Genomic DNA, 111338 nt, shown 5'->3' with positions numbered 1-111338 from the left:
CAGGAGGACGTCGAGGGCCTGATGGTCGCTGCTCTTCTCAGGACGACCGATGTATCCGACGATTCCACACATGGGATATAGCGTATCGTGTCTGTGTGTCCTCGCCTTGCCCTGATCTGCCGCGGCGCCCCGACGCCTCCGAGGCGGCCGGTCGGGAGCCGGTCCACCGGGAGCCGCATCCCTCGGGCCCCGTCCCCGCGGCTGTGGCCGAGACCGCTCCCTGGGCAGGTTCCCCGACGGTGGAGGACCACGGCCACTACTCCCCCTTCGTGGAGCTCGACCGGCGTGCCTGGGCCCGGCTCGCCGACACGATCGAGCAGCCGCTGAACCAGGACGACGTCGACCGGCTGCGCGGCATCGGCGAGCACCTCTCCCTCGGTGAGGTCGAGCAGATCTATCTGCCGCTCTCCCGCCTGCTGTCCATCTATGTGGAGGCCTCGGCGCACCTGCGCAGCGCCACCAACGACTTCCTCGGCGGGACCACGCGCCGCACCCCGTTCGTCATCGGCGTCGCCGGGTCCGTGGCCGTCGGGAAGTCCACCACCGCACGCGTGCTGCAGGAGATGCTGCGCCGCTGGCCCTCCACCCCCCGGGTGGAGCTGGTGACCACCGACGGCTTCCTCCACCCCAACGCGGAGCTGCGGCGGCGCGGCCTGATGGAGCGCAAGGGCTTCCCCGAGGCCTACGACCGGCGGGCCCTGCTGCGGATGGTCGCAGAGGTCAAGTCCGGCAAGCCCGAGGTGCGGGCCCCGAAGTACTCCCACCTGTACTACGACATCGTCCCGGACGAGGAGATCTCCGTGCGTCGCCCCGACGTGCTCATCGTCGAGGGGCTCAACGTGCTGCAGCCCGCGCGTGTGCGGGCGGACGGGACCACGGGACTCGCACTGAGCGACTTCTTCGACTTCTCGATCTATGTGGATGCCAAGCCGGCGCACATCGAGCAGTGGTACGTGGACCGCTTCATGAGGTGGCGACACGGCGCCTTCGCCGACCCGGAGAGCTACTTCCACCAGTATTCGTTCCTCTCCGACGACGAGGCGGTCGAGCAGGCCACCGACATCTGGCGTCGCATCAACGGCCCCAACCTGCGCCGGAACATCCAGCCGACCCGCTCCCGGGCGCGGCTGGTGATGAGCAAGGACCAGGACCATTCGGTCTCTCGGGTCCTGCTGCGCAAGGTCTGAGGCGCACCGCGCGAGGGCTCGACGGATGTGACGTCGAGGCGTACGGGACCGCACCGCTCGGGAAACGGTTGCTGAACGCAAGGGACGCCTCCGCGGCGGGCATCCGACGAGACGGAGATCATACTGCGACACGACTCACTTCTTCGTGGGGCATGGTGCCGTCATACTCACCGGAGGGTCTATGATGTGGCCTATGCTTAAAGGTTTCAAAGAGTTCATCATGCAGGGCAACGTCATCGACCTGGCGGTCGCCGTCGTCATCGGTGCGGCCTTCGCCGGCGTCGTGAACGCCCTCGTCGAGAACGTCCTCATGCCGATGATCTCCGGTCTGGTCGGGTTCCCCGACTTCGACAACTTCGCGGTGGTCATGCTCAACGGCAACGCCATCCAGTTCGGCGTCCTGCTCACCCAGGTCGTGAACTTCCTGCTCATCGCCGCGGCCATCTACTTCGTCGTGGTCATGCCGATGAACAAGATGATCGAGGCCCGCAACCGCCGCCTCGGCATCACCGACGAGGAGGAGGTCGAGGCAGACGTCCAGCTGCTGACCGAGATCCGCGACATCATGAAGGCTCAGAACACCGGCGGCGCCGCACCGAACGCCGGCGGTCAGGCTCCACAGGTCTGACCCGGAAGACCCCAGGGACTAAGGCGCCCCACCCGCGGAGACGCGGGTGGGGCGCCTCCGTCGTGTCGCTGCCGATTCAGCCGTCGCGGGGTTCCACCTGGACATCCGCGGGCTCGTCCTCCGCGGGCGGACCCGCCGTCATGGACTCCTCATCCATCACGTCGAGCAGCCGCTGGTGCCGGTCCCCGACGATCTCCTCGGTCAGTCCGGTCTCGGCGGGCAGTCCGTGGTCGAGGAGTTCGGTGAGCGGTCGGATGCCGCGGTGCTCCCCCACACGGTCCACGGTGACCGGCGTCCAGCTCAGGTCCGTCACCCGGACCTGGACCTCGTCGCCGGTCCCGTCGCCGGTCCCGTCGTAGTCACGGGCCTCGACGTCGGCGCGCACCATCGTCCCGGTCGCGGTCTCCGGGACGCAGCAGTGTTCGTCCTGGTTCGACAGGAAGTTCCCCATCGACCAGGCGACCCACATCCCCTCGTCGTCGGGGCCGCCGTCGAGCCGCTCGGTGGGCAGCGGCGTGTGGGAGTGGTTGCCGTAGACGAGGTCGACCTCCCCGCCTTCGGCCAGGGACGCGGCGTACTGCTGCTCCTGCTCTCCCGGTTCGTGGACGTACTCCTCACCCCAGTGGACCGAGGCCACCACGAGGTCGGCGCCGTCGGCACGCGCGTCGGCCGCCATCACGGTGAGTTCGTCGGCGTCGACGTCGGTGACGCGCCACCGGTCGTCGGGCGGCGGGATGTTGTGCAGCAGGGTCGTCGACAGGTGCGCCACGGAGATCTCCCGACCGTCCCGTTCGAGCCGATACATCTGCGGCTGTCCGCCCTCCTCGGGAGTGCGGGCCGTCCCCACATGGCCCATACCGGCGTCGTCGAACAGGTCCAGGGTCCGCTCCAGCCCGTCGATGCCGCTGTCGACGGAGTGGTTCGTCGCGGTGTTGCAGCCGTCGAATCCGAGCGCTCCCAGGTCCTCCACCAGCTGGTCCGGAGCGCCGAATACGGGGTATCCGGTGGGGTCCTCCCCCTCGACGTGCACCGGAACCTCCATGCTGCACAGTGAGAGGTCCGCTCCGGCGACCCACGGCTCGACCGGCTCCATCAGGGACAGGAAGTCGAGGTCGCCGTCGTCCTGCCGCGCCCCGTCGACCACGGGCATATGCGGCAGCACGTCCCCTGCGGAGAGGATCGTGAACTCGGTCCGCTCAGGCTCCTCTGTCTGCTCAGGCTCAGACTCCGGCGTCCCCGGCGCAGGGCTCCCCTGAGGCTGTCCGTCCGAGTCCTCACCGGACGGCTGATCCTCAGGGGAGGCGCAGGCTGCGGTCGGAGCGCCTCCGACCGTCGCGAGGACGAGGACTGCGAGCACAGTGCGGGAAATCCGCGTCCGTGCCCGCAGCTCGTCGCCCATCGCTACAGGGCCAACTCCCGTCGGACGACCTCGGCGAGGTGCTGGGCCTCGTCCCGCGCGTCGTCGGCGCTGCGGGCCTCGACCATCACGCGGACCACGGGTTCGGTGCCCGAGGGGCGCAGCAGCACCCGTCCGGCCTCACCCAGCCGCTCCTCGACGGCGGCGACGGCTCGCTGAACCTCCTCGTGGGACTTCGCGCGCGCCTTGTCCACTCCGTCCACGTTGATCAGCACCTGCGGCAGCCGCTCCATCGCGGCGGCGGTCAGCTCACGCAGCGGAGTGCCGGTGGCGGCGACGCGGGAGGCCAGCTGCAGGCCGGTGAGCAGCCCGTCGCCGGTGGTCGCGTAGTCGGCGAGGATCAGGTGCCCCGACTGCTCTCCGCCGAGGGAGTAGTCCCCGGCGCGCATCCCCTCGAGGACGTACCGGTCCCCCACCGCGGTCTCGACGATCTCGATGCCCGCGGCCCGCATACCCAGCTTCAGGCCCAGATTGCTCATCACGGTGACCACCAGGGTGTCCTCGCGCAGCTCGCCGCGCTCCTTCAGCGCCAGGGCGAGTACGGCCATGATCTGATCGCCGTCGACGACGTCTCCGGTGTGGTCCACGGCCAGACAGCGGTCGGCGTCGCCGTCGTGGGCGATGCCGAGATCTGCCCGGTGCTCGCACACGGCCTCCCGGAGGCGCTCGAGGTGTGTGGAGCCGTACCCGTCGTTGATGTTCAGCCCGTCCGGATCCGCCCCGATCACCACGACCTCGGCTCCCGCGTCGGTGAAGGCCTGCGGAGAGCATCCGGAGGCCGCACCGTGGGCGCAGTCGAGGACGACCTTGACTCCGCGCAGCGTGCTCTCGCCGAGCGACTTCAGCAGGTGGACCACATAGCGGTCCTCGGCGTCGGAGAAGCGTCGGATGCGGCCGACGTCGGCACCGACCGGGCGGGCCGGCTCCTGAGACATCTCCGTCTCGATCTCGTCCTCGACGGCGTCGTCCAGCTTGTGCCCGCCGCGGCCCAGGAACTTGATCCCGTTGTCCGGGGCCGCATTGTGCGAGGCCGAGATCATCACACCGAAGTCCGCTCCGGAGTCTGCGACGAGGAACGCCGCGGCCGGGGTGGGGAGCACACCGGCGTCATGGACGTCGATCCCGGCGCTGGCGAGTCCCGCCTCGACGGCGGCGGCGATGAACTCACCGCTCACCCGCGGGTCGCGGGCGACGACGGCGACCGGACGACGGCCTGGCTCCGCCCGGCGATGGCCGAGCACGACGGCTGCGGCCTGGGAGAGGCTGAGTGCGAGCTCTGCGGTGATGAGGCCGTTGGCCACCCCGCGAACTCCGTCGGTTCCGAAGAGTCTAGACATGATCCGTCCAGTCTAAGCAGTGGCTCCGCCGAACCCCGGCAGAGACGCTCCTCAGCGGGTATTCGGGAACGCGGAGCCCAGGTTCTCACCGTTCTCCGAGAGGTCCGCGGCGGGTCCGCAGATCAGCGGGTCGGGAGTGTGGGCGACCGCAGGATCCCGATCCGGATACGGCACCTGGTCGAGCACGTGCCGCATCGCCTCCAGCCGGGCGCGCTTCTTGTCGTTGGACTTGACCACCGTCCATGGCGCCGCCGCGGTGTCGGTGTAGAAGAACATGGCCTCCTTGGCCGCCGTGTAGTCCTCCCACTTGTCGAGCGAGGCCATGTCCGTGGGTGAGAGCTTCCACCGACGCACCGGATCGGTCTGGCGGGAGGCGAAGCGGGCCAGCTGTTCGCTGCGCGAGACCGAGAACCAGAACTTGAACAGACGGACCCCGGAGTTGACGAGCATGCGCTCCAGCTCGGGGGCCTCCCGCATGAACTCCAGGTACTGCTTCGGTGTGCAGTAGCCCATGACCCGCTCGACGCCGGCGCGGTTGTACCAGGAGCGGTCCATCATCACGATCTCCCCGCCGGAGGGCAGGTGCTCGATGTATCGCTGGAAGTACCACTGGGTGCGCTCGGTGTCGGTGGGCTTGTCCAGCGCCACGATGCGCGCACCTCGGGGGTTGAGGTGCTCGTGGAACCGCTTGATCGCACCGCCCTTGCCGGCGGCGTCGCGACCCTCGAAGATGATGAGGACCTTCTCACCGGAGTCCTTCACCCAGCGCTGCATCTTCAGCAGCTCGATCTGCAGGGCACGCTTGCGCTTCTCGTAGGTCGGCCGCCGCAGCTTGGTCTGATACGGGTACCCCTCCCGCCAGGCGTCCTTGTCCGGCGCGGGGAGGGGCGAACCCTCGTAGTAGGCCAGGTGCTCGTCGTCGAGTCCGGCTGCTTCCATGGAACCCCCTGGTGAGGACGGTCGTCGAGGTGCGATCCCAGTATACGGCCGCACGAGCTCGCCGTCGGACGAAGGGAGGGGGAACCGGTGCCGCGGACGACGGAACCCCGCCGCTCTGCTGCGAGCGACGGGGTTCCGTGGGCGGTGCCTCGGCGGGCCTGACGGTCCGGTCCGAGATCAGCGCTTCGAGTACTGCGGGGCCTTGCGGGCCTTCTTGAGACCGGCCTTCTTCCGCTCCACCGCGCGGTCGTCACGGGTGAGGAAGCCGGCCTTCTTCAGGGCCGGGCGGTTGTGGTCGCGGTCGATCTCGTTCAGCGCGCGGGCGATGCCCAGGCGCACGGCGCCGGACTGGCCCGAGGGGCCGCCGCCGTCGATGCGGGCGACGACGTCGTAGGCGCCTTCGAGGCCCAGCAGGGTGAATGGGTCGTTGACCTCCTGCTGGTGCAGCTTGTTGGGGAAGTAGTCCTCGAGGCTGCGGCCGTTGATGGTCCAGCCGCCGGAGCCCGGGATCAGGCGGACGCGGGCGCGGGCCTTCTTCCGACGACCGACGGCGGCGCCGCCGACGGTCAGCGGGGCACGCTCGGTGCCCTCAGCGGTCTCCGCGGGGGCGCCTGCGGACTCCGAGGTGTAGCTGGACAGGCCCTCGGTCTCGGTGAGCTCTTCGGTGTTCTGAGCCACGGTTCTCCTTGGAAATCTTCGTCGTGTCGGGCGGCTCAGGACTGCTGAGCGACCTGGGTGATCTCGTACGGCTTCGGCTGCTGGCCCGCGTGCGGGTGCTCCGGGCCGGCATAGACGCGCAGCTTCGTCAACTGTGCGGCGCCGAGCCTGTTGTGCGGCAGCATGCCCTTCACCGCCTGGTACACGGCGCGGGTCGGGTGACGCTCGATCATCTCGTCGAAGGTCAGGGAGCGGATGCCTCCGGGGAAGCCCGAGTGGCGCCAGTAGCGCTTCTTGGCACCCTTGTCGCCGGTGACGGCGACCTTCTCGGCGTTGATGATGATGACGTGGTCGCCCATGTCCATGTGGGGGGCGAACGTCGGCTTGTGCTTGCCGCGCAGCAGGGCGGCGCTCTGGCTGGCGAGACGGCCGAGCACGACGTCGGTGGCGTCGATGATGTGCCACTGAGCGTCGGCGTCGCCAGACTTCGGGGTGTACGTACGCACGGTGTTGATGCCTTCGGTCGGTGTTCTACGGTCGGTCTCATCGGGCCGAGGACGTGTGAGGGCGCCCCTGTTCCGACGAAGATCCGCTTCTTCGCAAGTGTGCCGTCCGGCTTCCCAGGTGAGGGCTGGGAAGATGCCGGGCCCTTAGGCTCCGGGGCCCCGTGGAGGCTTGACGGCCATGCAACGAGCCGCCTCGACACAGGTGCGCCCGAGAGTGGACACGCACAACAGAGATCTACTATACCGCTGGGAGCGGATCCGGGCAACGCGACCCCCGGACGGTCACTCCGTGCGGGCCGCCTCGACGCGACGGAGGACCTGCCCGTGGAGCGGGTGCTCGGGCCTCAGACCGGTGACCTCGGCGACGAACGCCTGGGGCGGCAGGTCTCTGAGGAGCCGCCCCAGCTCGACCGCCTGCTCGTCCTCGGAGCGGAAGACCAGCGTCGCGGCGACGACGTCCATCAGCCCCTCCGTGGCGAGCCCGCGCTCGGCCGCCTCCCCAGAGGGCCCGATGAGGCGCTCGTGGCGGGAGAGCTTGCGCAGCGGCTGGCGTCCGACCCGAAGGACGGTGTCGGGAAGTTCGGGGTTGCGGAAGCGGTCCAGGATCGTCGCCCGATAGTCCGCCAGGTCCTCATCGGCGAAGCCGTGCTTCGCCACGAGCAGCGCCGAGGTCTCCTCCAGGGCGGCGGCGACGCCGGCGGCCACCTGCGGATCGGCCAGCGCCTCGGCGATGGTCTCCGCCCCGGCCCGGGCCCCCAGATAGGCCGTCGCCGCATGACCGGTGTTCACGGTGAAGAGCTTCCGCTCGATGTAGGGGCCGAGGTCGTCGACGAAGTGTGCACCGGGGATGTGCGGGGGACTCCCGCCGAAGGGACCGCGCTCCACGGCCCACTCGTAGAAGGGCTCGACCTCGACGTCGATGTCTCCGACGGCGCCTTTGCCGCCGGCTCCGCCGCCGCCGGGCACGATCCGGTCGACCGCCGTGTTCGCGAACACCGCCCGAGCCTCGAGCTCCGACCACCGCCCTCCCGCGGCCTCAGCCATATGTCCGCGCAGCTGGTCGGTCCCCCCGATGGCGTTCTCGCAGGCCATGACCTGCAGCGGGGCGGCCTCCGGGGCGCGGCGGCGGAGCCCCTCGACGATGTGCGGGGCGATGAATCGCAGCACGGTCGGGCCCACGGCAGTGGTGACCACCTCGGCGGTGGCCACCTCCTCGGCGAGGCGCTCAGGCTCCTCGGCGGAGTTCACGGCGCGGAAGCCGGTGATCACGTGGGCCCCGCCGCCGTCGCCCACCTCGTGGACGGTGTAGGACTCGGCGGCCTGCAGCGCCTCCACCAGGGGGCCGGCGACGTCGGAGAAGACGATCTCATACCCGCCCTGATGGAGCAGCTGCCCCACGAATCCGCGGCCGATGTTCCCGGCACCGAAGTGCACTGCCTTCATACCTGCGCCTCGTCTCAGTCGTTGACGGCGTGGAGCATCTCGAGCAGCTCCTCCTCGGTGGCCGCGGCCTTCAGCCGCTCCACCGCCTCCTTGTTCGAGAAGAGCCGCGCGATCTTCGACAGAATCGCCAGGTGCTCCTTCCCCACCCCGGCGATGCCGACGACGAAGACGGCCTGCTTGCCGCCCCAGTCGACGCCGCCGTCGTAGCGGGAGACCGACAGCGCCGAGGCGAGCACGGCCTCCTTCGCATCGTTGGTCCCGTGCGGGATCGCGAGCTCGTTGCCCATGAAGGTGGACACGGTCTCCTCGCGGCGACGCATGGCCTCGAGGTAGTCCGAGGTCACGGCCCCGGCGTCCTCGAGCATGCGTGCCGCCTCGGCGAGCGCCTCCTCCTGCGTGGCCGAGCCGGAGTGGATGCGGACCCGGTCCAGCGTCAGGACGTCGTCTCCGCCGGAGGCCTCGTCGTCGTCGGTGGCGGACGTCGCAGCTCCGGACGCCGCAGCACCGGACGCCGCGGCGCCGGAGGCCGGAGCACCCGAAGCGGCGGCCCCTGGTGCGGCGCGCGAACCGTCCGGCTCGTCGGCCGCCGACTCCTCCCGGGACTCCTGGACGAGGCGGACGACGTCGTCGTACTCGGGGGCGTCCATGAAGCTGTCCACCGAGACGTGCACGGCGTCGGCCTCACGGCTGCGGGCACGGTCGGTGAGCTGTTGCTGGGTGACGACCAGATCGGTGTCCCCCGGCAGCGAGGGGATGGCCCTGTTGGTCACGGAGACGTCTGTGATGCCCTCGTCCTTGAGCTTGCGCCTCAGCACCGAGGCACCCATCGCCGAGGATCCCATGCCGGCGTCGCAGGCGAAGATGATGGTCTCGATGCGTCGGGGCGGGGCGATGGTCCCCAGGGCGGCCGCCCCGGATCCCGCCGCGGCACCGCCGGCCAGACCGGAGAGGGCGTCGGAGGACTTGCCCTTGTTGGCCTGCGTCCTGGCCACGGCGTCGGAGAACTGGTCCTCTCCGGCCGCCAGGTCCCTCTTCCGGGAGGCGAGCAGGATGGGTGCGGCCACGGCGAAGCTGACGCCGGCCGAGACGACCACGGACAGCGCCACACCCAGGTGGTCCCCCTGGGCGGTCTGCGCCATCACGGCCAGGATCGACCCCGGCGAGGCCGGGCCCCGCAGACCGGTGTCGAAGGCGACGTTGACCGCTACTCCGGAGGCGCCGCCCGCCACGACCGCCAGCAGCAGGGCGGGCTTCATGAGCACGTAGGGGAAGTAGACCTCGTGGATGCCTCCGACGAACTGGATCAGCGCCGCACCGGGGGCCGTCGCCTTGGCCGCGCCGACGCCGAATATCGTGTATGCGATCAGCACGCCCACGCCGGGCCCCGGGTTGGCTTCGAGCAGGAACAGGACGGACTTCCCGGCCTCGGCCGCCTCATCGATGCCCAACGGAGTCAGGACACCGTGGTTGATGGCGTTGTTGAGGAAGAAGACCTTCGCCGGCTCGATGATCAGCGAGGTCAGCGGCAGCAGTCCGGTGTCGACCAGCCATTCGACCGCGCGGCCCAGCACGGCCATGAGCCAGTTGACCACGGGAGCCAGGAGGTAGAACCCTGCCACGGCGAGGAAGAAGCCGGCCAGACCGGCGGAGAACATGTTCACCAGCATCTCGAAGCCGGTGCGGATCTTCCCCTCCCACAGCCCGTCGAGCTTCTTCATCACCCAGGCGGCGAGCGGACCCATGATCATCGCGCCGATGAACATATGGATCTGGCCCAGGTCCTCGCCGAGCTGCTCGCTCTGCTGGGCGATCAGCCAGTCGGAGCCGGCGATCACGCCGAATGTGGCGATGCCGGCGACCACGACGCCGCGCGCCTCGTAGATCATCCGGCCGCCCTGCATGGCGATCATCAGCGGCAGCAGATAGTGGATCATCGGACCGACGATCGTCGCCAGGGCCTCGTTGGGGGTGAAGCCGTCGGGGATGACGAAGGCGGTGAGGATCCCCCAGGCGATCAGCGCGGGGATATTGGGCATGATCATGCCCGAGAGGAACGAGCCGAACCGCTGGATGAGGACGCGAGCGCCCCCCTTGGATCCGGTCTCCGAGGCTGCCGTGGTCATAGCGCGGCCTTTCTTGCCTGGTCGTGGCCCTCGAGCAGGACCACTGGGGTGCGGTGAGTCATCATCGTAGACCCCGACGGGCACGGCCACCAGCATCCGACCGCGCGGCACGCGGAGCGGATGCCGCGCTGGTCAGTCGCCGCGCCTGCTGAAGGCCGAATCGGACATGTCCTCGAGCTCGCGCCCCTTGGTCTCCGGCACCCACAGCAGCACGAACACCAGGGAGAGCAGCGCGGAGACCGCATAGAAGCCGTAGGCGAAGACCAGTGAGAATCCGGCCATCGCGGGGAAGATCGTCGAGATCAGGAAGTTCGCCGCCCAGTTCGCCGCCGCGGAGACGCCGACGGCCATCGCGCGGATGCGGTTGGGGAACATCTCCCCGAGAAGGAGCCACATGAAGGGACCCCAGGTGGCCCCGAAGAACAGGACGAAGAGGTTGGCCGAGACCAGGGCGATGATGCCCCACGGCTCGGGAAGGGTGACCGTGGCGTCTCCGGCGCCGGCGTCGCCGGCCACCTGGGCCTGGGAGAAGGCCACCGCCATCATGCCCAGGGTGACCGCCATCCCCGCGGAGCCCACGATCAGCGGGATCCGGCGGCCGACCTTGTCCACGATGAGGATGCCCACCACCGTGGCCAGGATGTTCACCGTGGCGGTGATGACCTGGATGAGGAAGGACTGGTCCTCGGGGATGCCGACCGACTGCCACAGCGTCGAGGAGTAGTAGAAGATCACGTTGATGCCGACGAACTGCTGGAAGACCGCCAGACCGAGCCCTACCCACACGATGGGCATGAGCTTCCCGCCGACGATCAGGTCCTTCACCCGCTGACGGGACTCGACGTTGATCGTCCGAGCGATCTCGGCGATCTTGGCCTGGATCGCGGACTCCCCGCGCAGCCCGACCACGTCGTGGAGGACCTCCGCGGCGCGGTCCTCCTCGCCGCGGGAGACCAGGTACCTGGGCGACTCCGGGATGGAGGTGGCCAGCAGCCCGTAGATCAGAGCCGGGAAGGCCTCCATGATGAACATCCAGCGCCAGGCGTCGAGCCCGAACCAGAGCGTCTCCCCCGCTCCGCCGGCGATGTTCAGCAGCAGCGCGTTGGACAGGGCGGCGCCGAAGATCCCGACGACGATCGCCATCTGCCACATGGAGCCGAGCCGACCGCGCAGGTTCGCCGGGGCCACCTCGGCGATGTAGGAGGGTGCGATCACCGAGGCCATGCCGACGCCGACGCCGCCGATCACGCGCCAGGCGATGAGGTCGTACTCGGTGACGGCCAGACCGGAGCCGACGGCGGAGACGAAGAACAGGGCCGCGGCGATGAGCATGGCTCGCACACGTCCCAGCCGGTCGGCCAGCGAGCCCCCGGCCCAGGCGCCGAGCATGCAGCCCAGCAGCGCGGAGGCCACGGTGAACCCGAGCATCACGTCGCTGAGCCCGAAGACCTCCTGGATGGGTCCGACCGCTCCGTTGATGACGGCGGTGTCGAAGCCGAAGAGGAAGCCGCCGAACGCGGCGACCATGACGACCCAGAGCACGGCGCCCACAGCGCCGGATCCTGCACCGTTCCCGGTGTTCACTGAGTGGCTCATCGGCTCTTCGACCTCCTGCTCGGACCGATGACGAGACGTGTGCGGAGACACACTAGCGCAGAACAGACCGGCTCAGCGACGCACCGCGCGCGTCCTGGCGGCACGGTCGGCGAGCTCCGCCTCCTCCGGGTAGTCCACCCCGGACAGGGTGAGTCCCTGCGGCGGGGCCAGTCGCACCTTCTCGTCCCAGCTGGGCGCGGCCAGACGCTCGGCCGCCCAGCCCGGCTCCCGACGCCCCTCTCCGACGTCGATGAGAGCACCGATCAGCGCTCGGACCATATGGTGGCAGAACGCGTCGGCGGTCAGGCGTGCGACGAGGACTCCGGCCTCATCGCGCGAGACGGTGAACTCCTGGAGCTCTCGGATCGTGGTCCCGTGCGGCCGAGGCCGGCAGAAGCTGCCGAAGTCGTGCAGGCCCAGCACGGCCGCGGCCTCGGCGTGCATGAGCACGTCGTCCAGGGGGCCGCGGTGCCAGGCGGTGTCGGTCCGGCGCAGGGGTGATCGGGTGCTGATGCGGTCGGAGAGCCGATACGTGTAGCGCCGTCGCAGCGCGGAGAACCTCGCGTCGAAGTCCTCGCTCACCCGTCGGGCGTGGTGGACGACGACGGCGCCGCGCTGCGCCGCCATCACTCCCCCGAGCCTGCGCACGAGCACGGTGCCGGGATCCTCGTCGCTGCGTCGCGGGATCGCCTCCCATTCGGCGCGGGTGAGGTCCAGGTGGACGGTCTGTCCCGTCGCGTGGACCCCGGCGTCGGTCCTGCCGGCCACCGTCAGCCGGACCTCCCGGCGGACGAGGGTGGCCAGCGCGTCGGCGAGGACGCCCTCGACGGTGAGCAGGCCGGGCTGCGCGGCCCACCCGTGGAAGGCGCCGCCGTCGTAGGCGAGATCCAGTCGGACCCGGACCTGGGGATCGTCGGCGCCGGAGGTCATGCGCTCCAGCCTATCCGTCGGGGATCCCTGGGATCGTGAGGGATCCCGCCGTATGTTCCCAGTGAACGCTCACAGTCCCAGGGATCTCCGAGACCGGGGCCGACGGCCGGGTGGGCGGCGGGTGAGCGGCGGACGAGCCGCCAAGGCCCGGTGGGACGACGCGCGAGGGCGCCCCGGTCCTCTGCGGACCGGGGCGCCCTCATCGCTGAAGCTGTCGGCGTCGGATCACTCCGACGGCAGGATCACTTCTCGTCCTGCTCCTCGGCCGGCGCCTCCTCGGCGGTCTCCTGCTCGGGAGCCTCCTGCTCGGCGGTCTCCTGCTCGGGAGCCTCCTCGACGACCTCCTCGGCGGCGGGCTGGGCGGCGGCGGTCTGCTCCGCCTCCTTCACCACGGCCTGCTTCGGCGACACCGGCTCCATGACGAGCTCGATGACGGCCATCGGAGCGTTGTCGCCCTTACGGTTCCCGATCTTGGTGATGCGGGTGTATCCGCCGTGACGCTCGGCCATGGCCGGGGCGATCGAGGTGAACAGGTCGTGGACGATCGCCTGGTTGGTGGCGTTCTGCGCGCTGATCTTGCCGACCACGCGACGCCGCGCGGCCAGGTCGCCCTTCTTGGCCTCGGTGATCAGGCGCTCGGCGTAGGGCCGCAGACGCTTGGCCTTGGTCACGGTGGTGGTGATCGAACGGTGCTCGAACAGGCTGGCGGCGAGGTTCGCCAGCATCATCTTCTCGTGCGACGGGCTTCCGCCCAGGCGCGGTCCCTTGCTGGGGGTAGGCATGGTCTCGTTCTCCTTGGATGATGCGCCGCAGGCCCGCCATCAGGCGAGGGCGCGTGTCGTGTCGTGTGCCGCAGCCGCTGCGGGCCGGAGCCTCAGTACTGCTGGTCGCTGTCGGCGTACTCCTCGTCGCCGGCCTCCTGGAAGCGGGCGACGCTGGGGTCGAATCCGGCCGGCGAGTCCTTCAGGGACAGGCCCAGCTCGGTCAGCTTGTCCTTGACCTCGTCGATGGACTTCGCACCGAAGTTGCGGATGTCCATCAGGTCGGCCTCGGAGCGGGCCACCAGCTCGCCGACGGTGTGGATGCCCTCGCGCTTGAGGCAGTTGTAGGACCGCACGGTCAGCTCGAGGTCCTCGATCGGCAGCGCCATGTCCGCGGCGAGCGCGGCGTCGGTCGGCGACGGACCGATCTCGATGCCCTCGGCGGCCACGTTGAGCTCACGGGCCAGCGAGAACAGCTCCACCAGGGTGGTGCCGGCGGAGGCCAGCGAGTCGCGCGGCGTGACGGCAGGCTTGGTCTCGACGTCGACGATCAGCTTGTCGAAGTCGGTGCGCTGCTCGACGCGGGTGGCCTCGACCTTGAAGGAGACCTTCAGGACCGGGGAGTAGATCGAGTCGACCGGGATCCGACCGATCTCCGCGTCGAGGGACTTGTTCTGGGCGGCGGAGACGTAGCCGCGTCCGCGCTCGACGGTCAGCTCGATGTCGAGCTTGCCGTCGTCGTTGAGCGTGGCCAGGTGCAGCTCGGGGTTGTGGATCTCCACACCGGCCGGCGCAGTGATGTCCGCGGCGGTGACCTCGCCCGGGCCCTCCTTGCGGAGGTAGGCGACGACGGGCTCGTCGTGCTCCGAGGAGACGGAGAGCTTCTTCACGTTCAGGACGAGCTCGGTGACGTCCTCCTTGGTGCCGGGCACCGTGGTGAACTCGTGGAGCACGCCGTCGATCCGGATGCTGGTCACGGCCGCCCCCGGGATGGAGGACAGCAGGGTGCGACGCAGCGAGTTGCCCATGGTGTAGCCGAAGCCCGGCTCCAGGGGCTCGATGACGAAGCGCGAACGGGTCTCAGAGACGACTTCTTCGGTCAGCGTGGGGCGCTGTGCAATGAGCACTGATGGTTCCTTTCAGAGTGCATCCGCTATATGACGCAGTCTTGAGCGATGGTGAGGCTTCCCCGCCGACGAGGACGACGGCGGGGAGCCCGTGCTGGGAGAAGGTCGTTCAGACGCGACGACGCTTGGGCGGGCGGCAGCCGTTGTGGGCGCTCGGGGTGACGTCCTGGATGGAGCCGACCTCGAGGCCTGCGGCCTGCAGGGAGCGGATCGCGGTCTCACGTCCCGAGCCGGGGCCCTTGACGAAGACGTCGACCTTCTTCATCCCGTGCTCCTGAGCGCGCTTGGCGGCGTTCTCGGCGGCCATCTGCGCGGCGTAGGGGGTCGACTTGCGCGAACCCTTGAAGCCGACCTCGCCGGAGGAGGCCCAGGAGACCACGGCACCGGTGGTGTCGGTGATGGAGACGATGGTGTTGTTGAAGGTCGACTTGATGTGCGCCTGACCCTGAGTGATGTTCTTGCTTGCCTTGCGGCGCGGCTTGCGGGCCGCAGCACGTGTCTTGGGGGGCATGGATACTCCGTGTTCCGAGTTGGTCTGGTCGGCTGGGGGCCTCGACGACGACCCCGATCAGCGCTGACTACTTCTTCTTGCCTGCGACGGTCTTCTTCGGGCCCTTGCGGGTGCGGGCGTTGGTCTTGGTGCGCTGGGCACGGACCGGGAGGCCGCGACGGTGCCGCAGGCCCTCGTAGGAACCGATCTCGACCTTGCGGCGGATGTTCGCGGTCACCTCACGGCGGAGGTCGCCCTCCACCTCGAAGTTGCCCTCGATGTAGTCGCGCAGGGCGACCAGCTCATCGTCCGTCAGATCCTTCACACGGGTGTTCGGCGATACGCCGGTGGCCTCGACGGCCAGCTCTGCACGGGTCCTGCCGACGCCGTAGATGTAAGTGAGTGCGATCACCGTGCGCTTCTCGCGCGGGATGTCGACACCTGCCAGACGTGCCATCGTGGCAGTCCTCCTCTTTCTCTCCACCGAAGGTCTTCAGCAGCACGGCCCCTCGCGGACGTCGGAGGTGACGTCGCCCTGTCGGGTCCCCGGCCTTCGGTCACCAGGGGTGTGTCCGTCCAGCTCCTGACGGACTGTGCTGCTGTCAGCGTTGTTGAGCTGTGTTCGATGCGCGTCGAGCGCCTCACCCGTGCTGCGGGACCGTGCGGTCCGTACGCGGGATGAGGTCAGCCCTGGCGCTGCTTGTGGCGCGGGTTCTTGCAGATCACGCGGACCACGCCGCGGCGACGGATCAGCTTGCAGTCGCTGCAGATCTTCTTCGCGCTCGGGTGAACCTTCATGGCTTTCCTCTTATCACTTGTAGCGGTAGACGATGCGTCCACGGTTGAGGTCATAGGGGCTCATCTCCACCACGACCCGGTCCTCCGGGAGGATCCGGATGTAGTGCTGGCGCATCTTGCCCGAAATGGTCGCGAGCACCACGTGATCGTTCTCCAGGCGCACGCGGAACATCGCGTTCGGGAGGGCCTCGGTCACCTGACCCTCGACCTCGATCACACCTTCTTTTTTACCCATATGCTCCACACCGTTCGCGATCCTCCGTCCGATGCGGAGTCCGTCGGCGGCCGCCCATCGGAGTCCCCGCCGACCCGGCGGCGGGTCGCACCGCGCAGAGCGGTGGGGCTGTGTGATGATGGCGTCGCCGCCGCGTCCGCGACGGGAGGATCTGGTTCAGTTCCTGTCTGAGGTCTCCGCACACCTGCGCCTGGGCACAGACGAGCGCAGAGACAACCAGCAGTCAACTCTACCCGAGTCCGCACACCCCGGCAATTCCGACCGGGTCAGGAGCCGGGGATCGGCACCGGGGTCACACCGAGCGGCTCGAGCTCGGAGGCTCCGCCGTCGTGGGCGGTGAGGACCCAGACGCCGTCGGCGTGTCGGGCCACGGAGTGCTCCCACTGGCTGGCGCGCCCTCCGTCGGCGGTGACCACGGTCCAGTCATCATCGAGGACCGTCGTCCCGATCCCGCCCCGCACGAGCATCGGCTCGATGGCGACGGCGGTGCCCGGACGGATCCGCGCGCCCCGGTGTCCGGTGGAGTAGTTGAAGACGTCCGGGGGCATGTGCATGGCTGACCCGATGCCGTGGCCGATGTAGTCCTCCAGGATCCCCAGCCGGGGCCCGGGCCGGGAGGTCACGTAGTCCTCGACGGCCTCGCCGACCTCACCGATGTGCGTGGCTCGGGCGAAGGCGGCGATCCCCCGCCACATCGCCGCACGGGTGACCTCTGAGAGCCGCTCGTCGGCGGGGTCTGCGGTGCCGGCCTCGGAGTCGCCGAGGATCACGGTGCGGGCGGAGTCCGAGTGCCATCCGGAGATGATGCACCCGGCGTCGACCTTCAGCACGTCGCCGGACTCCAGCACCCGATCCCCCGGGATCCCGTGGACCACCTCCTCGTTGACCGAGGCGCAGATGTGCCGCGGGAAGCCGTGGTAGCCCAGGAAGTTCGGCGTCGCCCCGCGCTCGGCGATGAAGGCGGCGAAGACGTCGTCCAGCTGCGCGGTGGTCACCCCGGGGGCCGCGGCGTCGACGACGGCGTCCAGCGCCGAGGCCAGGATGCCGCCCGCGGCGTCCATGTGACGCAGCTGCTCGGCAGACTTCAGCTCGATGCGGTTCCGCGAGAACATCAGGCTGCGCTCAGCCCTTCAGCGCGTCCATGATGCGGGCGTTGACCTCGTCGACCTCTCCCAGTCCGTCCACCCGACGCAGCAGTCCTCGGGACTCGTACTCGGCGATCATCGGGGCAGTCTCCGACTCGAAGAGCTCCAGACGACGACGGATCGCCGACTCGTCGGCATCGTCGTCGCGCCCCTCGATCTCGGCACGCCGCTTCAGCCGCTGGGTGAGCTCCTCGCGGTCGGCGGTCAGCTCCAGGACGACGTCGAGCTCCACGCCGAGACGTCCCAGCATCTCGTCCAGGGCGACGACCTGCGTGCGGTTGCGCGGATATCCGTCCAGCAGGAAGCCCCCGCGGGCGTCCTCCCAGGACAGACGGTCCTCGACCATCCGGTTGGTCACCGAGTCCGGCACCAGGTCTCCGGCGTCGACGTAGGTCTTGGCCTCTCGGCCCAGCTCCGTCTCCCCCCTGATGTTGGCCCGGAAGATGTCGCCGGTGGAGATGGCGACGATGCCCAGGTCCTCGGCGATCCTCTTCGACTGGGTCCCCTTGCCGGATCCGGCGGGACCGACGATCAGCATGCGTGTCATCGCAGCAGCCCTTCGTAGTTCCTCTGTTCCATCTGTGCGTTGATCTGCTTCACCGTGGTCAGCCCCACACCCACCATGATGAGGATGGAGGTGCCGCCGAACGGGAAGTTCTGGCTCGCCCCGATGAGCACGAAGGCGATCAGCGGGATGAGCGCCACCAGGCCCAGGTACAGCGAGCCGGGGAAGGTGATGCGGGAGATCACGTAGGCCAGGTAGTTCTCGGTCGGACGTCCCGCCCGGACGCCCGGGATGAAGCCGCCGAACTTGCGCATGTTCTCGGCGACCTCGTTCGGGTTGAACGTGATCGTCACGTAGAAGTACGTGAAGAAGATCGTCAGCAGGAAGAAGGTGATCATGTAGACCGGGTGCGCCCCGGACTGGAAGTAGGTCTGGATCAGCTGGACCAGCCGCCCGGGCTCCTCCCCGGGAGCGGGCTGGTTGAACTGGCTGATGACCTGCGGGAGCATCAGCACCGAGGAGGAGAAGATGACGGGGATGACCCCGGCCATGTTCACCTTGATCGGGATGTAGGTCGAGGTCCCGCCCACGGTGCGCCGGCCGATCTGGCGCTTGGCGTACTGCACCGGCACCCGACGCTGGGACTGCTCGACGAAGACGACCGCGGCGATGGTGACCAGCCCGATCAGCATCACGATCGAGAAGGTGCGCCAGCCCTGCGTGGTCCAGATCTCCCCCATGGCCGAGGGGAAGCCTGCGGCGATGGAGACGAAGATGAGGATCGACATCCCGTTGCCGACCCCGCGCTCGGTGATCTGCTCGCCGAGCCACATGATCAGGGCCACACCGCAGGTGAGCACGAGGATCATCAGGAGGATGACCCAGAGGGACTCGTCGGGGATGATCGGGATGTCGCACTGCAGCAGCGCGCCGGAGCGCGCCATGGTGACCAGCGTCGTCGCGTTCAGCGTGGCCAGACCCAGCGTCAGGTATCGGGTGTACTGGGTCAGCTTGGCCTGGCCCTGGGGCCCTTCGCGCTGGAGGTTCTCGAAGCGCGGGATGACCACCCGCAGCAGCTGCACGATGATCGCCGCGGTGATGTACGGCATGATCCCCAGCGCGAAGACCGAGACCTGCAGCATGGCCCCGCCGGAGAACATGTTGACGAAGGAGTAGAGGCCGCCCTCAGTGGTGCCCATCGCCAGGCACTGCTGCACTGCGGAGTAGTCCACCCCCGGAGCCGGGATGAAGGCACCGATCCGATAGATCGTGATGATGCCGATGGTGAACCAGATCTTCCGGCGCAGGTCGGGCGTCCGGAACACCCTGGCGATTGCGCTGAACAAGCGGCCTCCTTCAGAGGTGATACGACGTCGGCGGGAGCCTCCTCGGCCCTCCGCACAGACACAGCCATCCTAGCGTCCGGACCGGACTCGGGAGCGACCTGTGCCTGACCGGACCGCGCGACGACCCGGCCCGGATGCGGTGCGGCCCCCGCCCTGCCCCGCCGTGAGAGTCCCGGGGGACTCGGCGGCGGGGTCGGACGGGGGCCGTCACACGATGGGTCCCCCGGGCTCAGCCCTGGGTCTGAGCCGGCGTGAGGCTCAGCTGCTCGGCGGATCCGCCGGCGGCGGTGATCTTCTGCTCCGCCGAGGCCGAGAAGGCGTGGGCCTTCACGTTCACGGCGGCGGAGATCTCACCGGTGCCGAGGATCTTCACCGGGCGACCCTTCTTGGCCACACCGCGGGAGACCAGCGCCTCCACGGTGACGTCGCCGCCCTGGGGGAACAGCTCCGCCAGGGTCGCGATGTTCACCGGGGAGTACTCCACGCGGAACGGGTTCTTGAAGCCGCGCAGCTTCGGAAGGCGCATGTGCAGCGGCAGCTGCCCACCCTCGAAGCCGGCGCGCACCTGGTAGCGAGCCTTGGTGCCCTTGGTGCCTCGGCCTGCGGTCTTGCCCTTGGATGCCTCACCGCGGCCCACACGGGTGCGGGCCTTCCGGGAGCCGGGGGCCGAACGCAGGTCGTGGACCTTCAGGACCTCGGACTCGGCGTCGTTCTGTGCCATCACTTGGCCTCCTCAACCTGCACGAGGTGCTTCACCGTGTTGAGCATGCCCACCGTCACGGCGTCGGCGTCACGGACCACGGTGTGGCCGATGCGCTTCAGACCGAGCGACCGCACGGTCTCACGGTGGTTCGGTGGTGCACCGATGGTGGACTTGACCTGGGTGATCTCCAGCTTGGCGTCGGAGGGCACCAGGTTCTTCGGAGTCGTCTGACGGACGGTGGTCATCATGCACCTGCCTTCTGCGCACGGGCCGCCCGCTCGTCCTCCATGGTGCGGAGCATGGCGGCCGGCGCGACCTCGTCGAGGGCCTTGCCGCGGCGCGCGGCCACGGCCTGAGGCTCCTCGAGCTGCCTGAGCGCGTCGACGGTGCCGTGGACGATGTTGATCGCGTTGACCGATCCCATCGACTTGGTCAGCACGTCGTGGATTCCGGCGCACTCGAGCACGGCGCGGACCGGACCGCCGGCGATCACTCCGGTACCCGGGGAGGCCGGACGCAGCAGGACCACGCCTGCGGCGTCCTCGCCCTTGACCAGGTGCGGAATGGTGGAGCCGACGCGCGGGACGCGGAAGAACGACTTCTTCGCCTCCTCGACGCCCTTCTGGATGGCGGCGGGGACCTCCTTGGCCTTGCCGTAGCCGACGCCGACCATGCCGTCGCCGTCGCCGACGACGACCAGCGCGGTGAAGCTGAAGCGCCGACCGCCCTTGACGACCTTGGAGACGCGGTTGATGGTCACGACGCGCTCGAGGAACTTGTCCTTGTCGTCGTCGCGTCCGCCGCGGCCTCCACGGCCGCCGCCGCGGCCCTCGCCGCGGCCTACGCGACCGCCGCGTCCGCCGCGGTCCTCGCGGCCGGCGTCGCCGGCCTGCTGGGTCTCGCCGGCGCCCTGCGCCTGCTCGGCGGATGCGGCGGCGTTCTCGTTGGCCTCAGTCACAGAGACGTCCTTCGCAGTGTTGTTCTCAGTGGTGTTGACGTTCTCGCTCACAGGTTCAGCCCACCTTCCCGGGCGCCGTCGGCGACGGCGGCCACGCGGCCGTGGTACTTGTTGCCTCCGCGGTCGAAGACGACGGCGTCGATGCCGGCGGCCTTGGCGCGCTCGGCGATCAGCTCACCGACACGCTTCGACTTGGCGGTCTTGTCGCCGTCGTGGCTGCGCAACTCGGGCTCCATCGTGGTGGCGGAGACCAGCGTGCGACCGACGGTGTCGTCGACCAGCTGGGCCACCATGTGACGGGACGAGCGGTTGACCACCAGGCGCGGACGCTGAGCCGAGCCGGCGATCTTCTTGCGCAGGCGCAGGTGACGGCGGCTGCGGGAGGCGGTCTTCGACTTGCCCTGGATTCCGATAGCCATGATCACTTACCTGCCTTTCCGGCCTTGCGGCGAAGCTGCTCGCCCTCGTAGCGCACGCCCTTGCCCTTGTAGGGGTCGGGGCGGCGCAGCTTGCGGATGTTGGCCGCGACCTCACCGACCTGCTGCTTGTCGATGCCGGTGACCGCCAGCTTGTTGGCACCCTCCACCTGGAAGGTGATGCCGTCCGGAGCGGGGACCTGGATCGGGTGCGAGTAGCCGAGGGCGAACTCGAGGTCGCTGCCCTTGGCCAGCACGCGGTATCCCGTGCCGATGATCTCCAGCTTCTTGGTGTAGCCGTCGGTCACACCGATGACCATGTTGTTGATCAGGGTGCGGGTCAGACCGTGGAGCGAGCGGGACTCGCGCTCGTCGTCGGGGCGGGTCACCGTGACGGTGCCGTCCTCGACGGCGACGGAGATGCCCTCGGGGAGCACCCGGGAGAGCTCGCCCTTCGGTCCCTTGACGCGGATGTCGCGGCCCTGGAGGTCGACCTCCACGCCGGCCGGCACGGTGATCGGAAGCTTACCGATGCGTGACATAGTGCTTCGTCTCCCTTCCGTCACCAGACGTAGGCGAGGACTTCCCCGCCGACGCCCTTCTTGGCTGCCTGCCGGTCGGTCAGCAGACCGGAGGATGTGGACAGGATCGCGATGCCGAGGCCGCCCAGCACGTGCGGGAGGTTGTCGGACTTCGCGTAGACGCGGAGTCCCGGCTTCGAGATGCGGCGCAGTCCGGCGATCGACCGCTCACGGTTCGGACCGAACTTGAGGTCGATGACCAGGGTCTTGCCGACCTCGGCCTCCTCCTCGCGCCACTCGGTGATGTAGCCCTCGGCCTTGAGGATGTCGGCCACCCGCACCTTCAGCTTGGAGCTGGGCATGGAGACCTGGTCGTGGTAGGCCGAGTTGGCGTTGCGCAGACGAGTCAGCATGTCTGCGACTGGATCAGTCATTGTCATGTGGGGCTGCTGCCCTTCCTCACCGTGGTTTCCGCGCTCCGAAGGAGACCTCTGGTGCGCGGACCTGCGGCGTAGTGCTTACTGGTCGGTCTTGAAGGGGAAGCCGATCGCCTTGAGCAGCGCCCGGCCCTCTTCGTCGGTCTTGGCGGTGGTCACCACGGTGATGTCCATACCGCGCGGACGGTCGATCCTGTCCTGGTCGATCTCGTGGAAGACCGACTGCTCGGTCAGGCCGAAGGTGTAGTTCCCGTTGCCGTCGAACTGCCTGCCCGAGAGTCCGCGGAAGTCGCGGATGCGCGGCAGCGCGAAGGTGACCAGGCGGTCCAGGAACTCCCACATGCGGTCGCCCCGCAGGGTGGTGTGTGCACCGATCGGCATGCCCTCCCGCAGCTTGAACTGCGCGATGGACTTCCGTGCGCGGGTGACCTTCGGCTTCTGGCCGGTGATCTGGGTGAGGTCGTTGACCGCACCGTCGATCAGCTTCGAGTCGCGGGCCGCCTCGCCGACGCCCATGTTGACCACGACCTTGACCAGGCCGGGGATCTCCATGACGTTGGCGTAGTCGAACTCGCTCTGCAGCGAGTCACGGATCTCGTCGCGGTACTTCGTCTTCAGTCGGGGGGTGATCTTTTCGCTCACGCTCTGCACCTCGGTCATCACAGGTCCTTTCCGGAGGCCTTGGCGTAGCGCACGCGCACCGTCTTGGTGCGGCCGTCACGCTCGACGGTCTCCTCCCGGTAGCCGACGCGGGTGGGCCTGCCGGACTCGGGGTCCACCACGGCGACGTTGGAGATGTGGATGGGGGCCTCGGACTCGACGATGCCGCCCTCGGTGTTGCCGAACTGGCCGGCGCGCAGGTGCCGCCTGATGCGGTTGACGCCCTCGACGACGACCCGCTCATCGGCGGTCCGCACCTCGAGGACCTTGCCCTGCTTGCCGCGGTCCTTGCCGCTGAGCACCTGGACGAGGTCGTCCTTCTTGATCTTTGCCATGGGTCAGAGCACCTCCGGCGCGAGCGAGACGATCTTCATGAACCTCTTGTCGCGCAGCTCGCGGCCCACCGGCCCGAAGATACGGGTTCCGCGGGGGTCCTGGCTGTCGCCCTTGAGGACCACGGCGGCGTTCTCATCGAAGCTGATGTAGGAGCCGTCGTGGCGACGTGTCTTCTTCTTGGAACGGACGACCACGGCCTTGACCACTTCGCCCTTCTTGACGTTTCCGCCGGGGATGGCGTCCTTGACGGTGGCGACGAAGACGTCGCCGATGCCTGCATAGCGGCGTCCCGATCCGCCGAGCACACGGATGACCAAGAGTTCCTTGGCACCGGTGTTGTCGGCGATCTTCAGCCGCGATTCCTGCTGAATCACTGGTGTATCTCCTGTCGTCTCGCCGGTTCTCGCCGATCTGTCCGACGAGCCTTGCGGAACTTCCTGATGAACGCTCCCCCGCCGCTTACCCCTGCGGTCGTCGTCCGGTGCGACCGGATCGATCTCTCACTGTCCGCAGGGCCGAGGCGGCCTGATGGGGGACGTGCGCTGTCCTGGGCCCCGCCGAGCCGTGTCGGTCAGTGCTCCCGACGATCGGCCCGTCGGGCCGACGCTCAGTGCGGGGTCCGCGGGATGGATGGTCCCGCGGAAAGGGCGCACAACCTCAATATCCTACAGCAGAGACGGCTCGGGACCCAACTCGCTGCTGCGAGCAGGGTCCCGAACCGTCGGAGTGAGCCTCACTGCGGCCCCCGTGCGGGGGCCGAGATCACTTGGCCTTCTCGATGATGCGCACCAGTCGCCACCGCTTGGTGGCCGAGAGCGGACGGGTCTCGGCGATGCGGACGGTGTCGCCCACGCCGGCCTCGCCGTGCTCGTCGTGCACCTTGAACTTGGAGTGCCGCTTCATGACCTTCCCGTACAGGGAGTGCTTCTTGCGGTCCTCCACCTCGACGACGATCGTCTTCTCCATCTTGTCGGAGACGACGACGCCGCGGAGGCTCTTTCGGTAGTTGCGCTCGGGCGCCTGCCGACCCTCGGCCGCAGCCTGGGTCTCGCTCTGGGTCTCGCTCATGCTCAGTCCTCAGCCTTCTCTTCGGATGCCGAGTCGGCCTGCGCCGACTCCTCGCCGCCGACGGTCTCGCGGATGCCGAGCTCACGCTCGCGCAGGACCGTGTAGATGCGCGCGATGTCGCGCTTGACGGCCTTCAGCCGGCTGGAGTTCTCCAGCTGACCGGTGGCGGACTGGAACCGGAGGTTGAAGAGCTCCTCCTTGGCGCTGCGCAGCTGCTCGGCGAGGGACTCCTCGTCCATCTCGGAGAGCCGATCCATCGTCAGATCCTTGGAACCGACTGCCATCGTCACTCACCACCCTCTCGGCTGATCACGCGTGCCTTCAGCGGCAGCTTGTGGATCGCCAGCCGGAGCGCCTCACGGGCGACCTCCTCGCTGACGCCGGACAGCTCGAACATCACGCGTCCGGGCTTCACGTTGGCCACCCACCATTCGGGCGAACCCTTGCCGGAGCCCATACGGACCTCGGCCGGCTTCTTGGTGATGGGCTGGTCCGGGTAGATGTTGATCCAGACCTTACCGCCACGCTTGATGTAGCGGGTCATGGCGATACGCGCCGACTCGATCTGTCGGTTGGTCACGTAGGCACGGCCCAGGGCCTGGATGCCGTACTCGCCGAAGACCAGCTCGGTGCCGCCCTTGGCGTTACCGCTGCGGTCCGGCTTGTGCGGCTTGCGGTACTTGACTCGCTTGGGCATCAGCATCAGCTCTGTCCTCCTTCTGCACCCTGCCCGGCGGCGGCGCCCTCGGACGCCGGCGCCTGCTGGTCGCGTCCGCGGCCGCCGCGACGACGGCGCTCGCCGCCGCGCCCACCGGCACCGCCGCGTCCGCCGCGGCCGGAGGGCTGGGAGGCCTGCTGAGCGGCCAGCTCCTTGTCGGTGAGGTCACCCTTGTAGACCCAGACCTTCACGCCGATGCGGCCGAAGGTGGTCTTGGCCTCGTGCTTGCCGAAGTCGATGTTCGCCCGCAGGGTGTGCAGCGGCACGCGGCCCTCGCGGTAGAACTCCGAGCGGGACATCTCAGCGCCGCCGAGACGGCCGGCGCACTGGATGCGGATGCCCTTGGCGCCCGAACGCATCGCCGAGGAGATGGCCTTCTTCATCGCGCGGCGGAACGCCACACGTGCGGCCAGCTGCTCGGCCACGCCCTGGGCGACCAGCTGGGCGTCGGTCTCGGGGTTCTTGACCTCGAGGATGTTCAGCTGGATCTGCTTGCTGGTGAGCTTCTCGAGCTTGCCGCGGATACGGTCGGCCTCGGCGCCGCGGCGACCGATGACGATGCCCGGACGTGCGGTGTGGATGTCCACCCGCACGCGGTCCCGGGTCCGCTCGATCTCGACCTTGGAGATGCCGGCGCGCTCGACCGAGCTGTTGAGCATCTCGCGGATCTTGACGTCTTCCTTCACGAAGTCCTTGTAGCGCTGACCCGCCTTGGAGGAGTCCGCGTACCAGTGGGAGACGTGGTCAGTGGTGACGCCCAGACGGAAACCGTTGGGATTGATCTTCTGACCCATTACTGATCCCCACCCTTCTCTTCGGTACCGACCACGACGGTCACGTGGCTGGTGCGCTTGTTGATTCGGTATGCGCGGCCCTGGGCGCGGGGACGGAACCGCTTCATGGTCGGTCCCTCGTCCACCCGTGCCTCGGTCACGAAGTACTCGTCCTCGTTGAAGGCGACGCCGGCGCGGTCGGCGTGCTGGCGTGCGTTCGCCATCGCCGAGGCCAGGACCTTGTAGACCGGCTCCGACGCACCCTGCGGGGCGAACTGCAGGATGGCCAGCGCCTCGTTGGCCTGCTTGCCGCGGACGAGGTCGACGACGCGCCGGGCCTTCATAGGCGTCACACGCAGGTAGCGCGCAATTGCCTTGGCTTCCATTGCTTTCCTTCTCTCGTGTCTCGATCGAAGTGCGAGCCTCCGCTGCTCCCTGTGAACCAGGGGAGTCAGCGGCGCTTGCCCTTCCTGTCGTCCTTCACATGGCCGCGGAACGTACGCGTGGGAGCGAACTCGCCGAGCTTGTGCCCGACCATCGACTCGGTGATGAAGACCGGGATGTGCTTGCGTCCGTCGTGCACCGCGATGGTGTGACCGAGCATGTCCGGGATGATCATCGAGCGGCGGGACCAGGTCTTGATGACGTTCTTGGTGCCCTTCTCGTTCTCAGCGTCCACCTTCAGGTAGAGGTGCTGATCGACGAAGGGACCCTTCTTCAGGCTGCGTGGCATTCTCGAAGGCTCCTATCGCTTGTTCTTCTTACGACGGCGGCGCACGATGAGCTTGTCGCTCTGCTTGTTCGGGCGACGCGTGCGGCCCTCGGGCTTGCCGTTGGGGTTGACCGGGTGACGACCGCCGGAGGTCTTACCCTCACCACCGCCGTGCGGGTGGTCGATCGGGTTCATGACCACACCGCGGACGGTCGGGCGGACGCCCTTCCAGCGGTTGCGGCCGGCCTTGCCCCAGCTGATGTTGGACTGCTCGGCGTTGCCCACCTGGCCGACGGTGGCGCGGCAGCGCACGTCGACGTTGCGGACCTCGCCGGAGGGCAGACGCAGCTGGGCGTACTTGCCCTCGCGGGCCACCAGCTGGATGGAGGCGCCGGCCGAGCGTCCCAGCTTGGCGCCGCCGCCGGGGCGGAGCTCCACCGCGTGGATGACGGTACCGAGCGGGATGTTGCGCAGCGGCAGGTTGTTGCCCGGCTTGATGTCGGCGTTGGGGCCGGACTCGATCGCCGCACCCTGGACCAGCTTCGCCGGTGCCAGGATGTAGCGCTTGGTGCCGTCGGCGTAGTGCAGCAGGGCGATGCGGGCGGTGCGGTTCGGGTCGTACTCGATGTGGGCGACCTTCGCCGGCACGCCGTCCTTGTCGTGACGACGGAAGTCGATCAGTCGGTACTGACGCTTGTGTCCGCCGCCCTTGTGACGGGTGGTGATCTTGCCCGAGCTGTTGCGGCCGCCGCTCTTGGACAGCGGACGCAGCAGGGACTTCTCCGGGGTGTCCCGGGTGATCTCTGCGAAGTCGGCCACGGACGCGCCGCGCTGGCCCGCAGTGGTCGGCTTGAGATTACGGATAGCCATGTTCTTCTTCCTCGATTAAGTGGTCTCCGCGCGCCGATCAGGCGAGCGGACCTCCGAAGATGTCGATGCTTCCCTCGCGGAGGGTCACGATCGCGCGCTTGGTCGCATTGCGCGAACCCCAGCCGAACCGGGTGCGGCGACGCTTGCCCGGACGGTTGGAGGTGTTCACCGAGTCGACCTTCACGGAGAAGATCTTCTCGACCGCGTACTTGATCTCGGACTTGTTCGCCTTCATGTCGACGAGGAAGGTGTACTTCCCCTCGTCGAGGTTCGCGTAGGACTTCTCCGAGACGACCGGGGCGATGATGACGTCCCGCGGGTCCTTGTTGGTCAGGACGCTCACTGGGTCTCCTCCTTCTTGGCGCCCGCCTGGTGGGCCAGGAAGGCGTCGTATCCGGCCTGGGTGAACACCACGTCGTCCGAGACGACGACGTCGTAGGTGTTCAGCTGGTCGGCGTACAGGGTGTGCACGTCGGGCAGGTTGCGCATCGACAGCGCGGCGACGTCGTCGCCGCGGTCGATGACCACCAGCCAGTTGCGGTCCTGTCCGCCCAGTCCGGCCAGCGCCTCGCGGGCGGCCTTGGTGGACGGTGCGTCGGCGACCAGCGCGTCGACCACGTGGATGCGGCCGGCGCGGGCACGGTCCGAGAGGATGCCCCGCAGCGCGGCGGCCTTCATCTTCTTGGGCGTGCGCTGGGCGTAGCTGCGCGGCACGGGGCCGTGCGCGACGCCGCCGCCGATCTGGTGCGGACCGATCATCGAACCCTGACGCGCCCGGCCGGTGCCCTTCTGGCGGAACGGCTTGGCGGTGGTGCCCGCCACCTCGGCGCGCGTCTTGGTCTTGTGGGTGCCCTGACGGGCGGCGGCCTGCTGCGCGACGACGACCTGGTGGATGAGCGTCACATTGGTCTTGGCGTCGAAGACCTCGGCGGGGAGGTCGACTGAAACCTTCTTGGCCATGAGGATCATGCTCCCTTCACTGCCGTGCGGACCAGGACGACCTGGCCGCGGGCGCCGGGGACGGCGCCCTTGATGAGCAGCAGGTTCTTCTCGGCGTCCACCGAGTGGACGGTGAGGTTGTGCGTGGTGTGACGGACGTTGCCCATCCGACCGGCCATGCGCACGCCCTTGAAGACGCGGCCCGGGGTGGCTGCGCCGCCGATGGCACCCGGCTTGCGGTGGTTCTTGTGCTGACCGTGGGAGGCGCCCACACCGGCGAAGCCGTGACGCTTCATGACGCCGGCGAAGCCCTTGCCCTTGGTCTTGCCGATCACGTCGACCAGCTGGCCGGCCTCGAAGGCCTCGACCTTCAGGTCCTGGCCGAGCTCGTAGTCCGAGGCGTCCGCGGTGCGGATCTCGACGACGTGGCGGCGGGGGGTGACCCCGGCCTTGGCGAAGTGCCCGGCCATCGGCTGGGTCACCTTGCGGGGGTCGATCTGTCCGTAGGCGATCTGGACCGCGGAGTACCCGTCGGTCTCATCGGTGCGGACCTGGCTGATGACGTTGGAGTCGGCCTGGACGACAGTGACCGGGATGAGGTTGTTGTCCTCGTCCCAGACCTGGGTCATGCCGAGCTTCGTGCCCAGCAGTCCCTTGATGTTCGTGTTCACACGGGAAATGTTGGTCATAGTTCTCTCAGCACCTCCCTGCTTCAGAGCTTGATCTCGATGTTGACGTCTGCAGGAAGGTCGAGACGCATCAGCGAGTCGACGGCCTTGGGCGTCGGGTCCACGATGTCGATCAGGCGCTTATGGGTGCGCATCTCGAAGTGCTCGCGGCTGTCCTTGTACTTGTGCGGCGAACGGATCACCGCGTACACGTTCTTCTCCGTCGGCAGCGGCACCGGGCCCACCACCGTGGCACCTGCGCGCGTGACCGTGTCGACGATCTTCCGGGCCGAGGAGTCGATGACCTCGTGGTCATAGGACTTCAGCCGGATGCGGATTTTCTGTCCCGCCATGGCGTCTGCCTCTCTTGTCAGTCCTTGAAGTGGTCCGTGCATCTGCTGCGGGCCTCGCGACGCCCTTCGGCGCCGACCGTCCCCGCACAGCCCGTGGTTCTGCCGGGACCTGCGCGGTCCCTCCAGAAAAGGCATCCGCCGTCCGGCGGTCCTGAAGCGGACCAGACGGCACTCCCCTTCTGCAGTTGTGGGCTGCGCATCGTCTCAGTGGTGAGGCACCTGATGCACACCCCGACAGGCGAACCCGCGAAACGGGCTGCTCGCTCTGCCGGACTCCGACCCCCGCGGTCGGGCGTGTCGCTTAGATGGGCAGACGAGGTCTGCGCACAGCGGAACACACCGCGTGGTCGGCGTAGTTCTGGAATGTCGGTCTGCTCATCGGACGGCGCACGGCGAGTCGCACACCTCTTCCTGAGCAACTTGTCTATCCTGACAGATTCGCCGAAGGCGCGCAACCCGTAGGGGCACCTCCCCGGACGTGCCGTCGCTCACGCTGCGGCCCCGCACGCGAAGGCCCCCCGAGGAACGGATCCTCGGGGGGCCTTCGGCACCTCAGGTCGAGTCTGCGACTCGGCGCTCAGGGGCGGAGGTCGATCACATCACTTGATGATCTTGGTGACGCGACCGGAGCCGACGGTGCGGCCACCCTCACGGATGGCGAAGCCGAGGCCGTCCTCCATAGCGATCGGCTGGATGAGCTCCACGGTCATCTCGGTGTTGTCACCGGGCATGACCATCTCGGTGCCCTCCGGCAGGTGGATCACACCGGTCACGTCCGTGGTCCGGAAGTAGAACTGCGGACGGTAGTTGGTGTAGAAGGGGTTGTGACGGCCGCCCTCGTCCTTGGAGAGGATGTAGACGTTCGCCTCGAAGTCGGTGTGCGGGGTGATCGAACCCGGAGCGGCGACGACCTGGCCGCGCTCGACGTCGTCACGCTTCAGACCACGCAGCAGCAGACCGCAGTTCTCGCCGGCCCATGCCTCGTCGAGCTGCTTGTGGAACATCTCGATCCCGGTCACGGTGGTCTTCTGCTTGTCGCGGATGCCCACGATCTCGATCTCGGAGTTGATCTTCAGGGTGCCGCGCTCGGCGCGACCGGTCACCACGGTGCCGCGGCCGGTGATGGTGAAGACGTCCTCGATCGGCATGAGGAACGGCTTGTCCTTGTCACGCTCCGGCTCCGGGATGAACTCGTCGACGGCCTCCATGAGCTCCTCGACGGTCTTGACCCACTCGGCGTCACCCTCGATGGCCTTCAGGCCGGAGGTGCGGACGACCGGGGCGTTGTCGCCGTCGAAGTCCTGGTCGGACAGCAGCTCGCGGACCTCCATCTCGACCAGGTCCAGCAGCTCCTCGTCGTCGACCATGTCGGCCTTGTTGAGGGCGACCAGCAGGGCCGGCACGCCGACCTGCTTGGCGAGCAGCACGTGCTCACGGGTCTGGGCCATCGGGCCGTCGGTGGCGGCGACCACGAGGATCGCACCGTCCATCTGAGCGGCACCGGTGATCATGTTCTTGACGTAGTCCGCGTGGCCCGGAGCGTCGACGTGCGCGTAGTGGCGCTTCTCGGTCTGGTACTCGACGTGGGACACGTTGATGGTGATGCCGCGCTCGCGCTCCTCGGGAGCGTTGTCGATCGAGGCGAAGTCACGCTGCTCGTTCAGGTCCGGGTACTTGTCGCCCAGCACCTTGGAGATGGCAGCCGTCAGCGTGGTCTTGCCGTGGTCGACGTGACCGATGGTACCGATGTTGAGGTGCGGCTTGTTCCGCTCGAACTTTGCCTTGGCCACAGGTTCCTCCTAAAGAACGTGTATCGGGTCAGAAGACTTACCTTCAGCCGCACGATTCCGGGCTGAAACTCTCGCAAGTCTACTGGGGCGCAGGGTTATAGGTGAAATTGTCCGGATGCTTGGCGGGAACGCTCCGGGGCTCCCCCGCCGCGACCGCTCCGTAGGGCCCCGCTACCGGATCCGGGGCCCGTCTCGGCCGTCGGCCGTCCCCCGGTCAGCTGACCGGGGACGACCGACGGCGGATCAGGTGCGGCCGCACGGTGAGTCGGTCACTCGCCGCGGGCCTTCTCGATGATCTCATCGGACACGGCCTTCGGAACCTCCGCGTAGGAGTCGAAGGACATGGTGAACACCGCGCGCCCCTGGGTGCGGGAGCGCAGCTCACCGATGTATCCGAACATCTCCGACAGCGGCACACCGGCCTTGACGACCTTCACACCGGCCGCGTCGTCCATGGACTGGATCTGACCGCGGCGGGAGTTCAGGTCACCGATGACGTCGCCCATGTACTCCTCGGGAGTACGGACCTCGACGGCCATCATCGGCTCGAGCAGGACCGGCTTCGCACGGCGGGCGCCCTCCTTGAAGGCCTGCGAACCCGCCAGCTTGAACGCCATCTCCGACGAGTCGACGTCGTGGTACTGACCGTCCAGCAGGGTCGCCTTGACGCCGACCATCGGGTAGCCGGCCAGCACGCCCAGGCTCATGGCGTCCTGGATGCCGGAGTCGACCGAGGGGATGTACTCGCGCGGGATGCGGCCGCCGGTGACGGCGTTGTCGAACTCGTACATCTCACCCTCGCTGGTGTCGAGGGGCTCGAAGTTGAGGATGACCTTCGCGAACTGACCGGAGCCGCCGGTCTGCTTCTTGTGGGTGTACTCGACCTTCTCCGCCAGCTGACGGATGGTCTCGCGGTATGCCACCTGCGGCTTGCCGACGTTGGCCTCGACCTTGAACTCGCGCTTCATGCGGTCGACCAGCACGTCCAGGTGCAGCTCGCCCATGCCGCCGATCTCGGTCTGGCCGGTCTCCTCGTTCAGGGTGACGGTGAAGGTGGGGTCCTCCGCGGCCAGCTTCTGGATCGCGGTGGAGAGCTTCTCCTGGTCGCCCTTGGACTTCGGCTCGATCGCCACCGAGATCACCGGCTCCGGGAAGCTCATGGACTCGAGGACGATCGGCGCGTCCGATGCGGAGAGGGTGTCCCCGGTGGTGGTGTCCTTCAGGCCGATCACCGCGTAGATGTGCCCGGCCACGACCTCCTCCACGGGGTTCTCCTTGTTGGAGTGCATCTGGAAGAGCTTCCCGATGCGCTCCTTCTTCCCCTTGGTGGTGTTCTGGATCTGCGCACCCGAGGTCAGCCGTCCGGAGTACACCCGGATGTAGGTCAGCTGCCCGAAGAACGGGTGGGCGGCGATCTTGAAGGCCAGCGCCGAGAACGGCTCGTCCTTGCTGGGCTTGCGGTAGAGGGTCTCCTCCTCGTCGTTGGGCGCGTGGCCCTCCATCGCAGAGATGTCCATCGGCGTGGGGAGGTAGTCCACCACGGCGTCGAGCATCGGCTGCACACCGCGGTTCTTGAACGCGGAGCCGCAGAGCACCGGGTAGGCGTCGCCGGCCACGGTCAGCTTGCGGATGCCGGCCTTGAGCTCGTCGATGGTGAGCTCTTCACCCTCGAAGTACTTCTCCATGAGCTCGTCGTCGGCCTCGGCGACCGCCTCGACCAGCTCGGCGCGGTACTGCTCGGCGCGCTCCTGGAGGTCCTCGGGGATCTCACGGGTCTCGTACTGCGCGCCCAGGGAGACGTCGCCCTTGGCGTCGCCCTCCCAGACCAGCGCCTTCATCGAGAGCAGGTCCACCACACCGGTGAAGTCGTTCTCAGCACCGATCGGCAGCTGCAGGACCAGGGGCTTGGCACCCAGGCGCTCGACGATGGTGTCCACCGTGAAGTAGAAGTCCGCACCCAGCTTGTCCATCTTGTTGACGAAGCAGATGCGCGGCACGTTGTACTTGTCCGCCTGACGCCAGACGGTCTCGGACTGGGGCTCGACGCCCTCCTTGCCGTCGAAGACCGCGACCGCACCGTCGAGCACGCGCAGCGCACGCTCCACCTCGACGGTGAAGTCCACGTGGCCGGGGGTGTCGATGATGTTGATCTGGTGGTCGTCCCAGAAGCAGGTCACCGCGGCGGAGGTGATCGTGATGCCGCGCTCCTTCTCCTGGGCCATCCAGTCGGTGGTCGAGGCGCCGTCGTGCGTCTCGCCCAGCTTGTGGTTGATGCCCGTGTAGAACAGGATGCGCTCGGTGGTGGTGGTCTTACCGGCATCGATGTGGGCCATGATGCCGATGTTGCGGACCTTCTTCAGGTCGGTGAGCACGTCTTGTGCCACGATTGATCCCCTTGATCTCTCAGGTCTCTCAGGAAAGGTGGGGGCGGAGGGTGCGGCGCACCGGCCCCGATCAGCCTACGCGGCCCGGCCGCGGCGGTGAAGCACGGAGCTGAGTCCGTCCTCACCGCCGGCCCGCGCCGCCGGCGCGAAGCCGCTCACCAGCGGTAGTGGGCGAACGCCTTGTTGGACTCGGCCATCTTGTGGGTGTCCTCACGACGCTTGACCGCGGCGCCGAGGCCGTTCGAGGCGTCGAGGATCTCGTTCATCAGGCGCTCGGTCATCGTCTTCTCGCGGCGGTCCTTGGCGTAGCCGACCAGCCAGCGCAGGGCCAGCGCCGTGGCACGGCCCGGCTTGACCTCGACGGGCACCTGGTAGGTGGCACCGCCGACGCGGCGGGAGCGGACCTCGAGGGCCGGACGGATGTTGTCCATGGCCTTCTTCAGGGTGGCGACCGAGTCCTCGCCGTTCTTCTTCGCGACCCCGTCGAGGGCGCCGTAGACGATGCGCTCGGCGGTGGACTTCTTGCCGTCGACCAGCACCTTGTTGATCAGCTGGGTCACCAGCGGCGACCCGTGGACCGGGTCCTGGACGAGGGGGCGCTTGGGAGCGGGTCCCTTACGAGGCATTACTTCTTCTCCTTCTTCGCACCGTAGCGGCTGCGGGCCTGGCCGCGGCCCTTGACACCCTGGGTGTCGAGGGCGCCGCGGACGATCTTGTAGCGCACGCCGGGGAGGTCCTTCACACGACCGCCGCGCACGAGCACGATGGAGTGCTCCTGCAGGTTGTGCCCCTCACCGGGGATGTAGGCGGTGACCTCGACGCCGCCGTTCAGACGCACACGGGCGACCTTCCGGAGGGCGGAGTTCGGCTTCTTCGGCGTCGTGGTGTACACACGGGTGCACACGCCGCGACGCATCGGGCTCCCCTGCAGGGCAGGGGTCTTGTTCTTGGCAGGCTTGACGGTGCGCCCCTTGCGCACCAGCTGCTGGATGGTAGGCACTATGCGTTCTCCATACGTGGTCGAGGCTTGACGCTCCACGTGGGGCGTCCGGCTCCTTGCCGTGGGGCCGTCTCGCCGCACCTCCTCGGAGGGCGGGCGGAATGGGATCCCACACGTGATCGTCAGCAGTGTTCTGCACGATCCCCGCGCGGCCGGCGTATCAGCCCCCAGGCGTGCAAAAATGTGGCATTTGCTGCGCAACGTGCCCGCAACCCGGACTGAGTCCTACTGCCACATAGAAACAATCGGATCTATGTTATCAGGCGGCCCAAGTCTTGGCGAACGCCTGCGGCGGTCGGCGGGAGCTCAGTCGGCCGCGCCGCCGCGAACCCGCCGGGTCCTGCGGCGCCGCAGCGACCGGCGCACCAGCAGGACGCACAGGGCGACGGGCGGGGCGAGCACGAGCAGGGCCGGCAGCATCGCCCCGGCGACGACGAGCAGCCAGTTCGCGCCCTCCGTCAGCCCCCTCCACCCGGACTCGAGTCCGCCCAGGAAGCCGCCGGCCTCGACTCCGCCCAGGGGTTCGCCGCTGATCTCGAGTTCGAGTGTGGACATCTCGATCCGATCGTCGAGCGCGCTCCGCTCGGCCTGGAGCGCCTCAAGCTCACTCTGACGCTCGCTCAGCGTGGTCTCCGCCTCGAGCAGGTCCTCACTGGTCTCGGCCTCCTCCATGATCTCGAGGAGGCGTTCCACCGAGGTCTCCGACGCTCCGATCCGCGCATCGAGATCCTCCGCAGCACCGGTGACGTCGCGGGAGGTCTCCGTACGCTCCACCACCTCGCCCACCTCGTCCAGCCCGTCGAGCAGATCGCCGAGGCTCTCCGCCGGGACCCTCAGCGTGAGAGCGGCGTCCCCCGCACCGCCGTCGTCCCCGGCGGACTCCCGGCGACTCTCCACGACCCCGTCGTAGGACTCGACCTGGGAGACCACCTCGTCCACGGCGTCGGCGGCGTCCGAGACCTCCATCGCCGCGCGCGCCGTGGTGATGATCGCCTGGTCCTCCGTCGGACCCTCTGCCGATTCCCCCTCCTGCTCGGCAGGGACCTCCCCGCCGACCGCCTGGTCCTCATCGGCGGCCGATCCGCATCCCGCCAGCAGCAGCACGCCGATCAGCAGGGCCACGATGCTCGTCCGTCCTCGTCCCATGCCACAGGACTTTACATTTGCAATTTGCGATCGTCAATCCTTGGTGGGCGGGAACGCGAGAGGGCCCGGCCCCCTCGGGGACCGGACCCTCTCATGTGCTCGCGGCTCGGCGACGCGGCCTCACCGTTCGGACCTCACCGCTCGGACCTCACCGTCAGGTGAGACCGATCACCGGAAGTCGAGCTCGGTGTTGTAGTCGTCCAGCGGGATGGCGTGGAACTCTCCGTCGCCCTCCATACCGGCGTAGTCGAAGCTCGTCCCGTAGAGGCTCGGGCCGGTGAACAGGTTCGCCTTGGCCTCCTCGGTCGGCTCCACGGTGGACTGCGTGTAGCGGTCCAGCCCGGTGCCGGCCGGGATGAGCTTTCCGATGATCACGTTCTCCTTCAGGCCCAGCAGCGGGTCGGACTTGCCCTCCATCGCCGCCTGGGTCAGCACGCGGGTGGTCTCCTGGAAGGAGGCCGCCGAGAGCCAGGAGTCGGTGGCCAGCGAGGCCTTGGTGATGCCCATCAGCTCGTCACGGCCCGACGCGGGCTGCTGCCCCTCGGCCACCGCCTTCCGGTTCTCCGCCTGGAAGCGGAACCGGTCGGCCAGCTCGCCGGGCAGCAGGTCGGTGCCGCCGGACTCGATGACGGTGATCCGACGCAGCATCTGCCGGACGATGACCTCCACGTGCTTGTCGTGGATGCCCACGCCCTGGGACTGATACACGTCCTGGACCTCGGAGACCAGGAACTTCTGAGCCGCCCGCGGGCCGAGGATGCGCAGCACCTGCTTGGGGTCCACCGCACCGGCCACCAGCTGCTGGCCGACCTCGACGTGATCGCCGTCGCCGACGAGCAGACGGGCACGACGCAGGACCGGGTAGGCCTTCTCCTCCGAGCCGTCGTCCGGGGTCAGCACCAGGCGCAGCTGCTTGTCCGACTCGTCGAGCCGCACACGACCGGCCGTCTCGGCGATCGGAGCCACACCCTTGGGGGTGCGGGCCTCGAAGAGCTCCTGGATTCGCGGCAGACCCTGGGTGATGTCGTCCGCCGAGGCGATCCCTCCGGTGTGGAAGGTCCGCATCGTCAGCTGCGTACCCGGCTCACCGATGGACTGCGCGGCGATGATGCCCACCGCCTCGCCGATGTCCACCGTCTTGCCGGTCGCCAGGGAGCGTCCGTAGCAGAACGAGCAGGTGCCCACCGGGGACTCACAGGTCAGCACGGAGCGGACCTTGACCTCGGTGATGCCGGCGTCGAACAGGCGCCGGATGAGCACGTCTCCGACGTCGGCTCCGGCCTCGCCCAGCACGGTGCCCTCGGAGTCGGCGACGTCGACCGCCAGCGTCCGGGCATAGGCCGAGTTCTCCACGGCGTCGTGCATGCGCAGTTCGCCGTTCTCATCGGCCACGGCGATCGGCACGGTCAGTCCGCGCGAGGTGCCGCAGTCATCCTCGCGGACGATGACGTCCTGCGACACGTCCACCAGACGACGGGTCAGGTAGCCCGAGTTCGCCGTCTTCAGCGCGGTGTCGGCCAGACCCTTACGGGCACCGTGGGTCGCGATGAAGTACTCCAGCACCGACAGGCCCTCGCGGTAGGACGACTTGATCGGACGCGGAATGATGTCACCGCGGGGGTTGGTCACCAGACCACGGATCCCGGCGATCTGCCGGACCTGCAGCCAGTTGCCTCGGGCCCCGGAGGTCACCATGCGGTTGATGGTGTTCAGCCGGTCCATCCCCGACTGCATCGCCGCGGCGACCTCCTCGGTGGCCTTCGACCAGATCTCCACCAGCTCCGCGTGGCGCTCGTCCTCACCGATCAGACCCATCTCGTACTGGGACTGGACCTTGGCGGCCTGGTCCTCGTAGGAGTCCATGATCGACTTCTTGTCCATGTCGGAGGTGATGTCCGAGATGGCCACGGTCACGCCCGAACGGGTGGACCAGTAGAAGCCGGCGTCCTTGAGGTTGTCCAGCGTGCGCGCCGTGGCCACGGTCGGGTACCGCTCGGCCAGATCGTTGATCAGCGCCGAGAGCTGGCCCTTGTCGGCCACCGAGTCCTGCCAGGGGTAGTCCTCGGGCAGCAGCTGGTTGAAGACGACCTTGCCCAGCGTGGTGGAGATCGTCGCCGGCTCACCGGCCTCCCAGCCCTCGGGCGCCGGCACCGCGTCGGAGGGCACGAAGCCCTCGACCCGGATCTTCGCCGGGGCGTTGAGGTGCAGCTCCCTGAGGTCGAAGGCCATCTGCGCCTCACCCACCGAGGAGAAGGCGCGACCGGCGCCCTGCTCGTCCTCACGGACCGTGGTCAGGTGGTGCAGACCGATGATCATGTCCTGCGAGGGCAGGGCGACCGGACGGCCGTCCGAGGGCTTCAGGATGTTGTTCGAGGACAGCATCAGGATGCGCGCCTCGGCCTGGGCCTCCGGGCTCAGCGGCAGGTGCACGGCCATCTGGTCGCCGTCGAAGTCGGCGTTGAACGCCGAGCAGACCAGCGGGTGCAGCTGCAGGGCCTTGCCCTCGACCAGCTGTGGCTCGAAGGCCTGGATGCCCAGACGGTGCAGGGTGGGGGCACGGTTCAGCAGGACCGGGTGCTCGGTGATGATCTCCTCGAGCACGTCCCAGACCTGCGGACGCTGGCGCTCCACCATGCGCTTGGCCGACTTGATGTTCTGCGCGTGGTTCAGGTCCACCAGGCGCTTCATGACGAACGGCTTGAACAGCTCCAGGGCCATCTGCTTCGGCAGACCGCACTCGTGCAGCTGCAGCTGCGGGCCGACGACGATGACCGAACGGCCCGAGTAGTCGACGCGCTTGCCGAGCAGGTTCTGACGGAAGCGACCCTGCTTGCCCTTGAGCATGTCGGACAGCGACTTCAGCGGACGGTTGCCCGGTCCGGTGACCGGGCGCCCGCGCCGGCCGTTGTCGAACAGGGAGTCCACCGACTCCTGCAGCATCCGCTTCTCGTTGTTGACGATGATCTCCGGGGCGCCCAGGTCGAGCAGACGCTTCAGGCGGTTGTTCCGGTTGATCACCCGGCGGTACAGGTCGTTGAGGTCCGAGGTGGCGAAGCGGCCGCCGTCGAGCTGGACCATCGGACGGATCTCCGGCGGGATCACCGGGACCGCGTCGAGGACCATGCCCTCCGGGGAGTTGCCGTTGGCCAGGAACGCGTTGAGGACCTTCAGCCGCTTCAGGGCCCGGGTCTTGCGCTGACCCTTGCCGTTGGCGATGGTCTCGCGCAGGGCCTCGGCCTCACCGTCCATGTCGAAGTTCGCCAGGCGCCGCTGGATCGCCTCGGCGCCCATGAAGCCCTCGAAGTACTGGCCGTAGCGTGCCCGCAGCTCACGGAACAGCGCCTCGTCGCCCTCCAGGTCGGAGACCTTGAGGCTCTTGAAGCGGTCCCAGACCTTCTCGAGCTGCTCGATCTCGGCGTCGGCGCGCTTTCGCACCTGAGCCATCTGCTTGTCGGCGGTGTCGCGGGCCTTCTTCTTCTCGGCGGCCTTCGCGCCCTCGCCCTCCAGACGCTCGAGGTCGTCCTCGAGGTCCTTGGCGACGGCGGCGATGTCGGAGTCGCGCTCGTCGGCGAGGTGCTTGGACTCCTGGTCGAACTCCGCCTGCAGGTTGGGCAGGTCGTCGTGACGACGCTCCTCGTCCACCGAGGTGATCATGTAGGCGGCGAAGTAGATGACCTTCTCCAGGTCCTTCGGCGCCAGGTCCAGCAGGTAGCCCAGACGCGACGGCACACCCTTGAAGTACCAGATGTGGGTCACCGGGGCGGCCAGCTGGATGTGGCCCATGCGCTCACGGCGCACCTTGGCACGGGTCACCTCGACGCCGCAGCGCTCACAGATGATGCCCTTGAAGCGCACCCGCTTGTACTTGCCGCAGTAGCACTCCCAGTCCCGGGAGGGACCGAAGATCTTCTCGCAGAAGAGCCCGTCCTTCTCCGGCTTCAGGGTCCGGTAGTTGATCGTCTCAGGCTTCTTGACCTCGCCGTAGGACCATCCGCGGATGTCGTCGCCGGTGGCCAGGCCGATGCGCATCGTGCCGAATGAGGATTCGTTGGACATAGTCCGGTATCTCTCTCTTCTCTAAAGATTCGTGACGTCGTGCGTGGAGTGTCCGGGAGGCTCAGACCTCTTCGACGGAGCTGGGCTCCGCCCGGGAGAGGTCGATGCCCAGCTCCTCAGCGGCGCTGAACCCGGTCTCCTCCGCATCACGCATCTCCACAGTGCTGCCGTCGGCGGAGAGGACCTCCACGTTCAGGCAGAGCGACTGCATCTCCTTGATCAGGACCTTGAACGACTCCGGAACCCCGGGCTCCGGGATGTTCTCGCCCTTGACGATGGCCTCGTAGACCTTGACGCGTCCGTGGATGTCGTCGGACTTGATGGTCAGCAGCTCCTGCAGGGTGTAGGCGGAGCCGTAGGCCTCAAGGGCCCACACCTCCATCTCACCGAAGCGCTGACCGCCGAACTGCGCCTTACCACCGAGCGGCTGCTGGGTGATCATCGAGTACGGGCCGGTCGAACGGGCGTGGATCTTGTCGTCGACCAGGTGGTGCAGCTTCAGGATGTACATGTAGCCGACCGACACCGGGTCCTCGAAGGGCTCGCCGGAACGACCGTCGAACAGACGGGCCTTGCCGTCGACGCCGACCAGGTGCTCCCCGTCGCGGGTCGGGTTCACCGACTCGAGGATGCCGGTCAGCTCGGTGGCCTCGGCGCCGTCGAACACCGGTGTGGCGACCTTGCAGGGGCCGGTCTCGCGCGGCAGGTTCGGCAGATCCCCCAGCCACTCGGGCTCGCCCTCGATGGTCCAGCCCTGCGAGGCGGCCCACCCGAGGTGGAGCTCCATGACCTGGCCGATGTTCATACGGCCGGGCACACCCATCGGGTTGAGGATGATGTCCATCGGGGTGCCGTCGGCCATGAAGGGCATGTCCTCCTCCGGCAGCACCTTGGCGATCACGCCCTTGTTGCCGTGGCGGCCGGCGAGCTTGTCGCCGTCGGTGATCTTGCGCTTCTGCGCGACGTAGACGCGCACCAGCTGGTTCACGCCCGGGGGCAGCTCGTCGCCCTCCTCGGCGTCGAAGATGCGCACACCGATCACCGTGCCGGACTCACCGTGGGGCACCTTCAGGGAGGTGTCGCGGACCTCGCGGGACTTCTCGCCGAAGATGGCGCGCAGCAGGCGCTCCTCCGGGGTCAGCTCGGTCTCACCCTTGGGCGTGACGCGGCCGACCAGGATGTCCCCGGCCTCGACCTCGGCACCGATGTGGATGATGCCGCGCTCGTCGAGCTGGGCGAGCATCTCGTCGGAGACGTTCGGGATGTCCCGGGTGATCTCCTCGGCACCGAGCTTGGTGTCACGGGCGTCGACCTCGTGCTCCTCGATGTGGATCGAGGTCAGGACGTCGTCCTGCACCAGGCGCTGGGAGAGGATGATCGCGTCCTCGAAGTTGTGACCCTCCCAGGACATGAAGGCGACCAGCAGGTTCTTGCCCAGGGCGAGCTCGCCGGCCTCCGTGGACGGGCCGTCGGCGATGACCGCCTGGCGCTCGACGCGGTCACCCTCGGAGACCCGGACACGCTGGTTGTAGGCGTTGCCCTGGTTCGAGCGCTCGAACTTCATGATCCGGTAGTGGGTCTGGGTGCCGTCGTCGTTGAGCGTGGTGACCATGTCGGCCGCCACGGAGGTCACGACACCGGGCTTCTCAGCGGTGATCGAGTCGCCGGCGTCGACCGCGGCGTACTTCTCCATACCGGTGCCCACCAGCGGGGACTCCGACTCCAGCAGCGGCACGGCCTGACGCTGCATGTTCGCACCCATGAGCGCGCGGTTGGCGTCGTCGTGCTCGAGGAACGGGATCAGCGCGGTCGCCACCGACACCATCTGGCGCGGGGAGACGTCCATGTAGTCGATGTCGTCGGAGGTGGCCAGCACCGGCTCACCGGCGCCGCCGCGCTGACGGCAGAGGACCTGCTCCTCGGTGAAGGTGCCGTCCTCGTTCAGCGGGGCGTTGGCCTGGGCGATCTGGGCGACCAGCTCGTCGTCGGCGGTGAGGTAGTCGATCTGATCGGTGACCCGGCCGTCCACGACGCGGCGGTACGGGGTCTCGATGAAGCCGAAGGAGTTGATCCGGCCGTAGGTCGCCAGCGAACCGATCAGCCCGATGTTCGGGCCTTCGGGGGTCTCGATCGGGCACATGCGGCCGTAGTGCGATGGGTGGACGTCACGGACCTCCATGCCGGCGCGGTCGCGGGAGAGACCGCCCGGACCCAGCGCGGAGAGACGCCGCTTGTGCGTCAGACCGGCCAGCGGGTTGTTCTGGTCCATGAACTGCGACAGCTGCGAGGTGCCGAAGAACTCCTTGATGGAGGCGACGACCGGGCGGATGTTGATCAGGGTCTGCGGCGTGATCGCCTCGACGTCCTGGGTGGTCATCCGCTCACGGACCACACGCTCCATGCGGGAGAGTCCGGTGCGGACTTGGTTCTCGATCAGCTCGCCCACCGCACGGATGCGGCGGTTGCCGAAGTGGTCGATGTCGTCGACGTTGACGTGGATCTCCGTCGGCTCACCCTCGCGGGCGCCGCGGATGGTGGGCTGACCGGCGTGCAGCGCGCAGAGGTAGTGGATCATCGCAACGATGTCCTCCTCGGTGAGCACCGAGGCGTCCGGGTCGGCGAAGTCCTTGTCGACGCCCAGCTTACGGTTGAGCTTGTAGCGGCCCACCTTCGCGAGGTCGTAGCGCTTCGGGGTGAAGTACAGGCCGCGCAGCAGGCCCTCGGCGGCCTCCACCGTGGGCGGCTCTCCCGGACGCAGCTTGCGGTAGATGTCCAGCAGGGCGTCGTCCTGGGACTCGAACGTGTCCTTCTCCAGGGTGGCGCGCACGGAGTCGTAGTCGCCGAACTCCTCGAGGATGCGGGACTCGGTCCAGCCCAGCGCCTTGAGCAGGGCGGTCACCGGCTGCTTGCGCTTGCGGTCCAGACGCACGCCGACCTGGTCGCGCTTGTCGATCTCCAGCTCGAACCAGGCGCCGCGGGAGGGGATCACCTTGGCGGTGAAGATGTCCTTGTCCGAGGTCTTGTCCGGGCTGCGCTCGAAGTAGGCGCCCGGGGAGCGGACCAGCTGCGAGACGACGACGCGCTCGGTGCCGTTGATGATGAACGTGCCGCGGTCCGTCATCAGGGGGAAGTCGCCCATGAACACCGTCTGCTGCTTGATCTCGCCGGTGTTGTTGTTCATGAACTCGGCCTTGACGTACAGCGGAGCGGCGTAGGTGGTGTCACGCTCCTTGCACTCGTCGACCGGCATCTTCGGGTCGGCGAACTCCGGCTCCGAGAAGCTCAGGGACATGGTGCCCTGGAAGTCCTCGATCGGGGACATCTCCTCGAAGATGTCGGCGAGGCCGGAGGTGTCGGAGACGCCCCGGACACCCTTCTCACGGGCCTCCTCCACACGAGCGGCCCAGCGCTCGTTGCCGACCAGTCGGTCGAAGGACTCGATCTGCAGCGCGAGCAGCTCGGGGACGTCCAGGGGCTCTGAGATCTTTGCGAATGAGAGTCGGCCGGCGTATTCAGACGTGCGGGCCGAGCTAGCGGTTTGAATCGATGAGGTGCTCGAGGCGACCAAGAGGAATCCTTCCACAGACCTTCGTAGCTTCCTTGGAGTCTGCGCACATCAAGGGTGCCCACCGCTATTTGAAGGCACGATCAGAGGGGAATGGCGCAAAAGTACAGCATAGAACATCTGCACAGGAGAGCGCAACGCCGACGACCGCGCCTCGCCCGGAGCGGTCCGCCCGTGGTGTATGGACCGAGCCTGCGCGCCTCGACGACCCGCGGTCCCGGCCGGTCGGCCCGACTCTAGCAGAGCGCCGTCCGTGTCAGACGATGCGGCGCTGCTCGGCCCACCGGGTGAGCTCGTAGCGCGAGGAGAGCTGGAGCTTCCGCAGCACCCTCGAGACATGGGTCTCCACCGTCTTGACGGAGAGGTACAGCTCGCCGGCGAGCTCACGATACGTGTACCCCCGCGCGATCAGGCGCATGACCTCCACCTCGCGTGCGGAGAGCCGATCGAGCTCCTCGTCACGGACCTCCTCCGCCGCGGCCGACGTGCCGAAGGCATCGAGCACGAAACCGGCCAGGCGCGGTGAGAACACCGCGTCGCCCCCGTGGACCGCACCCACGGCGGCGACGAGCTCGTCGGGACTGATCGTCTTGGTCACGTACCCGCGTGCTCCGGCGCGGATCACCGAGACGACGTCCTCGGCCTGGTCCGAGACGCTGATCGCGAGGAAGCGGGTGCCCTCCAGCAGGTCCCGGCAGCTGAGCACCACCTCGGCTCCCCCGCCTCCGGTGCCGCCGGGCAGGTGGACGTCGAGGAGCACGACGTCGGGGCGCTGCGCCCGCACCACCTCCGCCGCGGCGTCGACGTCGGCCGCCTCGCCGACCACCTGGAGCCGGTCGCCGATCTCATGGCGGAGGCCGGCCCGGAAGATGGCGTGATCGTCCACGATCACCACACGGATCTGCGCACTCATGCCGTCTCCTCGTCGCGTCCGCCCTCGGTGCCCGACTCCGTACCGGGTTCGGCCTCCGCCTCGACCGGCATCTGCAGCCGGACCTCGGTGCCGGACCCGGGGAAGCGGATCACGGCCTCACCTCCGGCCCGGCGCATCCGCCCGACGATGGACTCTCGGATCCCGAGCCGGTCGGCGTCGACCGCCCGGGGATCGAAACCGGGTCCGCGGTCCCTGACGTAGACGGCATCACCGGTCTCATCGGATTCGATGTAGACCGACGCCGGGCCCGCGTGCCGGACCGCGTTGAGCATCGCCTCCCGCGCGGCCGCCACGAGGACCCGGTGGTCGTGGCGGCCGGAGGAGCCGACGGCGACGACGTCGACGGCGACGCCGTGCTGCTCCTCGAGCTCCGCGGCGACCGCGAGGAGCTGATCCTTCAGGGTCCCCGGCTCGGCCCCATCCCGCCGGTAGAGCCAGCCGCGGAGCTGTCTCTCCTGGAGTCGGGCCAGTGTGCCGACCGCCTCAGGGTCGTGACGTTGCTTCTGGATCATCGCGAGGGTCTGGAGCACGGAGTCGTGCAGGTGGGCGGCGATGTCGGCGCGCTCCGCCTCGGCCGCGGCCCGAGCCCGCTGCGTGGTCGCCGTCCGGTAGAGCCGGATCAGCCACGGGGCGGCCACCAGGCCGAGCCCCGCCACCAGCATCGTGGCGATCACCAGACCCATGACGAGTTCGGCCAGGGGCACCAGCCCGGCGACCAGCAGCACCAGCGCCAGGACGACGAGGCCGGAGCCGACGGCGACCTGGCGGAGGGGGCCGGGCCGATCCCCCGCGCCCCGCGCGGAGTCGGGCCTGTCGACCTGGGGCCAGGCCACCAGCACGCCCAGGGTGAGCACCGCCGGCGGTGCGATGACCCACCAGTTCAGATCCGCACCGAGCAGAGCCGTGAGCATCAGCAGGGCACCGCCGAGCAGCAGCCCGCCGAGCAGCACCTCCGGGGAACCGGTGAGCGCGTCGGCCAGCCGCCGCAGCCGGACTCCGAAGTCGTCCCGGCCGGCGTCGACCACGCTCCGATCCGTCCCACCCGCGGGCGCCGCGCCCGAGGACGCGCCGTCGGCGGCCGGTCCGCTGAGCCCCCGCACGGCGGCCTCACCGGTCTCCTCATCGTCGGCGGGCACGAAGATCCACAGCCAGCAGTAGAGGACCACCCCGATCCCACCGGCCACGGCCAGGCCGATCATCGCGGCCCGGACCGTCGGCACGGAGACCTCGAGGTGCCGGGCCAGACCGAAGCACACCCCGGCCAGCGGGGTGTCGGCGGCGCGGCGCAGCTCGGGGCGCGGGCGCACCTCGGTGGGCGACTCCGGCATAGCTCCATCCTGCCACGGCGTCCCGGACGCCGATCCGTCTCCGCCCCCTCTCGGGGGTCCGACGGGGTCAGGTTCAGGGTCGCATCAGGGTGGACCCCCATAGCGGAGGAGCGGAGCCTGCGAGGAGACTGGGAGCATGGCTCAGCACCCTCCCCAGCACACCTCTCAGCCGGCCGAGGACGACACCGGCGACCCGCACGCCGGGCACCGCTTCTTCGACCGGATCCGACGCACGGGCCTGGTGCGCGCGAACTCGGGCTGGTTCGGCGGCGTCGCCGCCATGGTCGCCGCCCGGGTCCGCTGGGACGCCACCCTGGTCCGCGGGATCCTGGTCATCCTGACCCTGCTCTTCTTCCCGCCGATCTCGCTGACCTACGGTCTGCTCTGGCTGCTGCTGCCCGACTCGTCCGGGCGGATCCACCTGCAGCGGGCCGTCGCCGGCGAGCACGGCGGCGGACTCATCGGGGGCGGGCTCCTCGCCGCCGTGGGCGCGCTGACGCTGCTGAGCCCGTTCAGCCTCACCGGCGCCGTCGGCGTCGTGCTCAACGTCCTGGTGCTCGCGGGCCTGGTCTGGCTGATGACCGCGTCGGTGCGCCGCGGCCGCAGGTCGCCCGCGGAGGCCTCTCAGGGATCCTCCGGGTACGCCGAGGAGGACTCCACGCGACCCATGCCGCGGCGCACCGACGGCCGCCCGGCCTGGTATCCCACCACCGCCGCTCCTGAGCCCCCTGAGCGGTACGGCCCTCCCGAACCGAGCCCGAGACGGGACCCGGCGACTCGGCGGGGCCGCGGCGACGGGAGGCCGCGGACGAGGTCGACGACCTCGGCGGACGTCGAGACCCCCGGTGCCACCGCAGCGGAGCGTGAACGTCGCAGCCGTCGACGGCTGCTGACCTTCGGCACGCTGCTGCTGGCGGTCCCCACCCTGCTCGGCCTGATGGCCGTCGGCGGCGTGGTGGGGATCTCTCCCCTGACCGCCGTCCTGAGCTGCCTGATCGTCGTCGTGCTCCTGATGTCCTCGGCCCACATCGTCTCCGCGGTCCGCGGTCGACGCGGCCGCGGATTCCTGCTGGTCACCGCTGCTGCGGCGATGGTGCTGGTGTTCACCCTCGCCCACGGACAGGGCTTCCGCGGCGACGGCCTGCACGCCTTCGGCACCGACACCACCGACGCCGCCACCATGAGGTCGGCGTTCTCCGCCACCACGATGGACCTGCGGCACCTGGACCCCGCCGAGGCCGAGACCGTCGACGGCGTCGAGGTCCACTACGCGGACGTCAGCACCGCCTTCTCGTCCCTGGAGCTGCTCGTCCCCGACGACGTCGAGGTCGTGGTGGACGCGAACCAGGCCTTCGGCGGAATGAGCGCCCACACGGTCGGGGGGGAGCACGAGGGCGGCGGCCTGAGCAGCCGCGGATTCACCGTCGGCCCGGCCGATGCCGAGCGTCGTCTGCACGTCTCGATCAATGCGGCGTTCAACAGCATCGAGCTCTACGACGCCACCACCTACGCGCAGGAGACCGGTTCGTCCGCGGGCTCCGGAGAGGGACGATGATGACCCGACGGGACCACCACCCCGACCGTCCGCACGAGATCGACTCGCTGCTGGCCGAATCGCTGCAGACCACGACCGCGGAGGACTTCGACTGGAAGGAACCCGAGCGGGGCCCCCGATGGTGGGAGCGAGCGGAGGCGGAGGGCCGGCTCGTCGGAGCCTCCTCCGAACGCACCGCCGACCGCCCGGGATCCGACTCCGAGGAGCCCTCAGGGATGCGTCCCGGTCAGCTCGTCGTGGGCACGGTCTGCTTCCTGCTCGCCCTGTGGTGCCTGCTCGGCGTCGTCCTCGGGGTGATGGTGGACCCGCTGCTGGTCGGACTCGGAATCTGCACCCTCGCGGGGCTGATCCTCATCGCCGCGGGACTGCGGCCCCGCCGCCGGAGACGCCTCTGATCGGAACGGCGCACTACGGGGCAGGCCCGAGCAGGAGGAGCCGGGCCGGCCTCAGCCCTGGGCGAAGCGACGGTGGGAGCGCACTCGGGGGTCGGCGACGTCCGCGACGGCCATCAGCGGACCCTCGGCGTGGTGCATCACACCGTTCGAGGTCGATCCGAGGATCATCCCGGCGAATCCGCCGCGGCCTCGGGTGCCGACCACCGTCAGCCCGGCGGTCCGGGATTCGTCGACCATGACCTTCACGGAGCTGCCCACGGCGGCGACGGTCTCGATCTCGACGCCGGGCGCCTGCTCCCGCAGCCATGCCCGGTCCTCGTCCAGCCGGGCCAGGACACCGTCGTGCTGGTCCTTGCGCTGCCGCTTCTTGGGCGTCCAGGACGTGTCCTCGACGTGGTCGGTGTAGGCGGAGACCAGACGCAGCGGCACCCGGCGGGTCCGGGCCTCCTCCGCGGCTTCGAGGGCCGCCACGAGGCTGTGGCTGGAGCCGTCCACTCCCACCGAGACCGGAGCGGCGGAGACGTCGCGGTGCTCATGCTCGTCCTGGGAGGTGAACCGCTTGGGCACGATGATCACCGGGCAGCGGGACTTCCACGGCAGACCGGAGGACACCGATCCCAGCATGCGGCCGGCGAACCCGCCGCGGCCGCGGCTTCCGACCACGAGCAGGTCGGCGCGTTTGGAGAACTTCAGCAGGACGTCGGCGGCGTCGCCGTACTTGACGTATCCGCGCAGCCGTCCCGAGAAGTGGCCGAGGTGCTCCCGCGCCTCGAGCAGCACGTTCTTGCACCCGTCGCGCAGGACGGAGTCGTCGGCGAAGTAGTCGCCCGCGGCGCGCGCGGAGTCGGAGTACGGCGACAGCGAGTAGGCGATGACCATGGTCAGCGGCAGGCCCCGTCGGTCGGCCTCGTCGGCGGCCAGACGGAGGGCCCCCATGGAGTGGTCCGAACCGTCGATGCCCACGACGACGCCGAAGCCTGACTGCGGCTGCTCGCCTGCGGCCTGCTCCTCCCGGGCCTGCTCGCCCTGGGGCTGCTCCGGTGCGGCGTCTGTCTGTGCCGGGTCGGTCATGTCGGCGCTCCTGTTCAGTGCTCGGTCGGCCGACGGTCATCGGCCGACGTTCCTCATCCGTGCTCGGACGACGCCCTCAACGCCGCCCTGGGAGGGCGCTTCCTCCCTCCTCCATCCTAGCCGCACCTCGGCCGCGCACACCCGCCCCCGGGCCGGAGGTCCGCACACCCGCCGGACGCACGGATCCCCCGCCCCGGAGGTCCGGGGCGGGGGATCCGATGAGCGTCCTCGTCCCCCCTGCGGGGGCGAGGCGATGATGCTCAGCCGAGTCGGGCCGAGCTCAGGCTCACTTGAGGGTGACGGTGGCGCCGGCGCCCTCCAGGGTCTCCTTCGCCTTCTCGGCGGCGTCCTTGTCGACGCCCTCGAGGACCGGCTTCGGAGCGCCGTCGACCAGCTCCTTGGCCTCCTTCAGGCCGAGGGAGGTCAGACCGCGCACCTCCTTGATGACGCCGATCTTCTTGTCGCCGGCGGACTCCAGCACGACGTCGAACTCGGTCTGCTCCTCAGCAGCCTCGCCCTCGCCGCCGCCGGCGGCCGGTGCGGCACCGGCCACGGCCACCGGAGCGGCGGCCTCGACGTCGAAGGTCTCCTCGAAGAGCTTCACGAACTCCGAGAGCTCGATGAGGGACATCTCCTTGAACTGGTCGATCAGCTCGTCGTTGGTCATCTTCGCCATGTCAGGCGCTCCTTCTCATGTCTGTCATGTCTGAGTCTGCGACTCTCGCAGACCGCGACACCTGCGGATCTTCCTACGTGGTGGGCGGGTCTGCCCCGCCCCGGGGGCCTTCCGGGACCGTCATACCGGTCCGATCGGGCCCATCGAGCTCGGCTCAGGCCGCTTCCTGCTGCTCCCGCAGCGCCTCGACCGTGCGCACGGCCTTGGTCAGCGGAGCCTGGAGGACGGCGGCGGCCTTCGACTGGACGCCGATGAAGGCGCCGGCCATCTTGCCGAGCAGAACCTCGCGGGATTCGAGATCCGCAAGCTTCTTGATCCCGTCCTCGTCCAGCGCGGCTCCGTCCATGTAGCCGGCCTTGATGACGAGTGCGGGGTTGCTCTTGGCGAAGTCACGCAGGGCCTTGGCCACGTCGACGGCGTCGCCGTGGACGAAGGCGATGGCGGAGGGGCCCTCCATCTTGCCCTCGAAGGCATCGATACCGGATTCGCGCGCGGCGATCTCGGTCAGCGTGTTCTTCACCACGGCGTAGTGCGCGTTCTCCCGCACGGACTTGCGCAGCTCCTGCAGCTGTCCGACGGAGAGGCCGCGGTATTCCGTGAGCACTGCGGCGGTCGACGAGCTGAACAGTTCCTTCAGCTCGTCCACGGCGGCAGCCTTCTCAGGATTCGCCATGGCACTCCTTCCGATCTTTCGGTGCCGGCCGAGGTCCCTGCACTAGCGATGATCGGGGGCATGAAAAAAGCCCCGGTGCGCAGATGCACGGGGCGACTCAGATCGTCGGCGCCTCGTCCTGGACGGCAGGATCGGCACCTGATCGGGAGCGGCTGGTTCGTGTCACCTGCGCAGGTCGCCCGCGAGGGGTCTTTACAGCTGAGTCGCACTCCGGGCGGAGCCCGGCGACCGCGGAGCACAATGCCACTGTCCTCCGCACGACTTCAGCGACCGGCGGTCTCTGGTCGCGAACGATCCTACACGTCCCGAGGGCCGCTCCGCCACTCGGCGTCGGCCGACCGGTCACCGCCCCGGGAGGCGGCGGCCGGCGCAGCCCTCAGCGGTCGACGTCGACGTCCTCGGCGCGGGGACGACGCATGTGGAACAGGCGGTCGCTCCCGATCCGGAAGTAGTCGCTCGGCCCTCCGGCACGCAGGACCGGGTCCCCGGCCGCGGTGTCGTAGATGCCGTCGACCAGCAGTGATTCGTCGATGTGCACACCGACGACTTCGCCGAGCGTCAGCCAGGTGTCCACCTCGGTGCCGTGGGAGTCGGTGAGCCGCACGATCTGGGTGCGGCGGCACTCGAAGACCACGCGCGCCTCGGCCGCATGGGGCACCTCGACCACCTGCGACCGCCGCGGGGTCAGGCCGGCGGCCGCGAACTCGTCGACCTCCGGAGGCAGGGAGGCCGAGGTCAGGTTCATCCGTGCGGCGAGCCCATGGTCGGCCAGATGCCAGCAGAACTCACCGGAGGCCTCGATGTTGGCGACCGAGTCCTTCCAGCCGTTCGAGGCGAAGCCGATGATCGGCGGCGCGGCCGTGAAGGCATTGAAGAAGCTGTACGGCGCCAGGTTCAGCACACCTTCGGCCGAGCGGCTGGAGACCCAGCCGACGGGTCTGGGCGCGATGATCGCCTTGAACGGGTCGTGCGGCAGACGGTGTCCCCGGCGGGGCTCATAGAAGTGTCGGGATCCCACAGCCGTGAACGTAGCACGACTCGCCCCGGTCGAGCCGCTCCCGGCCCACCGACCTGCAGACATGACGAGGCCCCGGCGACCTCTCCGTCGGAGGGTCGCCGGGGCCTCATCCGCCGTGCGGCGGACTCATGCTCAGGCCTGCGGCACCACGCGGGTGACGTTCGGGTCCACAGGGATGCCCGGGCCGAAGGTGGTCGTCATGGTGGCGCGCTGGATGTAGCGGCCCTTCGACGCCGAGGGCTTCAGACGCAGGATCTCGTCCAGTGCGGCGGCGTAGTTCTCCGCCAGCTGGTCGGCGTCGAAGCTGGTCCGGCCGATGATGAAGTGCAGGTTGGAGTGCTTGTCGACGCGGAAGTCGATCTTTCCGCCCTTGATGTCGGCCACGGCCTTGGCGACGTCCGGAGTCACAGTGCCGGTCTTCGGGTTCGGCATCAGGTTGCGGGGCCCCAGCACCTTGCCGAGACGTCCGACCTTACCCATCATGTCCGGGGACGCCACGGCGGCGTCGAAGTCGGTCCAACCGTCGGCGACCTTGGCGATCAGCTCGTCGGAGCCGACGACGTCGGCGCCGGCCTCCTCAGCCTTCACCGCGTTGTCGCCCTGGGCGAAGACCACCACGCGGGCCGTCTTGCCGGTGCCGTGCGGCAGGTTCACCGTGCCGCGGACCATCTGGTCGGCCTTGCGCGGGTCGACCGACAGGCGGAAGACGACCTCCACGGTCGCGTCCTTCGAGGACGGGTTGGCCTCCTTGGCCAGGCTCACGGCCTCGGCCGGGGAGTAGAGGTGGTCCGCGTCGATCTTCTCGGCGGCCGCCCGATATGCTTTGCTGCGCTGTGCCATCTGCTTGTTCTCTCCTTCGCAGGTGTGGTGTGCGGGCCGCGCTCGGCCCTTCCCACAGGGGTTCTTACGGATGTCGGCTCAGGGCCGGGGTGTCAGGCCTGGACCTCGATGCCCATCGACCGGGCGGTGCCGGCGATGATCTTGGAGGCGGACTCGACGTCGTGGGCGTTGAGGTCCTCCATCTTGGTCTGGGCGATCTCCTCGACCTGCGCCTGGGTGAGCTTGCCGACCTTGTCGGTGTGCGGCACGCCCGATCCCTTGGCGACGCCAGCGGCCTTCTTGATCAGCTCGGCGGCCGGCGGGGTCTTGGTGATGAAGGTGAAGGAGCGGTCCTCGTAGACCGTGATCTCCACGGGCACCACATTGCCGCGCTGCGACTCGGTCGCGGCGTTGTAGGCCTTGCAGAACTCCATGATGTTGACGCCGTGCTGACCGAGCGCAGGGCCGATCGGCGGTGCCGGGTTGGCGGCACCCGCCTGGATCTGCAGCTTGATCAGGCCGGCGACCTTCTTCTTCGGGGCCATAGTTGAAAGCGTCCTTCGTACTTGCGGTTTCCCTCCGCCACAGGAGTGTGGTCAGAGGCGGTGGTCATCATGGCGGCGATGACCGGTCCGGTGCGACGGACCAAAGCCATCCGTCGCACCGAGAGTCTGTGTCTCAGTAGACCTTGTCCACCTGGTTGAAGTTCAGCGTCACCGGGGTCTCGCGCTCGAAGATCGAGACGAGTACCACCAGCTGGCGGCTGTCCGGCTGGATCTCCGAGATCGTCGCCGGAAGGGTTGCGAACGGACCGTCGTTGACGGTGACGGACTCGCCGACCTCGAAGTCGACCGTGACGGCCTCTCCGGGGGTCGGGCCGAGCGGGGCTGCGTCGCCGCCGGTCTCGACGACCTTCGGAGCGTCGGGCTTGCCGAGGCGGTGCTCGACCAGCATGTCGTAGACCTCGTCGATGCCGAGCGGGTGCGGATCGTGGGCGTTGCCCACGAAGCCGGTGACCCCCGGGGTGTGGCGGACCACACCCCAGGCCGCATCGGTCATCTCCATGCGCACCAGCACATAGCTGGGGATGCGCACCCGGTTGACGACCTTGCGCTGGGTGCCCTTGATCTCCACGACCTCCTCCATGGGGACGTCGATCTCGAAGATCGAGTCCTCCATGTCCTGGGTCTGGATGCGGGTTTCCAGGTTGGAGCGCACACGCTTCTCGTACCCGGCGTAGGTGTGCACCACGTACCAGTCGCCGAGGCCCCTTCGCAGCTCACGACGCAGCTCGTCGGCCCGCTGGTCGTAGGTCTTCTCCTCAGGCTCCTCAGACTGTTCGGCCTGGTCGGCCGGCTCGGCGGACTCCGCCTGCTCGGGGGCCTCGGAGTCCGTGGGCTCGGCGTCAGAGTCGGCCGAAGCCTCGACAGCGTCCTCGACGGCGTCGCCGTCGGTCACGGCGGCCGTCTCCTGGGCCTCATCGGCCTCGGTGTGCTGCGAAAGTTCCTGTTCCGACACTGTCTCTCCTGCTCTTCGTGGTCTGGGCCGGTCGGGCCGCGGATGCTGGGCCCGGGGCGGTGCGACGAGTCGCTGCTACGAGTCGTCGCCCTGACCCTGCTCGGCGTCGTCAGCCGGTGCGTCGCCGTCGGGGGCGTCCTCCGGCGCCTGCTCCATCGGAGCTTCGGCCGGTGCTTCCGCGGCACCGTCGCCGAACACCCATTCGGCGGCGGTGCTGAACACCCGGTCGAGCCCGGTGACCAGCAGGATCACGATCACGACGAACACCAGCACGACCAGCGTGTAGTTCGTCAGCTCGCGCCGGGTGGGGACGACGACCTTCTTCAGCTCGTCGACGACCTGCCGGAGGAACAGCCACACCTTGCCGAACGGTCCCCGCGGTGACCCGCCGTCCGGGGACCTGCCCTGGTCTTCCTGGGAAGGAGTCTGGGACACGGAGGCTCCATGGGGTCGGCGGACAAGGTGTGAGCCGCGTCGACCGGAGGTCCGGACACCGCGCCGCTCAGCGCAGGGCAGACAGGACTCGAACCTGCAACCTACGGTTTTGGAGACCGTTGCGCTACCAATTGCGCCACTGCCCTAGGGTCTGGGACCGTTCTCTGGAGGGCACGACCCATCAGAGGTGCCCAGACACCGATGAACGAGTCTACATCGTGGCCACATCGGCGACAAAAACTCCGTCTCAGGATCCGTCCCGCAGGACGCACCGCGTGCCCGCAGGCCGGTCCCGCGCCGGACATCACGCCGGACATCGCGACAGGGGAGCCAGGGGGAGCATGGGACGGCTGCGACGGTCCGCGCTGGCCGGGACGATCATCTTCGGCGGACTCCACGCCGCATCCAGCCTCTGGTGGGGGCTGGGCGGACGGGCCCTGCTCGGGACCGTCGGCGAGGGCGCGGTGGAGCTTCGGGAGCAGGCCCCCTGGTGGGTGTTCGCCGGCCTGCTGATCATCGGCCTGCTCAAGCTCGCCGCCGTGGCCGTCCCGATACTCCATCTTCGCGGAGCCCTCCCCCGTCCCCGGCTCTGGCGGGTGCTGTGCTGGTGCGGCGCCGTCGGACTGATCGTCTACGGCGGGGTGCACACGGTCCTCGCCCTGACCGCCCTGGCGGGGGCCTTCGGCCCGGTGCACGATCCCGAGGGCCTGATGGGACATGCGTTCCTGTGGGACCCCCTGTTCACCCTGTGGGGCGTGTGCCTGGCCGTCGCCCTGAGGCGCGCACCTCTGATCGGGCCGTCCGGGCGCTGAGGCGGTTCACCTGGTCAGTCCCTGCCGATAGTGTGGGAGGCATCCGCAGGCCGTCGCCGTCGGCGGCCCGGGAACCCAGCACAGCACGACGATGAGGACGACATCATGACAGCCCCCTCCGCCCGCGTCTCTGAGCGCATCGGGTCGATCGCCGAGTCCGCCACCCTGGCGGTGGACGCCAAGGCCAAGGCCCTCAAGGCCGAGGGCGAGGACGTCATCGGCTTCGGCGCCGGCGAGCCCGACTTCCCCACGCCGGAGAACATCGTCGACGCAGCCGTCGAGGCCGCCCGCGACCCCAGGTTCCACCGATACTCCCCCGCCGCCGGCCTGCCCGCGCTGCGCGAGGCGATCGCCGAGAAGACCTCCCGCGACTCCGGGTTCGCAGTGGAGGCCGCGAACGTGCTGGTCACCAACGGCGGCAAGCAGGCGGTGTTCAACACCTTCGCCGCGCTGCTGGACCCGGGCGACGAGGTGCTGCTGCCGGCCCCCTACTGGACCACCTACCCCGAGTCCGTGAAGCTGGCGGGCGGAGTGCCCGTCGACGTCTTCGCCGGACCCGAGCAGGGCTACAGGGTGACCGTCGACCAGCTCGAGGAGGCCGTCACCGAACGGACCAAGGTGCTGGTGTTCGTGTCCCCCTCGAACCCCACGGGAGCGGTCCACAGCCCTGAGCAGGTCGCAGAGATCGGCCGATGGGCCGCTCAGAAGGGACTCTGGGTCGTCACCGACGAGATCTACGAGCAGCTCACCTACGACGGCGTCCCGTTCACCTCCGTCGCCTCGCTCACCGAGCTCGCCGACCAGGTGGTCGTGCTCTCCGGCGTGGCGAAGACCTACGCGATGACCGGCTGGCGGGTCGGCTGGATGGTCGGCCCCCAGGACCTGATCAAGGCCGCTTCGAACCTGCAGTCCCACGCGACCTCCAACGTGGCCAACGTCTCCCAGATGGCGGCGCTGGAGGCCCTCACCGGGCCTCAGGACGCCGTGGCCCGGATGCGCGAGGCCTTCGACCGGCGCCGTCGCGCGATGGTCGAGGGGCTCGACGCGGTGGCCGGCTTCAGCTGCCCGACCCCGGAGGGCGCCTTCTACGCCTACGTGGACGTCCGTGGGGCCCTGGGCCGCGAGGTCGGGGGCACGACCCCGCAGACCTCCGCCGAGCTCGCCGAGGTCATCCTCGAGCAGGCGAAGGTCGCCGTCGTGCCCGGCGAGGCGTTCGGCCCCAGCGGCTACCTGCGCCTGTCCTACGCACTCGGCGACGACGACCTGCACCGCGGCCTCGACCGCATCGCCGACCTGCTCGGGCGCGGCTGAACACCGCAGCACCCGTCCCAAGACCCCGTCCCAGACCCCTCTCAGACCCGTCCAGAAAGGCTCAGGGCCTCCACCATGCGCATCGGCCTGCTCACCTCCGGCGGCGACTGCCCCGGACTCAACGCCGTGATCCGTTCGGCGGTCCTCCACGGCATCAAGAGCTACGGCGACGAGTTCGTGGGCATCCGCGACGGGTGGCGGGGCCTCATCGAGGGCGACCACGTCGAACTCGCGCGCCAGGACGTCCGAGGACTCGCCAGACAGGGCGGCACCATCCTCGGCACCTCCCGCACCCACCCCTACAACCACCCCGACGGCGGTCCGGAGAACATCCGCGCCCAGATGCGCCGCGACGGCCTCGACGCCGTCATCGCCATCGGCGGTGAGGGGACGCTGGCGGGAGCGAAGCGGCTCGCCGACGACGGCCTCCCCATCGTGGGTGTGCCCAAGACCATCGACAACGACCTCAGGGCCACCGACTACACCTTCGGCTTCGACACGGCGGTCTCCATCGCCACCGACGCGATGGACCGCCTACGCACCACCGGGGAGTCCCACAGCCGGTGCATGGTCGCCGAGGTCATGGGCCGCCACGTCGGTTGGATCGCCCTGCATTCGGGCATGGCCGCCGGGGCGCACGCCATCCTGATCCCCGAGCAGCGGGTGGCCATGGAGCAGGTGTCCGAGTGGGTGCAGCAGGTCCACGCGCGCGGACGATCCGCGCTGGTCGTCGTCGCCGAGGGATATGTCCCGGAGGGCTCCGACGAGGCCTTTGCGGACAAGGGCCGTGAGGCCGACGGGCGCCCCCGCCTCGGCGGGATCGGTGAACGGCTGACCCATCAGATCGAGCAGAGCACCGGGATCGAGACGAGGAACACCACCCTGGGCCACATCCAGAGGGGCGGGAACCCGACCGGCTTCGACCGGGTGCTGGCCACGCGGTTCGGCATCAAGGCCCTCGACCTGGTCCACGAGGGCGCCTGGGGCCATATGGCCGCGCTGCGGGGCACCGAGATCGAGACGGTGGACCTCGCCGAGGCCCTCGACGGGCTCAAGGAGGTCCCGCCGGAGCGCTACGAGGAGGCGCAGATCCTCTTCGGCCGCTGACCCCGCCGACCTCACCTCACCCGCGGGGCGGCAGCCCCTTCGACGAGAGGCCCTGCACCGGCCATGACGCTGACCGAACAGACCCGACAGATCATCGGCTTCACCTGGGCCCGGATGCTCGGCCTGGGGGACGACGCCTTCGACTCCGACCGCGAGCGGCTCGGAGTGGTCGACGACGACGCCTCCGCGGTGACCGTGGTCCGGCTCTTCGGGCGCACGGCGGTGACCGGCCCGGAGAGTGCACTGGACGCCCTGCGCGGCACCTCGGACGAGGACCTGGTCTCGGAGCGTCGACTGCTGGAGCTGATGCTTCCGGAGCACCCCGGAGCTCGGGCGCTCGGCGCATCGCGGCTCCTCTACTGCGAAGAGCCTGCTCCGCCGACGCTCCAGGAGCCGGCGACGGTCTCCTTCGACCCCGCCGACGTCAGGGCGGTCACGTCCCGGTGCCCGGCCGACGACGTCGCCGTCTCAGGCGTCGCGGAGGCCGAATGGACCGCCACGCTGATGCTGGATCCGCAGTCGTCGGACGGCCCCGACGCAGCGGCGGCCTCGTGCCGGCAGATCTGGCACCACACCTTGGCGCACCTGGGGGTGCTCACCCGACCGGACCGCCGAGGCCGCGGTCTGGGCGGCCGGGTCGCGGCGATCGCCGCGGAGGAGGCCTTCGTCGAGGGCCTGGTGCCGCAGTGGCGAGTCGCATTCGAGAACGAGGCCTCGCTGCGGATCGCGCAGCATCTCGGATTCAGCGCGGCCGGGACCCAGACCACGGTGATCCTCGCCTGAGCGGAGCCGCGCTCAGCGGCGACCGCGCCGGACGAAGTCGCCCTGCGGACGGCCCACCGTCATCCCCGCGTCCGGCCGGACCACCATCTCCTGGGACGCCGCCCAGAACGACGGGTGGTCCTCGACCGTGTCGCGCACGACGAGCTGCTGCTCGGGATCGGCGCGCCGCTTCAGCACGGCCAGGGCGATCGGGCCCATCTCATGGTGCAGGGCCACAGAGGTCACCACGCCCACGGCGCGCTCCGAGGCCAGCGCCTCGGCATCGGCCTGCGGGTCCTTCGGCGCCAGCACCTCGGCACCCGGCCGGGGGTGGGCGTGCTCGGACCCGTCGAGGTGCAGGAACGTCAGCCGACGCGGCGGGTGTCCGAGGTTGTGGACCCGGGCGACGGTCTCCTGACCCTTGTAGCAGCCCTTGGAGAGGTGGACCGCGGTCCGGATGAGGTCCAGCTCATGCGGGATCGTCTTGGCGTCCACCTCACGGGCGAGGCGCGGACGGCGGGCCGCCACACGCAGGGCCTCGGCGGCCCACGTGCCGGCCAGGCCGAGCCCGGCCTCAGCCAGCTTCTCGGTCAGGACCTCGAGTCCGGCGCGCGGCACCAGGGTCAGGTGCCATGACCAGTCCAGCCCCGGGTGGTCGTCCTCGTCGAAGGCCGCATAGCTGGCCGCGCCGGGGCCGAGCCGGGGCCACGGGTCCTCCCACCGGACGGTGTCGTCGAGGTCTGCGGCGCTCAGAGCCGCCTCCGGCAGGGGCTCCGTGGAGCCGAGGACCGCGATGTCCGCCGAGCGGTCGGCCACTTCGACCCGCATGGCGAAGCGCATCGAGTCCAGCCAGCCGGTCAGCCCAGCCGCCCAGGACCCTTCCGTGATCAGCCAGGCGGTCTCACCGTCGTCGACGATGCCGGCCCACTGCTCGATGCGCCCGGAGATGTCCAGCATCAGCAGCTCGCGGGACTCCCCGGGCGTCAGGTCGGTGAGCTGCTGGGAGGAGAGCGTGGTGAGCCACGAGAGACGATCGGCACCGGTGACGGTGACCACGCCCCGGTGGGACAGGTCGACGACCGCACGGCCGGCATCGAGAGCACGCTGCTCGGGGACGGGAGAGCCGTAGTGCGCGGCCGCACCGGCGTCCTCGCCGATTCCGGGCACCGCACCGGGGCGGTCGAGCATCGGGGAGCCCCCGGACGTCGCAGCGTCGGCGGCGGGGGCGTCGGTCGGCGTCTCGGACGCGGTCATCGGGGATCTCCTCCAGGTCGGCGCCGGGGAGGTCTCAGGCCTCCCGGGATGAGGCGACGCGGTTCAGGATCGCTGAGGCGTGTGGGGCCATCTCGCCGTCCGGGCCCTGGACGTCCCAGCGCCAGAACAGCTTGTCCTCCACCAGTCCGAACATCCGGGTGGCCGCCGGGTATTCCGCGGCGTGCTCACCGCGCATGACCGCATCGGTGGTGATCTGCAGCTGCGGGCCCCGGATGCGACCGTAGTAGAGCTCGGTCAGCGAACCGGGGTGGGTGATGGTCGCGGTCAGCGGGAAGGAACCGTCCTCGGCGGCCAGACCCTGCACATCCTCGGCGCTGCGGTAGGCGGGGACGACGTCGCCGGGGTTGAGCCCGGGGCCGACGTCGGCGTCCGCCCGAGGCCGGTCGAGCGCCCAGAACCCGGACTCCACCGACAGCGGGCGCAGCGGAGTCCCGTCCTCATCGGTCAGGCGGGTCTCGGCGCGGTACTCCACGAACTCCATCCCGGAGTCGCGGAAGGTCACCCGCTGGGTGAACGCGGGGTCGCCGTCCTCCCCCGTGCCCAGACGACCCTGACCCTCCCAGGCGCCGAGGAGCCAGTACAGCGGCACCAGCTCAGGTGTGAGATCGGTGGGCAGCTCCATAGGAGCCATGGATCAGCGCTGACCCTTGAAGAGGCGGCTGACCACGGTCAGGGAGATCCCGCCGATGGCGAGGACCGAGAGGACGAGCAGGCCGATGAAGAAGATCTCCAGGGCCAGGACTGAGACGTTCTGCAGACCGAATTCCATGCGGACAGTCTAGCGGCTCGGCGAGGCTCCCGCGGTCCGACGTCGGGCTCAGCCGATGAGCAGCCGCTCGGCGAAGTAGATGACGGCTCCCAACGCGGCGACCGGAGCCGCCCCCACGGCGGTCCGTGCGCGGACCCCAGCGGGGGCGCCCTGCAGGATGAGGAACCGACGGAACGCCCCCACGAGCACTCCGGCGCCGGCGCCGAGGATGGCGCAGAACAGGATGGTCGCCTGCCCCCAGACGAAGCCTGCGGCGACACCGGCGACGACGCCGCCGACGATGACCAGCGGGAAGACGACCCGGTCGCGGGCCGGCAGGGACGCGATGAGCACCACCACGAGCAGCAGCAGCGCACCCAGCCCGATGATGCTCAGCGTCTCGCCCTGCCCCGAGACGCCGAGGAAGCCGTCGCCCTCCGTCGGCAGCAGCCCCCGGACGGTGATCACGCGGGTGTCGTCCTCGTCGTCCTCCACCCCAGTCAGCTCCAGCGGGTACCGGTACCCGGCGACCCACCCGGCGGCGGTCGTCGAGATCACCACCCCGGTGGAGGCCCCGAGCGTGGATTCGAGGCGCTGCGGGCGCCCGGTCCCACGCAGCACCTGGATGACGAAGACCACCATGACGCCGAAGGCCAGAGCCACGGTGGACCAGAAGAACAGCGCCGAGGCCCGCTCCACCAGCGACGCACCCAGCACCGCGACCACCCCTGCGATGAGGATGACGACCGACAGAGAGGTCCGCGCGGTGACCCCCATCAGCTGCGGCCAGCCCCATGCGATGAGCACGCACACCCCGCACGCCACCAGGGCGACGGCCGCGGTGCCGAGCAGCGAGGCCAGCAGCAGTGCGGCGGAGCTGAGCAGGGCGGAGCCGACCAGGGGCAGGTACTTCATCACACTCCGCCATCTTGCCAGAGGACCGACCGATATACTCGACCGGACCGGGCAGGCCGAGAACACGCGCGAGGGGGTCAGATGGCCACGGTGCTCGTGCTCTCCGACGCACAGGACGACGCCCTGCCCGCCCTCGACCTGCTGGGCCACCGCGTCCGCACCATGGCCGCACAGGCCTCCTCCCTGGTGCATGCGCCCGACTGCGACGTCGTCTTCGTCGACGCCCGCACCGGACTCGCGCACGCCCGCTCCCTGTGCGCCCTGGCCCACGAGACCCTGGGTGCGGCCGTCGTCGCCGTCATGGCCGAGTCCGGACTGGCGGCGCTGAACGAGGGCTGGGGCATCGACGACTTCGTCCTGACCCACATCGCCCCGGCCGAGCTCGAGGCCCGCATCCGCCTGGGGGCGTCCCACGCCGAGCCGGAGGCCTCCGAGACCGAGATCCGCGCAGGCGGCATCGTCATCGACGAGTCCACCTACATGGCCGCGATCCGCGGACGGATGCTGAACCTCACCTATAAGGAGTTCGAGCTGCTCAAGCACCTGGCGCTGCACCCGGGCCAGGTGTTCACCCGCGAGCAGCTCCTCCAGGACGTCTGGGGGTACGACTACTTCGGGGGAACTCGCACCGTCGACGTCCACATCCGGCGTCTGCGGGCCAAGCTGGGATCCGACCACGAGTCCCTCATCGGCACGGTGCGCAACGTCGGCTACCGGCTTGTCGCCCACGCTCCCGGGGCGGAGTCCCAGAGCCCCTGAGCGCCGAGCCCCTCGGATACAGTGGTGGCATGAGCGCCGCACCGCCCACTGCCGAGGACTCCCCCGAGACGGACGTCGAGATCCTGCGCGGAGCACCCACCGGCGAGCAGCTCGACGCGCTGGCCGACCTCGCACGCTCGGCCGAGCAGGCCGACGGGAATCCGCCGTTCTCCGAGCAGACTCTGGTGGAGATGCACCAGGCCGCGGAGACCGGCGCCGGGGAGGACGCCCCCCTGCACATCGCCTACGCCTGGACCCGCGACGGGGAGCGCCTGCTGGTCGGCGCCGGCGTCGTGGTGCGCGGCGACGGCGGCCACTCGGAGGACGCCACCCCCGACGTCATGGAGCTCGTGGTCCGGCCCTCCTTCCGACAGCACGGCATCGGCACCCAGCTCGCCGGCGCGCTGGTCGGCGGCCCGCTGTCCCCCGAGACGGGACGGCTGCGACGGGCGTGGGCGCACGGTGAACACGATGCGGCCCAGCCGCTCAGCACCCGCTTCGGCTGGTCGCCGGTGCGCGCGCTGTGGCGCATGCGCCTGACCTCGCCCGAGGACGTCCCCGAGGCCCGCCTGCCGGAGACGGTGACGATCCGCGCCTTCGAGCCGGGACGCGACGACGAGGACTGGCTGATGGCCAACGCCGCCGCCTTCGCCGACCACCCGGAGCAGGGCCACCTCACCATGGAGGACCTGCACAGCCGCATGTCCGAGGACTGGTTCGACCCGGCCGGCTTCCTGCTGGCCGAGGAGGCCGGCGAACTCCTCGGCTTCCACTGGACAAAGGTCCACCCCCGCGACCCGTCCGAGGGTCGCGACGAGGCCCTCGGCGAGGTGTACGTCGTCGGCGTGGTGCCCGAGGCCCAGGGACGCGGGCTCGGCAAGGCCCTGACGCTGGCCGGCATCGAGCACCTGCACCGGCAGGGTCTGCGGGCGGTCATGCTCTACGTCGACGCGGACAACACCTCCGCCGTCGAGCTCTACCGTCGCCTGGGCTTCACCCGGTGGGACGTGGACATCATGTACGCACCGGAATCGGACGCCTGAGCCGGATGCCTGAGCCGGACGCCACGGAACCCTCCGCGACGACCCAGGAGCCCCTGTGACGACGACGCCCCACCGAAGGACCGCGCGCCACACCGACGCGCCCCCGACCTCGCAGGTCCTGGCCGCCGGCGCCCTGTGCTGGAGGACCGCGCGCGGCCGGCTCGAGGTGCTGCTCATCCACCGTCCCCGCTACGACGACTGGTCCTTCCCGAAGGGCAAGCTGGACCCCGGGGAGACCCTGCCCGAATGCGCCGTCCGCGAAGTCCGCGAGGAGATCGGGCTGACGGTCCGGCTGGGCGTGCCCCTGCCGGTCACCCGCTACACGGTGGCCAACGGGCGCGGCGGCCGCTCCAAGGAGGTCTGGTACTGGGCGGCGGAGGCCGTCTCCGGACGCGCCGAGCCCGACGGCTCCGAGACCGACGAGGTGCGCTGGGTCACCGTCGAGGAGGCGCGGAAGATGCTCAGCAACCGCTCCGACGTGGAGCCCCTCGACGAGCTCGCACGTCTGGCGGAGTCCGCGCGGCTTCGCACCTCGCCGTTCATCGTGCTGCGGCACGCCAAGGCCAAGCCCCGGACCTCGTGGTCGCGGGCCGAGGCGGAGCGGCCCCTCGCCGCGACCGGCAAGCGCCAGGCCAAGGCCGTGGGCGCCCTGCTGACGGCCTGGCGGCCGCGCCTGGTCGACACCAGCCCCTGGCGACGCTGCGTGGAGACGGTCGCCCCCTACTCCAAGAAGCACGGGCATCGGCTCAAGCACCGGAAGTCCCTGACCGAGAAGCGCGCCGCGGAACGGCCGAAGAAGGCCGCCTCGAGGACCCGGAAGTCGTTGGAGACCCTGCTGCCCACCGTGCTGTGCACGCACCGGCCCGTGCTGCCGGTGGTGCTGGCCGAGCTCGGCTCCTGGACGCCTCAGTCCGCAGTCCGCGAAGCGCTGCCGACGTCGGACCCGTATCTGCGCCCCGGCGCCGTCGTCGTCGCCCAGCAGGCGCTCGACCGCAGCGGCGAGGTCGTGTCCCTCGAGGTCTACGAGCCCTTCGACGACTGAGCCGGAGACGGTAGTCTCGGCGTATGGACCATCAGGCACAGGCCTCCGGCGGAGGCGCGCGGCAGAATGTGCACCCTCACGCTGAGATGCGCATCGACGAGGACAGGCGACGCGTCGAGCTGTGGGACGACGTCGACGGCGCCGAGACGTTCATCGGATTCATCGGCTACTCCGAGGACACCATCGGCGGCGACCCGGTGATGCGGCTGCAGCACACGGTCATCAGCCCCCGGTTCGGCCGTCGGGGCTACGCCCGCTGCCTGGTGACGCTGCTGCTGGAGAAGCTCGAAGCCGACGGGACGTCCTTCACCTCGGAGTGCTCGTACATCGACGACTACCTCCGCCGGTACCCCGAGCACCGCAGGAACCTGGTCGCTGCCGGATGACCAGCGACGACCTTCCGCGCACGGCCACCGACTCCGCCGTGCCCACGCCGTACGAGGATCTGCTCGCCGAGGTCATGCGGCAGGGGACCGCCAAGTCCGACCGCACCGGCACCGGCACGCGCAGCGTCTTCGGCCGGCAGATGCGGTTCGATCTGCGCGAGTCCTTCCCCCTGATCACCACCAAGCGGGTCCACTTCCGCTCCGTCGCGCTCGAGCTGCTGTGGTTCCTGCGGGGAGACTCCAACGTCCGGTGGCTGCAGGAGCGGGGGGTGCGGATCTGGAACGAGTGGGCCGACGACGACGGCGACCTCGGTCCGGTCTACGGCGTGCAGTGGCGCTCCTGGCCCACCCCCGACGGCGGGTCGGTGGACCAGATCGCCGGCGTCGTGGACTCCCTCCGGCACAACCCGGACTCACGACGACACATCGTCACCGCGTGGAACCCGGCCGAGGTGGACCGGATGGCGCTGCCGCCGTGCCACACCATGTTCCAGTTCTACGCGGCCGACGGCGAACTGTCCTGTCAGCTCTACCAGCGGTCGGCCGACCTCTTCCTGGGTGTCCCCTTCAACATCGCCTCCTACGCGCTGCTCACCGCGATGGTGGCCGAACAGACGGGGCTCCGACCGGCAGAGTTCGTGTGGACCGGCGGGGACTGCCACATCTACGACAACCACCACGAGCAGGTCCGCGAGCAGCTGGGCCGGGAGCCGTACCCGTACCCCCGGCTGCGCTTCGGACGCACCCCCGCGTCGATCTTCGACTACGAGTTCGAGGACATCGAGGTGCTCGACTACCAGCATCATCCGACCATCTCGGCCCCGGTGGCCGTATGACCGACCACCGTGCCCGGGCGCCGCGGATCGGCATGATCTGGGCGCAGACGGTGGACCGCGTCATCGGTGCCGAGGGCGGCATGCCCTGGCACCTGCCCGAGGATCTGCGCCACTTCCGCAGGACCACCGCCGGCGCACCGCTGATCATGGGGCGCCGCACCTGGGAGTCGCTGCCGGCCAGGTTCCGTCCGCTCCCGGGTCGCCGCAACGTGGTGGTCACCTCCTCCTCGGACTACGCGGCGACGATCGTCGAGGCGGGGGCGGAGACGGCCTCGTCCCTCGACGCCGCCCTCGACCTGCTCTCCGAGACCCCCCGCTCCGAGACGGGCGAAGCCGACGTCTGGATCATGGGAGGCGGCGCGATCTACGCGGAGGCGGTGGCCGAGGCGCTCGCAGAGCTGGCCGTGGTGACCGTCATCGACCTCACCGAACCCGGCGACACTCTGGCCCCCGAGCTTCCGGAGGACCGGTGGTACCTGGCCTCCTCCGATCCGTCCTCCGGGTGGCACACCGCTGAGAGCGGCGTCCGCTACCGGATCGAGCATCACCACCTCGGCGGACGCAGGCACGTCGACTGAGTCATAGGGGTTCGGCGCACGGTTCGCTAATCTGGTGCCATGACTACTTCGACATCCCCTGACGCACACGCTCTGTCCTCCGGGGCCGGTGAGAGCCCGTCCGTGGGCATCGTCGGCTGGCGCGGCATGGTGGGCTCGGTGCTCATCCGCCGCATGCTCGACGAGGGGGACTTCGGCCACATCAGCCCGGTGTTCTTCTCCACCTCGAACGCCGGGGGCGAGGCGCCGAGCTTCGACGGCGTGGAGTTCGAGGAGAAGACGCTCTACGACGCCTTCGACGTGGAGACCCTGCAGAAGCTGCCGATCATCGTCACCGCCCAGGGCGGGGACTACACCAAGGAGGTCTACCCGAAGCTGCGGGAGGCCGGCTGGGACGGCATCTGGATCGACGCCGCCTCGACCCTGCGGATGGAGGACTCCTCCATCATCACCCTGGACCCGATCAACCGGGACGTCATCGACGCCGGCCTCGCCGCCGGGGTCCGGGAGTTCATCGGCGGCAACTGCACCGTCTCCTGCATGCTCATGGGGCTCGGCGGCCTGTTCCGGGAGGGCCTGGTCGAGTGGGGCACCGCGATGACCTACCAGGCCGCCTCCGGCGGAGGCGCCAAGCACATGCGCGAGCTGCTGACGCAGTTCGGCGCCATCCACGACGCCGTCGCCGGAGAGCTGGCCGACCCGTCGGCGGCGATCCTCGACATCGACCGCAAGGTGCTCGACACCCAGCGCGACGGGCTCGACGCCTCCCAGTTCGGCGTGCCGCTGGCCGGATCGCTGATCCCCTGGATCGACGCGGACCTCGGCGGCGGACTCGCCAAGGAGGAGTGGAAGGGCGGCGCCGAGACCAACAAGATCCTGGGACGGGGCGACAGCCTCGCCCCAGGGGTGGAGCGCCGCGGCGACGCGATCCCCTTCGAGTCCCTGTGCGTGCGTGTCGGGGCCCTGCGCTCCCACTCGCAGGCCCTGACCCTGAAGCTGCGTGAGGACCTGCCGGTCGATGAGATCGAGTCGATCATCGCCGCCGGGTCGGACTGGGCGAAGGTCGTGCCCAACGAGAAGGAGCCCACGATGGAGCAGCTGACCCCGGTGGCGGCCACCGGTGAGCTGACCATCCCGGTCGGGCGGATCCGGAAGCTGGAGATGGGGCCGGAGTACATCTCCGCGTTCACCATCGGAGACCAGCTGCTGTGGGGCGCGGCCGAGCCGCTGCGCCGCATGCTGCAGATCGCCGTCGGTCGGCTGTAGGCCGAGCCGGCCCCTGACCACGGATCGGGGTCCCTGTTTCAGCCGCAGGAGTCCCCGAACCGCCTCCGTGGGTCGCATCCGGTGACTGGAAGGCGGACGTCGATGCCCTGCCTGTGGAGAACGTCTGCGAGGAGGCTCTGATTCGACTGGGATGGGGCCATGTCATCCCATCACATCATCGGTCGTCGTCGCGCGGAGCTGCTGGAGTCGGGGATCGACGATGCGGGGCTGCGACGGGCCGTGCGGCGCGGCGAGACCACGAGGCTGGCCCGAGGGATCTACGCCCCGAGCACGGGAGCGGCCCCCACCGCCTCCGCGCGGGCCACGGGCATCCTCGAGGCCGTGACCGCAGACGGATCCCATGCCGCGTCCCATCGCACCGCCGCCGAACTCCTGCAGCTGCCGCTGAGCTCCGAATCGGCCCGTCTGCTGAACATGTCTCCCCGATCGCTCGAGATCAGCGAGCCGCTCGAAGTGGCCACCACCGACGGCCGGAAGGCCATCCGTCGTCCGGGGATCCTCCTCGGCCATCGGGCGCAGATCGCACAGGAGCGACTGACGCGCGTCGGCGAGATCGTCACCACCGACCATTCCAGGACGTGGGCAGACCTCGCGGCCCTGCTCACCGTCGAGGAGCTGGTCGTCCTGGCCGATCAGCTCATCCGCATCCCGCGCCCTCGGTTCGAGACTCGTCGTGAACCGCTGTGCACCCCGGAGCAGTTGGCCGCAGCGATCGAGGAGCGCAGTCCCGGTCGGGGTGTTGCTCGGGCACGCCGCGCCTGGAAGCTCAGCCGCATCGGAGCGGACTCTCCCCCGGAGACCCATCTGCGCCTGGCCCTGGGGCGTGCCCAGCTTCCCGAGCCGGAGGTCAACAGCTGGATCTGTGATGCGGACGGCCGTCCGCTGCTGCAGCCCGACCTGCTGTTCCGACAGTGGCGAGTGGCCGTGCAGTACGAAGGACAGAACCACTCGGACCCGCGGCAGGTCGAGTCGGATGTGGCACGCGCCGAACTGATGGAGCTGCTGGGATGGGACGAAGTGCGGCTCACACGACGCCATATGGTGGACGGGTGGGCACCGGGGATCGACAAGGTTCGACGCGCGCTGCTGCAGAACGGATGGCGGCCCTGATCCGAACCGCCGAGGATCGAGGGGCCTCTTTCAGTCGCAGATGAGGGTCCGGACACCCCGCCGAGCCGGTCTTGTGACTGCAGGGCGGACGCCGATGTGCGCCCCTCTGGCCTTATAGGGAGGTGCCGATGAGCACCGGCTCCGGATGCAGGGCGACGCCGAAGCGGTCGGACACGGCATCGCGGACCGCCCGGGCGACGGTGATCAGGTCCTCGGCGGAGGCCGACCCGCGGTTGGTCAGCGCCAGGGTGTGTTTGGTGGACAGGCTGGCCCGCCCCTCGGTCAGCTCGGCGCCGAATCCCTTGCCGCAGCCGGAGCGGTCGATCAGCCACGCGGCCGAGAGCTTCACCAGGTCGGCCCCGTCCGCATCGGGCCCGACGGCGAACCGCGGGGCCCCCTCGGGGAGTTCAGGGAGCTGATCGGCGCGCAGGATCGGGTTGGTGAAGAAGGACCCGGTGGACCAGGTGTCGTGATCGGCGGGATCCAGCACCATCCCCTTGCCCGCACGCAGGGCCAGGACCTTGTCCCGGACGTCCTGCAGCGGAGCACGACGCTGGTCGAGGGCGGCGTCGACGTCGAGCCCCAGGGAGCGAGCCAGCTCGGCGTAGCGCACGGGCGCCGAGGGCGTCCGGTCGCCGCGGTGAGCCAGTCGGAACCGCACCGAGAGCACCACATAGCGCGGGGAGCCGTGGATCGTGGTGCGCTTGAGCACCGAATCCCGGTAGCCGAATCCGAGCTCCTCACCGGTCATCACCACGACCTCGCCCCGCCCGCGGTCCCAGACGCGCACGTCGACGATGGTCTGGGAGACCTCGGCCCCATAGGCGCCCACGTTCTGCACCGGCGTGGCTCCCGCGGCTCCTGGGATCCCGGAGAGCGCCTCCAGGCCGGCGTACCGACGCTCCACGGTCCGGGCGACGACGTCGTCCCAGTCGTGCCCGGCGGCCACCGTGACCACGACGTCCCCCGAACCGTCCTCGGCGTGCGCCTCCTCGATGCCGTCGAAGGCGAGCTGCAGCACGGTGCCGGAGAAGCCGGCGTCGGCGACGAGCAGGTTCGACCCCCCGCCGAGGATCAGCAGGGTGTCCTCACCCGCCTCCCGGCGGTCCGCCTCGGGCAGCGGGTGCCGTGCCAGCACGTCGAGGGCGGTCGCCTCGGTGTCGGCGACGATCCACTCCCCCGCCGCCCCGCCGACCCGCACCGTCGTGTGGTCAGAGAATCGGGGCATCAGTCCTCCAGATCGACTTGTGTGGGGTTCAGGACTCGGCGCAGGAAGTCACGGGTCCGAGGCTGCTGCGGGTCGGCGATCACCTGGGCCGCGGGACCCTCCTCCATGACGCGCCCGCGGTCGAGGAACACGACGCGGTCCGCGACCTCACGGGCGAAACCCATCTCATGGGTGACCACGATCATGGTCATCCCGCCTCCGGCGAGGTCACGCATGATGGCCAGCACGTCGCCCACCGTCTCGGGGTCCAGGGCCGAGGTCGGTTCGTCGAAGAGCATCAGCTTCGGCCGCATCGTCAGCGCCCTTGCGATGGCCACGCGCTGCTGCTGACCGCCGGAGAGCTGGTCCGGCCGACGCTGGGCCAACTCCTCGAGCCCGACCCGGCGAAGCTGCGTCATCGCCTCCTGCTCGGCGGCGGACCTCGACTGCCGCAGCACCCGTCGCGGGGTGATGGTGCAGTTGTCGAGCACGCTCAGATGCGGGAAGAGGTTGAACTGCTGGAACACCATGCCGATCTCCCGGCGCATCGCGTCCAGGTCGACGTCGGCGTGGGTGGCCTCATGGGTCCCCACGGTGATCGTGCCGCGGTTGGGATCCTCGAGCCGGTTCACACATCGCAGCAGGGTGGACTTCCCGGAGCCGGAGGCGCCGATGAGGCAGACGACCTCGCCGGGCTCGACCGTCATGTCGATGCCCTTGAGGACCTCGTTGTCGCCGTAGGCCTTGTGGAGGTCTTCGATGACGACGCCGGCGGGGGCGCGGTCGGTGGTCTCGCGGGTGGGGGTCACGTCAGGCACTCACTTCTTCGCCGGGGTGCGCCGCTCCATGCGGCGGGCCAGCAGGGACAGCGGGACGGTGATGATGAGATAGCAGGCTCCGGCGGCGACCAGCGGGGTCAGCCCTGCCTGGTACATGTTGATGCCGTCGCGGCCGAACTTGGTCAGCTCGCCGGCCCCGGCGGTCAGGCCCACCACGAAGATCAGCGAGGAGTCCTTGGTGAGCAGGATCGCCTCGTTGGTCAGCGGCGGCATCACGATGCGCAGCGCCTGCGGGATCTGGATGGTCACCATGGCACGCCATGCGGGCATGCCCAGGGCGCGCGCCGCCTCCATCTGCCCCTTGGGGACGGCCTGGAGGCCGGCGCGCAGCGTCTCGGCGATGTAGGCGCTGGCCACCAGGCCCAGGGCGGATCCGGCGATCTGCAGGGACGTGAGGTTCCAGCCGAAGGCGATGGCGACGCCGAAGCCGAGCGCGAGGAACACCAGGATCGCCGGGATGCCCCGGAAGAACTCGATGTAGACGGTCGCGAGCCAGCGGTACACCGGGAAGCTCGAGAGCTTCATCAGCGCCAGCACCATGCCGCCGGCCAGCCCGAGGGCGAAGCCGACGGCGGTGTAGCTCAGGGTGTTGACCAGACCGACGGTGAGGATCTCCGGGAACATCGGCGCCACGGCGGCGACGTCGAAGAAGCTCAGTCGGATCGCTTCCCAGTCGATGACCACGATGAGCGCGATCACCACGACGGCGAACACGCCGGCCTGGATGCCGAGACTCAGCCGCGCTCGGTCACGGGTCGTCAGGGCCATAGGATCAGCTGTCGTCCTCGTCCTCAGCCTCGTCGCCCTCAGCCTCATCACCCTCGGCGTCGTCCTCGGCTGCGGCGTCCTCGCCCTCCTCGGGGGTCTCGCCGTCGCCGAACCACTGCTCCTCGATGTCGTCCATGTAGCCGGAGGAGTCCATCTCGGCGAGGATCTCGTCCACCGCGTCGATCAGGTCCTGGTTGTCCGACTGGGCGGCCACACCGAGCTGCTCACCGGTGTCGATCTCCTCGTCGAACCCGAAGTCCGGGTTCTCGCCGGCCTGGTATCCGAGGATGGAGATGTTGCCGATCGCCGCGTCGACCTGGCCCGACTCGAGGCCCTGCAGCAGCAGACCCGAGTCCGGGTACTCGCGGACGTCGAAGCCCTCCCCCTCGGCGTAGTCGGCGCCGGTGGTGTCGGACTGCACGCCCACGGTCTGGCCGTCCAGGGCGTCGAGGCCGTCGATGTCGCCCTCCACCGGGGACAGCAGCGCCAGATTGTCGTCGAGGTAGGGCTCGGAGAAGAGCATGTTGCCGGCCCGCTCCTCGGTGATGGTCATCCCGGAGATCGCCAGGTCGCAGGACTCAGAGTTCAGGGCCACACCGGACTGGATGCCTTCGAAGCCGGTCTGCACGACCTCCAGCTCGACCTCGAGCACATCGGCGATGCCCTGGGCGATGTCGATGTCGAAGCCGACGACGTCGCCGTTGTCGTCGAAGTACTCGAACGGCGGGTAGGGCACGTCGGAGCAGACCTTCAGGGTGCCGTCCTCGATGAGCTGGAGGTCGTCGGACTCGACGTCGACGTCGAGGTCAGCCTCCACCTGGGCCTCAGCCTCCGCCTCACCCTCGGCGGGCTGGTCACCGTCGTCCCCGCCGCCGTCGTCGCCGCCGCATGCGGTCAGCGCCAGGGCCGAGATGGACGCGAGGCCGAGGACCTTGGCCCAGGGCGAGACGGTCAGATCATCTGCGTGAAGCTTCATGGGGTGTCCCCTCATCCGTGATCGAGTGCTGCGACGGCCCACGACGAGGCCGCAGGGACGCGCCCCGCGCGGCGCGAGGGGTCATATCCGTGAGGTGAGTATACGACGGCCTCCGAGACCGCGCCGGGACATCCCGGCGCGACATTCAGAGACGGACGACCGCCTGTGACTTGGCGAGGACCTTGGTCTCACCCAGCGTCACCGTGAGGTCCGCTCTGACTGTGCCGGCCTCGACGTCGACGGCGCCGACCCTGCCGGACACCGTGAGCGTGACGGTCGGTGCGTCCGGAGCACCGTCCTCGGCGTCGGGCACCGGCACCGGGCGGGTGAACCGCGCCTGATAGTCGACCACAGCGGCCGGATCGCCGGCCCATTCGGAGACCAGGTCCACGGTCAGCCCCATGGTCAGCATGCCGTGGGCGATGACCCCGTCGAGGCCGACCTCACGGGCGAACCGCTCGTTCCAGTGGATGGGGTTGTGGTCTCCGGAGGCGGCGGCGTAGCGGATGAGGTCGGCCCGCGAGAGGGCGACCTCGCGGGAGCCGATCTCGGTGCCCTTCTCCAGCGTGCTGATGTCGATGCTCATGCCCGGCCTCCCCCGGTCTCGTCGTCCTCCTCGTCGGCCCGCACCAGCAGTGACGACAGCACGGTGCAGCGAGAGGCGCCGTCCTGGTCGGCGATCTCGGTGCGCGTGGTGACCATCGCCCCGGCGCCCATGACTCGGATGCGGTCCAGGGTGGTCGCGGCGGTGAGGGTGTCTCCGGCCAGGATCGGGCTGTGGTGGGTGAACCGCTCGTCGGCGTGGACGACGCGGGAGAAGTCGATGCCGACCTCCGGGTCCTGCACGACCGCGGCCTCGGCGCGCTGGGCGACGACCACGGCGAAGGAGGGCGGTGCCACCAGGTCACGGTGACCGAGCTCCCGAGCGGCGTCGACGTCATGGTGGACCGGGTGCTGGGACTTCACAGCGGTCGCGAACTCGCGGATCGCCTCCCGGCTGACCTGGTACGGATGTGCCGGTGGGTACTGGTGACCCTCCCGCGCCGTGGAGATGCTCACGATGTGCCGCCCTTCCGGTGTTCGATGTTGGTCTTCGCGTCGCGCATGCGCAGTCCGATGCTGATCAGGTGCAGCAGCAGACCAGCACCCAGCACGACGTACACCGCTCCCGAGATCGGGCCGTCGCCGACCAGGGTGCCTACGATCAGCATGATGACGGCCAGGAGCGTCAGCCCCATGCCCAGCAGCAGCGTCGTCCGATAGGCCTTCGACCCGTGGGTCCACGGGTCGAGCGGCGGTGTGCTCATCGGGCGGGCTCCTCTGCGGAGGCGGGTCGGGGCCGGTGCGGCGCCGCAGCGCCGGGTGAGGTCACCACGGTATCGCAGGTGCGGCGCCGGGCGGCGGGTCTGCGCTCAGGCCTCCTCCACCAGTGTGTAGACCTGGGCGGCGACGACTTCGCCGGCCACCGTCACCTCCGCCGTCGCCCGTCGATAGCCGGGCCCCTCGAACGCGTCCAGCCGATGCCAGTGGCGGGACAGCTCGGGCGAGGTCAGCACGTGGACCTCGCCCTCGGGGCCGTGGTCGTCGAGGACGATGCCGGGGTAGCCGCTGGCCGCACCCCAACCCTGGGCGAAGAGATGTCCCCGGACCGTCCCGCGGGTCCAGGTGCCCTCGACGCCGGCGAGCTCGGCCTCGTTGGATCGACCGGGCGCCAGGGTGCCGTAGACGGCGAGCCGATGCTCGGCGTCCATGGACCCGACGGCCTCCGCGTGCGGGTCATCGCCTGTGGGGTCGTCAGTCATGGCGACAGTCTAGGATCCGGGACGCCTGCCCTCGGGGCGCGGGTCAGTCACAGCGGAGGTCCTCCCATTCGAAGCACCGCATCTCCGGCCGCGAGGGAAGCATGAGCAGGATCAGCAGCCCGAGCCCGCCGACGAGGGGTATGAGTCCGACCAGCATCGCCGCGGCACTGATGCCGGCGTCATGGAGCCGCCGGGACATCAGACTGAGTGTGATGACCAGGTATGCGGCCCACGCCAGGGCGCTGATCAGTCCGAGCGGGGTGATCAGGGCGAGCAGGCCGGTGTCGGTGAGGAACGGGGTCGAGGCGAACGAGCCTTCTGTGGACCGGCGCAGCAGGGAGTGGGCACCGACCAGCAGCGTCCCCGCCGCGGAGAGCACCAGGCCCGCCCACAGGAACTCGCTGCGGGAGGCGTACCCGCTGAACCGGCCGGCCTTCAGGACCATCCGGGAGGCCGCCTGCAGCGGATCGGCGCCGTAGAGCGGCCGACTGAGCGGCGGACGGTCGTATGATTCGACACCGAGATCCGCCGCGCCGATGCTGAAGTGCTGCGCCATGGTCGACCTCCCGCCAAGTGCTTCGCTATCGCAAATCACACTAGCAAATGAGTCTGGGGGCGGCAACAGGCGGAGGCGGCGGAGTCACACACGCGCTTCAGCACGACCATGTCGTTCAGCTACGTGGGTGGTTCGGGCTTCCTCTCTGTCGAAGCCCGAACCGTATTCATAGGCGAAGCCCCCGAAACTCTCGTCATGCTCGAGACTCCGGACATGGGAGGACCCCCGGGCGGTGTGCCCGGGGGTCCTCCCATATTCTGCATTTCTGTAGCGGTGGCGGGGCTCGATCCCGCGACCTCACGATTATGAGTCGTGCGCTCTAACCAGCTGAGCTACACCGCCCCGGAATGAGGAATGCCCGCGCCGGCAGGCGCATCTGCGACGATGCTCTGCGCTGCGCGGGCCCTCAGTCCAGAGCCCCAACCGGGAATCGATCCCGGGACCTTCACCTTACCAAGATGACGCTCTACCACTGAGCTATTGGGGCAACGAGCAGATACTCTACCAGCCGCCTCCACAGGCAGAGAAATCAGCCTGCGGAGACCTCGGTCACGCCCGTCCCGGCGGCGATCCGGGCCTGTTCGCGCCGGTCAGCGACCGAACCGGTCCGACCCTCGGCGCGGGCCCCGCCCCTTGTCGGAGTCGAACTTCGAACCTCCGCGCCGGCCGTCCTGCTGACGACTCCCGCGGTGCCCCTTGGGGCGATCACCCCGACCTCCGCGGTCCCCGCCGGAGCGTCGTCCGCCGGTGCCGTGCGGGCCGGTGTCACGCTCGAGCCGGATCAGCTCTCCGCCGATGCGCGTCTTGGCCAGCGCGTCCCACTGCTCGCCGCTCAGGTGCTCGGGCAGCTCCACCAGCGAATGGGTGTTGCGGATGTCGATGCTCCCGATCTGCTTCGCCGAGAGTCCCGCCTCGTTGGCGATCGCCCCGACGATGTGACCGGGATTGACCCGGTCACGGCGGCCGAGGGCGATCTTGTACATGGCGTTGCCCTCGCCCGCCTCACGCACCGGCGACGCTCCTCCGCGCTCCCCGAACTGGCCGCGCCCGCCGGAACGTCCCTCGGAGCCTCCTCGACGGTCGCCTCGGTCCTCCTCGAGGGACCGCTCGGCCTGTCGGACGAGGTCGTCGGGGCCGGAGTCGTCGAGCAGGAGGGGGCGGCCGTCGTGGATCATCGACACCAGGGCGGCGGCGACCTCCTCCGCCGGGACGTCGTGCTCGGTGACGTAGGAGGACACCAGGTCCCGATAGTCCTCGAGATCCTCGGCGGCGAGGGTCTGGGTGATCCGCTCGGCGAACCGCTGCAGCCGGGAGACGTTGACGTCGGAGAGCGTGGGCATCGACATCTGCTCCACCTTCTGCCGGGTCGCCTTCTCGATGGCGCGGAGCAGCCGCTTCTCGCGAGGCGTCACGAACAGCACAGCTTCGCCCGAGCGGCCGGCCCGCCCGGTCCGACCGATCCGGTGGACGTAGGACTCGGTGTCCACCGGGATGTCGTAGTTGAACACGTGGCTGATGCGCTCGACGTCGAGGCCGCGGGCGGCCACGTCGGTGGCCACCAGCACGTCGACCCGGCCCTCCCGCAGGTTCTCCACGGTCTTCTCGCGCAGGTTCTGCGGGATGTCACCGTTGATCGCCGCGGCGCGGAACCCGCGGGCCGAGAGCCGATTGGCGACCTCCTCGGTGGCGGCGCGGGTGCGCACGAAGACGATGGCGGCGTCGTGGGCCTCGGTCTCCATGATCCGGGTCAGCGCCTCGAGCTTCGAGGAGTGACGGACCTGCACGCACCGCTGACGGATGGTGGACGACGTGGTGGTCCTGGCCTTGACCGACACCTCGACCGGGTCGTTGAGGTACTGCGCAGAGATCCGGCGGATCGCCTGCGGCATCGTGGCCGAGAACAGCGCGACCTGCTTGCGGTCCGGGGTCTGCTGGAGGATCTGGTCGACCTCCTCCGCGAAGCCCATGCGCAGCATCTCGTCGGCCTCGTCGAGCACCAGATGACGCACCGCGGAGAGGTCGAGGGACCCGCGGGAGAGGTGGTCGATGACTCGCCCCGGGGTGCCGACCACGACGTGGGCGCCGCGGCGGAGCCCGGCCAGCTGGGGACCGTAGGGGGCTCCTCCGTAGATCGGCAGCACCGAGAGGCCGTCGACGTCGGCGGCGTAGGTGGTGAACGCCTCGGCCACCTGCAGCGCCAGTTCGCGGGTCGGCGCCAGCACCAGGGTCTGCGGAGCGTCGTCGAGCTCCCCGGCGTCGGCGGCGCGCGCCAGGTGGGTCAGGGCGGGCAGCGCGAAGGCGGCCGTCTTGCCGGTGCCGGTCTGGGCCAGGCCGACGACGTCGCGGCCGGCGGACAGCAGGGGGATGGTCTGCGCCTGGATCGGCGACGGGGACTCGTAGCCGAGCCGCTCGACGACGGCGAGGATCCGCGCGTCGAGGTCCAGCTCCGCGAAGCGGGGGCCCTGCTCCTCGTGCTGCCCCTGCTGCTCCTGCTCGGTGGAGCTCTGAGCGGCGGCGGACTCGGTCTCGGCGGCCTCCTGCGGGGAGGCGTGTTCTGCGACGGTCATGGGTGACTCCTTCTGTCGTCTCACGCGACCGCGTTCCCCGGACCCGCCCTGTGCACCGGCGCGTCGACCACCTCAGTCCGATCACGCCCGGGACGGGCGCGGACATGGACAGGGCAGGGTGCACCGGCTCTGGGCTGGGCGGGACGTCCGCACGCTGGTGCGTCGCGGACGGTACGGGGACTCTCGGTCGCTGTCGTTTCCGGAGTCGACCCGAAGGGACACACAACACGTCTCGACAGGATCTGCGGAACCGCTGTGGGGCGCTCCGCTTCCACCTGGAGTCAGCAGGAGAAGTCGGGATCATCCGGAGGATGCCGGAACAGTCTACGGCATGACGTCTCCGTACGCACTGTTAGAGACCGGGATCACGTGCCGGCACGAGGCTCACGCACCGTCCGGACTACCCGAACCGTCGGCTCAGGACTTCCGGCGATGGGCCCAGTAGAGCGGCAGACCGACCAGCAGTGCCCCGCCGATGAGGTTGCCGATCAGAACGGGTATCTGGTTCCACAGCCACCAGTCCCCGACACCGATCGGCGCGCCCAGCATCATCGAAGTCGGCAGCACGAAGAGGTTGACGACGCTGTGCTCCAGCTCCATGGCGTAGAAGGCGACGATGGGCGGCCAGATGGCCAGGATCTTCCCACCGGTGCTTGAGCTGGTCTGAGCGAGGACGACTCCGAGGGCGACGAGGAAGTTGCAGAGCATCCCGCTGAGCAGGGCCAGGGCGGGTCCGCCGACGACGCCGAGCTCCTGATAGTCCAGCGTCTGTCCGACCGCGGTGTCGATCAGCTCTCGGGCCACGGCCGTGGACTCGTCCGACCACAGGCGAGAGATCACCGCGGCCGCGAGGACGCCGGCGAGCAGCCCGCCGATCACGTGGCCCACCAGCGCCCAGCCGAAGTTCCGGAGCATCAGCCCGGTGGTGGTGCGCCCGTCCAGGATGGCCGGGGGGATGAGGGCGAAGGCTCCTGTGACGAGCTCCATGCCCAGCAGCAGCACGATGGTCAGACCGAGGGGGAAGACCAGGGCGCCGACGAACCCGTATCCGGTCTCCACGGTGACCGTGGTGGCCAGCATCGTGGCGGCTCCGAGGAGGAAGACGGCGACGCCGGCGCGCAGCATCAGCTGCCCCGCACCCATTCTGCTCTTCGAGTCGCCGGCGTCGAGGACGGCTTCGACGACGTCGGGCGGGGAGACGTAGGACATGGAGACCTCCGGCGGCGCGGCCGGCGCTGCCTCCGGCCGCTGTTCAGCGGTGCGAGCGGACGAGCCTCGGACTCATCGATGAGGCCCGACGAACTCAGACTACTCGAATCGCCCCAGGTCAGCGGCCTGTCAGCGCACTCTCGATCGTGCGGCGCCTCCCACGGTCGGACCGGTCCCCTCCGCGACGGAGATGATCTCGACCCGGTCTCCGGTCGACACCTCACCGGGTGTGACCACCTTCAGGTAGGCCCCCGGCCGTCCCGCCTCCAGGAAGCGGCGGACCCACCCGGCCCGCCCCATCCACCGGCCGAAGGTCGCGCAGGGGATCCTCGGTCCGGTGACCTCGAGGATCAGCGTCTCGCCGACCCGCCATCGTTCACCGGCGACGGCGCCGGTCACATCGAGCCCGTCCAGACGCAGATTCTCTCCGAACCGACCAGGCGGCACGTCTTCGTCGAGCCGGTCGGCCCACCAGGCGGCGTCGGAGTCGGCGTAGGCGTAGACGGCCTTGTCCTCACCGCCGTGATGCTGTCGGTCCGCCTGGACGTCGCCGTGGAGTCCGAATCGCCGCACCATGACGGGACCGTCGACCGGCCGCTTGTCGATGGCGGAGACGCCGACTCTGCCCTCAGGGTCGTCGACGAGTCGTCGGACGACGCACACCGCCCGGACGGTTCCGCTCAGGCCCCACCGCTGCGCGGCGGCGAGGTGACATGCCGGTGAGGTCTCCGACATCGGGCCCGCCCCTCCGCTTCAGAGTCCTGCGAGCGCTGCGTCGAGGTCGTCGATGAGGTCGCGGACGTCCTCGATCCCGACGGAGAGGCGCAGCAGGTTCACGGGCACGGCCAGGTCGGTGCCGCGCACCGAGGCGTGGGTCATCTCGTGGGGGAAGTTCATCAGCGATTCGATCCCGCCCAGCGACTCGGCCAGCTGGAAGAGCTTCGTCCCCTCGGCCACCTTGCGCGCGGCCGGCTCCCCACCGGCGAGCTGGACAGAGACCATGCCTCCGAAGCCGCTCATCTGCCGCTTCGCCATTTCGTGGCCGGGGTGGTCCGCGAGGCCCGGATACAGCACCCGCTCCACGGCGGGATGGCCGACCAGGTGCGCGGCCACGGCCTCGGCGTTGGAGCAGTGCCGGTCCATGCGCACTCCCAGCGTCTTCAGCCCCCGGGTGGTCAGATAGGCGTCCAGCGGTCCGGAGACCGCACCCACGGCGAACTGCTGGAAACCGATCTTCTCCGCCAGGTCGGCGTCGTCGACCACCGCCGCACCTCCGACGACGTCGGAGTGGCCGCCGATGTACTTCGTCGTGGAATGCACGACGACGTCGGCGCCGAGTGCCAGCGGCTGCTGCAGGTAGGGGGTGGCGAAGGTGTTGTCGACCACGAGCAGCGCCTCGGAGCTCCGGGCGATCTTGGCCAGCGCCTCGATGTCGGTGATCGCCATCAGCGGGTTCGACGGAGTCTCCACCCAGAGGACGGTCGCCTCGGGGGCGCTCAGCGCTTCGGCGACCTGGTTCAGGTCGGCCAGGTCCATCGGTCGGGTGACGACGCCCCATTCGCCGTGGACCCGGCTGATGAGGCGGAAGGTCCCCCCGTAGGCGTCGTTCCCCATCACCACCTGCTGGCCCGGACGCATGACGGCTCGGAGCACGGCGTCCTCTGCGGCCAGACCGGAGGCGAAGGAGAAGGCGTACGATCCGCCCTCCGCGGCGGCGAGCTGGGTCTGCAGCGAGGTCCGCGTCGGGTTGGCGGCCCGGCCGTATTCGTACCCGCCGCGCAGCCCTCCGATCCCGTCCTGGGCGTAGGTCGAGGAGAGGTGGATCGGGGGCACCACGGCACCGGTGGTGGGATCGAACTCCTGTCCCGCGTGCACGGCGGCGGTGGCGAATCCGCGGGGCCGACGGCCGGCGGACTCCAGGTGTGGGGGCGTGTTCTCGGTCATCGTGGGGTCAGGACTCCTTCGTGGAGAGGTGGGCCAGGAGGTCGTTGCGGGTCAGGACGCCGATGATCTCGCCCTCGAGGGCCACCAGCAGCGTCGGGCGGCGCCGCAGCGCCTGCAGCACCTCGGAGACGGGTTCGGTCGCACCGATGAGCGGCAGAGCGTCGTCCAGGTGCTGGGCGACGGTGTCCGAGACCGACGCCTCCCCGGAGATCAGCTGCTCCGAGAGGCGGGCGAGGTCGACCACCCCATGCACCTCGCCGATGCGCGTCCCGATCCCGGACCGGTCGATGATCGGCACGATGTCGACCCCGTAGCGGTTCATGACGGAGACGGCCTCGCTCAGGACGGTGGTGCGTGAGACCGAGATGACGTCGGGCAGCACGGAGCCCAGCAGGTCGCGCTTGGCGGCGAGCAGGTCGGCCGCGGTGGGCTCCGCGGACTCGCCGGAGTCCGTCCCCGCGTCCCGGTCCGCGGCGATGCGCCCGCCCGTCACGGCGCGGGTGACCTCCTCGGAGCTCGACACGGTGACCTCCGACCCGGAGGCGACGCCGGCGGCCGCCCCGAATCCGTGGTCGGCCATCCACCGGTCGTTGAAGATCTTGCCCAGGTAGCCCCGCCCAGAATCGGGCAGGATCGCGACGACGACGTCGTCCTCCCCCAGCCCTTCGGCGACCCGCAGCGCGGCCACCACGGCCGTGCCCGAGGAGCCGCCGACGAGCAGACCCTCCTCGGTGGCCAGGCGTCGGGCCATGGCGAAGGACTCGGCATCGGTGACGCGTTCGTGCGCGTCGGGGACCTCAGGGTCATAGTTGTCGACCATGATGTCCTCCCCGACGCCCTCGACGAAGTAGGGGCGCGCCTCTCCCCCGGAGAAGATCGAGCCGTCGGGGTCGGCGACGACGACGCGGACGGGTCCCCCCTCGCGACCGCGGGAGACCTCCTGCAGGTAGCGTCCCGTCCCGGTCACGGTGCCGCCGGTCCCGGCTCCGACGACGAGGTGGGTGATCCGACCCTCGGTGTCCTCCCAGATCTCGGGACCGGTCGACTCATAGTGGGAGGCCGGGGCCGCGGGATTCGAGAACTGGTCCGGCTTGTAGCCGCCCTCGATCTCGGCGGCCAGCTGGTCGGAGACCCCGTAGTAGGACATCGGGGACTCCGGGGGGACCCCGGTCGGTCCGACCACGACGTCGGCCCCGTAGGCCCGGAGCACGTCGCGCTTCTCGCGGGCCACCTTGGGAACGGTCACGAAGACCGACCGGTACCCCTTCTGCTGGGCGACCATCGCCAGTCCCACCCCGGTGTTGCCCGACGTCGGCTCGACGACGGTCCCGCCCGGGCGCAGCTCGCCGCTGCGCTCGGCCTCCTCGATCATCCGCAGGGCGATGCGGTCCTTGATGGAGCCCCCCGGGTTCAGATACTCGAGCTTGACCAGCACGGTGGCCGCGATCCCCTCGGAGACGCGGTTGAGCCGGACGAGAGGGGTGTGGCCGATCAGGTCGACGACGGAGGAGGCGTAGCGCATGGATACAGCCTATCCAGCACCGGTGACATGACCACCTGTGCCCGCTCCGACGCCGACGCGCGACGCAATCTGCGTCCGGGGGCCCTCCCAGATCGTCGACGTCATGTCATCGGTGGGTGGTTGGATGGTCACGTGACCACATCGGCAGGCCTCCGCGCCGCACCCTCGGCACCGGCGCCGCGATCTGCGCCGGCGACGGAGTGCGCCGAGACCGTCGTCGAGCTCGACGGCCCCCTCGACCTCGGGCTGACCCTCGGTCCGCTGCAGCGCGGACGAGGAGATCCGGCGGTCCGGATCGACGCCTCGGGCAGCGGAGCCTGGCTGTGCCGTCGGCCGTCCGCCTCCTCCTGCGTCCCAGACGGTGCCGCAGACCGTTCCTCGGACCGTGCCGCACGCTCCGGTCCGCGTGCGGCGGCCACGGTGCGTCTGGATCTGATCACGGTGGACCGGGTGCGGGTCCGGGCCTGGGCGGCGGACCCGCTGACGCTCGAGGCGGCGCTGCGGGAGGCTCCCGCGCTGGTGGGCGACCGCGACGACTGGCGGGAGTTCGAGGACCTGCTGCGCGGCGCGGACGATCCGTGCTCCCGGGCTCTGCTCAGCGTGCGGCGGCGCCATCCGGGTCTGCGTCTGCCCGCTGCGGGACAGCTGACCGCACAGCTGGTGACCGTGATCCTGGAGCAGAAGGTCACCCATGATCAGGCGCGCAGCTGCTGGCGGCAGCTCCTGCGCGGATTCGGGGAGCCTCCGCCCGGCCCGGCGCCGGAGGGGATGCGGGTTCCGCCGTCAGCCTCGGTGCTGCACGGAGTCCCGGCCTGGCGGTGGCACCGGATGTGGGTGCAGCCGCAGCTGGCCCGGACCGTGCGGCTCACCGTGGAGCGTGACGCCGCACTGCGACGCCTGGAGCGCACCGAGACGGGCCTCACCTCGACCGCACAGCTGGCCGAGACGCTGACTCGACTGCCCGGCATCGGCGCCTGGACGGCTGCGGAGACGCTGCAGCGCACCCACGGTGCCGCAGATCTCGTCAGCGTCGGGGACTGTCATCTCGCCCAGAGAGTCGGGGAGGCGCTCACCGGACGGCGCACCGACGACGCCGGCATGCTCCGCCTGCTCAGTCCGTGGTCCGGCCACCGGCAGCGGGTCGTCCGGCTCATCGGTCTCAGCGGGCTGCGACCGCAGCGGTACGGGCCGAAGCTGGCGCCGGCGGACCACCGAGGGCGCTGAAGGCGGCCCCGTTCGGCCGCGGCGGTCCGCACCACCGGCCCGCGGGTCGTCACTGCCGGGCGTCGCCCTCCGCCTGCTGGGAGTCGTCCTCAGCCTGCTGCTCGGCGACCTCGGCGTGGACCTCGGTCATGTCGAGTCCCTTCACCGCGGTGACGACCTCTTCGAGCTGCTGGGCGTTGAGTGCCCCGGGCTGTGAGAACACCAGGACCTTCTCGCGGAACGCCATCAGAGTGGGGATGGACGTGATGTTCGCGGCGGCGGCGAGCTCCTGCTCGGACTCCGTGTCCACCTTGCCGAAGGTCACGTCGTCGTGCTGAGCGGAGACCTGCTCGTAGACGGGAGCGAAGCTCTTGCAGGGACCGCACCAGTCGGCCCAGAAGTCCACGAACAGGATGTCGTTGTCCTCGAGGGCCTGCTGGAAGCCTTCGGCCGTCAGATCGATAGTTGAGGCGCTGCGCAGGTCGTTAGTAGCCATGCGCGCCACCCTACGCCAGCACCCCGGGCGGTCGACAAGCGGTGAGAGACGGATCTGGGCCCGGAACCGATTGCGGTTCCGGGCCCAGATCGTGCGGTGGCAGATGAGGGATTCGAACCCCCGTAGGCTATGCCAGCTGATTTACAGTCAGCCCCCTTTGGCCGCTCGGGTAATCTGCCGCGGTCCATCGTCGGGGCCTGTGACGACCGACGGTCGCACCGCCCCGATGAGGCACCAGCCAACTTTACCCGAACCGTGGGGACTTGTTCCAATCCGCCGTCCGCCTGCCGCGAATATCCCAGGAAGCGTCGAGACTGACGCCATAGGATGGGACTCAGGACCTGAACACATCTGCGACGACCCGCCCGAACGACCGAGATCAGACCCGGTCGCCGCGTCGTCGCCCGACCTCCCGAGGAGGATCCCCATGGCCAAGGACTCAACCTTCGACATCGTCTCCACAGTGGACAAGCAGGAGGTCTCCAACGCGCTGAACCAGGCTCAGAAGGAGATCGCCCAGCGCTACGACTTCAAGGGCACCGGAGCCGAGATCGACTTCTCCGGGGAGAAGATCCTCATGCGGGCCAACTCCGAGGAGCGGGTGAAGGCCGTGGAGGACGTCTTCGGCTCCAAGCTGGTCAAGCGCGGCATCTCACTGAAGTCCTTCGACTCCGGCGAGCCCTACGCCTCCGGCAAGGAGCACCGGATCGAGGGCCTGATCAAGGAGGGCATCGACCAGCCCACCGCCAAGAAGATCTCGAAGATCATCCGTGATGAGGGACCGAAGTCGGTGAAGGCCACCATCCAGGGCGACGAGCTGCGTGTGAGCTCGAAGTCCCGCGACGACCTCCAGTCGGTGATCGCCCTGCTCAAGGACTTCGACGACGCGGACCTGCAGTTCGTCAACATGCGATGAGGAACCCCACACGATGAATCACCACAACGGCAGGCTCCGCACCGTCGGCCTGCTCTCCGTGCTCTTCGGACTGCTGCTCGCGGTCGGCGCGATCCTCGCCTACTCCTCGGGCAACTCGTTCTTCCTGATCCTGTTCGCCGGCATCGGCCTGGTCTCGGTGGCCTACAGCTACTGGAACTCGGACAAGATCGCCCTGCGCGCGATGAAGGCCTACCCGGTCTCCCGCGAACAGGCGCCGGCGCTCCACGGAATGGTGGAGGAGCTCGCGCAGCGGGCTCAGCAGCCCGTGCCGCGGATCTACATCGCTCCCTCGCCGACGCCGAACGCCTTCGCCACCGGACGCAACCCGGAGAACGGGGTGGTGTGCTTCACCGAAGGCATCCTCAACCTGCTCGACGAGCGGGAGCTGCGCGGAGTCACCGGCCACGAGCTGATGCACGTGTACAACCGAGACATCCTGATCTCCTCGGTGGCCGCCGCCGTCGCCGGGATCCTGACCACGGTCAGCCAGTTCTTCCTGCTCTTCGGCATGGGCCGGGGCGGGAACAGCGGCGGCGGGAATCCGCTGGCGCTCATCGGTTCGCTGGTGGCCGTGCTCCTGATGCCGCTGGCCGCGGGACTGATCCAGATGGCGATCAGCCGGACCCGCGAGTACGACGCGGACTCCGACGGCGCGCAGCTCACCGGTGACCCGTTGGCGCTGGCCTCGGCGCTGCACAAGCTCGCCGGGGGCATCGAGCGTCAGCCGATGAAGGAGGACCCGAAGCATGATGCGCATGCGCACATGATGATCGCCAACCCCTTCGGCGGCCGCGCCAAGCAGCTGTTCTCGACCCACCCTCCGATGCCCGAGCGCATACGACGCCTGGAGGATCTGGCCGGCTACCGAGGCTCCGGGCCCCAGGGCTGAGCCGCTCTCCCCAGACACACAGATCGAGTCCCCGATCACCGCCGCATCTCAGGGCCGTTCAGGCTCGACACGCCGCGGAGATCGGGGACTCGATCTGTGTCCGGTGGGCCATACAGCGGCCCAGAAGCTGGATGACCCGGAGATGAATCCGCGCATCCCTCAGTGGTAGGGGGATGTCACCGTGCAACACGACAGCGCGACCCACCCTCTACCTCGGCGTATCTGACGCCATGCTGGGAATCAGCCTGACGTAGACTGAAATCGCAGATCAGGCCGCTCAAGGACTCCGTGTCACAGCGACAGTTCTCGGGACAGGTCATCTTCTCACCACGTGCACAACAGAGGGATGTATTCATGACGGACCAGCATCACGCGCACCCTTCCGATCAGTCCTCTACCTACCCTCCCGAGCGGGTCGGGCTGGGCATCGCCGCGATGGTCACCGGGATCGTCGCCATCGCCATCGGCTGGATTCCAGGACTCGGGATGTTCGCTCTGTTGCTCGGACCGACTGCAGTGGTTCTCGGCATCATCTCCTTCCTCAAGCGGAGGGGTCGGGAGCAGGGGCTGGCCGGAGCGATCACAGGTGGGATCGGGACGATCATGGCGACGATACTCCTGGTCCTCTTCGGCGCAATCGTCTCCGAGATCGAGCAGACTTTCGGCAGCGCTCCATCCATAGGCCAGGGTGACGACCTCTTCGACGAGGGCGACGAGCCTGTCGCCGAGGAGGACGAACGTCCTGATTCCGAGGACGGCATCGCTCCGGAACCGAGCCAGGAGACGGAACCGGAAGGCGGCGTCACCCCATTAGGCGAGCCCGTCGCACTCACGGACTGGTGGTCGGGAAGTGAGATCGGCACGATGACCGTGGAGTCGATCACTCCGGATTTTCAATGCACTCAGGGCAGTGACGTGTGGCAGCCCGAGTCCGGCGCCTTCTTAGGAGTCGACCTCACCGTGGAGGCCTCCTCCGAAGCCGAAGACTCCATCCACATCGAGGGTTACGACTTCTACGTGCTCGATGATGATGATCAGGTGACTGACGCAGGACTCGGGAGTCCGGCCGAGTACGACTGCGTCCCGAGCGGAGATCTGCTCGACGCTGCACGTCCGGGGACGAGCAGCTCTGGGCTCCTTCTCCTTGATCTCGATCAGGACAGCGGAACTCTGGTCTATGAAGGCGGAGACGACGAAGTTCGCTGGGAGTTCTGAGGCTCCCCGGTGAGGGGTACCGAATCATCCTCGAACTCACTGACGCGGGGGCTGTTCCGTTGACCATCGCATCACATGGAAGTGATGCGGCAGGTCGGAGTACAGAACTAGTTCGTGCCTCAGACATCGAGTCCCCGATCTCCGCTGCATCTCAGGGCCGTTCAGGCCCGACACGCCGCGGAGATCGGGGACTCGATGTGATGAGGGAGGGGACTCAGCCGAGGTCGCGGTCGAGCTGGCGGGAGATGCGGACCATCTCTTCCCGCGGGACGACCTTCACGCGTTCCCGCTCGACGGGGCCCTGCGACGTCGCCTCGGATCCGAGGCCGACCTCATGCTGATCCAGCTGCAGCCAGCCCTCCCAGGTGGTGTACTGCACCCCCCGTGAGACGAGCAGATCGATCACGGACTGCTCCTCCGGCTCCTGGGCCGACGGCAGCTGGTGGATGTCCTCGAGCAGGCAGCCCACGGTCTCCAGGGCATCACCCTTGGTGTGCCCGATCAGTCCGACGGGCCCGCGCTTGATCCACCCGGTCGCATAGGTCCCCGGCACGTGGGCGCCGTCCTCGCCGATGACCCTGCCGGCCTCGTTGATAATGACGCCGCGGCGGGAGTCGAACGGCAGCCCGGCGACCTGTGAGCCGAAGTACCCGATGGCCCGGTAGACGGCCTGGCACTCGTAGTCGACGTGCTCACCGGTGCCGGTGACGCCGCCGTCGCCGTCGAGCTCCATCCGCTCGAAGCGGATCCCGGCGACCTTGCCGGCACGCTCGCCCACGCCCTCGAGGATCTCCACCGGCTGATGCAGGAAGTGCAGGTGGAGCCTCCGGGAGGACTCCTCGGTGCGCTCCTCCTGCTCGACGAGCCAGTTCGTCAGCGTGTTCACCATGGTCTTGACCTGGTTGTTGGTCCGGATCGACTCGTCCGAGGCCTCGTCGAACTCGAAGTCCTCCTCGTACAGGACGATGTCGACGTCCTCGGCATGGGCCAGCTCGCGCAGCTCCAACGGGGTGAACTTCACCTGAGCCGGTCCGCGGCGGCCGAAGACGTGCACGTCGGCCACCGGCGAGGCCGCCAACCCCTCGTAGACGTTGTCCGGTATCTCGGTGGTGAGCATCGACTCGGCATGCTTGGCCAGCACGCGCGCCACGTCGAGGGCCACGTTGCCGTTGCCGATCACAGCGACCTGCTCGGCCTCCAACGGCCAGTCGCGGGAGTAGTCCGGGTGGCCGTCGTACCAGGAGACGAAGTCGGCCGCGCCGAAGGAGCCCTCCAGCCCGATGCCGGGGATGTCCAGTTCTGCGTCCCTGATGGCGCCGGTGGCATAGATGACGGCGTCGTAGTGCCGACGCAGATCCTCCAGGGTGATGTCCGAGCCGACGTCCACGTTGCCCAGCAGGCGTATGTCTCCGCGGTCCATCACCTTGTGCAGGGCTCTGACGATGCCCTTGATGCGGGGGTGATCCGGCGCCACGCCGTAGCGGATCAGACCGAACGGGGCCGGGTAGCGGTCGAAGAGATCGATGCTGAACGTGTGCTCGCTCTTGTCCTGGGACTTAGCCAGGATGTCCGCCGCATAGACTCCGGCCGGCCCTGCGCCGATGATCGCGACACGGAGAGGCCGGGGATGGGCGTTGTCAGACACGTCGAGGATCGTCCTTTCACCGGTGGTGCGCACAGAGCGAATTGCCACAGAACAGTATGCCGTATTGGTCAACGTCGCCCCGACCCGCAGTGTTCCTCAGGTTGCCGACATCACACCCGATGCGCCGCGACCCCAGCACCCCGACGACTCCTAGAATGGCTCCCATGGCCGAGATGTTCCTCGAGAAGTTCCAGCAGCTGGTGACCACCCACCTCGACGACCACTGGTCGCCCCAGGACGGGCTGACCCGGGAGGAGCTCGACGCCCGGCTCACCGCATCACCGCTCCCCGACGGATTCGAGCTGCCTCTGGTCCTCGATGAGTTCCATCGCGCGCTGGGCCGGTGCGAGGAGATCCTCGAGGCCCATCACTTCTTCTTCGACGCCGACGAGCTGGAGATCGAGGACGGCCACCTGATCTTCCTCGAGGACGAGGAGGAGACCTGGGTGTGGGGCGTGCCGGTGGAGGACCTCGACGTGCCGGACCCGCTGATCAGGCGCCGCAGCACGGCCGACGGCAGGTGGACCCCCGAGGACGCCACGGTCAGCGAGTTCGTCTTCGACCTGCTCGACTTCTCCTTCGAGGAGGACTGATGGCCCACCGCGGAACGGCCGCAGGATCTGTGAACCCCAGCTACCGGGAGGCGATGCTCGACGCCGACGGGGCTCCGCTCTGGCGCTCCCACGAACCGCCGGACTACAGCTGCCCGTTCTGCAGCCTCGCCGCCGGTGACGTCTCGCACCCGTCGAACCGGTGCGAGCTCACGGATCTGGTCCACCGGGACGAGGATCTGCTGGTCTTCATCGCCGCCGACGGCTTCGGCCCCCATCCCGGCCACGCGATGATCACACCGACGGCCCACCGGGAGTCGCTCTATGACCTCGACGACGACCTGGCGGCGAAGATCGGCATCATGTCGCGCGACGTCGCCCTGGCCATCCGTCTGGCCTGGGATCCGGAGGGCACCTCGGTGCGGCAGCACAACGAGCCGGCCGGGAACCAGCACGTCTGGCACTACCACCTGCACGTGTTCCCGCGGTACCGCGACGACATGCTCTACCGGCATCTCAGGGAGCCGATGGCCCCTGAGGAGCGGGCCCGGTGGGCGGAGCAGCTGCGACCCGCCCTGCAGGAGGTGCTGCGGCGGAAGGCCTGAGCCGCTCCGGGCGGCACCCGGCGCTCCGAGCCCGCGGCGGACTGCGGCGGACTCAGGCCCGGCGGTCGACGACGGCGTCGGCGAAGGAGATGAGCGCGCTCTTCACGGTGGACTCCGGAAGCCCCACCACGGCCTGCTTCGCCTGCTCGGCCCAGGCGTGGGCGACCTCCCAGGACCGGCGTGCGACCGGATGGGCGACGACGGCGGCCACGGCCTCGGCCAGGGCCTCGTCGGTGCTGAGGTCGCCGTCGACCAGGGCGAGGATCTCCACGGCCTCCCGATCGCCGGCGTCCGCGGCCTCGCGCAGAAGCAGCACCGGCAGCGTGGGCACCCCCTCGCGCAGGTCGGTGCCGGGCGTCTTGCCGGAGACCCGGGAGTCGGCGGTGATGTCGATGACGTCGTCGGCGAGCTGGAACGCCACACCGACGGCCTCCCCATAGGCCTCCACCTGTTCCACGGTCGACTCCGGACAGCCGCCGAAGTGTGCGCCCAGGCGCGCGGCCGCGGCCAGCAGCGACCCGGTCTTGTCGGCGATGACCTGCAGATAGTGGTCCTTCGCGTCCTCGCCCTCCTGAGGGCCGACGGTCTCGTGGAGCTGGCCGAGGACGAGGCGTTCGAAGGTCTCCGCCTGCACCCGGGTGCCTTCGAGGCCCAGGGTCGACATCTGCTGGGAGGCACGGGCGAGGATCATGTCCCCGGTCAGGATGGCCACCGAGTTGCCCCACACCTCGTGGGCGGCGGGCGCGCCGCGGCGCACGGGGGCGGAGTCCATCACGTCGTCGTGGTACAGGGTGGCCAGGTGCGTCATCTCCATGACGGCGGCGGCCTGCCGGACGTTCGCGTCCGGACCGTCGCCCAGAAGGGAGGTCAGCACGGTCAGCAGCGGGCGCACGCGCTTGCCGCCGGCCTCGGCCAGGTGGCGGGCGGCGGAGTGGGTGAGTTCGTCGGCGCTGGAGAGTCCTGCGAGGAGGCGCTCCTCGACGTCGGCGAGCGCCCGGACCACGGTGGGGGCGATCTCGGCGTCGTCGGCGAGGACGTCGAATCCTGGAGGCAGGCTCAGCGACGGCGTGCGGGCTGCGGCGTCAGTCATCGTGTCCCAGCCTATCGAGCTTCGGCTCCGGTCGGCTTCACGGCGTGGTGGATCGCGACGATGCCGCCGGAGAGGTTGCGGTAGCGGATCTGCTCGAAGCCGGCGGCGGCGATGTCGGCGGCCAGCCCCTCCTGGTCCGGCCAGGCGCGGATGGACTCCGCCAGGTAGACGTAGGCCTCCGGGTTGGAGGACACCGCGCGGGCCGCCGGAGGCAGGGCACGCATCAGGTACTCGTTGTAGACGACGCTGAACGGGCCGAACGTCGGGTCGGAGAACTCCATCACAGCCAGGCGTCCTCCGGGCCGGGTGACGCGGAGCATCTCGGCGAGTCCCCGGCGGTGGTCGACGATGTTGCGCAGGCCGAAGGAGATGGTGACGGCGTCGAAGGAGTCGTCCTCGAACGGCAGGTCGGTGGCGTTTCCCTCGACGAAGGTCATGTCAGGGCGGCGGCGTCGTCCGACCTCGAGCATGCCGTCGGAGAAGTCGCAGGCCACGGCCTCGACTCCGGCGTCGTGGAACGGTTCGGTGGAGGTGCCGGTGCCGGCGGCGAGGTCGAGCAGCCGTTCGCCGGGGCGCATGTCGAGGGCCTCGATGAGACGGCGGCGCCACCGCCGGGTCTGACCCAGGGACAGGACGTCGTTGGTGAGGTCGTAGCGCTCGGCGACCTCGTCGAACATGGAGGCCACCTCCTGCGGGTCCTTGTCCAACTGGGCGCGCCGTCCGGAGCGGCTGTCATCTCGAGTCACCTGGGTATTGTCCCAGATCGGGGGAGCGTGCGGAGCGCCGGTCGCCCGGAGCCCCGTCTGGGGGCCGGAGCGCGACGGGGATAGACTGTCCTGCGCCATGGACACCCCGAGGGACGCCCCGCCGCTGCACGCCGTCACCTGCGAGATCTCCCTCGCCGACGGCGTCGGACTCCCCGATCTGCTGCCCCGTCTGGACCCGGTCGGCGTCTGGCTGCGAGAGGGTCAGGGCATCGTCGGGCTCGGCACGGCGGCCTCCACCGAATCCTCAGGTTCTCAGCGCTTCGGAGACCTGGCGCACTGGTGGGAGCGGTGCCGACGGCGGATCCGCGGCGCCGAACCGCCCCCTCCGCTGGTCGGAGTGCCGGGATGCGGTCCCACGGTCTTCACCTCGGTGACCTTCTCGTCACGATCGTCCGCGTCGTCGCTGCTGACGCTCCCGGAGGTGATGGTCGGCGACGTCGGCGGACACCGATGGGTGACCGTGGTCGGCGCTCAGGAGCCCGTCGACCTCACCGAGACCCTGCGGCGTCACGGACTGCACCTGGACGGCGGGCGCCTCAGCCTCGCCGCCGATCCGCACCCGTCCGCGGGCCCGAGTCCTGAGACCGTCCTGCGCGAGGGCACCCGCTCCCCGGCCCACTACCTGGAGGCCGTCGCCGCCGGCGTCGAGTCCATCGCCGAGCGGAGGCTCGAGAAGCTCGTGCTCGCACGCGACGTCGTCGTCTCCGCGGACGAACCTCTCCACGCAGGGACGGTGCTCGCCCACCTGGCGCGCAGCTACGCCGGATGCTGGACCTACCGGGCCCAGGACGTCCTCGGCACGACCCCGGAGATGCTGGTCACCGTGCGGCAGGAGAAGCTCGCCGCACGCGTGCTCGCCGGCACCGTCGACCGGTCGGTGGGGCCCGACAGAGCACGGACCCTGCTGCTCGAGGACCCCAAGCAGCGCACCGAGCATGAGATCGCGGTGCAGTCGCTGCTGAGCCAGCTCGCCCCGGTGGTCGAGGTCATCAGCGCCCAGAACCCGCCGAGCGTCCTGGAGCTGCCCAACGTCTTCCACCTCTCCACCGATGTGACCGGCCGACTGGCACGGACCTCGGACGGCCGGGGTGCGGAGGCGCTTCCCGCCGCGCTGCTGGTGGCCGAGCGGGCCCACCCCACCGCAGCGGTGTGCGGCACGCCGACGGCGACGGCGGCGGACCTCATCCCCACCCTCGAGGAGCTGGACCGCGGACCGTTCGCCGGCCCGGTGGGGTGGATCGACGCCGCCGGCAACGCCGACTTCGGGATCGCGCTGCGCGGCGGGGTGCTGGAGGACTCCGACCGCAGCATCCGACTGTTCGCCGGGTGCGGGATCGTCGAAGGGTCGCGCCCCGAGGAGGAGCTGGCGGAGACCTGGGCCAAGATGCGCCCCATGCTCACCGCCCTGGGCCTCGAGGCGCCCGCGGACGCCCGCACGGATGACCCCGGGCCGGGTGAAGATCATTCCGCAGGATGACTGAGGTTCATCCTCCGGCCTGACGCCGCCGGACCCGCCGCCGACGACGATGATGTCGTGACCACACTGCGCTCATCCGACTCCGCGGCCGACTCTCCGACCGACGGCACAGACTCCCCCCTCCGGTCCCACCGGCTGCCCGCCCTCGACGTGCTCCGCGGACTGGCGATCCTCGGCACGCTGCTGACCAACATATGGATCTTCTCCTCGGCCACCGGAACCATCGGCGCCGCCGCCCTGGGCTCCGTCGGCACGGAGGCCCACGGCGAGAGGGTCGAGTCCTCCGGGCCCCTCGAGGTGTTCGTCGATTCGACCATCCAGATAGTCACCGACGGCAAGTGGATCGGGCTGCTGACGATCATGTTCGGCATCGGATTGGAGATCCAGCGGCAGTCGGCGCTGCGCCGCGGCGAGACCTGGCCGGGGACCTATCCCTGGCGCGCACTGGTGCTCATCCTCGAGGGCACCCTCAACTACATCTTCATCTTCGAGTTCGACGTGCTGATGGGGTACGGGCTCACCGCCCTCGTCGTCTGCGCCGTGCTGGCCACCAACCCGCGCGCACAGAAGATCTGGCTGACCGTGGGGCTGAGCCTGCACCTGCTGGTGATCCTGAGCGGCTCGGTGCTGCAGACCCAGTGGTTCTTCGAACTGGTCACCGGTGAGTCCATGGCGGAGGACCTCTCCGCCGCCGAGCGGGAGTGGGAGGCCTCGCCGGAGCGCTCCGAGGGCGGATCGATGATGCCCACAGACAGCTACTGGGCACAGGTGGCGTTCCGTCTGACGAACTTCCTCGGCGGACGCAGCGAGATCCCGATCATGCTGATCATGGGCCTGGGGCTCTTCATCGTCGGCGCGATGCTCTTCCGCCGCGGGCTCTTCCTCCCCGAAGGCCGACGCCTTCGTCTGTGGGTGGCGACGATCGGCTTCGGCCTCGGCATCCCCCTCGATCTGCTGATGCGGCTGATCCTGACCGACGTCGGTCAGATGGCCGCCCGCTACGGAACTTCGACCCTGGTCGCGTTCGGCGTGCTCAGCCTGGTCGCCTCCTGGTACGCCGGCGGGCGGACGCCCGGACCGGTCGGCATCGGCCTGTCCTGGGTCGGACGGATGGCCATGACCTGCTACGTGCTGCAGAACCTGATCTGCGCGGTGATCTTCTACGACTGGGGCTTCGGGCTCGCCGAGGCGATGCCGGCCCGATGGGCGCTGTGGGGCACCCTCGGCGTCTACGCGGGAGTCTCCGCGGTGCTCATCCTGGGGTCGGGGCTGTGGCTGCGCCTCTTCCCGCGCGGTCCTTTCGAAGCGCTGATGCATCACGGCCACGACGTGCTCGTCGACCGGGTGCACCGTCCCCTCGCAGCCCGTCGGACGGCTCGTCGGGCGGCTCGTCGGAACACCCCTGCGGAGGATCAGGATCCGCAGTCGGATCCGGTCAGCCCGAGGACGCCCTCCGAGCGGTGAGGTCCAGCACGTGGAGGACGGAGTCGTGCCGGCTGCCGTCGCCCGGGTCGACGTAGCGGGGTAGCCGGCCGTACTCGCGGAAGCCCTCCGAGAGGTACAGCCGCTCGGCGACGGTGTTGTCACCGCGGAAGTCGAGGGTCAGCTGTTCGACGCCGGCCCGTCGAGCCTCTGCGACGAGCCGTCTCAGGAGCAGCCTCCCGACCCCTCGTCCGGCATGGGCCGGAGACACCGCGCCCTTCTCGATGTCCGCATGACGCCGATAGGTCGGGCGCCGACAGCGCCGCCAGTACCCGAACCCGACGAGCTCACCGGCGACGTCGGCGAAGACTCCGCAGGCGTCGGCCGGCGAGTCGGCCCGCAGTTCCCGCAGCAGCGCGGCGATCTCATTCGCACTCGGAGGATCGGTCCACCCCAGGGCGACCCCGTCCCGGACCAGCTCCGCCATCAGGGCGGTGACGCCCTCGGTCCGGGCCAGAGGCTCGGGGTCGTCGGCGACGGTGGTGAGGGCGACGTCGTGCGGTGTGGTCGGCGACGACGCCCGGTGCTCGCTCATGCTCGTCATCCTACGCAGTCGATCCACCGCCGGCACAGGATCGTCCGCCTCTGAGGACCTGCCCCGGAAGCACCGCTGCTAGCATCTGGGCATGCACCGCGGCCCCTCGCCCACGCTCCGACGTCCGACTCCGAGCCCGGCCGCGATCATCCCGGCCGGGGGTCGAGCGCGACGCCTCGGCGGCGCGGCGAAGCCGCTGCTGCAGGACGGCTCCGGCACACCCCTGATCTCCCGTCTGCTCGACGACCTGCTCGGGTTCGGGCTTCGCGCCGAGGACATCGTCGTCGTCGGTCCGGCCGCACAGCTGGACCCCGTGTGGGACATCTCCGCCCCACGGTTCGACCGCATCCGGCGCGCGCAGGAGGACCCACCGTTCGGCGGTCCGGCCGCAGCGGCGAACGCCGGCCTCGAGACCCTGCTCAGCACGGCCCCGGCCCCGGAGTTCGTGCTCCTGCTCGGCGCCGACATGCCGCAGCTGGCACGCGGACTGCCCGTGCTGCTCGACGCTGCGGTCCGCTCGCCCGCATCCGAGGCATGGATCGGTCGCACCGGCCCGGACCCGGGGCGCACGGAGCACCTCTTCGCCCTCCATCGGACCGGATCCCTGCGCCGCAGACTCTCCGAGCTCAATCCGGACGGCCTGCCGCTGCGCCGCCTCACCGAGGGGCTCATCACGACCCCGGTCCCGCTGCCCGAGGGGGCCGCCGCCGACGTCGACACCTGGGCCGCGGCCGCCGGGTTCGGGCTCAGCGCCCCGCCGGATCACTCCCCCGGCGGCTGACTCGGCACCTCTCCCACCGGGCGGTCGGAGGCGAACAGCTCGCGGATGTCTTCGGCCGTCACCGAGGCGCTGAAGGCGGCGTCGCCGTCGGTGAGCGAGGAGAACAGCTCCGCCTTGCGCCGCTGGAGGGCCAGCACCCGCTCCTCGATGGTCCCCTCGGCCACCATCCGGTACACCATCACCCGCGCGTCCTGCCCGATCCGGTGGGCACGGTCGACGGCCTGCGCCTCGGCCGCCGGATTCCACCAGGGATCCAGCAGGAAGACGTAGTCCGCCTCGGTCAGCGTCAGTCCGAACCCGCCGGCCTTGAGGCTGATGAGGAACACCGGGACCTCACCGGCGCGGAATCCGGCCACGACCTCGTCGCGCCTCCGGGTGGAGCCGTCCAGGCGGGCATGACCGATGCCGAGCTCGTCGAGCCGCACGGCCACCCGGTCCAGGAACGAGGTGAACTGGCTGAAGATCAGGACGCTGTGCCCCTCCTCGACGATCTCCTCCAGGTCCGGGAGCAGAGCCTCCAGCTTCGACGACGGCGCGGTGTGGGCCTCGTCGACGATCCGCGGATCGAGCGCCAGCATCCGCAGCAGCGTCAGGGAGCGGAAGACGATGAACCGGTTCCTGTCCATGTCCTCGAGCAGGCCGAGGACCTTCTGACGCTCCCGCTGCAGGACCTTCTCGTAGAGGGTCCGGTGCCCCGGCCGCAGCGGCACCCGCACCACCTGCTCGTGCTTCTCGGGCAGCTCCGCGGCCACCAGGGCCTTCGAACGGCGCAGCATGAACGGTCGGATGCGTCGCCTCAGCCGCCCCATCCGCTCGGCGGCCCGTCGGGCACCGTCGTCGGAGTCGTCGGGCCTCTCGATCGGTCGGACGTACTCGTCCCGGAAACCTCGCAGCGGGGGCATGAGTCCGGGGGTGACGAGGTCGAGGATCGCCCACAGGTCCGTCAGCGAGTTCTCCATCGGGGTGCCGGTGACCGCCAGTCGGAACGGTGCCCGGACCTTCTTCAGCACCTGGTGGGCCTTCGCCGTCCGGTTCTTCACGAACTGCGCCTCGTCGAGCACCAGCCCCGCCCACTGTCGGCCGGTGAACCCGTCGGCGTCGAGCCGCAGGATCGGATACGAGGTGACCACGACGTCGGCTCCCTCGGCCCGCTCGGCCACCGAGGTTCGGGTCTTCGCGGTGGTTGCGTCCAGTACGCGGACGTCGAGCCGCGGGGTGCGGCGGGCCGCCTCGTCGCGCCAGACGGACACGACCGAGGACGGTGCGACGACCAGGAACGGCGGGCGATCCGCGGCGTCGCCGTCGGGTGCGTCGCGGCCCGTCGGAGGCGTGGGCTCCTGCTCCCGGGCTCGGGCGATCATCGCCAGGGCCTGGACGGTCTTCCCCAGACCCATGTCGTCGGCGAGGATCCCGCCGAGCCGCAGGTCGTACAGGAAGGACAGCCAGGCGTAGCCCTCCTCCTGGTAGGGCCGCAGGTCCGTCTCGAGCCCGGTGGGAGGCTCCGGGATCGGGATCTCCGGCGACTCGGGCAGCACCTGCTTCAGCCGCGACGCCTCCCGGCGCCAGGTCTCTGCCTCGACGACCTCCTGGGCGAGGGTCTCCAGGTCGTCCCAGAAGCTGACCTGGTAGCGGCTGATCTTCGGGGACTCAGGCTCCCACTCCCCCATGGCCGCGGCCTCGTCGATGAGGTCCTTGAGCTCGAGCAGGTGCGGATGGTCCAGACGCAGATGGGTCCTGTCGGGGAGCAGGATGCGGGCCCTTCCCCTGGACAGGGCCTCGAACACGTCCTTGAACGGCACGACGCGGCCGGCGACGGTGATCTGGAAGCCGAGCTCGAACCAGTCGCGGCTCCGGCCGTCCTCGTCCGGCGACCGGGTCACGCGCAGCTGCGGCACCTCGGTCAGCTCCCGGTACTGCGGGCGGTCGCCGAACTCCTCGACGACGACGTGCTCCTGCCGCTCCAGACGGGGCAGGGCCCGCTCCACGAACAGCGCGGTCTCGAGGCCGGTGAGGTGCTGGGCGGGTCGGGTCGCGGCCTCGGGGAAGTGGGCGCGGGCGGCCTCGACCACCTCGTCCTCGTGGGCCCGGAGCCGCTCGGCGGCGTGTTCGTCCTGCTGTTGCGCGCCGCGGACCGGGACGAGCCGCGAGGGGCCGGAGTAGCGCCAGATCCATTCGAGGTTCATGGCGTCCCCGCCGAGGTGGTGGACGGTGAGATGCAGCTGAGGGGCGGGGATCTCCGGGAAGTCCACGGACCCGTCGGCCGAGGCGACCTCCACCCGCCGCCGCAGTGCGGGGACGGCCTCGTGCAGGAACTCCTCGACCTCGTGCGGCGGGATCCGCAGCGAGGCAGGCTCGGCGGCGAGCGCCAGCAGCTCCGGCGGTGCGGTGCCGTCGGTGGGGATGATCCGCAGGGCGATGGCGTCGGGCGAGTCCTCGGGTTCGCCGCGCAGCGCGGCGAACCCGGCGCCCAGCGGCCGCAGCGGACCGGTCCCGACGTCGACGCCCGAGAGCCGGGCACGCACCTCCAGCCCGTCGGCCTCGGAGCCCCGGGGCGCCGCCCGCACGTCCAGCGTCAGCTCGGACGGATCCGTCAGCTCGACGTGGGTCAGGGCGCCCTGCGGCACCAGCCGGACCCCCAGACGCACGCACCGGGCCATCAGCTGGAGGATCGCCGGACCGCGGAAGCTCTCCAGCGGCATCGCATCGGCCACGAAGGAACCGCCGACGTCCTGCGCCAGGCGGGTCCGGCAGATGTCGCCGAAGAGTTCCGCATGGTCACGGCGGAAGGCGATCGAGGGGGTGCCGTACTGGAACCGCTTCCAGGTCAGACCGCCTCGGATCCACTCGCCCCGGGCCCCCGGGCACAGCGGACGGATGGTCACGGAGAGCTCGGCCGACGGGTCGTCGAGGTCCGCGCATCGGGCCGGACGCCGGCGGGGCGGCCCGAACTCGAAGGGGCGCTCCACACGCGCCAGTTCGACCCCGAGTGCCAGGGACACCTCGCCGCCCGCGGCGGATGCGGACGATGGACCCAGCAGGGACCGCCAGTCGGCCGTCCGCGCTCGAGCCTGTCCTCGGGCCGCCGGCCGCGGTGGCTCGTCCTCGCGGCCCTCGGCGGTGCTGTGGTCCGGCGGCTGCGCGGCGAACAGCACGGCGGCGACGTGCTTGCAGTCGAACCCGACCGGGCAGCTGCAGATCGCTTCGGTGATCTCCCACCACGAGACCCGGCCGCCGGTGATGTAAGTCGGCAGCAGGAAGATCGTCGTGGTGTACGGCTCAGGACCGGTGCCCGCGACCTGGGCGTCGACGGTCATCACCGTGTGGTCCCCGGTCAGCGGCCCGTCGGGATGGCCCGGGGCCGGCGGGGCGCCGGCCTGCCTGATCTCGCCGACGTGGCCGGCTTCGGCGTACCGCAGCCCCCGCAGGGCGGACGCTGCTCCCACACGCTCGAGGATCTGCTCCCGAGTGCAGGACGGGCGCACAGGTGCGTCGGACATCGTTCCCCGTTCAGGCCTCACGGGCGCGGGCGGCGATCCGGGCATGGAGGTCCCTCAGCCGGGACCGGTCGGTGCGCACTTCGACGATCCGCAGCCCGAGCCGGTCGTCGGGGTGGGCCAGCGCGTCGGCGAGCTCGGTCGGCGTGGTCGGCCGTCGGTGCTCCACGCCGAATCCTGCGGCGATCTTCTCCAGGTCCACCGCCTGCGGGGTGCCGAAGAGCCGTTCCACGACCTCGGCCCGGCCCGGGCGACGACCGATCTCACCGTGCTCCAGCTGATCGAAGATCGCACCGCCGGCATCGTTGATCACCACGACGTCCACGCTGGGCGGGGCCTCGGTGCTCGGTATCAGCAGGGCGTTGAGGTCGTGGAGGAATGTGAGGTCGCCGAGGACGGCGGTGACCCGTCGGCCGGAGGCGAGGGTCATCCCGGAGGCTGCGGAGAGGTTGCCGTCGATGCCGGACAGACCGCGCAGCGCCGTGAGCCGCTGAGGGTCGGGCCCGTTCAGGTCGACGGAGAGGTCGACGTCTCGGATCACCGAGGACGAGCCGAGCAGCACCGGTGTGCGGGCCGTGTCGACGACGGTCTTCGCCGCGGCGACCGAGAGCATCATCGACCCCGGGCCTCGGGCCGCAGCGGCCTGCGACTCGGCGGCCAGCTCGTCGTCGACGACCCTCCGCAGCCGCTCACCGGCCTCCTGCCACCGTCTGCGCCACTCCGACGGGGCGACGCCGGCGAACTCCGCGAGCGCGCGCCCGTCCCTGAAGACCTCGCGCGGCAGACGCCGATCGGCCCACGGCAGCGGGTCCGGCGCGAACTGCCGGACCTCCACGTCGTCCCGTGCGATCAGTCGCGCCACCGGGCGGGACAGTGTGGGCCGGCCGGCGACCACCACCCGTTCGATCTGGTCGGACAGGGCCGCGTCGGAGGTCAGCAGCAGCCGGTAGGCGGGGACGCTGTGCTCCCGCGCTCCGGAGGTCGGTTCGGCCAGGATCGGGTGCCCCAGGGCGAGTGCCGTCCGAGCCGCGTCGGCGGGGGCCCGGTCGCCCAGCACGAAGACGGTGCGACGCGGGGTGACCTGTGATTCGGCGATGAGGCGGGCGCGGATCTGGTCCTGCGCGGTCCGCCGTTCGGCGTCGTCGATCCAGGCGGGCTCGTCGGTCGATGCGAGCAGCTCAGCGGCACGCAGGTGCTCCGAGGGTGAGGCGTCGTAGAGGGCCCGACGGCGCTCGGCGGGGATCACCGGCTTGCGGGCCCAGCGCTGTCCGTCGAGGTCCGCGACCGGAGTCAGCGGGTCCCGGAAGCCGATGTTCAGGTGCACCGGCCCCGATCCGCGGCCGCGGGAGTCGGTGGCCTGGCGCATGAGCAGGGCGACCTGGGTCTCGGCGGAGAGGATGTCGTCGCGGGACGCCGGCTCCAGACGGGTCTCCCCCTGCTCCAGGTGGATCTCGTCGCGGACCCTCCCCTCGAACATGCCCTGCTGCCAGACGGTCTGATTGGCCCCGGTGCCGTGCATATCCTCCGGGCGGTCGGCGGTGATGACCACCAGGGGCACTCCGGACATATCCGCCTCCATCACCGCCGGCAGGAGGTTCCCCGCCGCGGTCCCCGAGGTGGTCACCACACCGGCGGGCTCGCCGTCGGCCAGAGCGATCCCCAGGGCGGTGTACGCGGCCGAGCGCTCGTCGATCCGCGTGTGGAGGGTCAGCGCGCCGAGCTGCTCGGCCTCATGGAGGGCGTAGGCCATCGGTGCCGACCGCGAACCCGGTGCGAGCACCACGTGGCGCATGCTCAGGCAGAGCCCGCGCACCGCCCGGCGGGCCAGGCGGAGGGACTCGGCGTCCTGGGAGTCGTCGAACTCACGGAACGGGCCGCCGGGTGTGCGCATACCGACGATTCTAGGTCCGATGCTCACCCGTCCCGTGCCGACCGGTCGAGGCTCCGAACCGCCAGGGCCGCATGGGCGGCGCGGAGCCGGTCCTCCCAGCGGCGACGCCGCTCCTCGGGGACGCGGTGCCGTCGCAGCAGCTCAGGGTCCGGTGACGGGGACGCGGCGAGGCCGTCCTCGTCGGTCGGCACAGTCAGCATCCCACGCTCGGGGACCAGCGGGGCGGAGACCACGTCCTCGGCGAACAGACTCGCCGTCCCCAGGCCGCAGGCGTAGGGCAGCGCGTCGAGCCGTCCGGCCAGGGCGAGGCCGGCCGCCAGCCCCACCGAGGTGTCCAGGGCTGAGGAGACGACCGCATTCAGCCCCGAGGCCCGGACCACCTGTTCGGCCGCACGGACCCCGCCGAGCGGCGGGACCTTGACCACGATCAGGTCGGCCGCGCCGAGGCGGGCGACCCGCAGCGGGTCCTCGACCCTGCGCACCGCTTCGTCGGCGGCGATCCGCACCGTCACCCCTCGGCGGTGGAGGGACTCCCGGAGCCGGGCCAGTCCCTCCACTCCGGGGACGGGCTGTTCGACGTACTCCAGGCGGTCTCCGAACTCATCGGCGAGGGCTGAGACCGCCTCCAGCGCCTCCGGATGCGACCACCCGGCGTTGGCGTCGGCGCGCAGCCGCGCCCGAGGCATCAGACGCGCGGCTTCGCGGAACCGGACGAGATCGTCGTGGAGGGTCTGCCCCGGTTCGGCGACCTTGATCTTCACCGCGGGCACGGCGTCGAGATCGCCGAAGCGGCGCAGGACCTCCTCCACCCGCTCCGGGGGCACCGCCGGGAGGGTCGCGTTGATGGGGATCTCGGTCCGGACCGGTCGCCCGAGCCCGACCCATGCCGCCTCCAGGGCGGCCGCCAACCAGTGGGCGGCCTCGGGGGCCCCGTACTCGGGGAACGGGGCGAACTCCGCCCACCCGGCCGGGCCCCGGAGCAGCATGGCCTCCCGGGCGGTCTGCCCGCGGAATCGGGTGCGCATGGGCAGGCTGACGACCACAGCCTCAGCGAGGATCTCTCCGATCGGAGGCAGGTCGGCGGGGACGTCCGAGGTCGGCACCATGTCCACGAGTCTATGAGCCGGCTGCCGAGTCCACGCGTTCCGCTTCGCCGCCGCATCCTGTCCTTCATCTATGTGGGTGGTTCGGGCTTCCTCTATGCCGAAGCCCGAACCACCCACATAGGGGAGCACACGCACCACCGACCGCAGCGGGTCCACTCCGGGGCCTGCCGATCCCCTCGGCACCTGCGATACTGAGGATCATGTCGGCCGCCTACGCTCCTCGCACACGCCCGCCCGCACGGCGCACCTGGCTGTGGGTCGTCGGCATCCTCTTCTGCGCCGCCGGACTGGTGGTCACTCACGAGTTCTTCATCACCGCCGATCGCGGGCAGTGGCTGGAGCACGCCACCCTGGAGTCGCGCTACGAGTACATCACTCAGGGGCCGATGCAGAACGACGTGCTCCGCCGGGTCCTCAGCACGATCCCGCTGGCCACGGCGGTCATCGCCGGCATCATCTTTCTGGCGAACATGTTCATGCGCCAACGGTTCCTCGCCGCCGGGATCGCGCTGGCGAGCTTCCTCGGTGCGAACATCACCACACAGTTCCTCAAGCAGCTGTGGGTGCACCGCCCGGATCCGCAGATGCCGATGTCGGATCCGAACATGGCGGTGTGGTGGTGGTCGGTGGACTCCTTCCCCTCGGGCCATGCGACGGTGGCCGCCGGTGCGGCAGTCGCCGTGTTCCTGATCTGCAGGCCGCGGCAGCGCCCGTTCGTGGGCGTGTTCACCGCCTTGCTGGCGATGCTGGCCGGGCTCTCCATCTTCCTCACCGGGCACTTCGCCTCGGACATCATCGCGGCGTACCTCGTGGTCGCCTGCTGGGGGCTGGTCGGCGGCTGGCTGATCATGCGCTCCGGCGAACGGTGGAACTCCGTCTCCGTGGAGTCGCCGATGACCACGGCGGCCGGGGCCGGACTCGCCTGGGTGCTGGGCATCGTGTTCACCGCACTGACCGTCGGCCTGTTCGTCTGGGCCGGCGGGTGGTCCGCCGTGGCGAATGCGGCCTCCGACCCGTCGCCCTGGCACTGGGTGGCCGGGGCGCTGCTGCCGGTGGGGCCCGGGTTCCTGCTCTGCGGCATGGGGATCAGCTTCTTCAGCACGGAGACCGGTCGCCACCGCCCCGGCGAGCCGGTGCGTCCGCAGCCGTCCCAGCACCCGGTCCCGCCGCAGTTCGCGCATCTGTACGAGGTGTGAGGGTCACGACCCAGCGACGCTCCGAGCAGCTCCGGAGCGGTGCCGCACGTTCAGGCAATGCCCGAGAAAACGTGATATAGCCCTCATCCGGGGTACGATCTCGGCATGGACTCACTCGTCGAAGCCATTGAGACATTCGAGGGACTGGCCTGGGACTTCTTCGGTGTCTGGCTCATCATCATCATCGCCGTCTACCTGTCGATCCGCACCGGGGTCGTGCAAATCCGACGCTTCCCGGCCATGCTCACCTCCATCACGGAGAAGACCCAGCGCGACGACGAGGGGCGATCCAAGTCCCTCTCCGCGTTCCAGGCGTTCACCATCTCCGCCGCGGCCCGCGTGGGCACCGGAAACGTGGCCGGCGTCGCCGGCGCGATCGCACTCGGAGGACCGGGTGCGATCTTCTGGATGTGGACGATGTCGATCTTCGTGGCCGCCGCCTCGTTCATCGAGTCCACCCTGGGTCAGCTGTACAAGACGCCGCGCTTCGACACCTTCAAGGGCGGTCCCGCGTACTACATCCAGCGCGGTCTGGGCTCCCGTTCGCTCGGCATCCTCTTCGCGATCATCTTCATCTTCTGCTTCGCCCTGAGCTTCACCTCGCTGCAGGCCAACACCATCGTGGACTCGGTCACGGCGGCCGCTGAGACCGCCGGCGCGGAGGACACCGGCTGGATGACCTGGGTGCTCGGCATCGTGCTGGCGCTCATGACCGCGGCCATCGTGCTGGGCGGTCTGCGTCGGGTCGCCACCGTCGCGCAGAACCTGGTGCCGCTGATGGCGGCGATCTACCTGGTGCTCGGCCTGGTCGTGGTCGCCGTGAACATCGAGGAGGTCCCCCGCGTGTTCGGGCAGATCCTCGGTGAGGCCTTCACCGCGCAGTCCGTCATCGGAGGCGGCTTCGGCACCATGCTGATGGCCGGCATCCAGCGCGGCATGTTCTCCAACGAGGCCGGCATGGGTTCGGTCCCGAACGTCTCCGCCACTGCGGACGTCTCACACCCGGTCAAGCAGGGCCTGACCCAGACCCTCGGCGTCTACGTCGACACGCTGATCATCTGCTCCATCACCGCATTCATCATCCTGTTCACCTTCGACGACCCGGTGGCATTCGCCGACGCCAACGTCGGCGCCGAGCTCACCCAGTCGGCGCTGGCGGAGAACTTCGGCACGTTCGGCCCGATCGCCCTGGCGGTCATCATCTTCCTGCTGGCCTTCACCTCGGTGCTCGGCAACTACTCCTACGGTGAGGCCAACGTCCTGTTCATCAACAGCAGCGAGAAGGTGCGCAAGGGCTACGCCCTGGTCCTGACCGTCGTGGTCTTCATCGGTTCGGTCATCGCCGTGGACCTCGCCTGGGCCATCGCCGGGGTGACGATGCTGATCATCGCCACGTTCAACCTCATCGTCATCACCATCCTCGGCGGAAAGGCCGTGAAGCTGCTCAAGCACTACGACGCCGAACGGCGACAAGGCCTCGACCCGGTGTTCATCTCGGACGACATGCCGGAGCTGAAGAACGTCGAGTGCTGGCACCGCGAGGACGTCGAGGGCTACCTCAGCAACCGTGAGCGTCGCGGCATGGGTCGCGGCGACGCCGGGTCCAGCTCCCTCGAGGATCCCGCGCGCTGAGCTCCGAACCCTGAGGCTGGGCACGCAGTGTGATGGGATGGGACCCATGGCAGACCATCCCACCCCACCTCAGGCCAAGAAGGTCCCGGTCACCCGCACCCACCACGGCGACACGATCACCGACGACTACGAGTGGCTGCGCGAGAAGGACTCGCCCGAGGTGCTGGAGCACCTGCAGGCCGAGAACGCCTACACCGACGCGGTCACCGCCGATCAGCAGCCGCTGCGCGAGGCCATCTTCTCCGAGATCCGCGGCCGCACCGTGGAGACCGACCTCAGCGTCCCGTCCCGTCGCGGCCGGCACTGGTACTTCACCCGGACCATCGAGGGCGAGCAGCACCCGGTGTACTGCCGGGTGCCGGTCGCCGACGACGCCGACTGGACGCCGCCGCAGGTCGAGCCGGGAGTCGCACTCGCCGGTGAGGAGACCTACTTCGACACCAACGCCGAAGCGGCGAAGCATGCCTTCTACCAGCTCGGCGGACTGGACGTCGACGACGCGGGGACCCTGCTCGCGTACTGCGAGGACACCTCCGGCGACGAGCGGCACACCCTCCGGCTGCGCGACCTCACCACCGGGGAGACCCACGAGGAGTCGGTCGAGGACGTCCACGGGCCGGCCGTGCTCGAGCCCACGGGCCGTCGGGCCTACTACATGGTCGCCGACGCCACGTGGCGCCCGTCCCAGCTGTACATGCACACCGTCGGCACCCCCTCCGACGAGGACCGTCTGCTGCTGGAGATCTCCGACGAGCAGCTCTGGACCGGGATCCAGCTCTCGGCCGATCGGCGCGAGCTCGTCATCATCTCCGGCAACTCCGAGTACACAGAGTCCCGTCTGCTCGACGTCACCGACCCGGAGGCCGAGCCGCGGATGATCATCCCCGCCTCCCACCGGATCCTCCATGAGGTCGACCCGATCGAGCTCGACGGTGTGCGGCACCTGCTGGTCACCCATGACCAGGACGCGCCGAACTGCATGCTCACCCTGACCAGCGAGGAGGCGCTCGTCGGTCAGCAGAGCCCGGCCGACGCCGCCGCGCCGCTGGACCTCGGCGACGCCGTGCTGACCCACGAGCACGAGGTGAAGCTCGAAGGCATCCGGATCACCGCCGCCCAGATCCTCGTCACCGCACGACGCAGCACCGTGGAGTCGGTGCAGCTGCTGAGCCTGGACACCGTGCGCGGCGTCCGCGACGGCGGCGATCCGGCGGCGACGTCGTCGCTGCCCGGCCCCACCTTCGACGAGGAGATCTTCACCTGCGCGCTGATCGCCGCCGAGTACGAGGCCCCCGTATTCCGGGTGCTGTTCACCTCCTGGCTGATCCCCCCGCGCATCTACGACGTCGCCCACCCGGGTGCCGCCGAGCAGACCACCGGCCGCGGCCCGGGCGAGCCGGTGCTGCGCCGTGAGACCCCGGTGGAGAACGTCGACCTGGACGACTACCGCGCCGTGCGGCTGTGGGTGCCCACCGTCGACTCCGGACCCGACGGATCGCCGGTCCGGATCCCGGTCACCGTGCTGCACCATCGCAGCGTCACCCCCGACGGCACCAACCCGACGCTGGTGTACGGCTACGGGTCCTACGAGATGAGCCAGGACCCCTTCTTCGGCATCCCCCGGCTGTCGCTGCTCGACCGCGGCATCGTCTTCGCCGTCGCCCACGTCCGCGGCGGCGGCGAGCTGGGCCGCTGGTGGTACGAGGACGGCAAGAAGCTGACGAAGGTCAACTCCTTCACCGACTTCATCGCCGCCACGGACCACCTGGTGGAGACCGGTTGGGCCGACCCGGACCGCATCAGCGCGCTCGGCGGTTCGGCCGGCGGGCTGCTGATGGGTGCGGTCGCGAACATGGCCCCGGAGAGGTACCGGGCGATCGTCGCGCAGGTCCCGTTCGTGGACCCGCTGACCTCGATCCTCGACCCCGAGCTGCCCCTCTCGGCCCTCGAGTGGGAGGAGTGGGGCAACCCCATCACCGACGCCGAGGTCTACGAGTACATGAAGGGCTACTCCCCGTATGAGAACGTCCGGGACCTCGAGTACCCGGCTATCGCCGCAGTGACCAGCCTGCATGACACCCGCGTGCTCTACGTGGAGCCGGCGAAGTGGGTGCCCAAGCTGCGGGAGCACCAGAAGGGCTCGGCGCCGATCGTGTTCAAGATCGAGATGGACGGCGGGCACGGGGGCGCCTCGGGCCGGTATGAGACCTGGCGGGAGAAGGCGTGGGACTACGCGTTCCTGACCCACCACATCGGGGCGGCGGAGGTCCTGCGATGAGATTCCGACCGAACCGACACGTCTACCGCGGCATCGTGCTGGTGGGACTGGCGACGATGGCGGCGTTCCGGATGCGCCTGTCGAGCAGCGGCGAGGAGAGTCTCCCGCAGGAGGAGGTGCGCGGCTGGACCCGCACCGTGGCCCCCGGCCGCGGGGCGGTCCTCGCAGTCACACACTTCGGCTACCTGGACTTCGCCTTCGCCCAGAGGGTCATCTGGCACCGCATCAAGGCCCACCCCCGGTTCATGGTGACCAAGAAGCACGCCTCCAAGCCCCTCTACGGGGCGGTGTGCGACCTCTGCGACCATGTCGTCGTCGACCGCGCCAACGGAGCCCCGGCGCTCGAGGCCTCGGTGGAGAAGCTCCGGGCCGGCGAGTACATCTGCGTGTTCCCGGAGGGCGGGGTCTCGGTGAGCTGGACGGTGCGGAAGCTCAAGACCGGGGCGGTCCGCATGGCCCAGCAGGCGCAGGTCCCGGTGATCCCGGTCTCGGTCTGGGGCGGGCACCGTGGTCTGACCCGCGGGCGCGGCGGCCTGAAGCTGCGGAACCTGTGGGGGCTGCGGGTCCACGTCCACGTGGGCGAGCCGCTGGACGTGGGACCCGACGAGGACGTCGCCGAGGCCACCGAGGAGCTGCGGCGCCGACTGCAGGCGGGCATCGACCACGGCATCGAGGCCGACGAGACCCCGGCCGAGTCCGGGGTCTGGTGGCTGCCGGCGCATCGGGGCGGCGGCGCGGTGACCGAAGCGGAGCAGGAGCGCCTGTACGAGGCCGAACGCGAGCGCTACCGCGTCACGGGGTGAGGCGGGCGGAGCGGCACCTCGCCGTGCTCAGTCCGCCGACCGCGGAGCCCCCTGACCGGGGTCGATCCGAACCGGACCGTCGGCGGACGGTCTGACGTCGAAGTCGAAGATCTCCGTCGGGATGTAGACCGTCGCACAGGAGTTGGGCACGTCGACCACACCGGAGAACCGGCCCTCGATCGGAGCCGCACCGAGCAGCAGGTACGCCTGCTCCGGGGTGTAGCCGAAGGTGGTCAGGTAGTCGATCGCGTGCAGGCACGCCCGCTGATAGGCCAGCTGGGAGTCGAGGTAGCGCTGCTCGCCCTCCAGGGTGACCGAGGTGCCGGAGAACGCCAGCCACTCCGAGTACTGCGGATCGGTGCGGCCGGGCATGAAGATCGCGTTCTCGCTCACCCCGTAGGTGTCCATCCCGCCCTTGATGACGTCGACGTGGAGGTCGATGAAGCCTCCCATCTCGATCGCACCGCAGAAGGTGATCTCGCCGTCTCCCTGGGAGAAGTGCAGGTCTCCGACCGACAGGTTCGCCCCGGAGACGAACACCGGGTAGAAGATGCGGCTCCCCTTGGTGAGGTTCTTGATGTCCTGGTTTCCGCCGTTCTCGCGGGGCGGGGCGGTCCGCGCGGCTTCCGACGCGACCCGGTCGAAGTCGCCCGCGTCCACACCTCCGAGCACGGCGTCCTGCGGCTCCGGCGGGAGGGCGAGCGGCGGCACCCGCTGCGGGTCGGTGGCGATCAGGTCACCTTCGCGACGGTTCCATCGGGCGAGCAGCTCGGCCGAGGGCGCGGTGCCCATCAGCCCGGGGTGCACGATGCCGACGAACTCCACCCCGGGGATGTGCCGGGAGGTCGCCTTCTGCCCGGAGAAGTCCCAGACGGCCTTGTACGCGTCGGGGAACTGTTCGGTGAGGAACCCGCCGCCGTTGCTGCGGGAGAAGATCCCGGTGTAGCCCCAGCCCTGTCCGGCCAGCGGGCCGGTCTCCTGCGGGATGGGTCCGACGTCGAGGATGTCGACGACGAGCAGATCGCCCGGCTCAGCTCCTCTGACCTGGAACGGGCCTGACAGGGTGTGCACCGAGTTCAGCGGAGCGTGCCGGACGTCGTCGGCGGAGTCGTCGTTCCTGATGGCCCCGTCGAACCACTCGCGACACTCCACCCGGAAGCTGTCTCCGGGCGAGACGGATGCGACGGGAGGGATGTCGGGATGCCACCGATTGTGACCGAGCTTCTCCTGCTCGGTGAACGGCTTGTCGGAGTCCAGGGGGAACAGCACCTCGGGCATGGGATCTCTCCTCGTGTCTCGCAGTCAGGGTCTGGGCAGGCGTCTGTGTCTCGGGTCGGTGGTGACCGGGGCGCTCCGGGGCCGTCCGGGGGCACCGGTGACGACCGGCGGCTCGGAGGCGGTGCGGGCGGCGGCGTCGATGGTCCGGGCGGCCGGGGAGCCCGCGCGGGAGAGTCCGACGGCGCTGATCACGCGCGGAGAGTCCTGGGCGCACGTCGGGCAGTCGAGGGCGTCGGGGACGGAGGACATGGGGCGGCTCGCGTCGAATCGGCCGCATCGGCGGCAGCTGAACTCGTAGATCGGCATCCGCAGGCCTCCTCACCGTCGGTCGACGATGACCTCAGCCTAGATCGGATGAGACGCGGCGCACAGGGGTGGTGTCCGATCAGGCGCACCGGGAGCCGGTGCGCCCGTCAGGAGATGATGCCGTGGCGGGCGTTCCACCGCTGCGCGGTGCGGTAGGCGTGCCAGATGCAGTAGGCCCAGAAGGGCAGCCCGACGACGAGGCCGATGAGCCAGCCGATCAGCGGAAGACCGGCGAGGGTGGCGATCGTGGCGAGCATCAGCAGCAGCACCAGGCCGAAGAGGATCCGTCCGGCCAGCAGCGTCCCCAGGCCGGGCACGATCAGCGAGGCCAGGGCGTAGAGTCCCGGGGTCTTCGCGTGGACCCGCGGTGCGCCGTACTGAGAGGACATGGTTCCAGCCTATCCCCCGGTCCGGGGTCCGCGCGGCGGTGGGTAGACTCGACGGCGATGACTGACGACGCAGCGCAGAGCCCCTCCTCCACCTCCGACGTCGAGCTTCCGACCCAGGTCTCGGACGTCTTCGATCCCCTCCAGTGGCGGGAGGTCGAGGGCTTCGACCTGAAGGACCTGACCTATCACCGGCGCGTGGAGCGCGACGCCTCCGGCCGCATACTCCGCGACCTTCCGGCGGTGCGCATCGCCTTCGACCGCCCCGAGGTGCGCAACGCCTTCCGCCCGGGCACCGTCGACGAGCTGTTCCGCACGTTGGACCACGCACGCATGACCCCCGACGTCGGCGCCGTGCTGCTCACCGGCAACGGCCCCTCCCCCAAGGACGGCGGCCACAGCTTCTGCTCCGGCGGCGATCAGCGCATCCGGGGCCGGGACGGCTACCGCTACGCAGAGGGGGAGACCGCCGAGACGATCGACCCCGCCCAGGCCGGACGCCTGCACATCCTCGAGGTCCAGCGGCTGATGCGCACCATGCCGAAGGTCGTCATCGCCGTGGTCAACGGGTGGGCCGCAGGCGGCGGCCACTCCCTGCACGTCGTCGCGGATCTGACCATCGCCTCGCGGGAGCACGGGCGGTTCAAGCAGACCGACGCCACGGTTGGCTCCTTCGACGCCGGCTACGGTTCGGCGCTGCTGGCCCGCCAGGTGGGCCAGAAGAAGGCCCGCGAGATCTTCTTCCTCGCCCGCGAGCACTCGGCCGAGGACATGGTCGCCGCCGGGGCGGTCAATGAGGCGGTGGACCACGCGCACCTCGAGGAGGTCGCCCTGGAGTACTGCACGGACATCGCCGGCCAGTCCCCGCAGGCGGTCCGGATGCTGAAGTTCGCCTTCAACGCCGTCGACGACGGGCTGGCCGGCCAGCAGGTCTTCGCCGGTGAGGCGACCCGCATGGGCTACATGACCGACGAGGCCGTCGAGGGGCGCGACGCATTCCTCGGCAAGCGTGACCCCGACTGGTCCGACTTCCCCCACTACTTCTGAGTCCGCAGCCGGTGGAGGATCTCCTCAGCGCTCTCGCCGCCGCGACGGGCCGGACGACGTCGGCGCCGATCGAACTGCTCCCGGGCTCCACGGCGGAACCGCCGCGATGGATCGCGCGCACCGACCTCTCCGAGCGGGCCGCCCGGCTGGGGCGGGAGCACGGCGAGCACGTCGCCGCCGTGGTGCGCACCTCCGGCTCGACCGGGACGCCGAAGGAGACTCTGCTCTCCGCCGAAGCTCTGGAGGCCTCCGCCCGGGCCACGGCGGAGCACCTCGGTGGGCACGGACAGTGGCTGCTGACCCTGCAGCCCAGCTACGTGGCCGGGCTGGCGGTGCTCAGCCGCAGCCTGATCGCCGGGACGGTCCCGGTGCCGCTCCTGGAGGGCTCCGCCGATCCTCGGGTCTTCGCCGAGGCCGCGGCCGCGATGACCGCCGAACGGCGCTACGTCTCCCTGGTCCCCACGCAGCTCGTCCGCCTCCTGGAGGGCGAGGAACCCGGAGCAGTCGAGGCGCTGCGCCGCTTCGACGCGATCCTCCTCGGCGGGGGCGCCTCCTCGCCCCGACTGCTGGACCGTGCCGCTCACCTGGGGCTGCACGTGGTGCGGACCTACGGGATGGCGGAGACCTGCGGGGGATGCGTATACGATGGCCGGCCCCTCCCCGGGATCTCGATCGCCGCGGACTCCCCCGACGACGGACCCGGCACGATCAGCCTCTCCGGTCCGACGGTGGCCCTGGGCTACAGCGATCCCCGCCTCACCGCAGACCGATTCGACCGTGACGAGCACGGGCGTCGACGATTCCGCACCGACGACCTCGGCCTGCTGGAGACCGAGGGGATCGACGGTCCCCGCCTGCGTGTGACGGGCCGCTCCGACGATGTGATCATCAGCGGCGGGGTGAAGATCTCCGCGGAGGCGGTGCGCCAGGCGCTGCTGGCCGACGACGCGGTGGTGGACGCCTTCGTCGGACCGGCGCCGGACCCGCAGTGGGGACAGCGGGTCTGCGCGGCCGTGACGCTCCGTGCGGGGCTGACGGAGCTCCCCCGGTCAGCCTCCGACCGGCTCCGTGCCGACCTCGGCGCCGCGGCTGCGCCCCGCAGCGTCCACGTGCTCGAGTCCGTCCCTCTGCTGAGCACGGGGAAGCCGGACCGTCGGCGCCTGCTGGCCCTGTTCGCCGAGGCGGAATCCTGAATGCCGGCCCGTCATCTATGGGGGTGGGGGGGGGGGGGGCGGGGGGGGGG

At 69.6% G+C, this 111338-nt stretch carries 116 protein-coding genes and 4 tRNA genes (1 of these 120 running past the window's edge); 31 read left to right on the top strand and 89 right to left on the bottom strand.

Going from position 1 to position 111338, the window contains the following annotated elements; genetic code table 11:
- Positions 1-72: the beginning of a glutamine--fructose-6-phosphate transaminase (isomerizing) gene (glmS, locus tag N7E59_RS06645; protein WP_261624135.1), read on the bottom strand. The gene continues 1800 nt to the left of window position 1, outside the view; only the first 72 of its 1872 coding nucleotides appear in the window; the start codon lies at positions 70-72; its stop codon lies beyond the left edge, outside the window.
- 131 nt (positions 73-203) lie between these two features.
- Between glmS and coaA the strand changes: the two genes are divergently transcribed.
- Positions 204-1187: a type I pantothenate kinase gene (gene coaA / locus N7E59_RS06640; RefSeq protein ID WP_261624188.1), complete on the top strand. Its 984-nt coding sequence runs from the start codon at positions 204-206 to the stop codon at positions 1185-1187.
- Between the two features lie 193 nt (positions 1188-1380).
- A complete protein-coding gene (gene mscL, locus N7E59_RS06635) occupies positions 1381-1815 on the top strand; it encodes a large conductance mechanosensitive channel protein MscL (protein ID WP_261624134.1) in 435 nt (144 codons plus the stop codon).
- A 76-nt stretch (positions 1816-1891) separates the two neighbouring features.
- On the opposite strand, the gene N7E59_RS06630 is transcribed toward mscL, so the two are convergent.
- From N7E59_RS06630 to N7E59_RS06400, 47 genes are all read right to left on the bottom strand, one after another.
- Positions 1892-3214: a CapA family protein gene (locus N7E59_RS06630; protein WP_261624133.1), complete on the bottom strand. Its 1323-nt coding sequence runs from the start codon at positions 3212-3214 to the stop codon at positions 1892-1894.
- Between the two features lie 2 nt (positions 3215-3216).
- Positions 3217-4569, bottom strand: a complete 1353-nt coding sequence (glmM, locus tag N7E59_RS06625; RefSeq protein ID WP_261624132.1) for a phosphoglucosamine mutase — start codon at positions 4567-4569, stop codon at positions 3217-3219.
- 51 nt (positions 4570-4620) lie between these two features.
- Complete coding sequence (gene ppk2 / locus N7E59_RS06620; RefSeq protein WP_261624131.1) at positions 4621-5508, bottom strand: polyphosphate kinase 2; 888 nt, start codon at positions 5506-5508, stop codon at positions 4621-4623.
- 177 nt (positions 5509-5685) lie between these two features.
- Positions 5686-6186: a 30S ribosomal protein S9 gene (rpsI, locus tag N7E59_RS06615; RefSeq protein WP_261624130.1), complete on the bottom strand. Its 501-nt coding sequence runs from the start codon at positions 6184-6186 to the stop codon at positions 5686-5688.
- A gap of 35 nt (positions 6187-6221) precedes the next feature.
- Positions 6222-6671, bottom strand: coding sequence for a 50S ribosomal protein L13 (rplM, locus tag N7E59_RS06610; RefSeq protein WP_261624129.1), 450 nt, complete (start codon positions 6669-6671; stop codon positions 6222-6224).
- 282 nt (positions 6672-6953) lie between these two features.
- Positions 6954-8114 (bottom strand): mannitol-1-phosphate 5-dehydrogenase, encoded by a 1161-nt coding sequence (locus tag N7E59_RS06605; RefSeq protein ID WP_261624128.1) that lies wholly within the window; start codon positions 8112-8114, stop codon positions 6954-6956.
- Positions 8115-8128: 14 nt separating this feature from the next.
- Positions 8129-10237 carry a PTS mannitol transporter subunit IICBA gene (locus tag N7E59_RS06600; protein ID WP_261624127.1) on the bottom strand — a complete coding sequence of 703 codons (2109 nt, stop codon included), beginning with the start codon at positions 10235-10237 and terminating at the stop codon, positions 8129-8131.
- 132 nt (positions 10238-10369) lie between these two features.
- Positions 10370-11884: a sugar porter family MFS transporter gene (locus N7E59_RS06595; RefSeq protein ID WP_261624126.1), complete on the bottom strand. Its 1515-nt coding sequence runs from the start codon at positions 11882-11884 to the stop codon at positions 10370-10372.
- Between the two features lie 21 nt (positions 11885-11905).
- The gene (truA, locus tag N7E59_RS06590) at positions 11906-12763 is read right to left on the bottom strand and encodes a tRNA pseudouridine(38-40) synthase TruA (protein WP_261624125.1); all 858 of its coding nucleotides are present in this window, start codon (positions 12761-12763) and stop codon (positions 11906-11908) included.
- 242 nt (positions 12764-13005) lie between these two features.
- Positions 13006-13545 (bottom strand): 50S ribosomal protein L17, encoded by a 540-nt coding sequence (gene rplQ / locus N7E59_RS06585; protein ID WP_261624124.1) that lies wholly within the window; start codon positions 13543-13545, stop codon positions 13006-13008.
- Between the two features lie 92 nt (positions 13546-13637).
- The gene (locus N7E59_RS06580) at positions 13638-14651 is read right to left on the bottom strand and encodes a DNA-directed RNA polymerase subunit alpha (RefSeq protein WP_261624123.1); all 1014 of its coding nucleotides are present in this window, start codon (positions 14649-14651) and stop codon (positions 13638-13640) included.
- 109 nt (positions 14652-14760) lie between these two features.
- Positions 14761-15162 carry a 30S ribosomal protein S11 gene (gene rpsK, locus N7E59_RS06575; RefSeq protein ID WP_261624122.1) on the bottom strand — a complete coding sequence of 134 codons (402 nt, stop codon included), beginning with the start codon at positions 15160-15162 and terminating at the stop codon, positions 14761-14763.
- A gap of 67 nt (positions 15163-15229) precedes the next feature.
- The gene (rpsM, locus tag N7E59_RS06570) at positions 15230-15598 is read right to left on the bottom strand and encodes a 30S ribosomal protein S13 (RefSeq protein ID WP_261624121.1); all 369 of its coding nucleotides are present in this window, start codon (positions 15596-15598) and stop codon (positions 15230-15232) included.
- 227 nt (positions 15599-15825) lie between these two features.
- Positions 15826-15939, bottom strand: coding sequence for a 50S ribosomal protein L36 (gene rpmJ, locus N7E59_RS06565; RefSeq protein ID WP_261624120.1), 114 nt, complete (start codon positions 15937-15939; stop codon positions 15826-15828).
- A gap of 13 nt (positions 15940-15952) precedes the next feature.
- The gene (gene infA, locus N7E59_RS06560; protein WP_261624119.1) at positions 15953-16174 is read right to left on the bottom strand and encodes a translation initiation factor IF-1; all 222 of its coding nucleotides are present in this window, start codon (positions 16172-16174) and stop codon (positions 15953-15955) included.
- Positions 16175-16440: 266 nt separating this feature from the next.
- Positions 16441-17286 carry a type I methionyl aminopeptidase gene (gene map / locus N7E59_RS06555; protein WP_261624118.1) on the bottom strand — a complete coding sequence of 282 codons (846 nt, stop codon included), beginning with the start codon at positions 17284-17286 and terminating at the stop codon, positions 16441-16443.
- A 10-nt stretch (positions 17287-17296) separates the two neighbouring features.
- Positions 17297-17866, bottom strand: coding sequence for an adenylate kinase (locus N7E59_RS06550; RefSeq protein ID WP_261624117.1), 570 nt, complete (start codon positions 17864-17866; stop codon positions 17297-17299).
- Positions 17863-19170, bottom strand: coding sequence for a preprotein translocase subunit SecY (gene secY, locus N7E59_RS06545; protein ID WP_261624116.1), 1308 nt, complete (start codon positions 19168-19170; stop codon positions 17863-17865). Before secY ends, N7E59_RS06550 begins: the two co-directional genes overlap by 4 nt.
- A gap of 229 nt (positions 19171-19399) precedes the next feature.
- On the bottom strand, positions 19400-19891 hold the full coding sequence (rplO, locus tag N7E59_RS06540; protein WP_261624115.1) for a 50S ribosomal protein L15: 492 nt from the start codon (positions 19889-19891) through the stop codon (positions 19400-19402).
- A complete protein-coding gene (gene rpmD, locus N7E59_RS06535) occupies positions 19891-20118 on the bottom strand; it encodes a 50S ribosomal protein L30 (protein ID WP_261624187.1) in 228 nt (75 codons plus the stop codon). Before rpmD ends, rplO begins: the two co-directional genes overlap by 1 nt.
- On the bottom strand, positions 20118-20882 hold the full coding sequence (rpsE, locus tag N7E59_RS06530) for a 30S ribosomal protein S5 (protein WP_261624114.1): 765 nt from the start codon (positions 20880-20882) through the stop codon (positions 20118-20120). Before rpsE ends, rpmD begins: the two co-directional genes overlap by 1 nt.
- A complete protein-coding gene (rplR, locus tag N7E59_RS06525; RefSeq protein ID WP_261624113.1) occupies positions 20879-21250 on the bottom strand; it encodes a 50S ribosomal protein L18 in 372 nt (123 codons plus the stop codon). Before rplR ends, rpsE begins: the two co-directional genes overlap by 4 nt.
- 2 nt (positions 21251-21252) lie before the next feature.
- Positions 21253-21789, bottom strand: a complete 537-nt coding sequence (gene rplF, locus N7E59_RS06520; protein WP_261624112.1) for a 50S ribosomal protein L6 — start codon at positions 21787-21789, stop codon at positions 21253-21255.
- A gap of 20 nt (positions 21790-21809) precedes the next feature.
- Positions 21810-22208 (bottom strand): 30S ribosomal protein S8, encoded by a 399-nt coding sequence (gene rpsH / locus N7E59_RS06515; RefSeq protein ID WP_261624111.1) that lies wholly within the window; start codon positions 22206-22208, stop codon positions 21810-21812.
- Positions 22209-22286: 78 nt separating this feature from the next.
- Positions 22287-22865: a 50S ribosomal protein L5 gene (gene rplE / locus N7E59_RS06510; protein ID WP_261624110.1), complete on the bottom strand. Its 579-nt coding sequence runs from the start codon at positions 22863-22865 to the stop codon at positions 22287-22289.
- Positions 22865-23200: a 50S ribosomal protein L24 gene (gene rplX / locus N7E59_RS06505; protein ID WP_261624109.1), complete on the bottom strand. Its 336-nt coding sequence runs from the start codon at positions 23198-23200 to the stop codon at positions 22865-22867. The genes rplE and rplX overlap by 1 nt, the downstream gene beginning before the upstream one ends.
- 3 nt (positions 23201-23203) lie before the next feature.
- Positions 23204-23575: a 50S ribosomal protein L14 gene (gene rplN, locus N7E59_RS06500; protein ID WP_261624108.1), complete on the bottom strand. Its 372-nt coding sequence runs from the start codon at positions 23573-23575 to the stop codon at positions 23204-23206.
- Between the two features lie 388 nt (positions 23576-23963).
- Positions 23964-24269, bottom strand: a complete 306-nt coding sequence (gene rpsQ / locus N7E59_RS06495; protein WP_261624107.1) for a 30S ribosomal protein S17 — start codon at positions 24267-24269, stop codon at positions 23964-23966.
- Positions 24270-24271: 2 nt separating this feature from the next.
- Positions 24272-24553: a 50S ribosomal protein L29 gene (rpmC, locus tag N7E59_RS06490; protein ID WP_261624106.1), complete on the bottom strand. Its 282-nt coding sequence runs from the start codon at positions 24551-24553 to the stop codon at positions 24272-24274.
- Between the two features lie 2 nt (positions 24554-24555).
- Complete coding sequence (gene rplP, locus N7E59_RS06485; RefSeq protein ID WP_261624105.1) at positions 24556-24972, bottom strand: 50S ribosomal protein L16; 417 nt, start codon at positions 24970-24972, stop codon at positions 24556-24558.
- A complete protein-coding gene (rpsC, locus tag N7E59_RS06480; protein WP_261624104.1) occupies positions 24972-25781 on the bottom strand; it encodes a 30S ribosomal protein S3 in 810 nt (269 codons plus the stop codon). Before rpsC ends, rplP begins: the two co-directional genes overlap by 1 nt.
- Positions 25781-26146, bottom strand: coding sequence for a 50S ribosomal protein L22 (gene rplV / locus N7E59_RS06475; RefSeq protein ID WP_261624103.1), 366 nt, complete (start codon positions 26144-26146; stop codon positions 25781-25783). The genes rpsC and rplV overlap by 1 nt, the downstream gene beginning before the upstream one ends.
- A 65-nt stretch (positions 26147-26211) precedes the next feature.
- Positions 26212-26493 carry a 30S ribosomal protein S19 gene (rpsS, locus tag N7E59_RS06470; RefSeq protein ID WP_010145315.1) on the bottom strand — a complete coding sequence of 94 codons (282 nt, stop codon included), beginning with the start codon at positions 26491-26493 and terminating at the stop codon, positions 26212-26214.
- Between the two features lie 12 nt (positions 26494-26505).
- Positions 26506-27342, bottom strand: a complete 837-nt coding sequence (gene rplB, locus N7E59_RS06465) for a 50S ribosomal protein L2 (RefSeq protein ID WP_261624102.1) — start codon at positions 27340-27342, stop codon at positions 26506-26508.
- A 37-nt stretch (positions 27343-27379) separates the two neighbouring features.
- A complete protein-coding gene (gene rplW / locus N7E59_RS06460) occupies positions 27380-27685 on the bottom strand; it encodes a 50S ribosomal protein L23 (protein WP_261624101.1) in 306 nt (101 codons plus the stop codon).
- Positions 27682-28302 carry a 50S ribosomal protein L4 gene (gene rplD, locus N7E59_RS06455; RefSeq protein WP_261624100.1) on the bottom strand — a complete coding sequence of 207 codons (621 nt, stop codon included), beginning with the start codon at positions 28300-28302 and terminating at the stop codon, positions 27682-27684. Before rplD ends, rplW begins: the two co-directional genes overlap by 4 nt.
- A gap of 5 nt (positions 28303-28307) precedes the next feature.
- Positions 28308-28970: a 50S ribosomal protein L3 gene (gene rplC / locus N7E59_RS06450; protein WP_261624099.1), complete on the bottom strand. Its 663-nt coding sequence runs from the start codon at positions 28968-28970 to the stop codon at positions 28308-28310.
- Between the two features lie 23 nt (positions 28971-28993).
- Complete coding sequence (rpsJ, locus tag N7E59_RS06445; protein ID WP_010524603.1) at positions 28994-29302, bottom strand: 30S ribosomal protein S10; 309 nt, start codon at positions 29300-29302, stop codon at positions 28994-28996.
- Positions 29303-29901: 599 nt separating this feature from the next.
- A complete protein-coding gene (gene tuf, locus N7E59_RS06440; protein ID WP_261624098.1) occupies positions 29902-31092 on the bottom strand; it encodes an elongation factor Tu in 1191 nt (396 codons plus the stop codon).
- 269 nt (positions 31093-31361) lie between these two features.
- The gene (fusA, locus tag N7E59_RS06435; protein WP_261624097.1) at positions 31362-33476 is read right to left on the bottom strand and encodes an elongation factor G; all 2115 of its coding nucleotides are present in this window, start codon (positions 33474-33476) and stop codon (positions 31362-31364) included.
- A 155-nt stretch (positions 33477-33631) separates the two neighbouring features.
- Entirely contained in the window at positions 33632-34102 is a 471-nt protein-coding gene (rpsG, locus tag N7E59_RS06430; RefSeq protein ID WP_261624096.1) for a 30S ribosomal protein S7, read from the bottom strand.
- Positions 34102-34476, bottom strand: coding sequence for a 30S ribosomal protein S12 (rpsL, locus tag N7E59_RS06425; RefSeq protein ID WP_261624095.1), 375 nt, complete (start codon positions 34474-34476; stop codon positions 34102-34104). Before rpsL ends, rpsG begins: the two co-directional genes overlap by 1 nt.
- A gap of 306 nt (positions 34477-34782) precedes the next feature.
- The gene (locus N7E59_RS06420; RefSeq protein ID WP_261624094.1) at positions 34783-35622 is read right to left on the bottom strand and encodes a DUF4349 domain-containing protein; all 840 of its coding nucleotides are present in this window, start codon (positions 35620-35622) and stop codon (positions 34783-34785) included.
- A gap of 168 nt (positions 35623-35790) precedes the next feature.
- Positions 35791-39678, bottom strand: a complete 3888-nt coding sequence (locus tag N7E59_RS06415) for a DNA-directed RNA polymerase subunit beta' (RefSeq protein WP_261624093.1) — start codon at positions 39676-39678, stop codon at positions 35791-35793.
- A gap of 61 nt (positions 39679-39739) precedes the next feature.
- Positions 39740-43246, bottom strand: coding sequence for a DNA-directed RNA polymerase subunit beta (rpoB, locus tag N7E59_RS06410; protein ID WP_261624092.1), 3507 nt, complete (start codon positions 43244-43246; stop codon positions 39740-39742).
- 253 nt (positions 43247-43499) lie between these two features.
- Positions 43500-44156, bottom strand: a complete 657-nt coding sequence (locus N7E59_RS06405) for a response regulator (RefSeq protein ID WP_261624091.1) — start codon at positions 44154-44156, stop codon at positions 43500-43502.
- A complete protein-coding gene (locus tag N7E59_RS06400; RefSeq protein WP_261624090.1) occupies positions 44153-45505 on the bottom strand; it encodes an ATP-binding protein in 1353 nt (450 codons plus the stop codon). Before N7E59_RS06400 ends, N7E59_RS06405 begins: the two co-directional genes overlap by 4 nt.
- A gap of 136 nt (positions 45506-45641) precedes the next feature.
- Between N7E59_RS06400 and N7E59_RS06395 the strand changes: the two genes are divergently transcribed.
- Positions 45642-47060 (top strand): PspC domain-containing protein, encoded by a 1419-nt coding sequence (locus tag N7E59_RS06395; protein ID WP_261624089.1) that lies wholly within the window; start codon positions 45642-45644, stop codon positions 47058-47060.
- The gene (locus N7E59_RS06390) at positions 47057-47455 is read left to right on the top strand and encodes a hypothetical protein (protein WP_261624088.1); all 399 of its coding nucleotides are present in this window, start codon (positions 47057-47059) and stop codon (positions 47453-47455) included. Before N7E59_RS06395 ends, N7E59_RS06390 begins: the two co-directional genes overlap by 4 nt.
- 51 nt (positions 47456-47506) lie before the next feature.
- On the opposite strand, the gene N7E59_RS06385 is transcribed toward N7E59_RS06390, so the two are convergent.
- The 9 genes from N7E59_RS06385 to N7E59_RS06345 all read right to left on the bottom strand — a co-directional run bounded on the left by N7E59_RS06385 (position 47507) and on the right by N7E59_RS06345 (position 53811).
- Positions 47507-48526 (bottom strand): universal stress protein, encoded by a 1020-nt coding sequence (locus N7E59_RS06385; protein ID WP_261624087.1) that lies wholly within the window; start codon positions 48524-48526, stop codon positions 47507-47509.
- Positions 48527-48812: 286 nt separating this feature from the next.
- Entirely contained in the window at positions 48813-49202 is a 390-nt protein-coding gene (gene rplL, locus N7E59_RS06380; RefSeq protein ID WP_261624086.1) for a 50S ribosomal protein L7/L12, read from the bottom strand.
- Between the two features lie 154 nt (positions 49203-49356).
- The gene (rplJ, locus tag N7E59_RS06375; protein WP_261624085.1) at positions 49357-49875 is read right to left on the bottom strand and encodes a 50S ribosomal protein L10; all 519 of its coding nucleotides are present in this window, start codon (positions 49873-49875) and stop codon (positions 49357-49359) included.
- A gap of 376 nt (positions 49876-50251) precedes the next feature.
- On the bottom strand, positions 50252-50893 hold the full coding sequence (locus N7E59_RS06370; RefSeq protein ID WP_261624084.1) for a flavin reductase family protein: 642 nt from the start codon (positions 50891-50893) through the stop codon (positions 50252-50254).
- A gap of 132 nt (positions 50894-51025) precedes the next feature.
- Complete coding sequence (rplA, locus tag N7E59_RS06365) at positions 51026-51733, bottom strand: 50S ribosomal protein L1 (protein WP_261624083.1); 708 nt, start codon at positions 51731-51733, stop codon at positions 51026-51028.
- Between the two features lie 92 nt (positions 51734-51825).
- Positions 51826-52257 (bottom strand): 50S ribosomal protein L11, encoded by a 432-nt coding sequence (gene rplK, locus N7E59_RS06360; protein WP_261624082.1) that lies wholly within the window; start codon positions 52255-52257, stop codon positions 51826-51828.
- Positions 52258-52390: 133 nt separating this feature from the next.
- Entirely contained in the window at positions 52391-53230 is an 840-nt protein-coding gene (locus N7E59_RS06355; RefSeq protein ID WP_261624081.1) for a transcription termination/antitermination NusG family protein, read from the bottom strand.
- A gap of 75 nt (positions 53231-53305) precedes the next feature.
- A complete protein-coding gene (gene secE, locus N7E59_RS06350) occupies positions 53306-53665 on the bottom strand; it encodes a preprotein translocase subunit SecE (protein ID WP_315942996.1) in 360 nt (119 codons plus the stop codon).
- 73 nt (positions 53666-53738) lie between these two features.
- Positions 53739-53811, bottom strand: a tRNA-Trp gene (locus N7E59_RS06345).
- A gap of 195 nt (positions 53812-54006) precedes the next feature.
- On the opposite strand from N7E59_RS06345, the gene N7E59_RS06340 reads away from it, so the two are divergent.
- From N7E59_RS06340 to N7E59_RS06325, 4 genes are all read left to right on the top strand, one after another.
- Complete coding sequence (locus tag N7E59_RS06340; RefSeq protein ID WP_261624080.1) at positions 54007-54477, top strand: DUF3995 domain-containing protein; 471 nt, start codon at positions 54007-54009, stop codon at positions 54475-54477.
- Positions 54478-54582: 105 nt separating this feature from the next.
- Positions 54583-55788 (top strand): pyridoxal phosphate-dependent aminotransferase, encoded by a 1206-nt coding sequence (locus N7E59_RS06335; RefSeq protein ID WP_261624079.1) that lies wholly within the window; start codon positions 54583-54585, stop codon positions 55786-55788.
- A gap of 75 nt (positions 55789-55863) precedes the next feature.
- The gene (locus N7E59_RS06330) at positions 55864-56895 is read left to right on the top strand and encodes a 6-phosphofructokinase (protein WP_261624078.1); all 1032 of its coding nucleotides are present in this window, start codon (positions 55864-55866) and stop codon (positions 56893-56895) included.
- Positions 56896-56958: 63 nt separating this feature from the next.
- Entirely contained in the window at positions 56959-57678 is a 720-nt protein-coding gene (locus N7E59_RS06325; protein ID WP_261624077.1) for a GNAT family N-acetyltransferase, read from the top strand.
- Positions 57679-57690: 12 nt separating this feature from the next.
- Here the strand turns inward: N7E59_RS06325 and ygfZ are convergent, their stop codons facing one another.
- Genes ygfZ through N7E59_RS06305 form a run of 4 tightly spaced genes read right to left on the bottom strand, consistent with a single transcriptional unit; the run spans position 57691 to position 60595 of the window.
- The gene (ygfZ, locus tag N7E59_RS06320; RefSeq protein WP_261624076.1) at positions 57691-58911 is read right to left on the bottom strand and encodes a CAF17-like 4Fe-4S cluster assembly/insertion protein YgfZ; all 1221 of its coding nucleotides are present in this window, start codon (positions 58909-58911) and stop codon (positions 57691-57693) included.
- 34 nt (positions 58912-58945) lie between these two features.
- The gene (locus N7E59_RS06315) at positions 58946-59563 is read right to left on the bottom strand and encodes a nitrobindin family protein (protein ID WP_261624075.1); all 618 of its coding nucleotides are present in this window, start codon (positions 59561-59563) and stop codon (positions 58946-58948) included.
- A gap of 3 nt (positions 59564-59566) precedes the next feature.
- The gene (locus tag N7E59_RS06310) at positions 59567-59701 is read right to left on the bottom strand and encodes a hypothetical protein (RefSeq protein WP_261624074.1); all 135 of its coding nucleotides are present in this window, start codon (positions 59699-59701) and stop codon (positions 59567-59569) included.
- Between the two features lie 48 nt (positions 59702-59749).
- On the bottom strand, positions 59750-60595 hold the full coding sequence (locus N7E59_RS06305; RefSeq protein WP_261624073.1) for a hypothetical protein: 846 nt from the start codon (positions 60593-60595) through the stop codon (positions 59750-59752).
- Between the two features lie 81 nt (positions 60596-60676).
- Here N7E59_RS06305 and N7E59_RS06300 point away from each other — a divergent pair, with 81 nt between their 5' ends.
- From N7E59_RS06300 to N7E59_RS06265, 8 genes are all read left to right on the top strand, one after another.
- Entirely contained in the window at positions 60677-61354 is a 678-nt protein-coding gene (locus N7E59_RS06300; protein ID WP_261624072.1) for a response regulator transcription factor, read from the top strand.
- A gap of 29 nt (positions 61355-61383) precedes the next feature.
- The gene (mshD, locus tag N7E59_RS06295) at positions 61384-62397 is read left to right on the top strand and encodes a mycothiol synthase (RefSeq protein WP_261624071.1); all 1014 of its coding nucleotides are present in this window, start codon (positions 61384-61386) and stop codon (positions 62395-62397) included.
- A gap of 55 nt (positions 62398-62452) precedes the next feature.
- Positions 62453-63439, top strand: a complete 987-nt coding sequence (locus N7E59_RS06290) for an NUDIX hydrolase (RefSeq protein WP_261624070.1) — start codon at positions 62453-62455, stop codon at positions 63437-63439.
- Positions 63440-63462: 23 nt separating this feature from the next.
- Positions 63463-63825, top strand: a complete 363-nt coding sequence (locus N7E59_RS06285) for a GNAT family N-acetyltransferase (protein WP_261624069.1) — start codon at positions 63463-63465, stop codon at positions 63823-63825.
- Positions 63822-64661, top strand: coding sequence for a thymidylate synthase (locus tag N7E59_RS06280; protein WP_315942995.1), 840 nt, complete (start codon positions 63822-63824; stop codon positions 64659-64661). Before N7E59_RS06285 ends, N7E59_RS06280 begins: the two co-directional genes overlap by 4 nt.
- Positions 64658-65239: a dihydrofolate reductase gene (locus N7E59_RS06275; protein WP_261624068.1), complete on the top strand. Its 582-nt coding sequence runs from the start codon at positions 64658-64660 to the stop codon at positions 65237-65239. Before N7E59_RS06280 ends, N7E59_RS06275 begins: the two co-directional genes overlap by 4 nt.
- Positions 65240-65278: 39 nt before the next feature.
- Positions 65279-66484 carry an aspartate-semialdehyde dehydrogenase gene (asd, locus tag N7E59_RS06270; RefSeq protein WP_261624067.1) on the top strand — a complete coding sequence of 402 codons (1206 nt, stop codon included), beginning with the start codon at positions 65279-65281 and terminating at the stop codon, positions 66482-66484.
- Between the two features lie 159 nt (positions 66485-66643).
- On the top strand, positions 66644-67615 hold the full coding sequence (locus N7E59_RS06265; protein WP_261624066.1) for a type IV toxin-antitoxin system AbiEi family antitoxin domain-containing protein: 972 nt from the start codon (positions 66644-66646) through the stop codon (positions 67613-67615).
- 112 nt (positions 67616-67727) lie between these two features.
- Here the strand turns inward: N7E59_RS06265 and N7E59_RS06260 are convergent, their stop codons facing one another.
- From N7E59_RS06260 to N7E59_RS06185, 16 genes are all read right to left on the bottom strand, one after another.
- The gene (locus N7E59_RS06260; RefSeq protein ID WP_261624065.1) at positions 67728-68843 is read right to left on the bottom strand and encodes a UDP-N-acetylmuramate dehydrogenase; all 1116 of its coding nucleotides are present in this window, start codon (positions 68841-68843) and stop codon (positions 67728-67730) included.
- Positions 68843-69631: an amino acid ABC transporter ATP-binding protein gene (locus tag N7E59_RS06255; protein WP_315942994.1), complete on the bottom strand. Its 789-nt coding sequence runs from the start codon at positions 69629-69631 to the stop codon at positions 68843-68845. The genes N7E59_RS06260 and N7E59_RS06255 overlap by 1 nt, the downstream gene beginning before the upstream one ends.
- Before the next feature lie 9 nt (positions 69632-69640).
- Positions 69641-70429 (bottom strand): amino acid ABC transporter permease, encoded by a 789-nt coding sequence (locus N7E59_RS06250; protein ID WP_261624064.1) that lies wholly within the window; start codon positions 70427-70429, stop codon positions 69641-69643.
- 4 nt (positions 70430-70433) lie between these two features.
- Positions 70434-71405 carry an ABC transporter substrate-binding protein gene (locus N7E59_RS06245; RefSeq protein WP_261624063.1) on the bottom strand — a complete coding sequence of 324 codons (972 nt, stop codon included), beginning with the start codon at positions 71403-71405 and terminating at the stop codon, positions 70434-70436.
- Positions 71406-71550: 145 nt separating this feature from the next.
- Positions 71551-71991: a MaoC family dehydratase gene (locus N7E59_RS06240; RefSeq protein ID WP_261624062.1), complete on the bottom strand. Its 441-nt coding sequence runs from the start codon at positions 71989-71991 to the stop codon at positions 71551-71553.
- A complete protein-coding gene (locus N7E59_RS06235; RefSeq protein ID WP_261624061.1) occupies positions 71988-72464 on the bottom strand; it encodes a MaoC family dehydratase N-terminal domain-containing protein in 477 nt (158 codons plus the stop codon). The genes N7E59_RS06240 and N7E59_RS06235 overlap by 4 nt, the downstream gene beginning before the upstream one ends.
- Positions 72461-72712: a hypothetical protein gene (locus N7E59_RS06230; RefSeq protein ID WP_261624060.1), complete on the bottom strand. Its 252-nt coding sequence runs from the start codon at positions 72710-72712 to the stop codon at positions 72461-72463. Before N7E59_RS06230 ends, N7E59_RS06235 begins: the two co-directional genes overlap by 4 nt.
- 105 nt (positions 72713-72817) lie before the next feature.
- On the bottom strand, positions 72818-73207 hold the full coding sequence (locus N7E59_RS06225; RefSeq protein ID WP_261624059.1) for a gamma-glutamylcyclotransferase family protein: 390 nt from the start codon (positions 73205-73207) through the stop codon (positions 72818-72820).
- A 43-nt stretch (positions 73208-73250) separates the two neighbouring features.
- Positions 73251-73763 carry a DUF805 domain-containing protein gene (locus N7E59_RS06220; protein WP_261624058.1) on the bottom strand — a complete coding sequence of 171 codons (513 nt, stop codon included), beginning with the start codon at positions 73761-73763 and terminating at the stop codon, positions 73251-73253.
- Between the two features lie 268 nt (positions 73764-74031).
- Positions 74032-74105: transfer RNA gene (locus N7E59_RS06215), tRNA-Met, on the bottom strand.
- Positions 74106-74178: 73 nt separating this feature from the next.
- Positions 74179-74250: transfer RNA gene (locus tag N7E59_RS06210), tRNA-Thr, on the bottom strand.
- A gap of 103 nt (positions 74251-74353) precedes the next feature.
- Positions 74354-76330, bottom strand: coding sequence for a DEAD/DEAH box helicase (locus N7E59_RS06205; protein ID WP_261624057.1), 1977 nt, complete (start codon positions 76328-76330; stop codon positions 74354-74356).
- A gap of 417 nt (positions 76331-76747) precedes the next feature.
- On the bottom strand, positions 76748-77539 hold the full coding sequence (locus N7E59_RS06200; RefSeq protein ID WP_261624056.1) for a formate/nitrite transporter family protein: 792 nt from the start codon (positions 77537-77539) through the stop codon (positions 76748-76750).
- Positions 77540-77668: 129 nt separating this feature from the next.
- Positions 77669-78274: an MOSC domain-containing protein gene (locus N7E59_RS06195; RefSeq protein WP_261624055.1), complete on the bottom strand. Its 606-nt coding sequence runs from the start codon at positions 78272-78274 to the stop codon at positions 77669-77671.
- Between the two features lie 18 nt (positions 78275-78292).
- The gene (locus tag N7E59_RS06190; RefSeq protein WP_261624054.1) at positions 78293-79483 is read right to left on the bottom strand and encodes a cystathionine gamma-synthase; all 1191 of its coding nucleotides are present in this window, start codon (positions 79481-79483) and stop codon (positions 78293-78295) included.
- Between the two features lie 7 nt (positions 79484-79490).
- Complete coding sequence (locus N7E59_RS06185; RefSeq protein ID WP_261624053.1) at positions 79491-81005, bottom strand: cystathionine beta-synthase; 1515 nt, start codon at positions 81003-81005, stop codon at positions 79491-79493.
- Between the two features lie 132 nt (positions 81006-81137).
- On the opposite strand from N7E59_RS06185, the gene N7E59_RS06180 reads away from it, so the two are divergent.
- Positions 81138-82229: a DNA-3-methyladenine glycosylase family protein gene (locus N7E59_RS06180; protein ID WP_261624052.1), complete on the top strand. Its 1092-nt coding sequence runs from the start codon at positions 81138-81140 to the stop codon at positions 82227-82229.
- Positions 82230-82278: 49 nt separating this feature from the next.
- Here the strand turns inward: N7E59_RS06180 and N7E59_RS06175 are convergent, their stop codons facing one another.
- Together N7E59_RS06175 and N7E59_RS06170 are read right to left on the bottom strand one after the other, a co-directional pair.
- The gene (locus N7E59_RS06175) at positions 82279-82704 is read right to left on the bottom strand and encodes a thioredoxin family protein (RefSeq protein WP_261624051.1); all 426 of its coding nucleotides are present in this window, start codon (positions 82702-82704) and stop codon (positions 82279-82281) included.
- A 97-nt stretch (positions 82705-82801) separates the two neighbouring features.
- A tRNA-Tyr gene (locus tag N7E59_RS06170) sits at positions 82802-82883 on the bottom strand.
- A 248-nt stretch (positions 82884-83131) separates the two neighbouring features.
- On the opposite strand from N7E59_RS06170, the gene N7E59_RS06165 reads away from it, so the two are divergent.
- The 3 genes from N7E59_RS06165 to N7E59_RS06155 all read left to right on the top strand — a co-directional run bounded on the left by N7E59_RS06165 (position 83132) and on the right by N7E59_RS06155 (position 85745).
- Positions 83132-83620 carry a YajQ family cyclic di-GMP-binding protein gene (locus N7E59_RS06165; protein ID WP_261624050.1) on the top strand — a complete coding sequence of 163 codons (489 nt, stop codon included), beginning with the start codon at positions 83132-83134 and terminating at the stop codon, positions 83618-83620.
- Positions 83621-83633: 13 nt separating this feature from the next.
- Positions 83634-84530 (top strand): M48 family metalloprotease, encoded by an 897-nt coding sequence (locus N7E59_RS06160; RefSeq protein WP_261624049.1) that lies wholly within the window; start codon positions 83634-83636, stop codon positions 84528-84530.
- A gap of 288 nt (positions 84531-84818) precedes the next feature.
- On the top strand, positions 84819-85745 hold the full coding sequence (locus N7E59_RS06155) for a DUF4190 domain-containing protein (RefSeq protein WP_261624048.1): 927 nt from the start codon (positions 84819-84821) through the stop codon (positions 85743-85745).
- Positions 85746-85959: 214 nt separating this feature from the next.
- Here the strand turns inward: N7E59_RS06155 and N7E59_RS06150 are convergent, their stop codons facing one another.
- Positions 85960-87390, bottom strand: a complete 1431-nt coding sequence (locus tag N7E59_RS06150; protein WP_390905019.1) for an FAD-dependent oxidoreductase — start codon at positions 87388-87390, stop codon at positions 85960-85962.
- Between the two features lie 164 nt (positions 87391-87554).
- Between N7E59_RS06150 and N7E59_RS06145 the strand changes: the two genes are divergently transcribed.
- Both N7E59_RS06145 and N7E59_RS06140 read left to right on the top strand, forming a co-directional pair.
- Entirely contained in the window at positions 87555-87983 is a 429-nt protein-coding gene (locus N7E59_RS06145) for a hypothetical protein (protein WP_261624047.1), read from the top strand.
- 53 nt (positions 87984-88036) lie between these two features.
- Positions 88037-88546: an HIT family protein gene (locus N7E59_RS06140; RefSeq protein WP_261624183.1), complete on the top strand. Its 510-nt coding sequence runs from the start codon at positions 88037-88039 to the stop codon at positions 88544-88546.
- A 52-nt stretch (positions 88547-88598) separates the two neighbouring features.
- Here N7E59_RS06140 and N7E59_RS06135 read toward each other — a convergent pair whose 3' ends face one another.
- Together N7E59_RS06135 and N7E59_RS06130 are read right to left on the bottom strand one after the other, a co-directional pair.
- Positions 88599-89636 carry a polyprenyl synthetase family protein gene (locus tag N7E59_RS06135; protein WP_261624046.1) on the bottom strand — a complete coding sequence of 346 codons (1038 nt, stop codon included), beginning with the start codon at positions 89634-89636 and terminating at the stop codon, positions 88599-88601.
- Between the two features lie 11 nt (positions 89637-89647).
- On the bottom strand, positions 89648-90313 hold the full coding sequence (locus N7E59_RS06130) for a demethylmenaquinone methyltransferase (RefSeq protein WP_390905020.1): 666 nt from the start codon (positions 90311-90313) through the stop codon (positions 89648-89650).
- A 166-nt stretch (positions 90314-90479) separates the two neighbouring features.
- Between N7E59_RS06130 and N7E59_RS06125 the strand changes: the two genes are divergently transcribed.
- Positions 90480-91880 carry an isochorismate synthase gene (locus N7E59_RS06125; protein WP_261624044.1) on the top strand — a complete coding sequence of 467 codons (1401 nt, stop codon included), beginning with the start codon at positions 90480-90482 and terminating at the stop codon, positions 91878-91880.
- Between the two features lie 57 nt (positions 91881-91937).
- Positions 91938-93344: a DUF418 domain-containing protein gene (locus N7E59_RS06120; protein WP_261624043.1), complete on the top strand. Its 1407-nt coding sequence runs from the start codon at positions 91938-91940 to the stop codon at positions 93342-93344.
- On the opposite strand, the gene N7E59_RS06115 is transcribed toward N7E59_RS06120, so the two are convergent.
- Complete coding sequence (locus N7E59_RS06115) at positions 93316-93897, bottom strand: GNAT family N-acetyltransferase (RefSeq protein ID WP_261624042.1); 582 nt, start codon at positions 93895-93897, stop codon at positions 93316-93318. The two genes, N7E59_RS06120 and N7E59_RS06115, sit on opposite strands and share 29 nt — an antisense overlap.
- Before the next feature lie 91 nt (positions 93898-93988).
- Between N7E59_RS06115 and N7E59_RS06110 the strand changes: the two genes are divergently transcribed.
- Complete coding sequence (locus tag N7E59_RS06110; protein WP_261624041.1) at positions 93989-94678, top strand: NTP transferase domain-containing protein; 690 nt, start codon at positions 93989-93991, stop codon at positions 94676-94678.
- On the opposite strand, the gene N7E59_RS06105 is transcribed toward N7E59_RS06110, so the two are convergent.
- Genes N7E59_RS06105 through N7E59_RS06095 form a run of 3 tightly spaced genes read right to left on the bottom strand, consistent with a single transcriptional unit; the run spans position 94660 to position 101169 of the window.
- Entirely contained in the window at positions 94660-98175 is a 3516-nt protein-coding gene (locus N7E59_RS06105; RefSeq protein WP_261624040.1) for a DEAD/DEAH box helicase, read from the bottom strand. The genes N7E59_RS06110 and N7E59_RS06105 overlap by 19 nt on opposite strands.
- A gap of 10 nt (positions 98176-98185) precedes the next feature.
- Positions 98186-100063 carry a 2-succinyl-5-enolpyruvyl-6-hydroxy-3-cyclohexene-1-carboxylic-acid synthase gene (gene menD / locus N7E59_RS06100; RefSeq protein WP_261624039.1) on the bottom strand — a complete coding sequence of 626 codons (1878 nt, stop codon included), beginning with the start codon at positions 100061-100063 and terminating at the stop codon, positions 98186-98188.
- 23 nt (positions 100064-100086) lie between these two features.
- A complete protein-coding gene (locus N7E59_RS06095; protein ID WP_261624038.1) occupies positions 100087-101169 on the bottom strand; it encodes an o-succinylbenzoate synthase in 1083 nt (360 codons plus the stop codon).
- Positions 101170-101369: 200 nt separating this feature from the next.
- Here N7E59_RS06095 and N7E59_RS06090 point away from each other — a divergent pair, with 200 nt between their 5' ends.
- From N7E59_RS06090 to N7E59_RS06075, 4 genes are all read left to right on the top strand, one after another.
- The gene (locus tag N7E59_RS06090) at positions 101370-102365 is read left to right on the top strand and encodes a phosphatase PAP2 family protein (RefSeq protein ID WP_261624037.1); all 996 of its coding nucleotides are present in this window, start codon (positions 101370-101372) and stop codon (positions 102363-102365) included.
- A 105-nt stretch (positions 102366-102470) separates the two neighbouring features.
- Positions 102471-103997 (top strand): alanine/glycine:cation symporter family protein, encoded by a 1527-nt coding sequence (locus N7E59_RS06085; RefSeq protein ID WP_261624036.1) that lies wholly within the window; start codon positions 102471-102473, stop codon positions 103995-103997.
- 46 nt (positions 103998-104043) lie between these two features.
- Positions 104044-106275, top strand: a complete 2232-nt coding sequence (locus tag N7E59_RS06080; RefSeq protein ID WP_261624035.1) for a S9 family peptidase — start codon at positions 104044-104046, stop codon at positions 106273-106275.
- A complete protein-coding gene (locus N7E59_RS06075) occupies positions 106272-107078 on the top strand; it encodes a lysophospholipid acyltransferase family protein (RefSeq protein WP_261624034.1) in 807 nt (268 codons plus the stop codon). Before N7E59_RS06080 ends, N7E59_RS06075 begins: the two co-directional genes overlap by 4 nt.
- Positions 107079-107105: 27 nt before the next feature.
- Here N7E59_RS06075 and fmdA read toward each other — a convergent pair whose 3' ends face one another.
- The 3 genes from fmdA to N7E59_RS06060 all read right to left on the bottom strand — a co-directional run bounded on the left by fmdA (position 107106) and on the right by N7E59_RS06060 (position 109051).
- Positions 107106-108356 (bottom strand): formamidase, encoded by a 1251-nt coding sequence (gene fmdA / locus N7E59_RS06070; protein WP_261624033.1) that lies wholly within the window; start codon positions 108354-108356, stop codon positions 107106-107108.
- 24 nt (positions 108357-108380) lie between these two features.
- On the bottom strand, positions 108381-108662 hold the full coding sequence (locus tag N7E59_RS06065; RefSeq protein ID WP_261624032.1) for an FmdB family zinc ribbon protein: 282 nt from the start codon (positions 108660-108662) through the stop codon (positions 108381-108383).
- Between the two features lie 107 nt (positions 108663-108769).
- Entirely contained in the window at positions 108770-109051 is a 282-nt protein-coding gene (locus tag N7E59_RS06060) for a hypothetical protein (protein WP_261624031.1), read from the bottom strand.
- Between the two features lie 57 nt (positions 109052-109108).
- On the opposite strand from N7E59_RS06060, the gene N7E59_RS06055 reads away from it, so the two are divergent.
- Positions 109109-110095: a 1,4-dihydroxy-2-naphthoyl-CoA synthase gene (locus N7E59_RS06055; RefSeq protein ID WP_261624030.1), complete on the top strand. Its 987-nt coding sequence runs from the start codon at positions 109109-109111 to the stop codon at positions 110093-110095.
- Between the two features lie 11 nt (positions 110096-110106).
- Positions 110107-111288, top strand: coding sequence for an AMP-binding protein (locus tag N7E59_RS06050; protein WP_261624029.1), 1182 nt, complete (start codon positions 110107-110109; stop codon positions 111286-111288).
- Positions 111289-111338: the final 50 nt, after the last annotated feature.

Source organism: Nesterenkonia marinintestina (assembly GCF_025420485.1).
GTDB lineage: Bacteria > Actinomycetota > Actinomycetes > Actinomycetales > Micrococcaceae > Nesterenkonia > Nesterenkonia marinintestina.
Note: the sequence above shows the minus strand (reverse complement) of the source record. Positions and strands in the feature narration are given on the sequence as shown.

Excerpts from the sequence above, each read along its gene's own strand:
- rplP (WP_261624105.1), bottom strand. The coding sequence starts at position 24,972 with ATGCTGATGCCCAAGCGAGTCAAGTACCGCAAGCCGCACAAGCCGGAC.
- N7E59_RS06185 (WP_261624053.1), bottom strand. The coding sequence starts at position 81,005 with ATGCGCTACGCCTCCTCCGTCGTCGACCTGATCGGCCACACCCCTCTC.
- N7E59_RS06245 (WP_261624063.1), bottom strand. The coding sequence starts at position 71,405 with ATGAAGCTTCACGCAGATGATCTGACCGTCTCGCCCTGGGCCAAGGTC.
- N7E59_RS06075 (WP_261624034.1), top strand. The coding sequence starts at position 106,272 with ATGAGATTCCGACCGAACCGACACGTCTACCGCGGCATCGTGCTGGTG.
- N7E59_RS06400 (WP_261624090.1), bottom strand. The coding sequence starts at position 45,505 with ATGCCGGAGTCGCCCACCGAGGTGCGCCCGCGCCCCGAGCTGCGCCGC.
- ygfZ (WP_261624076.1), bottom strand. The coding sequence starts at position 58,911 with ATGACCGCGTCCGAGACGCCGACCGACGCCCCCGCCGCCGACGCTGCG.
- rpsG (WP_261624096.1), bottom strand. The coding sequence starts at position 34,102 with ATGCCTCGTAAGGGACCCGCTCCCAAGCGCCCCCTCGTCCAGGACCCG.
- N7E59_RS06130 (WP_390905020.1), bottom strand. The coding sequence starts at position 90,313 with ATGTTCGACGAGGTCGCCGAGCGCTACGACCTCACCAACGACGTCCTG.
- rplR (WP_261624113.1), bottom strand. The coding sequence starts at position 21,250 with ATGGCTATCGGAATCCAGGGCAAGTCGAAGACCGCCTCCCGCAGCCGC.
- N7E59_RS06415 (WP_261624093.1), bottom strand. The coding sequence starts at position 39,678 with ATGTCCAACGAATCCTCATTCGGCACGATGCGCATCGGCCTGGCCACC.
- rpmD (WP_261624187.1), bottom strand. The coding sequence starts at position 20,118 with ATGACCACCGTCCGTCAGACGACTCCGAAGAACCTGGTGCCCTCCGAC.
- rplD (WP_261624100.1), bottom strand. The coding sequence starts at position 28,302 with ATGGCCAAGAAGGTTTCAGTCGACCTCCCCGCCGAGGTCTTCGACGCC.
- rplL (WP_261624086.1), bottom strand. The coding sequence starts at position 49,202 with ATGGCGAAGATGACCAACGACGAGCTGATCGACCAGTTCAAGGAGATG.
- N7E59_RS06145 (WP_261624047.1), top strand. The coding sequence starts at position 87,555 with ATGGCCGAGATGTTCCTCGAGAAGTTCCAGCAGCTGGTGACCACCCAC.
- N7E59_RS06300 (WP_261624072.1), top strand. The coding sequence starts at position 60,677 with ATGGCCACGGTGCTCGTGCTCTCCGACGCACAGGACGACGCCCTGCCC.
- glmM (WP_261624132.1), bottom strand. The coding sequence starts at position 4,569 with ATGTCTAGACTCTTCGGAACCGACGGAGTTCGCGGGGTGGCCAACGGC.
- rplA (WP_261624083.1), bottom strand. The coding sequence starts at position 51,733 with ATGGCACAGCGCAGCAAAGCATATCGGGCGGCCGCCGAGAAGATCGAC.
- mscL (WP_261624134.1), top strand. The coding sequence starts at position 1,381 with ATGCTTAAAGGTTTCAAAGAGTTCATCATGCAGGGCAACGTCATCGAC.
- N7E59_RS06275 (WP_261624068.1), top strand. The coding sequence starts at position 64,658 with ATGACCGACCACCGTGCCCGGGCGCCGCGGATCGGCATGATCTGGGCG.
- N7E59_RS06195 (WP_261624055.1), bottom strand. The coding sequence starts at position 78,274 with ATGTCGGAGACCTCACCGGCATGTCACCTCGCCGCCGCGCAGCGGTGG.
- N7E59_RS06240 (WP_261624062.1), bottom strand. The coding sequence starts at position 71,991 with ATGAGCATCGACATCAGCACGCTGGAGAAGGGCACCGAGATCGGCTCC.
- N7E59_RS06175 (WP_261624051.1), bottom strand. The coding sequence starts at position 82,704 with ATGGCTACTAACGACCTGCGCAGCGCCTCAACTATCGATCTGACGGCC.
- N7E59_RS06420 (WP_261624094.1), bottom strand. The coding sequence starts at position 35,622 with ATGGGACGAGGACGGACGAGCATCGTGGCCCTGCTGATCGGCGTGCTG.
- rplO (WP_261624115.1), bottom strand. The coding sequence starts at position 19,891 with ATGGCACAGAACGACGCCGAGTCCGAGGTCCTGAAGGTCCACGACCTG.
- rplE (WP_261624110.1), bottom strand. The coding sequence starts at position 22,865 with ATGACCGAGGTGCAGAGCGTGAGCGAAAAGATCACCCCCCGACTGAAG.
- rplC (WP_261624099.1), bottom strand. The coding sequence starts at position 28,970 with ATGACCAACATTTCCCGTGTGAACACGAACATCAAGGGACTGCTGGGC.
- N7E59_RS06340 (WP_261624080.1), top strand. The coding sequence starts at position 54,007 with ATGGGACGGCTGCGACGGTCCGCGCTGGCCGGGACGATCATCTTCGGC.
- asd (WP_261624067.1), top strand. The coding sequence starts at position 65,279 with ATGACTACTTCGACATCCCCTGACGCACACGCTCTGTCCTCCGGGGCC.
- rplV (WP_261624103.1), bottom strand. The coding sequence starts at position 26,146 with ATGGAAGCCAAGGCAATTGCGCGCTACCTGCGTGTGACGCCTATGAAG.
- N7E59_RS06605 (WP_261624128.1), bottom strand. The coding sequence starts at position 8,114 with ATGAAGGCAGTGCACTTCGGTGCCGGGAACATCGGCCGCGGATTCGTG.
- rplK (WP_261624082.1), bottom strand. The coding sequence starts at position 52,257 with ATGGCCCCGAAGAAGAAGGTCGCCGGCCTGATCAAGCTGCAGATCCAG.
- N7E59_RS06205 (WP_261624057.1), bottom strand. The coding sequence starts at position 76,330 with ATGACCGTCGCAGAACACGCCTCCCCGCAGGAGGCCGCCGAGACCGAG.
- rpsK (WP_261624122.1), bottom strand. The coding sequence starts at position 15,162 with ATGCCCCCCAAGACACGTGCTGCGGCCCGCAAGCCGCGCCGCAAGGCA.
- N7E59_RS06125 (WP_261624044.1), top strand. The coding sequence starts at position 90,480 with ATGGACACCCCGAGGGACGCCCCGCCGCTGCACGCCGTCACCTGCGAG.
- N7E59_RS06325 (WP_261624077.1), top strand. The coding sequence starts at position 56,959 with ATGACGCTGACCGAACAGACCCGACAGATCATCGGCTTCACCTGGGCC.
- N7E59_RS06310 (WP_261624074.1), bottom strand. The coding sequence starts at position 59,701 with ATGGAATTCGGTCTGCAGAACGTCTCAGTCCTGGCCCTGGAGATCTTC.
- N7E59_RS06055 (WP_261624030.1), top strand. The coding sequence starts at position 109,109 with ATGACTGACGACGCAGCGCAGAGCCCCTCCTCCACCTCCGACGTCGAG.
- N7E59_RS06600 (WP_261624127.1), bottom strand. The coding sequence starts at position 10,237 with ATGACCACGGCAGCCTCGGAGACCGGATCCAAGGGGGGCGCTCGCGTC.
- N7E59_RS06090 (WP_261624037.1), top strand. The coding sequence starts at position 101,370 with ATGTCGGCCGCCTACGCTCCTCGCACACGCCCGCCCGCACGGCGCACC.
- N7E59_RS06280 (WP_315942995.1), top strand. The coding sequence starts at position 63,822 with ATGACCAGCGACGACCTTCCGCGCACGGCCACCGACTCCGCCGTGCCC.
- N7E59_RS06110 (WP_261624041.1), top strand. The coding sequence starts at position 93,989 with ATGCACCGCGGCCCCTCGCCCACGCTCCGACGTCCGACTCCGAGCCCG.
- rplF (WP_261624112.1), bottom strand. The coding sequence starts at position 21,789 with ATGTCACGCATCGGTAAGCTTCCGATCACCGTGCCGGCCGGCGTGGAG.
- N7E59_RS06315 (WP_261624075.1), bottom strand. The coding sequence starts at position 59,563 with ATGGCTCCTATGGAGCTGCCCACCGATCTCACACCTGAGCTGGTGCCG.
- N7E59_RS06330 (WP_261624078.1), top strand. The coding sequence starts at position 55,864 with ATGCGCATCGGCCTGCTCACCTCCGGCGGCGACTGCCCCGGACTCAAC.
- fmdA (WP_261624033.1), bottom strand. The coding sequence starts at position 108,356 with ATGCCCGAGGTGCTGTTCCCCCTGGACTCCGACAAGCCGTTCACCGAG.
- N7E59_RS06095 (WP_261624038.1), bottom strand. The coding sequence starts at position 101,169 with ATGGTGCCGACCTCGGACGTCCCCGCCGACCTGCCTCCGATCGGAGAG.
- N7E59_RS06165 (WP_261624050.1), top strand. The coding sequence starts at position 83,132 with ATGGCCAAGGACTCAACCTTCGACATCGTCTCCACAGTGGACAAGCAG.
- N7E59_RS06285 (WP_261624069.1), top strand. The coding sequence starts at position 63,463 with ATGGACCATCAGGCACAGGCCTCCGGCGGAGGCGCGCGGCAGAATGTG.
- N7E59_RS06550 (WP_261624117.1), bottom strand. The coding sequence starts at position 17,866 with ATGACACGCATGCTGATCGTCGGTCCCGCCGGATCCGGCAAGGGGACC.
- rpsM (WP_261624121.1), bottom strand. The coding sequence starts at position 15,598 with ATGGCACGTCTGGCAGGTGTCGACATCCCGCGCGAGAAGCGCACGGTG.
- infA (WP_261624119.1), bottom strand. The coding sequence starts at position 16,174 with ATGGGTAAAAAAGAAGGTGTGATCGAGGTCGAGGGTCAGGTGACCGAG.
- N7E59_RS06135 (WP_261624046.1), bottom strand. The coding sequence starts at position 89,636 with ATGACTGACGCCGCAGCCCGCACGCCGTCGCTGAGCCTGCCTCCAGGA.
- rpsQ (WP_261624107.1), bottom strand. The coding sequence starts at position 24,269 with ATGAGCGAGACCCAGAGCGAGACCCAGGCTGCGGCCGAGGGTCGGCAG.
- N7E59_RS06385 (WP_261624087.1), bottom strand. The coding sequence starts at position 48,526 with ATGACCGACCCGGCACAGACAGACGCCGCACCGGAGCAGCCCCAGGGC.
- rpsH (WP_261624111.1), bottom strand. The coding sequence starts at position 22,208 with ATGACAATGACTGATCCAGTCGCAGACATGCTGACTCGTCTGCGCAAC.
- N7E59_RS06085 (WP_261624036.1), top strand. The coding sequence starts at position 102,471 with ATGGACTCACTCGTCGAAGCCATTGAGACATTCGAGGGACTGGCCTGG.
- N7E59_RS06390 (WP_261624088.1), top strand. The coding sequence starts at position 47,057 with ATGATGACCCGACGGGACCACCACCCCGACCGTCCGCACGAGATCGAC.
- N7E59_RS06405 (WP_261624091.1), bottom strand. The coding sequence starts at position 44,156 with ATGAGTGCGCAGATCCGTGTGGTGATCGTGGACGATCACGCCATCTTC.
- rpsJ (WP_010524603.1), bottom strand. The coding sequence starts at position 29,302 with ATGGCGGGACAGAAAATCCGCATCCGGCTGAAGTCCTATGACCACGAG.
- rpmC (WP_261624106.1), bottom strand. The coding sequence starts at position 24,553 with ATGGCAGTCGGTTCCAAGGATCTGACGATGGATCGGCTCTCCGAGATG.
- rplB (WP_261624102.1), bottom strand. The coding sequence starts at position 27,342 with ATGGCTATCCGTAATCTCAAGCCGACCACTGCGGGCCAGCGCGGCGCG.
- N7E59_RS06060 (WP_261624031.1), bottom strand. The coding sequence starts at position 109,051 with ATGTCCTCTCAGTACGGCGCACCGCGGGTCCACGCGAAGACCCCGGGA.
- N7E59_RS06105 (WP_261624040.1), bottom strand. The coding sequence starts at position 98,175 with ATGTCCGACGCACCTGTGCGCCCGTCCTGCACTCGGGAGCAGATCCTC.
- rpsS (WP_010145315.1), bottom strand. The coding sequence starts at position 26,493 with ATGCCACGCAGCCTGAAGAAGGGTCCCTTCGTCGATCAGCACCTCTAC.
- N7E59_RS06190 (WP_261624054.1), bottom strand. The coding sequence starts at position 79,483 with ATGACCGAGAACACGCCCCCACACCTGGAGTCCGCCGGCCGTCGGCCC.
- N7E59_RS06080 (WP_261624035.1), top strand. The coding sequence starts at position 104,044 with ATGGCAGACCATCCCACCCCACCTCAGGCCAAGAAGGTCCCGGTCACC.
- rpsC (WP_261624104.1), bottom strand. The coding sequence starts at position 25,781 with ATGGGTCAGAAGATCAATCCCAACGGTTTCCGTCTGGGCGTCACCACT.
- menD (WP_261624039.1), bottom strand. The coding sequence starts at position 100,063 with ATGCGCACACCCGGCGGCCCGTTCCGTGAGTTCGACGACTCCCAGGAC.
- N7E59_RS06200 (WP_261624056.1), bottom strand. The coding sequence starts at position 77,539 with ATGTCCTACGTCTCCCCGCCCGACGTCGTCGAAGCCGTCCTCGACGCC.
- N7E59_RS06160 (WP_261624049.1), top strand. The coding sequence starts at position 83,634 with ATGAATCACCACAACGGCAGGCTCCGCACCGTCGGCCTGCTCTCCGTG.
- rplQ (WP_261624124.1), bottom strand. The coding sequence starts at position 13,545 with ATGCCTACCCCCAGCAAGGGACCGCGCCTGGGCGGAAGCCCGTCGCAC.
- mshD (WP_261624071.1), top strand. The coding sequence starts at position 61,384 with ATGAGCGCCGCACCGCCCACTGCCGAGGACTCCCCCGAGACGGACGTC.
- N7E59_RS06265 (WP_261624066.1), top strand. The coding sequence starts at position 66,644 with ATGTCATCCCATCACATCATCGGTCGTCGTCGCGCGGAGCTGCTGGAG.
- N7E59_RS06225 (WP_261624059.1), bottom strand. The coding sequence starts at position 73,207 with ATGACTGACGACCCCACAGGCGATGACCCGCACGCGGAGGCCGTCGGG.
- N7E59_RS06395 (WP_261624089.1), top strand. The coding sequence starts at position 45,642 with ATGGCTCAGCACCCTCCCCAGCACACCTCTCAGCCGGCCGAGGACGAC.
- map (WP_261624118.1), bottom strand. The coding sequence starts at position 17,286 with ATGTTCTCGCGGAACCGCATCGAGCTGAAGTCTGCCGAGCAGCTGCGT.
- N7E59_RS06065 (WP_261624032.1), bottom strand. The coding sequence starts at position 108,662 with ATGCCGATCTACGAGTTCAGCTGCCGCCGATGCGGCCGATTCGACGCG.
- rplX (WP_261624109.1), bottom strand. The coding sequence starts at position 23,200 with ATGGCAAAGATCAAGAAGGACGACCTCGTCCAGGTGCTCAGCGGCAAG.
- N7E59_RS06230 (WP_261624060.1), bottom strand. The coding sequence starts at position 72,712 with ATGAGCACACCGCCGCTCGACCCGTGGACCCACGGGTCGAAGGCCTAT.
- rplJ (WP_261624085.1), bottom strand. The coding sequence starts at position 49,875 with ATGGCGAATCCTGAGAAGGCTGCCGCCGTGGACGAGCTGAAGGAACTG.
- truA (WP_261624125.1), bottom strand. The coding sequence starts at position 12,763 with ATGACCTCCGGCGCCGACGATCCCCAGGTCCGGGTCCGACTGGATCTC.
- N7E59_RS06115 (WP_261624042.1), bottom strand. The coding sequence starts at position 93,897 with ATGAGCGAGCACCGGGCGTCGTCGCCGACCACACCGCACGACGTCGCC.
- N7E59_RS06140 (WP_261624183.1), top strand. The coding sequence starts at position 88,037 with ATGCTCGACGCCGACGGGGCTCCGCTCTGGCGCTCCCACGAACCGCCG.
- N7E59_RS06250 (WP_261624064.1), bottom strand. The coding sequence starts at position 70,429 with ATGGCCCTGACGACCCGTGACCGAGCGCGGCTGAGTCTCGGCATCCAG.
- N7E59_RS06260 (WP_261624065.1), bottom strand. The coding sequence starts at position 68,843 with ATGCCCCGATTCTCTGACCACACGACGGTGCGGGTCGGCGGGGCGGCG.
- rpmJ (WP_261624120.1), bottom strand. The coding sequence starts at position 15,939 with ATGAAGGTTCACCCGAGCGCGAAGAAGATCTGCAGCGACTGCAAGCTG.
- N7E59_RS06630 (WP_261624133.1), bottom strand. The coding sequence starts at position 3,214 with ATGGGCGACGAGCTGCGGGCACGGACGCGGATTTCCCGCACTGTGCTC.
- N7E59_RS06305 (WP_261624073.1), bottom strand. The coding sequence starts at position 60,595 with ATGAAGTACCTGCCCCTGGTCGGCTCCGCCCTGCTCAGCTCCGCCGCA.
- N7E59_RS06220 (WP_261624058.1), bottom strand. The coding sequence starts at position 73,763 with ATGGCGCAGCACTTCAGCATCGGCGCGGCGGATCTCGGTGTCGAATCA.
- ppk2 (WP_261624131.1), bottom strand. The coding sequence starts at position 5,508 with ATGGAAGCAGCCGGACTCGACGACGAGCACCTGGCCTACTACGAGGGT.
- N7E59_RS06335 (WP_261624079.1), top strand. The coding sequence starts at position 54,583 with ATGACAGCCCCCTCCGCCCGCGTCTCTGAGCGCATCGGGTCGATCGCC.